Consider the following 115,343-nt stretch of genomic DNA (forward strand, 5'->3'; position numbering starts at 1 on the left):
AGAAAAAACGCTCACGCTTCATTACCCAGAACAAACATATCGTTTTTTACTTGCGGCAACGAAAGAAAAAGATATGGGTATTTTATTAAAGCCGTTTGAACGAATGAATGCCTCGTTTACATTTACTAGCTTTGATTTCTTCCGAGCAGCTACTAGTAAGGCATTATACGAACAAGCATCTGTAATAAATAAACGTTTTGAAGATGATTGGCAGAAAGCTTTAGAAGAGGAAGTACAGGCATTAAAAAAGAATGAAATGCTTATTGTTGCAGGTTCTCTATACTTTATTTCTTCTGTAAGGGGTAAGTGGTTGAAGGAGTAGAGTGAAAAGGGGAAAGGAGCTCACTAGGTAAAACTAGTGAGTTCTTTTTTTGATAAGGGCAAATAGGTAAAAAGAAGGAGAGGAGATTTAAAATTGCTGAAATTTTTGGAAAAGTGTGACGAAAGTCCAGTTTAAATATTGACAAAATTGTTGAAAGTACTGGAATGTTGCCGTTTAGTAGGATAATAGTATTGACATTAAGACACTATGAAATTAAACTAAGTTTAACAATATTACATATTTGGAACGCGATGAAATATGACTTGTATGTGGGCACCTAAGTCGTATAGAGCAACTGGTGCAACCGACCTTGATTTTGCTAATTAGTAGTAAATGAGGTCTTTTTTTATGCCAAATATGCTGTTATTGGATAAAGGTGGATATTTTTGTGGTCGAAAAAGCACGGTGGGCCCGCCTGCTTTTGACATATATTTATAAGGTGAAAAAGGGGAGTAAATAGAATGAGAAAGCTTATTCAAAAACGTCTTAAAAATCAAAAAGGTTTAACACTTATTGAGTTATTGGTTGTTATTGTTATTTTAGGTATTATTGCTGCGATTGTTATTCCGATGGTGATGTCGGGTACCGATGAAGCAGATCTTAATACTGATGTAAGGAATGTCCAATTACTTCAAGATGCAGTTAATAGATATCTAATTGATCCTAATAATGATTTACCAACGGCAGCAGCAGATAGGGAAGCTTTAATTACTAATGAGTCACCTTTAGTTCCAGAGTATTTATCTGATATCCCTAGTTGGCATGTTATTACTAATGTTACATTAACTAATAGTGGTACTATAACATATAGTACTCCTTGATCAAGAGTATAGAAAGTTATATTTGATAGCTGTCGTCCTATTTACGACAGCTATTTTAAAAAAGGGGGAAAGTTTAATTTGTTTATTATGGATTTTTACGTTTTTTGTATAGGACTACTACTCGGCAGCTTCTTCAACGTCGTTGCCATTCGTCTATTAAAAAAAGAATCGATTGCTTTCCCTCCTTCTCATTGTCCACATTGTAAACATAAGCTATCAGCTTTTGATCTAATACCAGTTTTCAGCTATCTCTTTTTAAAAGGGAAATGTCGTTATTGTAAAGTGAAGATCTCTCCTTTATATCCATTTGGAGAGCTGTTGACAGCTACATCTGTCTTTGTTGTCTATACGTTTGTTGGGTTTGAATGGGAGTTGATCCCTGCTCTTATCCTTACCGTTTTATTAGTTATTTCCGTATTAACGGATATTCGGGAACAACTGATCCTTAATGTGGTGACTATACCAATGTTTGTTGTTTTACTCATTAGTCGTTTATTTATTGGAAGTGAGCCATTTTGGTATTATCTAGCTGGTGGGGTTGTTGGTTTTGTATTGTTACTAGTAATCGCAATTGCCAGTCGTGGCGGCATGGGTGGTGGCGATATAAAGCTTTATGCAGCTATTGGGGTTGCACTTGGTCCTTGGCTGACGGTCATGAGTCTTGTGCTTGCTTCATTTGCTGGTGCTGTTGTTGGTGGAATTTTGTTGCTGACAGGAGTAGTGAAACGGAAACAACCGATTGCCTTTGGACCTTTTATCTTTATTGGAACGATAGCTGCCTATTTATTTGGATTTGATATTTGGAATTGGTATACAAGCTTTTGGTAGGGAGGTAGTAGGATGGGAGATGAGAAAGGTGTAACGTTAATTGAACTGCTTGTGGCGATTGTTATAGCTGGAATCATCCTCGTTCCTCTACTAACGATTATGACAGGTACGTTTTCTCGTACTGTCAGTCAAGACCAAGATACACGAAATGCCTATATTGCTCAGACTGTAATCGAACAGGCCAGGTTAAATGACTCAGACGGTGGGTTTCATCATGAAGGCGTGTATTGTTGGAATAGTGAAGGTAAATCTGCAGCTTGCTCAGATGCTGATTATAGCTTACCTAATATTTATAAAGAAAACTTGAATAGTTCACGAGACTATACAATTGAGGTAACGGTCCTTCCATATTCGGCTAATCTCAGCTTTAACGAAGTTTCAGTAAAGGTATCCAATTTTTCTCTTATCTCTTCTGGGCCTGAAAGTGGTATGTTTACGAAGTTGAATGAGGTTGAACTAATAACGGTGGTGAAGAAAGATGCTTTTTAACAACGAGCGCGGTGTAACGTTAATTGAGCTTCTTGTCACTATTGTCATTATGGTTGCTGTCACAACCCCAATTGTCATGATGGTTTCATTAGCTATGAATACAGAAAGAGAAGTTTCAGTGCAAAATGATCTACAACGAGAAGCGCGTTTTATTATGGAAAGGATCACAGAAAAAATGCGTGATAAAAATGTTGTTTGGACAAAAGTTCAGTCAGCAAATAAATGGGAATTGGTTTGTATTTCTGAAAATGATGTAGAGGAAAATAGGTGCTCTGATGTTTATTTAACGTATGAAGAAATAGACGGTAAGGGTACGATGAGACTTGGTGAAAATGGCAACATTCTTTCTGAAGATATCAGTAAGTTTGAGATCATGGAAGGTGACAGCGACAGACCTAATTTGGTTGAGGTCATTCTCGCAATTGAAAAGTCAGGAAGAAGTATCGAACTTACTAGTACTATTTTTTATAATCGGTTTAATTGAAAAGGATGAAAAAAATGAATAAGCATATTCAATCTGAACAAGGGGCTGCTTTAATCCTCATTCTTTTTGTGATTGTCTTTATATCGATTGTTGGTCTGTCCATGTTAACTCAAACTACATACAGCCAAAAAACAATTGCTCAAAATGCGTCAGTCGAAAAGGAATTTTATCTTCTTGAAGGTGCGATAGATTTGTTTCTTGATGATATAGAAACTGCGGAAAAAAAACCTATTTATATTTTTGAAGAGTTTCAAACAGAGGATGTATTTCAAGAATACGAAATTGCCTCTGAAACGATCGTTATTAGAGTGTTAGCAAAACTAGTGGAAGAGTCAGAGAATAGTGAAAATGAAGAAACCATTGAAGCGACGGTAACAGCAAGTTTGAAGCAAGACCCCCAAATAAATCGTGAAATTACGATACATGCCTCAAAGCATAAAGAAATCGTCAGCAGGTATTTTGGACAAGGAGCAGCGATTAACTTTATAGGTGGGAACCTAAATGCTGAACGACAGCAAGTAGAAGTAGGTAGTGAAGATATTATTCAAATAACAGAACCGCAATTCGAGAGTGTTTGGAATAAATATAATTCAATAAACACTGATTTTGGAGGTTTGACTGTTTTTAGACATACCAATCTTAGGCAAAGTTCCCTGACCATTAAAGAAAATGAAGTCTATGTTGTAGACAAATTAACGTTACGAGGGAACGATAGGATCACGGTAAATGGGTTATTAATCGTTAAGGAAATTGACCTAAATGGAACCCCTATTCTTACTGTTAATACAGGTGTGATCTCTAGACACTTTGAATTACTCCCAGGGAATCCGCTGAGGGTGACAGGGGATGTCAATGGAATTCCATGTGACCTGCTAAATGATACGAAATTAGATTGCAATAAGGTCCATCCTGGTCACGTTACGGTTGAGTATGGTGAAGAATGGGATTATGACGAGGAAGTTGTCTTTTATCGGACACTAAGATCGAGAGAGTGAGGTGTTTTTATGTTTAACAAAAAGTATTCTGGCATAGACTTTCGGGACAACAAAGTATCATTTGCAACAGTGAAAATAGATAAGCCAGTACCAGTGTTAGAAGATCTCTATGAAACAAGCATTGATGAAAATGTGATAAGCAATGGAGCGCCATTGGATATTGATCGATTATCAAGTACACTTCGTTCCTATTTACAAAATAATAAACTAGCTTCGAAACATGTTCACATTGCAATTCCTACTCAAAGTACGTTAATTAGAAAGATAGATACGTTACCAGATTTAGAGGAAAAGGATTTGGCTAAAATTCTACCCTTTCAAATTGGGGAAAGCATTCATCTTCCTTTTGAAGATCCAATTTACGATTTTGTTAAAATTGATTCGATTCAACCGGTACAGAAAAAATTGGGAGAGCATGAAGATTTTACGTTAGAGGAATTAAACAATCGAGACGTGCGAACGCCTCGGAGTGAGGTTCTTTTGTTTGCAACGTCACGTGCCGTGTCAGAAGGTTTATTAGATGCGTGCGAAGATGCAGGTTACAAAACGTTAACAGCAGAAATTCGTGGATTGGCACTTCAACGTTTGTTAATGAACGTCCAGCCACGTTGGTTAAGAGGAACAGAGATGGTCATTGATGTCGGAGGAGACGAAGTTGATATTCATATCTTCAAAAATGAACTGATCGTTTTCTCAAGAACAATGGCAATTGAAAGTGAAGAATTAATGGAAGATGCTTCAACATCTGAAGAAGAAGTGTTGTCTTTTGACATGGATTCATTTGAGGGAGAACGTGAAATAGCGGCTACAAAGGGAGCATCAGATTGGCAGCAAGAAAATTATATGAACGCTCTAATCAATGAGATACAAAAGGCACAAAACTTCTACCGCTATTCGCTTGGAGAACGTGAAAGTGAGTTCAATAGAATGATCATTACTGGCGAAGATGCTCGTAATGTCTTTGATAGCTTAAAAGAAAGATTGCCGATGGAAGTGACGCGAATCGATTATCGTTCCATTTTAGTGAATGATGAGTTTGACAATGATGTACTAGATGCATGTAGTGTTGCAATTGGACTTGCGTTACGAGCAAATGAAAAGCCTAATAAAAAGAAGAGGCAATAGTCGTAGATTGGAGAGATAAACGTGAACATTAGCATTGACTTGCTCCCAGAGCGATCAAGAGTAAGTGAAGGGACTTTTCCTGTTATTCCAGTTGCTGGGCTTGCTGCGATCTTTGTAGGAGCTATTGTTCTCACATACACATTTTTTGATACACGTAATCATGTTCAAGCACTTGAAGACCAAATTGCGCTGCAGACAGATGTACGAAATGAAAAAGAATTGGAGTATAGCTCGATGACCCAAGGGGTAACAGAGTATAACTATGTTGATCATTATATGACACTCGATAGATTTTTAAATGATATTTATAAAGGGACTGTAGATATTAAAGATCGAATCTATATTCTTCTACCTAATAATGCAACTGTGGATTACTTTAACTATACTAATAATGGAGAGTTACATTTGACTGTATCAACTTTTTCAAAAGGAGATTCAGCCATCTTTTTAAATCGTTTATTAAGTGAAGAAGTCGTTATAGGGGCAGAGCTTAATTCCATTTCCGTAATAGATGAAGAAAATGACCTAGCCTATACCTCTCAATATACATTAAGTCTCCAAACGTTAGTAGGTGATGGATTTGAGTGAATGGTTAGTTAGATATCAAAAGCCGGTATTATACATGATTATTTTGTTATTTCTAGGCCTTGTTTCTTTTTACTTGTATCAAGTGCGTCCTTTACAGACGGAGAAAGCAACTCAGCAAAGAGAATTACAGTCGATTAATACAGAAATCTCAAATTATGAAGCTCAGATTTCTCAATTGAGCCCACAAACATTAACGCTACAAGACCAAAAAAGATTGCTTACTAGCTTACCGTCACAGCCTAATGTCGAACAGTTAGTTGCCGATCTCGAACGTACGGAATTAGAAACAGGTGTATTTATTAAAAATATTTCTAGCACGATCACTCCTAATGAAAGTGAGGAGCAGTTATGGAGTCATATCTTGCCAGATGAAGTGTTAGACATTTTAGACGCACGTGTCAAAGACGTTGATTTCTTATCTGTATCTTACACTGAACTTAATGTCGATGTAACAGGAGAAGAGAAAGATGTTCATATGTTCGTTGAGAAAGTTGAAAACCTTCCACGAACAGTTCATGTACAAGATTATACGTACGACATAAGTGTGGCTGACAATTTAGAAGAAACGTTTAATGGTACTGTCACAATAAGAGCTTTTTATAGTAAAGACTTTGCCGAGTATATCGAGGCGCTTAATGAGTTTGAATTAGACTATACATTTGATAAGGAGAAGTTAGATCAATATATAAAACGGGCTGAAGGCAATCTGGATGATATTGATGAAACAAACGGCAATACAAAAAATATCCCTACTGAGTCAAATGACAGTAGCACAGGCAAGGAAGCTGATAGTAATAATAACAACACAACAACTGGCGGGACATCAAGTGGGAATACATCGACTGGACAGACTGGTGGAACAACAGGTGGGTCGACAGACAATGATGTAATGAAACCGGGAAATATAACGTTATCTCCTATATATCCAAAAGAAAGTTATGATAAAAAGCAAGGGGTTGCGAGTATTGAATTATATTACTTGCCATCTGGATATGATAAGACGGTAAAAGAAGGTGACTCGGTTTTTTATCTCGTTCAAACAGGTGCTTATAACACGGATGTTTATTTTTCAAACCAATTATTTAGTTTGCTTGATGCAGGAGTGTTTCCACGAACAGTTGTAAGAAAATATGATCCTGCATTATCTAGTTTAGTCATTAATACTAGTATTGCACACACACGTGATTCAGCTACGGAAATTGTTGATTATCTATACAAGATTGACAAAGAGTTTCATTCTTGGGTAGAAGCCGTTCCATTTCGTCTGCCGACTGATGAAAAGGAGAAGTTATTGCCAGAAGCGATAGAGGCAATCACATACGTTAGTGATGCTGCTGTCAAAGGTATTACTAGTAACGATTACAAGTTGACAGAAGAACAGCTGTCAATGATTCGTTCAAAAGTTGAAGCCTATGAAATGAAAGCAAAAGAATCAATAAAAGATTCAGAAGAAATCGAACGAAAAGTACAGCTTCAGGATACAATCATTTTTCTACAATTAGCGTTACAAACAATAGAAGAGTTTAAAGAAACGAATGATGTAAAAGTACTTTGGCAGACACAAGGAGTAATGCTTGATTTCGTGTATTCATTAAATGGTTTTGTGCGCTTCGAAACTAAGTAGCTCTATTTACAGCTTGATTTAAAAAGGAGATACACGTATGGTCACGCAAAAACGAAAACGGTTAGGCGATTTACTCATTGAATCAGGAATAATTACGCAAGCTCAATTAATGGATGCTCTTCATGAGCAAAAAAAGACAAAGGCTCGCCTAGGCGATCAGCTTGTTACGATGGGGATAGTAACCGAACAGCAAATCATTGAAATACTTGAGTTTCAACTTGGGATTCCTCACATTAATCTTTATAATGAGAAAATTGACCAGAAAACGATTGGGATTATTAATGAAGAACTTGCGCGCAAATATCAATTAATTCCGGTTGAACGAAATGAAAATCGCTTAACGGTTGCGATGGCAGATCCGCTGGATTATTTTGCCTTAGATGATCTAAGGCTTAGCACAGGTTTTCAAATTGAGCCTGCGATTGCAAAAAGAGAAGAAGTTCGTTTAGCGATAAATCGTTATTATGGAATACAAAAGTCAATCGATCAAATGTTGGACGATATTACAACGAAAACAGATGATGAAACACTTTTGGAAATGCAGCAATCGGATGATTCGCCGGTTGCAAAAATGATAAACCAGCTTATTTCTCAGGCTGTTCAAGTAGGAGCAAGTGACATCCATATTGATGCATTAGAGTCGGAAACGATCATTCGCTTTCGTGTTGATGGAATCCTTCGTCAGGAGCGGACGGTTCCAAAGAACATGCATAATGTTCTCGTATCAAGGGTGAAGATTTTAGCCGATTTAAATATTGCAGAAAAACGTTTGCCTCAGGATGGCCGTTTCAAAATCGATTTAGACCTTCGAAAAATAGATTTACGTGTATCGATCTTGCCAACGGTTTTCGGAGAGAAAATCGTTTTGCGTATTTTGGATACAGGAAATGTCTCGCTAGGAATTCATAAACTTGGGTTTTTAAGTAAGAATGAAGAAAAATTCCAAAAAATGTTAAGTAGTGCATATGGGATCATTCTTGTTACAGGCCCAACCGGATCAGGAAAATCAACAACGTTATACTCAGCTTTAACGAACTTAAACTCTCCCGATGTTAATATCATTACAGTGGAGGATCCTGTTGAATATCAAGTTCAGGGAATTAATCAAGTTCAAGTAAATTCAAGCATTGGGATGACATTTGCTGCTGGTTTACGTTCTATTCTTCGTCAAGATCCCGACGTGATTATGGTCGGGGAAGTTCGGGATACCGAAACAGTTGAAATTGCGCTTCGCTCAGCTTTAACAGGGCATCTAGTTCTAAGTACATTGCATACAAATGATGCCATTAGTGCAATCAGTCGATTAATTGATATGGGGATCGAGCCGTTTCTTGTCTCATCAGCGCTTACGGGAGTCGTTGCCCAGCGTCTTGTTCGTCGTGTTTGCCCAGCTTGTGCAAAAGAATATCAGCCAACAGTTGAAGAGCGATATCTTTATGAATCACGTCGCTTACCGGTTGAAAAGCTTGTAAGAGGAGTAGGGTGTGCAAACTGTAACAATACGGGCTATAGAGGACGTATTGCCATTCATGAAGTGGTTGTTATAGATGATCATTTACGTGAGCTCATTACACAAAAATCATCTGATGCAACATATCGGCAATACATTAACGAGCAAGGCTTTGTGAGAATGTCTGAAGATGGCTTAATAAAAGCTTCATTAGGTCAAACGACGATTGATGAAGTATTTAGAGTAACTGTCGAATAGAAGGTGAGCTGCGTTGGATATAGAAAAATTGTTATACTTTGCTTTTCAAAATAAGGCATCAGATTTACACATTACAGTAGGGGCACCGCCATGCCTGAGAGTAAATGGAAAGTTAAAAAAAGTTAATTCAGATGTGTTAACGCCAGAATTAACACTATCCATGGCTAAACAACTCATTCCAGAGGATCAATTCTTGAAGTTTGAGCAAAACGGTGAACTAGACTTTTCATACGCGATTCAAGGCGTTTGTCGCTTTAGGGTAAATGTGTTTCGTCAAAGAGGGTCAGTAGGAATTGTTTGTCGTGTCGTCGATGGAAATGTTCCAACACTTGAGGAATTGGGCCTTCCGTCAATTTTAAAAGATTTTGCGAAACAAACACAAGGTATTTTGCTTGTAACAGGACCAACCGGATCTGGAAAATCTACTACGTTAGCAGCGATGATCGATTATATTAATGAAACGATGAGCAAACACGTATTGACGCTTGAAGATCCAATAGAGTTTTTGCATAAGCATAAAAAAAGCATCGTTAATCAACGTGAAATCGGTCATGATAGCAAGGCATTCGCCATTGGTTTAAGGGCTGCCTTACGTCAAGATCCAGATGTGATTTTCGTTGGAGAGATGCGTGATCTTGATACAGTCCAAACGGCGATTACAGCAGCCGAAACAGGCCACTTAGTTCTTGGGACACTTCATACTCAAACGTCCTCTCAAACGGTTCACCGTATCATTGATGTGTTTCCTGCTGAACAACATCGGCAAGTCCGTATGCAGCTTGCTAGTTCCTTACTTGGAGTTATTTCGCAACGCCTTTTGCCGACAGCGAATGGAAAAGAAAGAACGGCTGCTTTGGAAATTTTAGTGAATAACACAGCAGTTGCTAACTTAATCCGAACAGATAAAATTCATCAAATTTTGTCCGTATTGGAGACAGGTCGTAATAGTGGCATGCAAACGATTAATAGAGCCGTTCTCAATCTTGTACAAAATGGTACTGTCACACGTGCTGTTGCAGATGAATTTGTACCAGGTTGGGATAAACACGAATAAGAGGAGGAGGAAAATCAGTGGTTTTTCTCTACAAAGGAATTGACTCAAGAACCGGGAAAGAAATAAGGGGTAAGGTTACAGCCAATTCTCAAGAATCAGCTGCTACGGAGTTAAAAGGAAAAGGCCTTTTTATTTCCGACCTTCGTGAACAAAAGGAAACGATCTGGAATAAAGACATTAATATCATTATTGGAAACCCGGTAAAGCATGCTGAGTTTGTCATCTTCTGCCGGCAATTAGCAACGTTGCTTAACGCAGGGACAACGATCGTGCAGTCAATTAAGATCCTATCTGAACAAGTGTCTTCGAAACAGTTTCAAAAAATATTAAATGAAATATATACTGATGTACGGTCAGGAACGTCTTTTTCCGAAGCATGCGCAAAGCACCCGAAAGTTTTTGATAAAGTTTTCATTAATATGGTGCGTGCAGGAGAGACGAGTGGAGATTTAGAGAAAGTGTTAGATCGTTTAGCAACCTTTTATGAAAAAGAGCGAAGAGTTCGCGAAAAGGTAAAATCAGCTATGATGTATCCGATTGCGGTATCGGTTATTGCTGTAGCTGTTGTCATTATTTTATTAACACTTGTCTTACCAAGTCTATTAAACAATTTAACTTCTATGGGCGGAGAAATACCTGGGCCGACACGAATGGTAATGGCAGCATCGAATTTCTTGATCCATCAGTGGTATATTGCGCTTCTAATAGGTTTTGTTTTGACATTTGCTTTTATAGCGGTGAAGAGAGATCCAAAAGGCCGTTATATGCTTGATTATGTAAAATTAAAAATACCTGTATTCGGACTACTGGCACAAAAAACAATCATCGCTCGAGTGACTAGGACTATGGCTTCATTGTTTGCAAGCTCCGTCCCCGTTTTACAAACATTAACGATGAGTTCGGATATAGCTAATAATGAAGTAGTGAAAAAAGTGTTGGGAGACTCAAAAGAGTCATTACGTGCAGGGGAAAGTTTATCAGAACCGTTAAATAATAGTTGGGTATTTCCGAAGTTAGTAAGCCACATGGTTAAGGTTGGGGAGGAATCCGGGCAACTTGATACAATGCTTGAAAAAGTGGCTGATTTTTATGAAGAAGAAGTAGAGCAAATGGCCTCTCGGATGAGTTCGATTATTGAACCACTAATGATTGTGATCTTAGGAGTTATAGTAGGTACGATTGTTCTTGCCACTATTCTACCAATGTTCACAATTTACAATGATTTTGGAGGCTAACATCTAGAAGAAACATCTATGTAGAATAGAGGTTTCTTTTTTTATTTCCTCTTAGTAAATTTTTCAGTAATTTGTTCTATCTACCATTATTGTTTAATAGAATAGGATTATAAGAAAAAGATGAGGGAGGGAGTGGTTTACATGGAACAAGACAAATATAAAATATCGGTCCGCTTAAATGGGAAGGAGCAAAATATTGAAGATCGCACTCGTGAAGAAGATTCTAGACAAAAAGTACAAGATGTTTCAGAAGAAATTGTAGCGGCCCGTGACAATATAGCAGAAGATCAATCTGAAATCATTCCTCAACCAGATAACATCATAGATTTTGGGAGTAAACAAGAAGAAAGAAAAAGAAATGAACAGCCTTATTGGGATGATGGCTTCAGTGAGAAAAGCCCGAAGCTGCCTTTTAAACGGAAGAAGAAATCGTACCATGCTAAAAATAAACCGAAGTTTCCGGTTATGTTGGTGGTAGCCTTGTTTTCTGCCGTTGTTGTAGGTTTAAGCTTGGGCTTCATGGTTTTAACTGTCTTTACTGGAAATGGAGCTAGTATAGCAGGTGCAGGAGAAACTGTTACCAGTGCGATTCCAACGGCTGATGAAGCTGGGGGACAGGCTCTCCCAGATCTGACGTTAGAAGTGGTGCAAGGGGGAGCATTTGGTGAGCAATCTACAGGACAAGAGATTGTCACTAAGTTACAAGAGCAAGGATTAGCGGCGACATTAACACAGTCGACAGATCCGATTTATATGTTTATTGGAGCTGGTGGGGACCGAGCTCAGGCGACAAAAATAAGCTCTTTATATGAAGGGTATGGCCAAGATACGTATTTAAAGACGTACCGTGTTGATGGTCAAACGGTATCTGGACAAGCAGAGGAAGTAACAGCTTGGTTTGCAAATGCCATCGCTCATTATAAGGAACTATTGCAGTTAACTGTTGATGGTTTTGGTGGAGGCTCTTTATTAACTGCCGAACGTATTGAGCAAGTTGAAAAGACAACTGCTAGCTTGCAAGCAGACCGAGATCAAGCTTTCGCTAATATGACTCAGCCAGTACAAGATCAAGCACTAGCACTTGGAGATAATCTGGTCCTCGCTGGAGATAAACTTTCGTCATATGTGAACACAAAGGAAGAGAAGGCTCTTTGGCAGTCACAGCAAGCTCTTTTGGATGCACTTGTTAATTATGAGCTAGTCGTAGAAGAGTTGAAGTAATAGCAGATAGGATGGAACTTGCTAGAGAATTCGAGGGCACTGAAAAAGTCCTTTCTAGCGGATTCGAGGAAGCAGCAATGGCTCCACACGTTGCGCGCCTGCTATAAGAAACCCACTCATAGCAGGCTTTAAGACAAAGCAACGGTTCCGCTCATTGCTTAGAGGCCACTGAAAAAGGTCAAAACCGTACCTTTTTCAGTGGCCTCGAGAATTCACCTTTTTTAGTTTTTAAAGAGGGCAGGAAAAGGGACAATTGCCTTTTTCGTGCTCTCAACGTGGTAGTTTATCTATCAAATGAATTGTTGAAATAAGAAGAATTTGGTATTCTACTTTTGAACCTGTACAATAAAAAGAAAACATTGTAGAGGTGACCCCTTCATGAAATCTTTCATTTTAGCCTCAGGTTCCCCGAGGCGCAAAGAGCTACTCGAACAAGCTCATTATTCTTTTTCCATTCAAACAAGTACAGTAGAAGAAGTTGTAAAGGAGGGATTGTCTCCTGCGGACGTTGTACAGCAACTAGCCAAGCAAAAAGCAGAGGATGTATGGTCAAAAGCAAAGGATGCTGTTGTTCTTGGTTCGGATACTGTAGTCAGCCTTGAAGATAAAATTCTTGGGAAACCAGAAAATGAAAAGGAAGCAAAAGCAATGCTCCAAATGTTATCAGGGCATACTCATAGTGTTTATACAGGTGTGTCTATTTGCTCAAAAGAAGGCGTAATGACTTTTTATGAGAAAACGGATGTAGAGTTTTATCCTTTATCAGAGGAGGATATTACGATGTACATTCGCAGTGGTGAACCGTTTGATAAAGCAGGTAGCTATGGGATCCAGGGTTTTGGCGCTTTTTTAGTGAAGCGTATTGTTGGTGACTACTTCGCTGTTGTCGGACTGCCTCTTGCTAGAACGATGCGAGAATTAAAAAAAATCGGCATAACCCCAAACATGTAATGGATTGTTCCTATGTTAGAATGCGAGTTGCGTGTTTAATCTTAACCAAGTACAAACGCGATGGTTTTCCCTTTTTTAAAACTTCATAAAATCTCCATTTATGTGCAAAGTAGAAAGGAGTGTTTCCTTTGTCCCATTCGTCCTTCCTTATTCGAGATGTCCCTGTTCGAGAAAGACCACGTGAACGCTTGTTGCAAGAAGGTCCTCAAGCGTTGACGAATCAAGAAATCCTCGCCGTTATCCTTCGTAGTGGTACGAGGAAAGAATCGGTTTTACAAGTAGCTCAACACCTTTTAGCGAAGTTTGATGGATTAATGTTATTAAAAGATGCTGCAATTGAGGAATTGTGTACGGTTAATGGTATAGGAGAAGCGAAGGCTGTTGAGCTGGCAGCTTCCATTGAGCTTGGTAGGAGAATTCATAGCATGCAACCAGATGAGCGTTATGTGATTCGCTCTCCTGAAGATGTATCCAACTATGTAATGGAGGATATGCGCTTTTTGCAGCAGGAGCATTTTGATTGCTTGTATTTAAATACGAAGAACCAAGTCCTAATACGTAAAACAATTTTTATTGGCAGTTTGAATGCTAGTATTGTTCATCCGCGTGAGGTGTTCAAGGAAGCATTTCGCCGTTCAGCGGCCTCGATTATTTGTATGCATAACCATCCCTCTGGCGATCCGACACCGAGTCGCGAGGACATTGAAGTGACAAAAAGGTTATCAGAATCAGGCAAAGTGCTCGGGATTGAGCTCCTTGATCATATTATTATTGGTGACCGTAAATTTGTTAGTCTGAAAGAACAAGGATATGTCATATAATGATTTGGCAAAGATGATTTATAAGGATGTGAGCCAATAAGAGGATAGCGATCTGGGGAAGAGAATGGTAACATAGGATTGTTGCCTTTTTCTTTGGTATGTACCATTTGGAATGGGCGTAAGGATTATTTTTGAGAAATGTTCATGAAAGTTTTTTGATTCGTAGACTTTTACGAAACTTGGGGAACTTAAGGCTATTTTTTTTTATGATTATTCGTTATAATGAAGGTTATGATTTCGGATTTGTATGAAGGGAGATACATAGATGTTTGGTGGGTTCTCAAAAGATATAGGAATTGATTTAGGAACAGCAAACACGCTCGTTTACGTTAAAAGCAAAGGCATCGTCGTTCGTGAGCCGTCGGTTGTTGCACTAAGAACAGATACAGGTTCCATCGAAGCTGTCGGTAACGATGCAAAGAATATGATTGGTCGTACGCCAGGCAATATCGTGGCTGTTCGTCCAATGAAAGACGGGGTTATTGCTGACTTCGATACAACAGCAACCATGCTGAAATACTTTATTCAACAAGCTTTAAAAAACCGTTCGATTTTCACACGAAAGCCTTCTGTGATGGTTTGTGTACCATCTGGAATAACAGCAGTTGAAAAGAGGGCTGTGGAAGATGCAACAAAGCAAGCTGGTGCAAAAGAAGCATATACCCTTGAAGAACCTTTTGCAGCAGCGATTGGCGCGGATCTTCCTGTATGGGAGCCGACTGGTAGTATGGTTGTTGATATTGGTGGAGGAACAACAGAAGTAGCCATTATTTCACTTGGTGGAATTGTAACGAGTCAATCGATTCGTGTCGCAGGGGATGAAATGGATGAATCGATTATCCAATACATTAAAAAGAAATATAATTTAATGATTGGCGAAAGAACATCAGAAGCATTGAAGCTCGAAGTTGGTTCTGCTGGCGCTCCAGAAGGTGTTGATGACATGGATATCCGTGGACGAGACTTACTAACGGGCTTACCTAAGACCATTACAGTCACAGCTGAAGAAATTGCTGGAGCACTTGCAGATACTGTGGCTACGATCATTGAATCAGTGAAAAATACATTGGAGCAATCTCCGCCAGAGCTTGCAGCGGATATTATGGACCGAGGAATAGTCCTAACTGGTGGAGGAGCGCTTTTGCGTAATCTTGACCGTGTGTTAAGTGAAGAGACGAATATGCCAGTGTTAGTTGCTGAGAATCCTTTAGATTGTGTTGCGATTGGGACTGGTAGAGCGCTTGAGAATCTACATTTATTCCGTTCAAAAGCGGGGATCACATCACGCTCAGATAGAAAATTGTAAGTAGGTGTCCGGCATGCCATCCTTCTTTTCTAATAAAAAATTAATTATTCTTCTTGTCAGCATCATCATATTGGTCGGGTTGATTGGATACTCACGTACAGATAGAGAGCAAGTCACAGGACCAGAACAAGTCATCAGAGATGCTGTTGGATGGGTGCAGACCACTTTTACGAAACCCGCATACGCTGTAGCGGGTTTCTTTGAAAATGTCCGGGACATCCGTCAAATTTATGAAGAGAATAAACTATTAAAAGCAAGACTTGAAGAATATGCACAAATTTCCGTAGAACGAAATTTGTTACGAAATGAAAACAATACGTTAAAAGATATGCTTGAGCTAGATGAAAGCTTAAATGATTATTTAATGAGATCAGCAGTCGTTATACATCGTAGTCCTGACCGTTGGACTGATTATATTGGCTTAAACAAAGGTTCTAATGATGGAATTGAACCAAACATGGGTGTTATTGATTCTAAAGGCGGTCTTATAGGTAAGGTAAAGCAAGTAAGTGAATTTTCTTCGAGAATTCAACTTTTATCTGATAATGATCGAACGAACCGCGTGTCAGCAATGATTTCAATGGAACAACCTGAATATGGCTTTATTGAAGGGTATGATGCGGATTCAGGGTTATTAATTATGCGCAAGATCGACATTGAGGCAGAGATTGAAGAGAACCAAATGGTAATGACGTCTGGAAAAGGTGGCGTTTATCCGAGTGGGTTATTAATTGGTGAAATTGTACGAGTTGAGCCCGATGAATATGGTTTAACTCAAAATGCCTACATTGAACCAACGGCTGATTTTTATGCTTTAGACTATGTCTATATTATTGAACGTACGAGTACATCACTTGATCCTGAATTGCTAGAGGAGGAACCATCGTGAGCCGCTTCTATATTCCTTCATTCGTCTTTCTATTGTTGGTTATAGAAGGTACTCTGTTTCAAATTATTTCGCCGTCTCATCACGATATTGATGTTACGTTAGTTCCGCGATTTCTTGTCGTGATGATTGTTTTTATTGGTATTCATTTCGGTCGATATAGTTCTATTGTCTATGGCCTTGTTTTTGGTCTCATTTATGATATTGTCTATACTCAATTACTTGGTGTGTATATGTTTGGATTTGGTTTGATCGGATATGCATTTGCTTATACATATAAACAAATCCAGGATTCTTTATTACTTCATCTGTTATTTGCAACTGTGGCTGTGTCTTTATTTGAATATTATCAGTATGGACTATACAGACTGATTGGATTAGCTGATATGGGGGCAGTACTTTTCTTTCATGAGAGGTTCCTACCAGGGTTAATGGTAAATGTCTCGTTTGCCATTATTATTTACTTTCCTGCCAAAAAATTATTTTCCCATGTTCAGAAACAAGCTAGTCTCCGCGAAAGATAAGAATATGACAAAATATGCGGTGTTTTTCTACATCTTCTTACATAAGGAAGAAGGGTTTTCGATGCGTTATGTTGAATAACGTAATATCACTGTTTTCTCGTTTTACTCGGGTAAAATGAACATACTATTGAGTAGCAACGAAGGTGAGTGAGGCTGAGGTGGACACAACAATGGTTCAAAAGAAGCAATATGTTACAATAAAAGGTACAAAGGATGGGTTAATCTTCCTATTGGATGATAGCTGTTCTTATGAAAGTTTGATAGAAGAATTGATCGAAAAGTTATCCTCAAAGCATTATCAACAATCAGAAGCCCCTGATGTTCTCGTAAAAGTCGATATTGGATATCGCTTTCTCCAAGAACATCAGCAGGCTGAACTAGAGAACATTATTACAGAAGGACGTAATTTAGCTGTTGATTATTTTGAATCTCGTGTACTATCAAAAGAAGAGTCTGAGAGATTACGTCAAGAAGAACAAACGGTAACGTTAATGCGAATTGTTCGCTCTGGTCAAGTGCTTCATGTCAATGGAGATGTCTTATTAATAGGTGATGTTAATCCAGGTGGAACGTTGATCGCTAACGGCAATATTTATGTGATGGGTGCTCTTAGGGGAATTGCTCATGCTGGTTTTGAAGGCAATAAAAAAGCCGTCATATCTGCTTCTCTTTTAGCTCCTGCACAGTTAAGAATTGCTGATGAAATCAAACAATTTGATACAGAAGAAAGAATTGAACAAATGATGGCTAGTGCATTTTTAACTGAACAAAAATCTTTTCAGATTGGACGAGTTCAGCAACTTGTACAATCCCATCCAGAACTTGCAAAAAATGAAGCGCAATTACAAGTGTAAAGTATGTTTAAAGAGGATAGTCTATCGATCGCAAACATGTTTTACGGTTGAAAACTATTAATTTGAACGTAGATTATAGAAAAGCGTTATAGAAAGGGGTCATCAGCGTGGGAGAGGCAATCGTCATTACAAGTGGAAAGGGTGGCGTTGGGAAAACGACAACGTCTGCTAATATAGGCACAGCCCTTGCGCTTTCGGGGAAGAAAGTTTGCTTAGTGGATACAGACATCGGGCTCCGCAATCTTGATGTTGTCATGGGACTTGAAAATCGAATTATTTATGACCTCGTTGATGTGATAGAGGGGCGTTGTAAGTTGAAGCAAGCATTAATCAAAGATAAACGCTTTGATTGCTTGTACTTGCTACCTGCTGCACAAACGAAAGATAAAACTTCTGTTGAACCTGAACAAATGAAAGTCATTGTTGATGAATTAAAACAAGAATATGATTATGTTCTAATAGACTGCCCTGCAGGAATTGAACAAGGCTTTAAAAATGCAGTTGCGGGAGCAGACCGCGCAATCGTTGTAACGACACCTGAGGTTTCCGCTGTTCGCGATGCCGATCGAATTATTGGTTTGCTTGAGCAAGAGGACGTTGAAGCTCCAAGGCTAATCGTGAACCGTATTCGCGGTCATATGATGAAAAACGGAGATATGTTAGACGTTGATGAAATTGCCTCCATCTTAGCGATTGATCTTCTTGGTATAGTTGTTGATGATGAAGAAGTAATTAAGCATTCCAATAAAGGTGAACCAATCGCGCTTCATACAACAAGCAAGGCTTCGATTGCCTACCGGAACATTGCACGAAGAATTCTAGGTGAAACTGTTCCATTAATGGCACTCGAAGAACAAAGGGGCATGTTTGCTAAAATCAAAAAGCTATTTAGCGTAAGGTGAAAACGATGTAGAGCAAGTGACCAATGTCAGGCACTTGCTCTTTTTGATGCTCTAAAGCACTACGTTCCGTTTCTAATATTAAAGTTCATATTTTGGCATTATTCTTGATAATTATCGAGCAACTAGGATTAGGAGCGGTGAGTAACGAGACGCTTCTTTTCATTCACTTTCTGAGCTCCGCACCAATTATTTGGCAGACTTCGGTAACAGAGGAAGAAGGCTATGTTATGATTGTTTTCAAGAATGTGGTTTTTAAAAATAGGAGGCCAAAATACATGACGATGATGGAAGAACATTTGGAAGAAACTACAAAGAGTATTCGTTGTATGGTGTTAACGGTAACGGATTCGTGTTCGTACGAGGACGATGAAAGTGGAGCATTGATTAGGTCAATGTTAGAAGAAGAAGGACACTGTGTGACAGAGTACCAAATTATTAATGCAGAATATAGCTTAATTCAACACTGGATTAAAATTGCTGCGATTCGTGCAGATGTGGATGCTATACTAATTACAGGAGGAACAGGGATTGCCCTTCATGATACGACGCATGAAGCTGTTAGAGATAGTTTAGATAAAGAGATGCCGGGATTCGGAGAGTTATTTCGCCATTTAAGTTTTAGAGAAGAAATCGGTACAGCTGCGATTTTAAGTCGTGCAATTGCAGGTGTACGTGACGGGAAGGCGATCTTCTCGATGCCTCGACCAACAGGAGCGATTCAATTAGCAATGGACCGAATTATTCTTCCTGAAATCGGATCTGTCATGAAAGAAATACTTATGGATAAAGTAAGAGTGTGATAATTAGGTAAGAAAGGCTGCATAGAGATTAAGGTCTCGGGCAGTCTTTTTGTTTTTCGAATAAAATTCGAAAATAATAGAAAAAAGGCGAGGGACTGTCCAAAAGTACAGAATAGAGGTGGCAGGGTTCCGTTCTCTACTTTCCTTTAGAGGAGAAACTCACTCCTCTAAAGGCTTTTAAAAGATGTAGCGACTACGCTTTGATGCAATCGAACTGCTTTCTAGCGATGCTGCTCATATCGATCTTGTTTTGTTGCTTGTTTCAGCCAAGCAATTTCATCGGCTGATACATCAAATGATTCGATGGAACGTATGTTTTCTTTTACTTGCTTTGCACTGCTTGCTCCGGATACAACGGAAGCCACGACTGAAGAGTTTAGGCAGTATTGTAAAGCTAGTGCTTGGAGCGGACGACCATCGAGTAACTCATGCTCCAATTTAGAGCGTAATGATACGAGCTCTTCGTATGAATAAGTAAGGTAGCCTTTTTCTTTAATGGAATCAGCCATTGTCTCAAGCTTTCGATCAGTAAGTAATCCTTTAGCGACAGGCCCTCTAGCGACAACACTTACCTCGTTTTTTTCTAGAAAAGAAAATAACTCTTCTGGTCGACGATCAAGTAAACTGTACTGCATCATTATGCTGACAATGGATGAACGCTTTACATATTCGCGAATGACATTGGGACGAATGGAAGAAATACCGTAATAGCGGATGACACCCTCTTTCTTTAGCTCCTCAAAGGCATCTATTGTCTCATCAATATTGTCTTCAATTGTTCCTCCGTGAAGCTGGTATAAATCGATATAGTCGGTTTGAAGTCTACGTAAGCTATCTTTTACAGCTGCCATTATATGTTTTTTTGAAGGGTCCCAACTCCAGCCCTCTTTTCCTTGTTCAAAACGATTACCTGCTTTTGTAGCAAGAATAATATCGTTTCGTTTGCCTTTAATAACCTCACCGATAAGTTCCTCGTTTATCCCTTGATAGTACAAATCAGCAGTGTCTAAATAATTGATGCCGCCATCAAGCGCCGCTTCAATGACTTTTCTTGCGTTACTTATCTCAGTTCCAATGCTCATACAGCCAAGGCTAACTTCACTAACATACAAATCAGATCGACCAAGTTTACGTGTTTTCATTATCAGGTCTCCTCTCGGCGATATGTTCTTTCGCTACTAGTTTGTTTTCCGGTTCTTAAAAGAATAAAACATTTAAAAGAACATCCCCAGTGGCAATGGCTTCGCGCGCCGTGCGCCTTCCCGCGAAGTGCACTCAAAAGGCTTAAAACAAAACGGCGGCTCCGCTCATTGCAATAGAGATAGATAAAAAAGGAAGACCGCCTTTTTTATCTATCTCTATTATGTCATAACACCTACGGACAAGTCATATAGTTAAGTAAACTAGTTTGAAAAGGATGGGGGAGCATATGTCCAAGGATATAAATAAGGTACGTAGAAAACTAGAAAATAGACGGCGTCAAATCAACAGCAATGTCAAACAGCGTGAACGGACGGTGCCGATGCTCTTAAATCGACATGAGGATGCGAGAGAAGAGCCTGACTTTTATGTGCCACCATCTACAAATGATGAAGGAGCGAAAGTACATGTTCCGAAAGGGGATTTTTTCCTTTTTCGCTTAATGGCATCCGTTTGTATTTTCTTAATGACGGCTATTCTTTTTCAATCAACTGTTCCACAAGCAGAAGGTGCAAAACGTTTTGTACAACAGACGTATGAGCAAGAAATTCAGTTTGCGGCAGTGGCTAATTGGTATGAAAATCAATTTGGGCGACCATTAGCTCTCGTGCCAGCAAACCAGGATATGGCCCAAGGGGACCCGAATGATCAAGTAGAAATGGTGTATGCGGTTCCGGCATCAGGTACAATCAGTCAGGATTTTGATCATGATGGAAGAGGGATCTTAATTGAGACAGGAATGAATGCTGAAATTGAGGCAGTAAAAGGTGGACAAGTGAGCAAGGTTGGAGCCGATGATGAGGGGGGGAATCTTGGGAAAACCGTCACTGTAATCCATTATGATGGTACAGAAGCAGTGTATGGGATGCTTGATCAAGTGGAAGTGAACTTGTATGACCATATCCAACCAGGCTATAAAATTGGTTTAGTCTCTACGAATGAAGAAGCACAAAAAGGGGTTTTCTATTTTGCGTTAAAGGACGGCGACCAATATATTAATCCTAGCGAAGTTATTTCTTTTGAGTAATTATGAGAGAACTGGCAGCGAAAATTAAGATTAACCCATTATTTTGGTTCGTCCTTGGCATCGGTGTTTTTACAGGGTACTTTAGAGAAGTGTTGATGATATTTATGATTGTGTTCATACACGAAATGGGACATGCGATTGCGGCATACATCTTTAAATGGAGGATTCATAAAATTGAATTATTGCCATTTGGTGGAGTGGCCGAAGTCGAAGATGTCGGGAATAGGCCTTTTCACGAAGAACTGATTGTTATTATCGCAGGGCCACTACAACATATTTGGATGATGGTTCTGTCTTATTGCTTAGTTCAAACGTCATTTTGGACTAGTACGGATCATCATCTTTTTATTTGGCATAATATGATGATTCTTCTATTTAACTTGATCCCGATCTTACCTCTTGATGGAGGAAGACTTGTACAACTATGGTGTACGTATCGCTTTCCTTATGTTCGAGCGCTCACTGTTTCTAGGTGGATTTCTTGTTTTGTTTTGTTAGCGATTATTTTAATAAGCTTGATTTGGTTCCCTTATCATTTGAATTTATGGGTTGTCATATCATTTCTACTCATTACAAACTATCTTGAATGGAAGCAGCGGCATTATAGATTTATGCGCTTTCTTATGGCTCGCAGATCGGATAAAGGTGGTGAGACGGAGCAACCGTCAATCATAGCGGTGCGCGATTCCCTTTCGCTACGAGAAGCGATGAAGTTACTTAAACGTGGGCGTTATCATTTATACAAAGTATTCCAAGTGAAAAAAGGAACAGCGTGCATGATTGAAGAAAAAGAGTTATTACAAATGCTCTTTACGACCAAAAAGCCACACGTTCCCCTTTCACAGTTGCTTCATATGATAAAAAAGTAGGGCAAGAAGTCGTAAACCATAGATGGGTACGACTTTTTGCATTGAAACTGGTACAATGAAGAAAAGATTCAATTAAAGGGGCTTTTCTCATTGAAGAAGATATATTTTAATATGGCGACAAGGGAAAGAAGAGCGGCTGTTGTCGAGAATGATCGTGTCGTTGAATTAATGGTTGAGCGTACACTTGAAAATAGAATTGTTAGCAATGTGTATAGAGGAAGAGTTGTAAATGTTTTACCAGGGATGCAAGCAGCTTTTGTTGATATTGGACGTGATAAAAATGGCTTCCTTTACCGTGATGACTTACTCTCCTTTCATTTATCCAACGAAGATGAGGATAAGAAAAAAGAGCGCAGTATCTCGGAATTTGTGAAACAAGGTGAAGAATTGTTAGTCCAAGTAACAAAGGAAGGATTCGGTTCAAAGGGTCCAAGATTAACAGGGGTTGTATCTTTTCCAGGACAGTTTCTTGTTTATATGCCAGAAGGTGATTATGTCGGGGTATCTCGTCGTTTTTCAAACGAGGTAGAGCGGGAACGTTGGAGAGAAATTGCAGAAGGAATTATTGAGGATAAAGAAGGTTTAATTATTCGCACATCTTGTGAAGGGAAGCAAGCGGAAGTTATTACTCAAGAATTTCATTTTTTACGTAAATTGTGGAAGGAGCTCTGGAAAGAAGGTAAGAGCAAAAAAGCTCCAACGTTAATTCATCAAGATTCTGGATTGATCGAACGAGTTGTACGGGATTTTTCTTTTACGGAAATTGATGAATTGGTAGTTGACTCTATTGATGATTATAAATTACTTAAGGAACTTCTCGAACCATTTCCTAAACTGCAGCAATCGCTGTCGCTTTACCGTGAGAAGGAAAACCTTTTCTCAGCATTTGGAATTGAAAAAGAGCTTGAACGTGCATTACGACGCCAGATTTGGTTGAAAAATGGGGCTTATTTAATGATTGACCAAACAGAAGCACTCACGGTAATTGATGTAAATACTGGGAAATTTACAGGGAAAACAAACCTCCATGATACCGTTCGGAAAACGAACAGCGAAGCAGCGAAGGAAATTGCACGACAACTCCGTTTACGTGATATTTCTGGAATTATCGTCATTGATTTTATTGATATGAAGCGAGAAGAAGATCGTAATTATGTTCAAAATGTATTTGAAAAAGCGTTGAAAAACGATCGGACGAAAACAAATGTCCTCGGCATTACAGGGTTAGGCTTGTTAGAAATGACAAGAAAAAAAGTAAGACAGAATCTTCAAGCCAGTCTTTCAAAGACGTGTCCAACATGTACAGGTAAAGGGGTCGTTCTTTCAGATGAAGCCCAGGCGTTTAAGATTGAACGGCAATTATGGGAGCACCGCGGAATGGGTGAAGAAGCAATTGTCTTGGAATTGCCAGCTGTTGTTTCAACTGTTCTTTTTGGACAAAAAGGCGAGCATTTAAAACGGCTAGAAGAAGCACTTGGCTTCCGAATTCTTGTCTACCCAAATAAAAGTTTGCAGGAAGAGAGATTTTCGCTTCGGTATATTGGGAATTTAGATGAAGCCATTGCGCAACTTGAACGATTGAAAGCGAAATAAACACGTTGACATAATTCAAGAAAATATGCTACAATATCGCTTGTTAGTTATTTGGTCGCACCCAAACAACTATAACCGCACAGAGCAGGTTTTACAAAGGTTTAAACCTACCTGGGATGGCGAGTCTGAGTATATGAGGAGGTGCAAGTATGTACGCAATTATTGAAACTGGTGGTAAGCAAGTAAAGGTTCAAGAAGGCCAAGAAGTTTACATCGAAAAATTAGACGCAGAAGCTGGTGAAACAGTTAGCTTCGATAACGTTTTATTCGTAGGTGGCGATGAGGTGAAAGTTGGTGCTCCATATGTAGAGGGTGCTACTGTAACGGCTAAAGTTGAAAAGCAAGGTCGTGCGAAGAAAATCATCGTTTGGAAAATGAAAGCTAAGAAAAACTACCGTCGTAAGCAAGGTCACCGTCAACCTTACACGAAAGTGGTAATCGAGAAGATTAACGCTTAAGTCATGATTACGGTTGAGGTTACACGTAACGATGAACGTAACATTGTCTCTTTTACGATGAGTGGACATGCAGACTCTGGTCCGCATGGTCATGACCTCGTTTGTGCTGGAGCTTCAGCTGTCTCTTTTGGATCTGTCAATGCGATTGCTGCCATTTGCGGTGTAGAGCTAGACATTGAAATGGAGGGTGAAGGTGGATTTCTCCGCTGTCACGTTCCAAACGGTTTGGATGAGGTGACACTTGAGAAAGTACAGCTTCTTCTCGAAGGGATGATCGTATCCCTTCAGTCGATCGCTGAAGAATACAGCCGTAATATTCAAGTTAACGAAACATTCGGGAGGTGAATTCCATGTTAAAAATGAACCTTCAATTTTTCGCATCGAAAAAAGGGGTAGGTAGTACAAAGAACGGACGTGACTCGATCTCTAAGCGTTTAGGCGCTAAGCGTGCTGACGGTCAAACTGTAACAGGTGGTTCAATCCTAGTACGCCAACGCGGAACACGCGTATATCCTGGTGTGAACGTAGGTAAAGGTGGAGACGATACACTATTTGCGAAAGTAGACGGCGTTGTTAAATATGAGCGCGTTGGTCGTGATCGCAAGCAAGTGAGCGTATACCCTGCATAATAATGAAAAAGTCTCTTTATAGCAGTTAGCTATGAGGGGGCTTTTTTGTTTTTATCAAAAGAGACCTGAGCCTTTTATAAACGAAATAACAGTACTATTCATCAACCAAAAATCATTGTATAGTGAGAATATAATTCGTTTTGCGAAATAAAAGAGGTGACGAACAAATTGAAAGCTTTTGTAAACGGAACAATTCTAATCGGAACAGGTAAAACGATCAAATTAGGTACTGTTCTCATAAATCAAGGAAACATTATTGCTGTTGGAAGCGACATTACGATTCCAGCGGATGCAGAAATAATCAATGCAACTGGAAAGTACATAACTCCAGGTTTAATTGATGTTCATACACATTTAGGTGTGTTTTCAGAAGGTTTAGGACAGGCTGGACATGACTTTAATGAAACAACCGACGCAGCTACACCATACATTCGCGCGATTGATGGAATTAATCCATTCGATCGAGGGTTTGAAGACGCGCGGATGGCTGGCGTGACAACCGTTCAAATCATGCCGGGCAGTGCCAATGTCATTGGCGGAGAAATGTCTATCGTGAAAACGAAAGGAACCGTCGTTGATGAAATGATCGTTAAATCACCATCTGGAATGAAAGCGGCGTTCGGAGAAAATCCAAAACGTGTTCACGGAGGAAAAGGGAAATTGCCTGTGACGAGAATGGGTGTTGCAGCTTTATTCCGACAGCAGTTTATGAAAGCACAAGACTATAAAAAGAGTTTAGAAGCTGGAGAAGTTAAAATGCGTGATCTTGGTATGGAACAACTTGTAAAAGTATTGAATAAAGAGATTCCATTACGAGCTCATGCACATAGAGCAGATGATATTGCAACATTGCTAAGACTTATAAAAGAATTTGATATTGAAGCTACCATTGAGCATTGTACGGAAGGTCATCTGATTACTTCCTACATAGCAAAGCATGATGTTCGAGTATCTGTAGGACCAACAATGACCTCTCGCACGAAGCAGGAATTAAATAACAAAGGTTGGCACACTCTCATCGAGCTAGAAAAGCATGGGATACCTTTTTCCATTACAACAGATCATCCAGTCGTTACCATTGACCACCTCATAACATCAGCGATAACAGCGGTGAAATTTGGCTTGTCAGAAGAAGCGGTATTTCGAGCAATAACGGTTCGAGCAGCCGAACATTTAGGGATTGACCACCAAGTAGGAAGTTTAGAAGTAGGCAAGGATGCAGATATTGTCATTTGGAACGCTCATCCATTAACAGCTCAAGCGATTGTGGAAAAGACGTTTATTAATGGAGAATGTGTGTATAATGAATAAGGGATAGAGGCTAGTTAAAGAGGGTATTGAAAAAGGGGCGGGTTTTCCTTTTTCAATACCCTCGAAGCCAATGCTGCTTATTTAAATATCTGTACAATATTAATGGTATGCTGAAAATGGGAAAGGTGTTAAAGGTGGAAAAAAATAAAGAACAAGAAAAAATAAAGCGATTACAAGAGTGCGCGTCTGATGCAAAACATGAAGGCGAGCAAAAGAAGCTTATGACAGAATTGGCTATCATTATGGAAAGAGAACGCATTGAAGAATGCAATCAATCTCACTCTACTTGGGGAAGTGAGGAGCAATGAAGGTAACTGTTGTTGGTTATTGGCATGCCTACCCAGAACAAGGAGAAGCTACATCGGGGTATTTGGTTGAAGAAGAAGATTACAAAGTATTGCTCGATTGTGGCAGTGGAGTGCTCTCATCCTTGCAAGCTTATTGTCATGTTACGGAGCTTGATGCGATCGTTTTGTCTCATTATCATCATGATCATCAAGCAGATATTGGCGCATATCAGTATGCTCAAATTGTACATAAAGGTTTAGGAACAACGATGAAGCAACCAACCATTTATGGACATATAGAAGATGATCTAGCTTTTTCGAAGCTTGGATATAAAGATGTTGTAAAGGCGGTTGCCTATGACGACCGGCAGTCGTTACAGATCGGACCGTTTACGTTTTCGTTTTTGAGTACGCATCATCCTGTCCCTTGTTTTGCAATGAAAATAGAAAGCAAAGGGAAAACGTATGTATACACAGCTGATTCTAGTTACTTTCCGGAACTAGCTAAGTTTGCGACGAGAGCTGATTTATTAATTGCAGAATGCAGTGGATATAAAGGGGATCAAATCGCACAATTTGGCCATATGACAAGTGAAGACGTTGGTAAACTTGCTGACATAGCGAAGCCAAAACAACTTATCTTAAGCCATCTTCCACACTTTGGGGACCATAATAAATTAGTCAAAGAAGCGGCTGAGCATTTTTCGGGTGAAATAGTTCTGGCTTCTAGTGGCTTAATAAAGGAATGACATCACTAACTACTTAGTGGTGTTTTTTGTTTCATTTCTCAAGAATGTCAAAGTTTGAAAGTAGCAATGATTTTTGAATATCTGTATAATGAATCTAGTAGAGTCTATTCAAACAGGGGAAAATCACCCTGTTTGAACAGACTCTAGTAATTTAGAAAATGATAATGAGGTAACAAAAATGAGAAAACAAGTAGAGAACTTGACCATCGTAGCATGGGTAACATCGTTGATAGCAACACTAGGTTCATTATACTTTTCTCAAGTGAGAATGTATGAGCCTTGTACTCTTTGTTGGTATCAACGTATCTTTATGTATCCGCTTGTAATCATATTCATCATAGGAATTATTAAAAAGGATGCAACGGTTGCTCTGTATTCAGCTGTCTTATCGTTGATCGGAATTGGTCTATCAAGCTATCATTACGCGTTACAAAAAATTCCGTTCTTCACTCAGAATGCCCCTGCATGTGGTCGTGTTCCGTGTACGGGTCAATATATAAATTGGTTTGGATTTGCGACAATCCCGTTCCTAGCATTGACTGCTTTTACGATTATTTTTATATGTAGTTTAATGATCTTGAAGTTATCTAAGGAGGACTAATAATGAAGAAAATTATAATATTCGGTAGTATTGTTGTTCTGATTTTTGTTGCTTTAATTGTTGTTTCAAATTTAAATCAAGCACAAAAGGCAGCAGGAAATCCTTATGGGAAAGATCGACTGCACCCAGCAACTGTTGAATTACTTGATGATCCTAATTATCAAAACATCATTCTACCAGATGAATTAGAAGAGAATCTCGTTAACGAGAAGGCCGTTACTGTTTATTTCTATAGCTCAACTTGTCCTTATTGTAAAGAAGCAACACCAAGGTTGGTTCCATTGGCAGAAGAAAATGGCATTAACTTAGTTCAATATAACTTACAGGAGTTTGAAGAAGGCTGGGATCAGTACAACTTAGACTCTACCCCTACGGTCATTCACTTTGAAAATGGGACGGAAGTGGGGAGAATTGTAAGTGCAGTATCGGATAACGAGTTTCAACAATTTTTTGACGAATATGTCTTAAGTGAATAAGAGATTATATGAGGGTAAGTGAAGAGTAGTTCTTTACTTATCCTTTACTTTTTCTTTACATAAAATTAATTGCGTATATAAGCATATGGTTATATAATTGGATACATAAAGAAAGGACTGATGTGAATGAGTAATACGATTTCTACTGTCGAGATTGATGTAGCAGCTAAAATCTTAAAGCTTCTTGGAGACAAAACGCGATTAGCGATGATAGCGATGTTGTCAGAAGATGAATGCTGTGTGTGTGAGTTTGTAGAGTTATTTCAAATGAGTCAGCCTTCGATTAGCCAGCATCTCAGAAAACTAAAAGATATTGGCCTTGTAGAAGAAAACAGGAAAGGTCAATGGATTTTCTATCGTATTAATACTGCACACAAGGGATACCCATTCGTTCAATCACTACTTGCTCATCTCCCAGAGCAAAAGGGAAAGCTGATTGAATTGGAACAACGCGGGTTACGAGTATGCTGTGACTAGTTGAGAGAGAAAGAAGGAGTGAGAGAAAATGAGTAATGAAAGCGGGAAAGGAATCGGTTTTTTTGAACGATATTTAACGATATGGGTTATTATCTGTATTGTTGTAGGGGTTGCAATTGGACAATTCCTTCCTTTAGTTCCAGAAACCTTAGCAAGGTTTGAGTATGCGCAAGTGTCAATTCCAGTTGCCATTTTAATTTGGTTAATGATTTATCCTATGATGGCTCAAGTTGATTTCAGCTCCATTGTCAATGCAGGTAAGAAACCAAAAGGATTAGTCATAACCATTATCGTTAACTGGGTAATTAAACCTTTTACAATGTTCTTTTTTGCTTGGTTGTTTTTAAAGGTGATATTTGGAGGAATCATCCCTTCTGATTTAGCGACAGAGTATATTGCAGGTGCCGTATTATTAGGAGCCGCACCTTGTACAGCTATGGTATTCGTATGGAGTTATTTAACCAAAGGGGATGCAGGGTACACTCTTGTCCAAGTAGCAATTAATAACTTGATCTTATTAGTTTTGTATGCACCGATTGTGATGCTGCTTTTGAGAGTCGGAAATGTGAGTGTGCCGTTTGATACAGTTTTACTTTCTATTGTTTTATATGTGTTAATCCCCCTCATTGCAGGGTATTTATCTAGAGTTTTAATTATAAAAAAGAAAGGGAAAGAATGGTTTGAAAATGTGTATTTAAAAACAGTTGGTAAGTTTACGATTGTTGGACTATTGCTAACGCTTATTATTCTATTTTCATTCCAAGGCGATGTTATTATGAGCAATCCTCTTCATATTGTTCTTATTGCCATTCCATTAACAATACAGACCTTCTTTATTTTTGCTATTGCCTACTTTTGGGCAAAGTATTGGAGAGTAAATCATAGTGTGGCAGCTCCAGCTGCTATGATTGGCACAAGTAATTTCTTTGAACTTGCCGTTGCCGTTGCTATTGGCTTATTCGGCCTTCATTCAGGTGCTGCATTAGCTACTGTTGTTGGTATTTTAGTGGAAGTACCGCTAATGCTCTTTTTAGTCAGGATTGCAAATAACACTAGACATTGGTTTCCGGCAAAATCGGTTACTAATTAAATCTAACAATAAATTCACAAGGAGACGAGAAAAATGACTCAATCAAAACCAATTATCTACTTTTTATGTACAGGGAACTCATGTCGAAGCCAAATGGCAGAAGGATGGGGAAAAAAATACCTAGGAGATAAATATGATGTTTATTCTGCTGGAATTGAAGCACATGGAGTGAATCCAAATGCAGTAAAAGCAATGGCTGAAGCTGGCGTTGATATTTCTGGTCAAACTTCAGATACGATTGATCAAGAAATCTTAAAGAACGCTGATTTAGTAGTAACATTATGTGGTCATGCGAATGATGTATGTCCAGCAACACCTCCAAACAAGGACCGCGTTCACTGGGGCTTTGATGATCCAGCAAAAGCAGAAGGTACAGACGAAGAGAAATGGGCGTTCTTCCAACGCGTACGCGATGAAATTGGCGACCGTATCAAAACATTCGGAGAGACTGGGAAATAAAGAGGTTACTGAAAAAGGTTGGTTTGTACCTTTTTCAGTAACCTCGAAGCAATGTGCGGAGCCGCTGCCATTTTTTATTAAAGCCTGCTATGAGCGGGTTTCTCATAGCAGGCGCGCGGCGTGTGGAGCCATTGCTACTTAATCAAGGCATTGAAAAAGGTTGGTTTGTACCTTTTTCAGTAACGTCGATAAAGAGGGGTCAGACCCCTCTTTATTTCTTTACATCATTAAAGGAGGAAATGGCTATGTCTAAAATAAGAATTTATGATCCTGCGATGTGTTGTGCAACGGGAGTTTGTGGGCCAAGTGTTGATCCAGAATTAACTCGTGTCGCTACAGCTATCTTTCTGTTAGAAAAAAAGAATGTAGATATTGCTCGTTATAATTTAGGCTCTGAGCCACAAGCTTTTATCGAAGAAGCAAAGATTCAAGAAATTTTAAATACAGAAGGAACGGATGCACTTCCTGCTGTTATCGTCGATGGTGAAGTAAAACTAGAAGGACGTTATCCTACGAATGAAGAGTTTGCTGAGTGGGCAAGTATTCCTGTAAGTGAGCTTACGAAAAAAGAGGAAAAATCAAAAGGTTTCGAGTTGCTATGACGAGAAAATTTAAGCCAACATCAATGAATGTCACTCCATATTTATTTTTCACAGGAAAAGGAGGAGTAGGAAAAACGTCAACGGCTTGTGCTACAGCAGTTGCTCTTGCAGATGAAGGAAAACAAGTATTAATAGTCAGCACAGATCCTGCTTCAAATTTACAAGACGTATTTGAAGTGGAGATCGGTTATGAAACAACACCAATTCTAAATGTACCTGGACTATCAGCGATTAACCTAGACCCTGAAGAAGCGGCAGCTGCCTATCGCGAAAAGGTTGTAGGGCCATACAAAGATAAGCTCCCAGCTCCTGTAATTGCACAAATGGAAGAACAACTATCTGGCGCTTGTACAGTCGAAATTGCGGCATTTGATGAATTTGCTTCTATTTTAACGAATCCGGATCGTACGAATGAATATGACCATATTATTTTTGATACCGCCCCTACTGGTCATACTCTTCGCCTGTTGCAACTACCAACTGCTTGGTCAACGTTTCTTGAAGACAGTACTCATGGGGCTTCATGTCTTGGACCTCTTTCAGGACTTGGGGAAAAGAAGGAATTGTATTCACAAGCTGTGAAAGCATTAGCAAATTCGGAGCAGACAACACTAATTCTTGTTTCTAGACCTGATGAATCGGCGCTTCAAGAGGCTAGGAAAGCTGCAATGGAGCTGCAACAAGTTGGTTTGACCAATCAGCTTCTTTTAGTAAATGGTAAGCTTCAAAGTTATGTAGAAGGAGATCAAATCTCTACAGCCTTTTATAAGAAACAAGACAAAGCTTTAACAAACATGCCCAAGCAATTGACTACACTTACAACGTACGAACTTCCCTATGTTCCGTATCAATTGACGGGCGTTGAGGCGTTGCGAACATTATTCAACGATCAACAGATGATAAAACTAGATAGAGAAGAGAGCGTTAATAACATAGATACAAAGGCTTTGAAAGAAGTTGTCAAACAAGTAGGTGCTAAAAAACAAGGTGTAATTATGACAATGGGCAAAGGGGGAGTCGGAAAAACGACAGTTGCTGCAGCAATTGCTGTTGGACTAGCTGAACTCGGTCATTCTGTTCATTTAACTACAACAGACCCTGCTGCACACTTGTCCTATGTTCTTGGAAAGCAAGTTCATGGAGATTTAGTTGTCAGTCGAATTGATCCAAAAGCAGAAGTAGAAGCGTACAAAAAAGAGGTGCTTTCTAAGGCAAAAGAAACAGTCGATGAAAATGGGATTGCCTATTTAGAAGAAGACTTAAATTCACCTTGTACGGAAGAAATTGCTGTCTTCCGAGCTTTTGCCGATGTCGTTGATAAAGCCAGCGATTCTTTTGTTGTCATTGATACGGCTCCGACTGGACACACGCTACTTCTTTTAGATGCAGCACAATCCTATCATAAAGAGTTAGAACGAGCGAGTGGAGAAGTGCCAGAAGCCGTTTCGAAGTTATTACCGAGGCTACGAGATAAGCAAGAGACAGATGTCGTCATTGTCACGTTGCCAGAAGCTACTCCAGTTCATGAAGCAAGCCGACTGCAGGACGACTTGGCTCGTGCTGATATTACGCCAAGCTGGTGGGTTGTGAACCAGAGCTTTGCTGCATCTAATACAATGGATCCGGTCTTAAAAGCTCGCTCACGTACTGAACTAAAATGGATGCGGCTTGTTTCCTCAGAAAAAGCGAATCAAGTAGCTGTAATTCCGTGGCAAATTGATTTAGCAACAGGCTATGAACAATTAAAAAGGTTAATAAATTAGGTTGTCTTAAACATGGGTGTAATTCTGTGTATCTTAAGACTAAGCGAGTAATGGAAATCTTCCTAACTCGCTTTTTTTCTTGCACTTTTATTCAAATTTTAAATATACTAATAATCAAATGAATGTTTGAATGAAGTGGAGTTGATGAAGATGAGTGAGCAGAAGCAACAAAACGATATGTGTGAAGTGTTTTCCTACGATGAAAAAGTAGTAGGAGAGGTAAAAGATCAGTTAGCGAATCAACGTTTTGACGTCCTTGCCGATATGTTTAAAGTCCTTGCCGATGAAACACGGGTCAAAATAGCGTATGCACTTTGTCAAGAAAGGGAACTTTGTGTCTGTGACGTTGCTTCGATTATCGGTACAACAAATGCAACGGCATCTCATCATCTCAGACACCTAAAGAACCTCCGCATTGCAAAAAGTGAAAAACGAGGGAAACTCGTTTTCTATTCTCTTGATGATGAACATATTAGAACGTTATTAATGACGGCGATTGCTCATCTAAATGAGGAGGTAGGCCGATGAGTAAGGAAGCGAAGTACCAAGTACAAGGATTTTCCTGAGCTAGCTGTGCTGCTCAGTTTGAGCAGAACGTAAAAAAAATACCTGGAGTCACGAAGGCTGAAGTGAACTTCCAAGCATCAACGATTACGGTAGTTGGAAATGTAACGAAAAAGGCTGTAGAAAAAGAAGGAGCCTTTGAAAATCTAAAACTATTTCAAGAGAATGAGCAAATCGAACGTAGCTCTAAGTGGAGATCACCAGCTACTTGGAAAACCATTATCTCTGGGCTCCTTTTACTTAGTGGATTTATTATTCAAGGGTTGTATGGGGAAGGGTTACTTGCCATTTTCTTTTATGCATCATCAATGGCAATAGGGGGCTATCGTCTTTTCTTACAAGGATTGAAAAATCTTTGTCATGCACGGTTTGACATGAAAACGCTAATGACGATTGCCGTTATCGGAGCAGCTATTATTGGTGAATGGGGTGAAGGGGCTACCGTTGTCTTCCTCTTTGCTATAAGCCAGATGCTTGAAACATACTCAATGGACCGAGCACGTATGTCTATTCGTTCACTTTTTGAAAACACTCCAAAAACAGCTAGAGTTTGGCGAGAGGGATCTTGGATCGATGTTGATGTAAAAGAGCTAGCTGTCGGAGAAGTTGTTATGATTCGGCCAGGAGAAAAAGTAACTGTAGATGGCAAAGTGATCAATGGAGCCTCGACGATTAACCAAGCTGCGATTACAGGAGAATCGATTCCTGCTGAAAAACAACTAGGGGATACCGTTTTTGCTGGAACTATAAATGAAGAAGGTCAATTAGAAGTAGAAATTACAAAGCGTAATGAAGACTCAATTCTTTCAAAGATGTTGAAATTGGTTGAGGAAGCACAGGCGAAGCGAGCATCAGCAGAAGCTTTTATTGATCGCTTTGCAAAAGTGTACACACCGATCATTATTTTGATTGCCATTCTTGTTGCGATCATTCCACCACTTGCTTTTGGTGGGGAGTGGAGCAGCTGGGTCTATCAAGGTCTTGCTGTCTTGGTTGTTGGTTGCCCCTGCGCCTTAGTCATTTCGACACCTGTTTCAATTGTTACAGCTCTTGGGACTGCAGCTCGTAATGGAGTGCTCATCAAAGGTGGAATTCATCTAGAAGAAGCAGGACGAATAGAAGCGATAGCATTTGATAAGACAGGGACGTTAACAAAAGGAAAGCCAGAAGTAACAGACATTTGGGTCTCAAAAAATGAAAATGAATACAAATTCTTAAAAATAGTGGCATCACTAGAGCAAAATTCAAAACATCCACTTGCTATGGCGGTTGTGAAACATGCAGAAAGTAAGATTGGTCAAGATTTTGTGAATGTAACAGATTTTCAATCAGAAACAGGTAAAGGAATTGTGGGGAAAATTGAAGGGGTAACATATTACGTAGGCAGTGATTCGTTTATCAAACAGATGACCAATATAACATACCAAGAACTAGAAAAGATTCGCCAATTTAAGGATGAAGCTAAAACGGTCGTTCTTCTTGCGACAACGGATCGGGTACTAGGCTTGCTCGCTCTGGCAGATTCTCTACGTATGGAAAGCAAGGATTTGATCCAATCTCTTCATAATTTGGGTGTTCGAGAAACGATTTTGCTAACGGGAGACCATGAAAAATCTGCTCATACGATTGCGCATCAAGTAGGAATGACAAATGTAAAAGCAAATTTGCTGCCAAATGAAAAGGTGTCGTATGTCGAATCTATACGTGAAAAAGGAAATCACGTTGCGATGGTTGGAGATGGCGTTAATGATGCTGCTGCATTAGCCACAGCTAATGTCGGGATGGCAATGGGTGGAGCTGGATCTGATGTGGCGTTAGAAACAGCTGATATTGTATTTATGAAAGACGACTTATCTAAGCTTCCTTTTACGATCCAATTAAGCCGTAAAGCGCGAACAATTATTAAGCAAAATATTACGATTTCCCTTGTATTAAAGCTAGTAGCGTTACTACTTGTTATCCCTGGATGGCTTACGCTTTGGATTGCGATTATTGCTGATATGGGTGCGACGCTGCTTGTAACGTTAAATGGGCTGAGATTGTTAAAAAATAAAAAGTTATAGTTTTTGAATGGAAAACATACCAATCTATCCTTTAGTTGGTATGTTTTTTTTTCTATGTTCTTCGACCAATTTACTCATTTTAATAGTAAAATAAATTTGAATTGAGTATGTAATTTATACATGAGGAGATACAAATGCTAGTTTTAATATTATTATGCTTATTCATGGGTGGTTTGTTTATTCAATTAATACAAAAAGCGTTCTTAAGAAAAAGAAAACCAAATATTGAGCAATTATGGGAAGAGTTAGAAAAGGAAGATTGGTTTAGAAAATTAATAGAAAATCCAAAAGTGAAAGATTGGATTGACTCAGATAAGGAAAACGGTTTATTAAACGATCCGTATTATGTTCGAAAAATTATTGATAAGGAAGTTCATAGAGATTGTTTTATTAAGTATGTAATGGAGAAAACATATTAACTTTTTATAGAGATACCCAATTGAGGTATTTCTTTTTTTGCATAGGAAACTATGTAAATGTCGAAACATTTATTTGATTATGTGTTATGCAATATTTAGTATGGGCGATTTTATGACATTTTTATTGGAATTGGAGAATGATAGAGAAAAGCTAAGATTGGTTGAGTAAATAAGTTGTGATTAACGCTTACATAGGAGTTTTAAATTTTGTGGGATGGTGGTAAGATACGTTTGTTAACAACGGACCCCGACTTTTGTGAGAGTCAAAAGTCGAACTAAAAAAACTTAATAGGAAAGAGGTGTTAGATTGAACATTCAATCTATTAAACAAGAATGGTTTGGGAATGTAAGAGGCGACGTATTGGCCGGATTAGTCGTTGCACTTGCACTCATTCCAGAAGCGATTGCCTTTTCAATTATTGCCGGTGTTGACCCAATGGTTGGGCTTTACGCTTCATTTTGTATTGCTGTTGTAATTGCTTTTGTTGGTGGACGTCCAGGGATGATTTCTGCTGCAACAGGTGCGATGGCGTTACTAATGGTAACACTTGTTGCTGAATATGGTCTTCAGTATTTATTAGCAGCAACGATTCTAACAGGTATTCTCCAGATCTTATTTGGGGTATTTAAGCTTGCTAGAATTATGAAGTTTGTTCCTCGCTCGGTTATGGTTGGATTTGTTAATGCATTAGCCATTCTCATTTTTATGGCTCAGCTTGAGCAATTTGTTGACGCAACTTGGGTGATGTATGCATTAGTTGCTGCAACATTGTTTATCATTTATGGTTTGCCTCGTATTACAAAGGCTGTTCCATCAGCTTTAGTGGCCATTGTTATGATTACAGCACTCGTTATTTTTATGGGAATTGATATTCGTACGGTTGGTGACATGGGTGCATTATCTCAAGCTTTACCAATGTTTTTAATTCCGCAAATCCCATTTAACTTAGAAACGTTAATGATTATTTTACCATATTCTCTTGCACTTGCCATTGTTGGTCTCCTTGAGTCACTTTTAACAGCGAATATCGTTGATGATATGACAGATACTGAGAGTGATAAAAATAAGGAAAGCCGTGGACAAGGAATTGCCAATATTGTTTCTGGTTTCTTTGGAGGAATGGCTGGTTGTGCAATGATTGGACAGTCGGTTATTAATGTGAAGTCTGGAGGACGAGGACGCCTTTCTGCTTTAGTTGCAGGTGTGTTCTTAATGTTCTTAATCCTTGTTCTTGGAGGACTAGTCGTTCAAATTCCGATGGCTGCATTAGTTGGGGTTATGTTTATGGTAGCGTTCAGTACTTTTGATTGGAGTTCTGTTCGCAACATTAACAAACTTCCTCGAACTGATGCCGTTGTTATGGTTGTGACTGTAGCTACAGTTGTCATTTCACATAACTTAGCATATGGTGTATTTGCTGGTGTTCTTTTAAGTGCGATCTTCTTTGCAGCAAAGATCTCAAAAGTTCATGTAGAGAAAAGCTATTTGAACCACTTAAATAAACAAGTTTATAAAATTCACGGTCAAATCTTCTTTGCTTCTGTAACAGACTTTGTTAATAAGTTTGATTATAAACAAGATGTGAAAGCAGTTGAGATTGATTTAACCAATGCTCATTTATGGGATGACTCAGCCATTGGTGCTCTTGATAAGATTGAAGGTAAGTTTGAACAAAATGGCATTAAGGTTGAATATGTAGGGTTAAATGCAGAAAGTGAAAAATTAAAAGATAAAATAGGTGGTTTATCTAAAGCATCAGGACACTAATAAGACAGAGGTGAGAGCCTCTGTCTTTGTTTTTTTTTAGATAAGTAGAATCCAAGAATTATATTTACATCTTTCATAAATTTGATTACGATAAAAGAAATAAGGAACGTATTGGCAGAGGAGGGCAATGAAATGTTTAAAAGTATTTTACTAGCATCAGATGGGTCTGAACATTCGCTTCGTGCAGCTGAAAAAGCGGCGGGTCTAGCTAAACTCAATAATGGGAAAGTGGATGTCGTATATGCTGTCGATGGTTCTACTTCAAAAGCAGATGTACTAACGAATAATAGTAAGTTTGAAATCGAGAGAAAACGGAAAGAAAAGCTAACTCCAATTGTAGATCTTCTGAAAAAAGAAGGTGTTGAATATAACGTACATATCGTTCAAGGTGAACCAGGTCCTACTGTTGTTAATTTTGCTAATAAAGGGGAATATGACTGTGTAGTGGTTGGTTCGCGTGGATTGAATAAGCTACAAACAATGGTTTTAGGCAGTGTTAGTCATAAAATTGCAAAGCGAGTGCAACTACCTGTTTTAATTGTAAAATAAATCATATTCAAGATTCATTACTAAGTTTTCTTAGAATGGATCTTTTTTGTTCTTAGAAGGTAATCACTAAAAAAAGGAGAATATCTGGGAGGTGGCAATTATAATTTTAAATATCATAAAAAAATGACTCGCAAGGAGCGATAAGTTTGGATATCGTAACTATTAAAGAAGATAAGTATTTTGAAGCAGTTCGATTATCAGAATATGCCTTTCAATATAATGTCCCGAAAGATGAAGTGAATGAACGAATTGAACAAATGAAAAAACATCATCAAGTTATTGGAGTCGTCGAAGATGAGAAGTTGATTGCTAAATTGCATTTTCTTCCTTTTGAAGTTTTTATAGGTGAAAAAAAGATAACTATGGGTGGAATTGCCGGTGTTGCAACTTACCCTGAGTATAGAAGAAAAGGCTTAGTAAAAGGAATGCTCACTCATATTTTAGAGAAGATGAAAGCAGAGGGGTATCTAGTTTCGATGCTATATCCTTTTTCAGTGCCTTTCTACCGTGAGTATGGGTGGGAGTTGTTTGCTAACAAGTTAACGGTTTCAATGAAAAAGTCAGACTTGAAATTTCAGGGAGAAACACAAGGGGCAATAAAACGTTTTTCGAATACAATGCCAACATCGAATTTGAATATCGTTTACGAACAATATGCAAAAGGGTTTGCTGGGATGTTAGTTCGTCGAGAAGACTGGTGGGAAAAAATACTTAAAGGCAATCATGTATCTATGTTTTTTGATAAAAATAATGAAGCTAAAGGTTATATGATTTATACGGTAAAAGAGAAGAAAATGAAAGTTGAAGAGTTTGTTGCTTTGGACTCACAAGCAAGAAGAGGTCTTTGGAATTATATTTGTCAGCATGATTCCATGATTGAGGATCTTGAAATGATTGTAGATGATAGAGAACCTCTTTTGTTTTCGTTACAAGAGCCGCGAGTAAAGATGGAAATTACACCTTATTTTATGGCGCGTCTTGTTGATGTTGAAGCGTTTTTGAAGCAGTCAACGTTTACCTGGAATAGTATACAAAGAGACGTGGTCTTACAAGTCAAAGACGACTATGCACCGTGGAATAACCAAACATTTCTATTAAAAGGTGGGTCTGTTACAACTCTTGACACAATTGGAAATAAGGAGAGGCAAGCTCGTATCATCCACTTATCAATTAATGCACTATCAACCATTCTTTTTGGTTACAAAAGGCCTGTTGAATTAATGGAAATTGGACAGCTAACTGGGGATGTGGAATCAATTCGTGAATTTGAAAATATGATTCCAAGAACCAAGCCATTCTTCTATGATTTCTTTTAATGGGAAGAGGTTAGATGCATAAAATTAATGGATGATAGATTTGGTGTATTTGAAAAGGTAGTTTATGAGCATAAATTGTTACAAGGAATGAATTTGATGTGTTTTAAAAGTGTGATTAAGCACATGAATTACTCGAAGTAATAATTCGTGTATGAAAAAAGTTGTTTGTTTATGAAGACTTGAGGAAGCTGTCATCCCTCAAGTCTTTTTCTTTATAAAGAGAATGTTGCAAAAAAACTCAATAAGGAATAACCTCATTTTAAAAAAAGAGTGCGACAAAGAGCCATTACCCAAAAGGGGACTGATTCTTTGAAATATGAAAGAGAGCGAACATGCTGCGCTGGCTCCACGCGCCGTGCGCCTTTTAAAAAAATCGCTTAAAAGGCTTAAAACATAACGGCGGCTCCGCACAGCGCAAAGAGCCATTACCAAAAGGGAAACCGCCTTTTGGTAATGGCTCTTTTACAAAACCTTTACATTATGACCATACCGGCTTAACATTCCTCTACTATACTAGCAATTGTGAGAGGGAGTTGGTTCCTCACGAAATCCAATGCAGATAGAAAAAGGGAGGACAATGAAGTGAAGAAGCTTTTATTGTTTGTAGTAATGGTAGCACTAATGGTTGTGGCTGCTGCTTGTGGTAGCGGGAATGAGGAGACAACAACAGAGGCAAACGAACAAACTGCATCTGAGCAAACAGAAGGAAGTGACACAGCAGAAGAAGCTGCAGCAGAATTAGAGGGCAGTGTGGTAGTGGATGGTTCAGGTACAGTATACCCTCTAATGTCAGTAGTTGCTGAAGAATATATGTATACAGAGCAAGAAAATGTCTCTGTTGAAGTAAGTCGTGCTGGGACAAGTGCTGGGTTTGGCCGATTCTTAGTAGAAAACGGAACAGATTTTAATAACGCATCACGTCAAATTAAAGATGAAGAGGCAGCGGAAGCAGAAGCTGCTGGTTTTGAAGTAATGGAAATGAAAGTGGCTTTAGATGGCTTAACATTCGTTATTAACAAGGAAAACGATTGGGCAACAGATTTAACGAAAGAAGAACTAATCTCTATTTTCCATCATGATGGTGGGGTGAAAAAATGGTCTGATATTCGTCCGGAGTTCCCTGATGAAGAAATTCATGCAATGGGACCAAATGAAAATCACGGAACGTATGAGTTCTTCTATGAAGCTATTCTTGAAAAAGAAGATTTAGTAGACAGAGTTAACTTACAACAAGAATACTCTACACTCGTTAACCTTGTTTCAGAAGATGTAAATGGAATTGCATTCTTTGGTTTTGGTTATTACGTGAATAATCAAGACAAATTACAAGCTGTAAACGTTGATTTCGGAGATGGTCCTGTAGAACCAACTCTTGAAACAATTGGCGAAGATGCTGAATATGCACCATTTACACGTCCAGTGTTCACTTACTTGAATGTCGATAATGCGGAAGCAAACCCACAAGTTTTAGATTTTGCACTATTTGTAGCTAATAATGTGAATGAATTTGCTGGTCAAACGGGCTTTGCTCCATTACCAGAAGAGGAAGTTCAGGCGTACGTTGAAGTTTTAAAAGGACTAAAGTAATTTTTGTAAGATTGGGAGGATGAGGGCATTTCGTTGTTCTCATCTTCTCCTTTATTTAACTGAGTCATATGGGCTAAAAGGGGTGCAGATGATGGAAGCAAACAGCGCTTTAAAAAAGGGGAACGCTGTTAATGTTAGAGAGATGATTGAGGAAAAGAAGAGCAAGAGAAGCATCACCAATGTGTTAGAAAAGGTTATGCCGAAAGTACTTCTTGTAATTGCAACTATCTCTGTTTTAACAACAGTTGGAATCATTTTTACATTGTTAAGTGAAACAATAGAATTTTTTAGTAGAGTTCCTTTCGTTGACTTTTTCACAGGAACAGTTTTAAGACCACTTAGTCAAAATCCAGAGTTTGGTGTTTTGCCTTTATTAACTGGTACGATTATTTCTTCAGTTATTGCTATGTTTGTAGCGGTTCCGATTGGTCTTATGACCGCGATTTATTTAAGTGAATATGCATCTGATAAAGTAAGAAGAGCATTAAAACCAATGCTTGAAATTTTAGCTGGGATCCCAACGATTGTGTATGGATTCTTCGCTTTTACATTTGTAACACCGATACTGCGAGAGTTCATTCCAGGACTCCAAGCAACTAATATACTAAGTCCAGGAATTGTAATGGGAATTATGATTATTCCAATGGTCGCATCATTATCTGAAGATGCTATGAGTTCTGTTCCTAATTCGATGAGAGAAGGAGCCTTAGCTCTTGGATCAACGAAGTTAGAAGTGACTCGAAAAGTCATTATGCCTGCTGCAATGTCTGGAATTATCGCTTCATTCGTTCTTGGAATTTCACGTGCTATAGGTGAAACGATGATTGTCACAATTGCAAGTGGAAGCTCCAAAAACTTTACTTTCGACATTACTCAATCTATGCAGACGATGACAGCATATATTGTTGAGGTTTCTAGTGGGGATGCTCCTGCTGGATCTACTATATATTACAGTTTATACGCTGTGGCCGCGACGTTATTTGTATTTACATTCATGATGAACTTACTAGCAAGATATATTTCTCGTAAGTTTAGGGAGGAATATTAATTATGAAATATGTTGACACAGCGCTCGTTCAAAAAAGAATGAACTCACGTTTATTATTAAATACATTTGCTAAAACAGTGTTTCTTTTATCAACATTATTTGGTCTTGTCGTCCTAGCTGTATTGATTTTCAGAGTTGCTTCAGACGGAATGGGTTGGATTAACTTAGATTTTCTAACAGGTAGACTCTCAACAAATGCTGACAGAGCAGGAATTATGGGAGCTATCCTTGGTACGCTCTGGCTCATGCTCGTCGTTGCACCTGTTACGATGTTTGTAGGTGTTGGAACAGCAATCTATTTAGAATGTTATGCAAAAAAAGGACGGATCCACTCTATTATTCAAACAAATATCTCGAATCTAGCAGGGGTACCGTCAATTGTGTTCGGTATTTTAGGATTAACAATTTTTGTACGTGCAATGGACTTTGGAAATGTTATTTTAGCTGGTGGTTTGACGATGTCATTATTGGTATTACCAATTGTTGTTGTTGCAAGTCAAGAAGCTATTCGTGCGGTACCAGCTCACTTAAGTGAAGCTTCATTTGGAATGGGAGCAACAAAATGGCAAACAATCAAAAACATTATTTTGCCTGCAGCATTGCCTGGGATCTTAACAGGGGCAATCCTGTCATTATCCCGAGCAATTGGTGAGACAGCTCCACTCGTTGTGATTGGAATTCCGGCTTTATTGATTCCCTTCCCTGGTGGAATAATGGATCGGTTTACGGTATTACCAATGCAAATTTATTATTGGACGCTTGACTCATCACTTGTAGCAGAGTATGCGAATTTGGCTGCTGCGACTATTGTTGTCTTGCTCGTTGTTCTATTCTTATTAAACTCAATTGCCATTGTGATTCGAAATAAATTTCAACAAAGGTATTAATTTTTTAGGGGGTAAAAATGATGGCTTTGTCACAGAAAGTGAATGTAGAATATAAACCAAATGGTGGTTCAGTAGAAAATCCAGTGCCAGATAAAAAGGTTGTTTATGAAACGAAAGATTTAAACCTTTGGTATGGGAAGGATCATGCGTTAAAAAATATTAATCTAGCTATATATGAAAAAGAAGTTACAGCTATTATTGGTCCTTCAGGGTGTGGAAAATCAACCTATATTAAAACATTAAATCGCATGGTTCAATTAGTTCCATCCGTACGCATTTCAGGAGGAATCTCGTACCGTGGGAAAAGTATTCTCGATAAATCCTATCATGTAGAAGATTTACGTACCCGTGTCGGAATGGTATTTCAAAAGCCCAATCCATTCCCTAAGTCCATTTATGATAATGTTGCATATGGACCTAGGATTCATGGAATTAAAAACAAAAAGATTTTGGATCAGATCGTGGAAAAAAGCCTTCGCGGTGCTGCCATTTGGGATGAAGTAAAAGAGAGACTTCATGAGAATGCATATGGTCTATCTGGAGGGCAACAACAGCGACTTTGTATTGCTCGTTGTTTGGCAATCGAACCAGATGTGATTTTAATGGATGAACCGACATCTGCTCTTGATCCTAAATCGACTCTGAAAGTAGAAGAATTAATACAAGAATTGAAAAAACAATATTCGATTATTATTGTTACACACAACATGCAGCAAGCTGCTCGTATTTCTGATAAAACGGCATTCTTCTTAAATGGAGAAGTCGTTGAATACGATCAAACCGATCTGATTTTTTCAAATCCATCAGATAAGCGTACAGAGGACTATATAACAGGAAGATTCGGATAAGAAGGTGAACCATGGCTATTCGCGAAAGTTTCCATTCACAACTTGATTTAGTCAAAGACCATCTCCTAGAAATGGGAACGCGGGTTGAAGGTGTAATTGATCAAATGATTCAAGCATTTGCCTCTTCAGAGATAGGACATATGGAACGAATTATTCAAGATGATTACCTTATCAATCAGTTAGAGGTTGGCATGCATGATCAAGTGACAAGGTTAATATCTAGGCAGCAGCCTGTTGCAACAGATTTACGTAAATTAATTGTCGCATTAAAAATATCGAGTGATTTAGAACGGGTAGCAGATTTAGTAGTTGATATCGCAAAACAATCAAAACGGATGAAAAGAGATAGTCTCCTGCCTTATCAAGTAAAGATTGTAGCTATGTTTACAATCGCTCAAGAAATGATTCATAAATCGTTACAATCATATAGAGAGACGGATTTATTGCTCGCCCAAAAAATCGCTGCGATGGATGATAAGGTTGATTCGTTATATGGAGAACTAATTAGAGAGCTCTTTAAATTAAATGAAGACAATATAGAAATTGATCAAATTACTCAATTGGCTTTTATTGGTCGCTATATTGAACGAATTGCTGATTATGCGACGAATCTTGCTGAGTGGGTCGTTTATGAAGTAAACGGAAAGCATTTTGACTTAAATTAATCTCTTAACAAAGGGTGAAAATAATAAATTTATAATCATAAACCAGCGATTTTTGTCGTTGGTTTTTTCCTATTATCTTTTTGTTTACCGTGTGCCATTTTAAAATAAAAAGTACAGTTGAAACAATTGATTAATCTACGTAAAATAACTATGATAGAAGTGTAAATATTTTGTAAATAGGATTCATATTTCGATAACAAAGAAGGAAGGATCTTTAATAGGGAGAGGATGTTTTTTGAATTCTATATTGGAATCCGCGCCAAAGATTGCGCTAGTGGAAGATGAACCGTCTCATGCATTATTAATCCAGTATAATTTAGAATCAAGAGGAAAAGAAGTTTCTCTTTTTGAGAGCGGGGACCAGTTTTTACATGCGGAACTCTATTCATTCGACCTAATTATAATTAACGTCGATCTTCATGATATAGACGGGTTAAAATTGTGCGATCAGTTGAAAAATAAAGGAGTTACAGCTCCTATCTTATTTGCTACGACAAATCCAAAGTTAGAAGAAGGGTGTTGTCACGGAACTCAAGTTGAATACATAATAAAACCATTCTCGATTAAGGAGTTGGTTACTAAAGTTGATCATTTATTAACCAAGCAATATGTAGTAGTCTGTAAGTAATGCTATTGCACTATGAAATAAAAGTTAGTAAATATAGTTGATACATATAAAATCTTGCTGTAAAGTCATCAATGTAAATTAATTACCTCGTTAGGTGAGGCTCCTGTGCTGGAGATACGCAGCTGCCCAAAAATGTCCAAAGACGCCAATGGGTCAACAGAAACCATTCACATATAATGTAGTTGGAATTTTCCTATGTCGCACAGTGCTAAGCTCTACGAATGGAGGAAGCTAAAAGGCTTTTTTGCTGTGTCATCGTGATAATGCAGTTTGTTATCCTATGGTACTGCCTTATTTTGTCATGTCAAAGACACCTTCATTCGGTTGAAGGTATCTTTTTGTTGTTATAAGACATCTCAAAGCGAGGCAAAGATTGAAATAAATGGCTCTAGTCTGGGGGTAATATGAATTGGATAGTAGTCCTGAACCTGAATCTTGTCAATTATATGATTGTTATAAGGATGTGACATCCATTCATGTCACAGCAAGCAGGGCTTAGGAGTGAGATGAATAACGCTCAATTTATGACTAATGCACCCTTCCGTTTGTGATGGTGTTTTTATTATGTTTTGATTTGGAGGTGATGTGGAATGGATGAGGAGAGTAATTCAACTAAAACAAGATGTATATGTTACCAAAACAGAAAAACAATTAGCGTAATGGAAGTCCATTCCCTTCACATGGAAAAGGGTGTATGGGATTCATGGCATAAGGAGGAGTTACAATGGTTAGATTAGATGAACAAAATCGTGAAGAATACGAAAAGGTAATTTTAGATACATTGCAAGCTGAAGATTGTGAGCAATTTCGTGACACCTTTTTAGAACTACACCCTACTGATCAAGTCGATATCTTTGTGAAATTAGAGGAAGAAACTCGTAAACGAGTGTATGACTATTTATCTCCAGAAGATTTTTCTCATATTTTTGAGGGGTTAGAAGTAGAAGATCAAAAGCGCACCTACCTAGAGCTAGATGAGGCATATTCTTCTGAGATGTTTAACAATATGTTTGCAGATGATGTAGCGGACTTTTTAGCTGAAATGACAGGTGAAAAAGCAGAAGATATCTTGATGAAAATGAACAAAGCTGAAGCAAAAGAAGTAAAAGAGTTAATGTCGTATGCACCGGAAACGGCTGGGGCAATTATGACAAAGGAATTTGTCAGCATTTCATCAAGCGATCTTGCTTCAAATGTAATCGAGAAATTACGTAATGATGCACCGGATGCTGAGACGATTTATTACTTATATGTTGTTGATCAATTAGAGAAATTAGTAGGTGTTATTTCGTTAAGAGATCTCATTACGGCTCCTGCAGATGAAGTGATTGAAAATATTATGAGCACTCGAGTCGTAGCTGTACAAGATGATATGGACCAAGAAGATGTCGCAAAGCTTATCAAGAAATACGACTTCTTAGCAGCACCAGTTGTTTCGAAGCAAAATCATTTAATTGGGATTGTAACGTTTGATGACGTGATCGATATTCTCGAAGAAGAAGCAACAGAGGACTTAGGAGAAATTTCAGCAGCCAAAGGGGCAACAGACGTCAATGTTAGTGCTTTTACAGCTGCTAAAAAACGTTCGCCATGGATTGTCATGTTAATGTTCTTTGGACTGATTACTGCTGAAGTGATTGGACAATTTGAAGAAACGTTAGAAGCTATTGTTTTACTAGCAGCCTTTATTCCGCTAATTATGGACTCTGCTGGGAACACTGGAACTCAGTCACTAGCTGTTGCAGTACGAGGTCTTGCGCTAGGCACAATTAAAAAAGGCAGTATTGGAAAGATGGTAAGACGTGAGTTTGGAACAGGGGTAATGCTTGGTCTAATTTGTATGGTTGTTTTAGGGATCACTGTCACACTTATTCACGGTCACTGGATTTTAGCATTAATCGTTGGTTTTTCTATCTTCTGTACATTAAGTATTGCAACTGTGATTGGTGCTACGGTTCCACTTGTCATTAATAAATTAAAGCTAGACCCAGCTATAGCATCAGGTCCTTTTATTACAACAGTTAACGATATTCTTGGTTTATTAATTTATTTCTCTATTGCTACAGCACTACTTGATTTCTTGTAAAAAGAATAATGAACCGAAAAAAACACCCTGGATGGGTGTTTTTTTATCCGCATAGCAATGAATGGCATAGTGAATACTTTAAAATAAAACTGAATTGTAGGAGTTTCCAATTATGTCACTTGATGTGTTTATTATGGGTTTTGCTTTCATCCTCATTCATCTATTTGCAAATGAAATGATTCCATCTAATCGAATTAAAAGGTTAAAGTGGTTTTCATTTTCAGGGGGCTTAGCTGTATCTTATGTTTTTGTCTATGTTCTTCCAACTTTACACAAAGAACAAATTCTAGTGAAAAAATATGGTGATTATTTCACAATGGAGTCTGAGTTGTATTTCATAGGTTTATTAGGTGTGTTAATTTTCTATGGAATACAAAAGGTTGTTAGAAAAGCACAGCTTAAGAATAAAACAAACAAAGCAAGAGCACTTTTTTGGCTGCAGATTCTGTTTTTTGGCTTTTATAATATGCTTGTAGCTTATACCGTTATCTCGCATAATGTGTTAGGTATTCAAGCTGTATTCTATGGTCTTGCTGTGGGGATGCACTTTGTTGCTGTTGCCCATGACTTGTGGAGGGAATACGAAGACATTTATAATAAAGTCGGTAGGTATGTTCTGGCGCTAGGAATTATTGCAGGCTGGATCATGGGGGTTTTGGTAAATTTATCACCATTAACAGAATCGATAATCTTTGCTTTTGTTTCAGGGGCTATGATCTTAAATGTATTAAAGTATGAACTGCCACCTGATGATGAAGCTCATTTTGTTACCTTTACAATTGGAGTTATTTCATACACAGCTATTACGATGTCGTTAAAATTTTTCTTTCAATGGTAGAGTTGGTAACAATAATTAAAGATTCTATGAAAAAATAGCGATATGTTATGATTTTGCTCTCAATTCGATTATAATAGTTTGGAATGTATTTTTAAAGGAGGGCTTTATTTTGCTTACTGGTATGTACCATGCGCACGTTGATTCATGGTGGCTACTTATTGTGTTATTTTTAATCACATATTTCTTACTGAGAGCTGGCAAGAACAAAGGTGCGAAAATTCTACATATGATTGTACGGTTATTTTACATCGTAATGATTTTCTCCGGTGTTGTGTTATTGTTTAATTGGAATTTCGCGATTGCTTATGTAATAAAGGCGATTTTGGCAATTGTACTTATTTATGCAATGGAGATGATCCTTGTACGGACGAAAAAAGGAACGCTTGGATCGAAAGCGCCGATGTATTGGGGATTATTTGTTGTTTCACTTATTGTTGTAGTCTTGTTAGGGATGAGAATAATTACATTCTAAAATGCTAGCTAGGGAGAACCCTAGCTAGTTTATTTATTTAAAAATGAATTAATTCGTTCAATGTACTTTTTTCCAGTTATAATCGACAAGACTATCCCACCTTCATTTGGGGTTCTTCCTACTTATATGCCAAATAGAAATGAAATTTCCTATTTTTTATGCCAGGAAATCATTTGTTTGTTTTTCTTTTTAGCGTTCCTAGCGTAGTGGTAAAATAGACAGAGACTATACTGAGAGGAATTTTGTGTAATGAACTGGACGGTAAAGAAATTTGATGAGTTATTAATTAGTGAATTGTACGAATTGATTCGTTTACGAATAGAAGTGTTTATTGTCGAGCAGGATTGTCCTTATCAAGAACTAGATGGAAAGGATCAAGAAGCCTTTCATTTGTTAGGCCGAGTGAATGGAGAGCTCGTGGCTTATAGTCGTTTGTTTCAAAAAGGAACCGTTGCTGCAGATGCCTCTATTGGTCGTGTCATTGTTAAAGAAAGTGCAAGAGGAAAAGGGTATGGACAAGCATTGTTAACAAAGTCGATTGACTATTTAGTAACCGAGTTACATGAGAAAGGGATTCTCATTCATGCCCAGCAATATTTGCAGCAGTTTTACGAATCGTTTGGTTTTAAACCAATATCAGATATTTATTTGTTAGATGGTATTAATCATATGGATATGCGAAGGGAGGGCTGTGAATGAACGAACATGTTGTCTACGGTACAGATGTAAAGGACGTTGCCGATAAAGAAAGATTAGAACATGCGTTTAAGCTTGCAAAAGAAAAAAGTGCCGTTTTCTATGTGCTGCCATCTCAGATGTGGTTGCAAGAAGCACGAAGAAAAAGGCCGGGGTTACTTATTACCACTTTTGACGATATTGCCAGCTTTATCTTAAAACAAACAGGTATTTCTTATATTTCTTTGTCAGAAGAAGAACGAACTCTTTTCTTTCTTCAATTTGTAAGAGAAGAGGTAACATTTCGTGAAGAGGAGGTCGTCTCAGGGAAAGCTCGTGCTTATGCTGACACTTACGGACAATTGAAGCGGCTAGGGTTGAGCGTATCCGATATACCACAATCACTTATGCCAATAAGTGAGCTATTTCAAAGATATGAAGACCGTGTCGTTTTAGATAGAACAATGTTAGACCCAGAAAATATTATTTTGCATGCAATCAAACAACTGAAACAAGTTCCTAATCAAATAGAAATATCATCTATTGTAATTGATGGATACTATGATTTTAGTCCTCTTCAAATGTTGTTCATAGAAGCCTTAAAGCTAGCAGGGATTGCGGTAACAGTCTTTGTCCCAAATCATTCTCACTTTAATATTGTTGAACAGACTGTAAAGGAGCTTTTGTCGATTGGATTTATCGATAAGAGAGTAAGCAGGGAGGAGACGAATGTAGATGTTGAGCAAAGAGAATTAATCGCTGCCTCTACGAACGAAGAACAGTGGCGTGGAGTGATGGAAGAGATTCGATTATCTGACCTAGCCTATGATCAAATGGGGATTTTGGTCGTTGATGAAAGAAATGGTATGAATGAAGTGACGAAATACGCTGATATGTATGATGTACCTCTGAATAAAGCAAAAAAACGCAAACTGTCTACAACGTCTAGCCATGCATTTTTGCAAACTGCTTTAAGAAACACAACGGTCCCTACTTCAAAATGGGAACAACTCTCTCTAGTGGAGCAAGTTTTACGTCTCTATCAAGTGAGTGGATTAGAATTTGCAAAACAAAAGCAGACTTTTTTACAAACGGGTGAGTGGTTTAAAAAGGAACATCAGGAGCTGTTTGAGGCCATTACTCAACTTCAGTGGAAAAAAGGTGAACGATTTATTGATTATATTAGCCAATTGCGTAACGTAATTGAGAGGTTGCCATTTTTCACATACTGGGAAGAACAATTCAGAGTAATGGAAGATGTTAGTAAGTTAAAAGAAATTGCAGGGGAATACAAAGCTTTAAAGAAATTGGCTGAACACCTATATCAATACGAGGTGTTACTCCATGATAAAGGGTTAGAAAGCTTAATGATGACTCATGATTTATTTATTGAATGGGTTAATGAGCTTGGGGAAAGTTTGCAGCTTTTTGAGGAGAGAGCTTCGAAGCGAGGAATTTCCATTTATACGTGGCGAGATGTGAGTTTGTTTCGCGGAGAAAAACTGTTTGTTGTTGGGATGAATGAAGGCTCGTTTCCTGCTCCACACCATTTAAGTGGCTATGTTCATGAACGAGATTTACTTGGGAGCGCAGTTCGCTTTAGTCCACCAACAGGAGAGCATTTCCGTTTGAAGCAGCAAGCGTATTTTGAACAATTACGTTATGTTGCTAAATCGATAACATTCACGTATGTAAAAGGTATAGATGCGAACCATCCGTTATTACCATCCACGTTACTAGAAGGTATAGAAGAATCTCATAGTTGGACATGGGAGAATAGGATGGGAAGCGAGTATGCCTTCTCTTCTAGAGATCAAATAGAGAAAATAGCCTATCATGTTGGAAAAGGATGCTTAGTAGAAGGCCTTCCAGATGAGGTGAAACAGTTAACGAAAAGACTTTCGCGTTTAGAAAAAGGAAATGAGCCGATTTCACTTTATCAAGATCAATCTGTAAAGCCCGTTGTTTCTGTTACCGCTCTTGAAAGTTATGCAAGATGTCCGTTTCGTTATGGAATGGAAAGAGTGTTACAAGTTCCTGAACCACAAGCTATTCAAGAGCAAGTTTCACCACTTGATATTGGCGATTTAATGCATTCCATTATCGAAGAAATTTATAAGGAATTAAAGGCCGTTGGTCAATCTTTTGCTGTAATAAGAGAAGTGAGTTCACATATTCCAGAACGAATAGACGAACTCTTTGAAGAAAAATGGGAGCAAATTGAAAAGCAAAGTCCAGAAATATCTCGTTTTGACTTACAAATAACAAAGCAACAATGGCAAAAACGGCTACGACGTTGGTGGCAGGCAGAGCGAAAACATTTCTTTGATAATGCCCACCTTGAACAAATGCATATTATGGCAATAGAAAAAACGATTCGATTTGAATTGCCGTTATCAAATGACAAAACATTGGTACTAACAGGGAAAGCAGACCGAATTGATCGTTTAAAAAATGCCATCGTTGTTTACGATTATAAATCAGGTCAAGCGAGTGTAAAAATGGAAGATGTCCAATCTGGGTTAAAACTACAACTACCATTATATGCGTTTGCGATACGTGAGGAGATCGAGCGGTTAGAAGAAAAAGCCGTACAAGCTGATGGTGCGACCTACATCTCTCTTAAAGAGCCTAGCAAGCGGGCAGGGAATGGAATGTGGCGAACAGAGCATGTAGGAAAATCATCGAGATACAATGTATCTTCATTTTGTCGTAATCGAGAAGATGAATTAGGAACAGAGCAATTTCTTATTGATCATCAACTAAAGGAGCGCATAACCGAAATTTGGGAAGGGATGCAAACGAACTTTCCAGTAGAACCGCTTGAATGCTCATCATTTTGTTCATACCGAACGATCTGTCGGGTAACGGATGAAAAGCGAGAGAAAGCAAAAAGGTAACGAATATAAGAAAGAGAGGGGGAATTATATTATGCAATTTAATGATGCTCAATTACAGGCGATAACGAGTGAGAAAGCATTAATTTTAGTTTCAGCTGGAGCTGGTTCGGGGAAAACTCGCGTATTAACAGAACGGTTTATTCATTTATGTGAACTTCGTTTAAAGTACCCTGATCATCCTGTTGGGGCTACAGTTGATGAGCTCGTTGCAATTACATTTACAGAAAAGGCAGCTAGAGAAATGAAGGACCGAATTCGAAAAAGATTGGCAGAAAAAGAAAGGGAAGCAAAAGAGCAGCTTGAGCAGTTATTTTGGTTTGAACAAAAGGAAGCAATGGAGCGTGCCAATATATCGACTTTCCATAGCTTTTGTCAACGATTGCTTTCCCAACATGCGATGGCAGCAGATTTAGTTCCGCAAAGTCGTGTAATTGATGATGTAGAAGCACGTAGACGCAAACGCCTGATCATGACAAAGCTTTTGGAAGAGCGAGCATTTCATGAAGCGACATGGCCTTTTCTTAGAATTATGAGTAAGAACCAATTGTTTGAATTAATTGAACAAGTACACAATGACATTCGAGAATTTGTTGTAGGAGAACAAGCTGTCGCCTCCTTAAAGGTGGAAGAAATGCTTGAAGCGCAAAGGAAAGCAAAACAACAAGAACAAGTAAACTTAGTTCAAGAGTTTCATGCTAATGCCAAACGGTGTATTGTTGACTTTCCGCCAGTGGACGACCTTACGAAAGCTCAAAGAGGTCACGTGGAGAAGATTACCGCTGGTTTTGAATCTCTGTCCATTCCAGATAATCCAAATACCTATGTGGAGGTAGTAAGCAAAATTATGCCTTCAAGGTCAGATAAGCGCTGGAATGAAAAAGCTCCAGCACTTTTTGATCTCTATACAAAGCACTGGAAGCCATTAAAAGATTGTTGGTGTGAAATAGGTGGAGAAGTAGCTACTAGTGAAGAGACAAAGGTATTATTAGAGAAATTCATCATTCTTCTAAAAGAGTTCTCAATTCGATATGACCATGAAAAGAAAATGGCAGGAGTTCTTGACTTTTCTGATTTGCAGCAAAAAGCAGTAGCTCTCCTTGAGAATAAGGTAATTAAAGAAGCTTGTCAGAGACAATTTCGGCATATCATGGTCGATGAATTTCAGGATACAAACAAACTTCAGCTTGAAATGTTAGAGCGAATCGATCCGCAGTTTCAATTTATTGTAGGAGATCAGAAGCAATCAATTTATCGGTTCCGTGGAGCCAATGTTTCTTTAATGAATGCACGAGAGGAACTTGCTGCAACAAGAAATGATGGAGAAGTCATTCTAATGAATGAAAATTATCGGACTACGGCGCCAGTTATTGAATCTGTAAATGAACTTTTCTCTAGTGCGATGGTACAGGAACGAAAGAAAACGTATGAAACGGTTTATGCTCCACTTCAAGCTAATCGTTCTGGCCAATATGAAGAGGAAAAAAGGGTGGAGCTCATAACCCTAGGAGAGAATGAAGAACAAGAATTATCGAACTATGATGTGTTAGCAAATCGAATTGTTGAGATGGTTGAAACGAAGGCACCTTCTGTTTACAGTGGTGAAAAATGGACTGAGCCTCGTTTTGGAGATATAGCTATATTAATTCCGGCACGCTCTCACCTTCTTTCTTTAGAGAGGTCTCTAATAAATAAAGGAATACCTTATGTTGTAAGTGGTGGTGTAGGATTCTATGAAAGGCAAGAGGTGCTAGATTATATAACGCTATTAAGGTGGTTAAATCGTCCTTTTGAAGAGCTGCACTTATTAGCTGTTCTTAGAAGTCCGATGTGTGGTCTTTCCGTCAATGACTTCTTGCTTTTAAAACAACAAGTAGAAGAAACAGAGCCGTTATATCAGCTAATTTATGATGAATCGCATCCAGCCTATGAACAATTACCTGAAACGATTAAAGAAGCATGTGAGATTGTCCGAAAATGGCTGTATAAGTGGACACCTTTCCGTACTGAACAGTCATTAGATCATACATTAAGCTCAATTTTTATGGAGACAGGCTTGCAAACTACACTTATGCTTCAAGCGAATGGTTTACAAAAAGTACGAAATGTAGAGAAGCTTATTCAAACGATTTTAGAAAGCAAAAAAAGCGATCTAGAAACGATCTTAGCGGAATTAGACGAGCGCATTGTTTTAAGTGAAAAAGAAGGAGAATCAGAAGTAGAGCGTGTAGATGGGGATCTTGTGCAAATTATGACAGTTCATGCTTCTAAAGGATTAGAGTTTCCTATTGTTTGTTTACCGCAGTTAGAGAGGTCTGTTCAAGGTGATAAAGGAAGCATACGTTTTCATCCTGAGCTAGGTGTTGTCATGAACCTTGAAGAAGAAGCAACAGAACTTGATGGCGAAAAAATATTGTATCAAACCCCAGGATTTACTCTTGTGAAGGATCAAGCGAATCTAGAAGCGAGAGAAGAGGCTAAGAGGTTGTTTTACGTAGCGATGACTCGAGCACGTGACTATCTATATATGATGGGTGAGGAATCTAACACGTCTCATACATGGCTTTCCTTAACAGAAACTGCTTTGCAAGAGACACATCTATCTGAAAAAGTAATTAGAATAGAGGAATGTAAGGAGCAGGCACCAATGTTAAAAAAGTCAGAACCTTATTCGAGTCCAATGGTGGTAGAGTCTCCAAATGTGCCGCTCACGTTATCTGTTTCGGAAGTTATGCTTTTTATAAAAGATCCGGTCGCTTATTTTCATCGCTATGTCATTGGTCTTCCGGATACAACAATGGTCGATAAAAGTGAAGTAGTGAAACAAGAGACTACTTCAGTTTCGATCGATTCGTCCAAACTCGGAACACTGGTTCATCGGGCATGTGAATTACGAGATAATGGATTAACGAACGAAGCAGCGATCAGAGAAGCTGTTCGTGAAGAAGAAGAGCAAGGGACCAACATGGCGGTGTATGAGCAAGAAATGAATATACTTATGAATAGTTATACTGATGAAGTAAAACAGGGACTTGGAGAGACTCTAGAAACAGAATGGTCGTTTGCTACTACGATTGAAGGTGTAGATATTATTGGTGAAATTGATAAAGTGACGAAAAAGGATGGCAAGTGTCATATTGTTGATTTTAAAACAAATAAGATCTGTCAATCAGGAAGTGAACTACTTGATCGCTACTCGCCACAACTGTATCTATATAAGATGGCATACGAGCAAGAAACAGGTGAAGCGATTGAGACAATGTCGTTATTTGTGTTTCGAGATAAACAATCACCGCTCCATACGTTAAGGAAGAAAGAAGAGGAGGTAGAAGCTGTACGAAAAGCAATACGATCCATACATACACTTCGATTAAATCAGGCGACAAAAGCAGAGTATGAGGCGTTTACACTATAAAAAGAAGGGTCAGATGGGTAAACATATTGTTCAAATTGGAAAAGCTTACGATGTACAAAAGGATATTGTTTTAACTGTTGATCCGTTGACGTTAATGGTTTCTGATGCTCATCACTGGGAGCGGTCACAATTAAGTCCAACTGAAATAAAAAAGCTGTTTAACGGTCAATCCCTTCTATTACTTCGTGTTTTAAATAAGAGAAAGCCAACTTCTACATGCATGAATTTTTTAGAAGTTGGCTTTCTTTATGGTGAAAATGTATTATATATGGATATAACGATAGAGAATGTTAAAAGAACAGAAACTATTAGACAATAAAACTATCTCTTATTTCCTATAGATTTAGATTATTCAATAATAAAATTATGATATGATGAAAAAAAGCTCACAATAAGTCGAAGTTATATAGAGGTGAATGGCTTGATAAATGCAGAATATTTGGATGTTTTTCTTGATGAGAGTCAAGAGCATCTACAAGCGATTAATGATAATCTTCTAAGGCTTGAACAAGCCCCAGATGATTTATCGATTGTCGGAGAAGTATTCAGGTCAGCCCACACACTTAAAGGAATGGCTGCAACTATAGGGTTCGAGGATTTGGCTCATTTGACGCATAATATGGAAAATGTTCTAGATCTCATACGGAATGAGAAGCTTGAAGCTGCGTCTACTGTTTTAGATGTAGTCTTTATGGCAGTAGATGATCTGGAAGCAATGGTAACTGATATTGCTAGTGGGGGAGACGGAAAGCGGGATGTAAAAGAAGTTGTATTACAGCTTGAGCGAATTGAGAAAAGGGAAGCCCTTCAAATATCAGAAAACGATGTCGTTTCAACGAAAGACGAGCAATACGACACTAGTAATTTAGTAGAAGAATATGATGAATTTGAGTCGACAGTTCTTGAAGAATCAATGGAACAAGGCTATACTACATACCAAATTAAAGTAATAATAGACGATAATGCTATGTTAAAAGCTGCTCGTGTATTTATGGTATTTGATGTGCTACAACAAGTGGGAGAAGTGATTAAATCAACTCCTTCAGCTGAAGATTTAGAGGCAGAAAATTTCGATGAATATTTTTTAGTTACATTAATTTCCAAAATGAATGGCGATGAAATTAAACAGCGGATCTTAAACGTTTCTGAGATAACGAATGTCCTTGTTCAAGCGTTTAATGTAAAGATATTACCTACACAGAAGGCTAAGGAACCCATTTCAGAACTAAAAGTTGATAAAAAGGTCCAGGAAGTGGAGAAACCCAAAACTGCTCAAACAGAGGTAAATAAAACGATTCGAGTAAATATTGAACGCTTAGATGTGTTAATGAATTTGTTTGAAGAACTTGTTATTGATCGTGGTAGACTTGAACAGATTGCGAGCGAGCTTCAAAATACCGAATTAAATGAAACGGTAGAAAGAATGTCGCGAATTTCTGGCGACCTTCAAGAAATTATACTAAATATGAGAATGATGCCAGTAGAACAAGTCTTTAATCGCTTCCCTCGTATGGTTCGAGACTTATCAAAAGATTTACATAAAAAAGTAAAGCTAGAAATTATCGGTGCAGAAACAGAACTTGATCGAACCATTATTGATGAAATTGGTGATCCTCTCGTTCACTTATTAAGAAACTCAATTGACCATGGAATTGAGACACCTGATAAACGTTTTGCTGCTGGCAAACCAGAAGAAGGGAAAGTTACTTTAAAGGCATATCATAGTGGGAACAATGTTTTTATTGAGATTGAAGATGATGGAGCAGGAATTGACCGTGATAAAGTTTTAACAAAGGCTTTAACTAATGGAGTTGTAACTGAAGAAGAAGCAGCGAAATTAACAGACCAACAAGTCTATGGTTTGCTCTTTGCTTCTGGTTTCTCGACTGCCGAGAAAGTAACTAATGTCTCAGGACGTGGAGTAGGTCTTGATGTCGTTCGCAATACGTTCGAATCATTAGGAGGGGTTGTAACAGTAAACTCTGAGCTAGGAAGAGGATCTGTCTTTTCAATCCAATTGCCGCTAACATTATCGATCATGGATGTCATGCTTGTAGAAGTGAAAGATGAAACATATGCAATTCCACTAACCTCAATTGTAGAAACAGCTATTGTGAACAAAAGTGACGTATATAGTGTTCACGATCAAAAAGTGATCGACTTTAGAGGTAAAGTAGTTCCACTTATTTTCTTAAAAGATATTTTTGAAGTTCCAGGTGAACATAGTCAGGAAGAGTTTTACTCCTTAGTTATTGTCAACAAAGGTGATAAGGTAGCAGGTCTTGTCGTTGATTCCTTAATTGGTCAGCATGATATTGTCCTTAAATCACTAGGAAATTACTTAAAAGAAGTCTTTGCAATTTCAGGTGCAACGATATTAGGGAATGGTCAAGTCGCTCTAATCGTTGATACGAATGCACTCATTAAGTAACTTTATGAGGGGAGGTAGCGAATTTGTCCAATGATCCGGTTACAAAAGTTATTGTCTTTCAAATAAAAGATGAAGAATATGCATTAGAAGTGGACTACATCCAATCAATTGAACGGATGCAACCTGTAACAAGGATACCAAGTACGGCCCAATTTGTTACAGGCGTAATGAATTTACGGGGAGTAATTACACCAATAATTAATTTGCGTAAGCGTCTTGGGGTTGAAGAAAAAGAGCTTGACGAAGCCACTAGAATTCTTGTTATATCTAAGGACCAGCTTGAATTAGGGTTGATTGTTGACGGTGCAAATGATGTCATTGATATACCGATTGAAAAGATTCAACCGCCACCAGAAGTAATAGGTGGGGTGGAAACGGACTATATACGTGGTGTTGTAAAATTAGACAAACGACTTTTTACCCTGCTTAATTTAGATAAAATAGTTCAGTAACCTTAACAGTTAAATTATGAGCGTACCTACGTACTATCCTATAATAAGACTACCAAAAGAAAATTAGATGAGGTGATTATATGGCATCTATACTTATCGTTGATGATGCAGCATTTATGAGAATGATGATAAAAGACATTCTTTCAAAAAACGGGTTTGAGATAGTTGGTGAAGCTGCAAATGGAGCAGAAGCAGTTGAGAAATTTAAAGAGTTAAGTCCAGATTTAGTAACAATGGATATCACTATGCCAGAAATGGATGGAATCCAAGCGTTAAAAGAAATTAAACAAATTGATAATGGAGCCAAAGTGATTATGTGTTCTGCAATGGGTCAGCAGTCCATGGTCATTGATGCAATTCAGTCTGGAGCAAAAGACTTTATCGTGAAGCCGTTTCAAGCGGATCGTGTTCTTGAAGCAATTAAAAAAGTATTAGGTTAGTAGGATAAACTTGAATTACCATAATATAGGTAATTCAGGTTTTTTTTATAAATTAGGATTATATTAGTAAACAAAAGGAAACCTATATAATTGATTTAGTATATAATAAAAAGAATTCATTCAGAGGGATAGCATATTTAGCCAATATTGCTCAGAGTTAGATCATGAAAGAGTGATATAATTCTATCTGTTTATCTTTTTGTGGAATAGGAGAGAAGGAATATGATAAAGAAGCAATTTGCTGTTATTGGTTTAGGCCGATTTGGAAGCAGTGTTTGTAAAGAACTTTATAAGCTAGGTCATCAAGTGTTAGCGATTGATTCGAAGGAAGAAAAAGTGAATGATATGACAAGACATTCGACACATAGCGCCATTGCAAATGGAACAGATGAAAAGGCATTACAATCATTAGGTATTCGTAATTTTGATTATGTCATTGTTGCTATTGGTGATGATATTCAGTCGAGTATTTTATGTACGTTATTATTAAAAGAATTTGGTGTGGCAAATGTGTGGGTAAAAGCGCAGAACTATTATCATGAACGAGTACTTGAAAAAATCGGTGCAGACCGGATTGTCCATCCAGAACAAGATATGGGAATAAGAATTGCACAACATCTTACTTCAGAAAAAATTGTTGATTACATTGAATTATCAGCAGATTATAGCATTGTTGAGCTGATTGCAACAGATAAAGTAGCAAATAAATCGCTCATTGATTTAGACGTACGAGCAAAGTATGGTTGTACAATTCTTGGGATCAAGCGAGGAGAGGATATTAATATTGCACCAACTCCAACAGATCAAATTGAAAAAGGTGATATATTAATTGTTATTGGCCACAAGAATGACTTGAAACGTTTTGAAGATGAGGGAATGTAAAGATGTTATAAGGAGGGATTCAAAATGGATGTAAGGATGGCTGACTTGCCTGGAATTGGGAAGAAGATGTCAATTGTCACAGCTCAAGGGAGCATGATTGTTCTTGTCATTCATCATACAGGAAAAAGGGAGCTCTATTTCTTTCAAGATGCAGATGATGATGAGGCGGATTTCTCAATCGATTTAACAGCAGATGAAACGAGGGAACTTGGGGCTCAATTATTAGGTGCGGTATTTCAGCCAGTATCAAATGATAAAATGAAACTGTTCCGTAGCCAAATTGTTACCGAATGGGTTGAAATTAAAAAAGGTGCCCCAGTTGCAGGAAAAACGATTAAGGATTTAGAAATTCGCAAGCGAACAGGAGTCTCAATCGTTGGTATTTTTCGTAGTAGTGAGGTGATCGCCAGTCCTGAAGCTGACCAGAGATTAGAAATAGGAGATACAATTATGGCAATTGGGAAAAGTGATCAAATTGCTCAGTTTGAAAGGTTATGTGAAGGAGAGGCGGTGTAGTCTTAGTGGGAATACCCGAAATGCTTGGAGCAGGGCTTGTTCTCTTACTACTTTTTATCACTGGGTTCTTTGGTTCAAGGTATAAAATACCTGAGGTAATTATTTATATATTACTAGGAATTGCTTTAGGTGGGCTTTTAATAGATTCACATTTGTTACATTTTGTAGGGGAAGTTGGAATTGTTTTATTGTTTTTTATGCTAGGCATGGAATTTCCAATAAAGCAACTTACTCAGGTGGCAAAAAAGGTGACTCCAGCAGGTACACTAGATGTGGTTTTGTGTTTAGGTGTGACAACAGGTATTTGTTTGCTATTTGGCTTAGATTTCATTACCTCTTTGATTGTTGGTGGTGTCCTTTATGCAACAAGTTCATCAATAACCGCCAAACTATTAGAAAGTTCAAAGAGAATGGCTAACCCCGAGTCTGAGTTTATTTTAGGTCTATTAATCTTTGAAGATTTAGTAGCACCTGTTCTCGTTGCAATATTAGTCGGTTTAACATCGGGTAATGATTTAACACTTGGGTCGATGACGGTACTCATGGGAAAAGTCTTTGTTCTAACATTAGGGGCTATTTTAATTGGTCGTTTTCTATTTAGTAAGCTTGGACCATTTTTTGATAAACACATGACAAGAGATGTATTTATTCTGTTTGTTATAGGATTAGCCCTTTTTTATGGGGGGCTTGCGCTATACTTAGATCTATCCGAAGTGTTAGGAGCCTTTTTAGCAGGAATAATCATTGCTGAAGTCCGAAGAACGCATCAATTGGAGGGAATGATTATTCCAATCCGAGACTTGACACTTCCTTTGTTCTTCCTATACTTTGGTACAACGATTACATTTGACGAAGGAATTCCTATGGTTGGATTGCTCTTCCTTCTGTTTATGTGGTCAGTTTTAGCGAAAATCATAATAGGTATTTATGGAGGAAGATGGTATGGGTTATCAAAAAGGGTAGCATTACGTGCTGGCTTCTCGCTCACTCAACGAGGAGAGTTTTCAATTATTATTGCAGCATTAGCTACAGGCCCCATTAAAGCATTTAGTAGTGTATTTATATTAGCATCAGCTATTTTTGGTATTCTGTTATTTCAATTGGCTCCTAAGATAGCCAAGAAAATATACGGAAATAATCAACCTAGAGAAAAAGTAAGAGTGCCTGGAACTTAATAAATGTGAGGTCGCTGGGAAATGGTCGAAAAACACTTTCCGAGGCCTTTTTTATTTTTAGATAGGCTTTCTATAAAAAAGAGAGGAAGTACGTGCGTTCCCAAACTACTTAAGAAACCAATGATATATCGCGATTACATCATAGTTTCAAAAAGTGTTTGTGCACCTTCCTCTAAGTGTTCTGTTGCATGCAACCATATAATAGTATAGGCAAAAGAGTATAAATATGTGCGCATTCATAAAGTAATTTGTTACAATTAACGTAAATATAATAAATTCTTAAGGGCGGAGATTGAATAATGGAACCTATACTAGTCGTTTTGAAAGAACAGTTTTTTATTGAGTCTGTAGACTTCTCAATTAACTTGAAAGGGGTTTCTATTCAGGACATGCTAGATACAGAAACGATGCAGAAAATTGTAGAAGGTCGAATGAATTGCTTTAATGCAACAGACGTCCGTCTTGGTGGGGCGAACTTGATGAAATGGTTTGGAAATCTCATAACCGCCCATTTGTATACATACTTTGTTCATAATAAGTGGCTTCATTATGAAGGCATACACTTTATTGAAGAAGGAAAAGAAGCACATTTTCAAATACTTCAGCCACAAATGATTGAAATAAAAACGGAAGATCGAGACCAAGTTGGAAAGGAAAAAATAACAAGGTTAATAGAAGGGCTACAACCTTTATTTCAACAAATTTCCGTAACATCTGGTCTATCTAAGCAGCAAGTTTGGGGTTTGGTCACTAACCCGTATTATAATCGCTTGAACACATGGGAAAATGAACCCTCAATAGAGCGCACAATTGAAAAAGACAATGAGTTGTTAAAAACTTTACCAGCAGATACCTTTAATTTAAAACGAAATCCGTTTGATTTAACGTTTCGCTATGTGGATAGTTGGCAAGATCCAAATATGAAAGTAAGGATAAAAGGAGCATGCTGCATGAGTTATTTAAAGGCTGAAGGCAACTACTGTTACTCGTGTCCGAAGTTAACCAATGCAGAACGGGGTGTTAGCGCAGAACAACTTAGAAGTCAGGGCTAGTCAATATTCTATAATGATTTAAACAATAGTTGTTTAGTGAGTTGTCTGAACAGTTACAGGAAACAAACCTTTTCAAATAACCGCGCAGCAAACAGATCAGATCCATGAACTACGTCAACTTTATCTAAATAGGAAAAGAAAGGTGAATCAAAGCAATCGTTTTGATTCACCTTTCTTTTTTCACAAGTGATTTAAAAGTTAATCAATAAAGTAGCTTAAAAGACTACGAGCTACAAAAAAATCAGATATTTCAGTAAGGTATGTTTGAAACTAGAGTCTAAGGGGTATTTTATATACTAACAGAAAGTAGGAGGGATTGAAATGATAAATGACTTTGCAATGGATCCAAGGGTTACAAAGCAGTTACGAGTGATTAAAAGCTTACAATCACGTTCAGCAGATACTGTGCAATCCTTATACGCACAGGCTGTCATAGAATATTCACTCTATCACTTTAAAAAAGAACGACTAAAAGATTTGATTGATGAAGCATTAAGTCGAAAAGACGAAAAGCAATTTCACCAACTGACTACAGAATACAACCAATGGATACAATTACATAATGAAGGGAAAACCGTAAGAGATAACGGCTTTGAACTGCACTTAACATTTGAGTAACAGAGGAGTGTCCCAAAAGGTCAAAAACCTACCTTTTGAGACACTCCCCTTTTATGTTAATTGCTCATAAGCATTTTTAAAAATAGGTTCAGTAGTTATATAGCGAGTAAATAAATAGTGAAGAGCACTTTCTTCGTCGTTTGTAAAATGTAATACTTCTTCGTATGTTGACTTTAAAAAACGGTCATGCATTAGCAACACTTTCATTCGCTCAGGATGATATGTCATGTGATAAGTCTCCTTTTTATTTTTTTCATTTATTATTCCCACTTACCATAAACATGTAACAAGCAAATTTCAAAGAAAAAAACTGAAAGCGTTTACAAATTAACATTGACAATAATCTGAACTTTTTGTACAATTTTAACAGACTAACCAGTCGGTTAATTTAGTTCATTAAGTTATTAACCTAATGTATTATATTCAATTGAAGAAATATTGGAAGGTGGTGAGAGCACGAATGAAGAAAAAGCCTACAAAGGAACGGATTATTGAAACTGCTCTCCTTCTTTTTGAAGAGAACGGCTTTCATGCTGTAACCGTAGACCGAATTGTGAAGGAAAGTGGTTCATCTAAAGGTGGATTTTACCATAATTTTAAATCAAAAGATGAACTGTTATATACCGTACATGACTCATTCATTACATACATTCTAGATAAAGCAGAAGATGCATATAATCGTTACTCCACGCCTGCTGAACGGTTATATGAAACAATTAGATCTTTTGTGATGATGTTTGAATTGTATCGACCGCATGTAACGGTCTTTTATCAAGAGTCTCTTTATTTAAATAAAGAATACTTTGAAACAATAAAATTAAAGAGAGGGCGTTACAAAAATATGATGTTTCGCCTTGTTGAAGAAGGAATAGCTTGTGGGGAGTTTAGAAAAGAAATCCCTGTCCCGATCACGTCAATGGCTATTTTCGGAATGACGAACTGGACATATAAGTGGTACAAGGAAACTGGTCAGTATTCAATACAAGAAATTGCAAACATATATGCCGATTTAGTAATGAATGCTGTCTTAACAAAAGAGGCGAGTCTCAAACCAGAATATGCACGCTTTTTCCTTAGGAGTGAGTAGGAACCAAGCCAAAAGGGGTTGTTCATATGGATATGTATGACTTTATTCAAGATATGGAAGACCGTCGTGATCGAATAAAACAAGGTGGAGGACAGAAGCGGATTGATGCTCAGCACGAACGAGGAAAATTAACAGCTAGAGAACGAATTGATTATTTGCTTGATGAGGGAACTTTTGTTGAGCTCAATCCTTTTATTGAATTTCGTGGAGATGCCTTTTGTTCAGATCAAGCACCTGGTGAAGGAGTTGTCACAGGTTATGGGAAAATTCATGGGAGTCTTGTCTTTTTATTTGCACAAGACTTCACTGTGTTTGGTGGAGCATTGGGAGAGATGCATGCTCAAAAAATTGCTAAGATTATGGACTTAGCTGCTGAAAATGGGGCCCCCATTATAGGGTTGAACGATTCCGGTGGAGCTCGTATTCAAGAAGGAGTCTTATCTTTAGATGGCTATGGTCATGTCTTTTATCGAAATGCAATTTACTCAGGGGTAATTCCTCAAATTTCGGTTATTATGGGTCCTTGTGCAGGAGGAGCTGTCTATTCTCCAGCGATCACTGATTTTGTATTTATGGTAGAAAAAACAAGCCAAATGTTTATTACAGGACCTAAAGTGATTGAAAGTGTAACAGGAGCAAAGATCAATGCGGAAGATTTAGGTGGGGCAAAGGTTCACTCAAGTGTAAGCGGCAATGCTCATTTTACTGGCAAAACAGAAGAAGACGTATTAGCAGAAGTACGGACGTTAATTCGATTTTTGCCTTCAAATTATGAGGAACGTGCTGCTTATATTGAACCAAAAGAAAAGCGGCCTATAGACGAACGTATAAATGAATTACTTGATCTCGTACCTGTCGATGGCACAAAAGTATATGATGTGAGGAAAGTAATAAAGAAAATTGTGGATGACGAAGTATTCATGGAGGTTCAACCGTATTTTGCAAAAAATATTGTTATTGGCTTTGGACGGATTGAAGGAGAAACGGTGGGAATTGTCGCTAATAATCCAAAAATGATGGCAGGTGGTCTTGATATTAATTCTTCAGATAAATGCTCAAGATTCATTAGGTTTTGTGATTGTTTTAATATCCCCCTTATTACATTCGAAGATGTAAGCGGATTCATTCCTGGAGTTCAACAGGAACATGGTGGAATCATTCGTCACGGTGCAAAGATTTTATATGCGTATTCCGAAGCAACTGTACCAAAAATAACGGTTATTGTACGAAAAGCATTTGGTGGAGCATATGTTGCATTAAATAGTAAAGCAATTGGAGCTGATTTAGTTTTTGCATGGCCTAATGCTGAAATAGCTGTTATGGGACCAGAAGGTGCAGCAACGATTATTTATGCAAAAGAAATTAAAGAAAGCTCAAATCCAGAAGAAAAACGCCAACAAAAAATTAGCGAGTACAAAAGGCGGTTTGCTAATCCGTATGTTGCAGCTGCAAATGGAATGGTCGATGACGTAATCGACCCTCGCGATACAAGGCGAAGCCTAGCTCAAGGATTAGAAATGTTAAAAAAGAAAAAGAAACAACTACCTAAGAAAAAACATGGAAATATCCCTTTGTAATAGAAGCCGAGTGCACTGAAAAAGAAAAAAACGACTTTTTCAGTAGCCTCTATATTAACGCCTTATTTGTCAGGAAGGGAGTGAACGGTGAAGCCAAAGTGGCAGCCGAATATGATGGATATGACATTTAATGAATTTCCAATTCCTACGTATGAACAATGGCGTAAAGTTGCAGAAAAGTCTTTAAAAGGGAAATCGTTTGAAGACACGCTTCTAACAAATCTACTTGATGATATTGTCCTTGAACCTATGTATCAATTAAAAGATCTTGTAGCTTGCAAGACTCTCGTTGATCAACCTGGAGTGTTCCCTTATGTAAGAGGCATAACTACAAAACCAACACGAATGGCTATTAGTCAAGAATTAGGTGCAGCTACTCCTACATTATTACATGAGCGAATAAAGCAAGATTTTACTAAAGGACAAAACGTAGCTCATATTCTTATTTCAAATGAAATGAAAAATGGAGGGAAGTCGAACCGGCATGAGCCATTCTCTACTGTTCCTCTATATGATCTAAAAGATGTGCAGAAAGCCTTTCAGGGTATCGACTTTTCCGAATTTCCGTTTCATATTGATGCAGGGGTTGTTAGTGTTCCATTATTAGCTGCCATCAATCATGTTACCAATCGTTTAACAGGCACGATTGCCTCTGATCCCCTTCATCAATTAGCAAAGGAAGGTAGGATGTATTACTCATTAGAACGTAGTTATGATTTGATGGCATGGGCCGTTAAATGGGCAATAGCTAATCACCCTGATTTACGTACGGTTCTCGCTCAAAGCCACGTCTTTCATAATGGAGGAGCTAGCCCTGCTTTGGAATTAGCTAGTACGTTATCAATGGGCGTGGAATATATGGACGCTTTAATGAAACGTGGAGTTTCTGCAACCGAAGCTGGGAAATCAATTACGTTTTCATTTTCAATCGGGAAAGACTTTTTTAGTGAAATAGCAAAAGTTCGTGCTGCTCGTGCACTGTGGGCGGTGATAATGGCTGAATTTGGAGCAGAAGAACAAGGGCAAAAAATGGTGTTTCATGCGCGCACATCAGCATTTACCAAAACAAAGGAAGATATGTATGTGAATTTACTCCGAGGGACTAGTGAGGCTTTTGCAGCGGCAGTTGCTGGAGTCGATAGCATTTCAGTTAGCCCGATTGATGAGCTTGTGCAAGAGCCAACCGAATTTTCGAGCCGCATTGCTAGAAACACGTCGTTGATTTTGCAAGATGAAGCATTTATTGGAGCAACGGTAGATCCTTCAGGTGGATCTTGGTATGTAGAGCATTTAACAGAACAAATTGCAAAAAAAGCATGGGGTATCTTTCAGGAGTTAGAAAGGGAAGGGGGAATGTTTGCGTCGTTAAAAAGCGGTCTTGTTCAAACAAAGATCAACACTTGTTGGGAAAAGCAAGTGGAAAGCGTCAAAGATAGAAGACAAACGATTATTGGAGTCAATCAATATGTTAAAGGTGGTGAAAAAAAACCTCCAAAACAAAGATTGAAAAAAGCAGAACGGAAGGCGTATTTCGATGCATTAAAGGAAAAAGACAAACAAATGATTCCAGAGAAACCAAAGACTATGGCCGAAGTAGGAAAGATGGTTCAACAAAATATTCCCTTTCACCAAATACATCACCAATTAAAATCTCCTTGCCAACCAGTAGAAGTTGAACGTATTTTACAACGTCGTTTAGCAGAGCCGTATGAACTACTTCGCACACGTAGTAATCAAATCAAAGAAACTATTGGAGAGGTTCCAGTTGTTTATCTTGTTCGGTTAGGTAGTATTGCCTCTCATAAAACAAGAGTTGACTTTATTGAAGAGCTGTTTCAATGCGGTGGGTTTCAAGTTGAGGTTTCTAGTCCAATGGAAACTAGTGAAGAAGCAATCAAATTAGCAAAACAGCACAAACTTGTAGTTCTATGTGGTAGTGATGAAAGTTATGAGAATGTAGCACTGTCAATGGTTAAAGGTCTTAAAGAAAAAACGGAAGCGGTATATATAGCTGGACGTCAAAAGGAACCTTTTATGAAACAATTAATAGATGCAGGTACAGCTGGAGCGATCAATGACAAAACGAATGCTTACCAGCTTTTATTTGACTTACAGGAAAAGATCGGAGGAAGCAAGCTATGAAACAAAAACCGGCTTTTCATAAGATGCCTTTTCCATCTTTTAAAGAAGTTAAAGAAAATATGGAATTACCTGTGACAACGATTCAAACAACAGAACAAATCCCCATTAAATCCGTATATACGAAAGAAGACATAAATGAAATGAGACATTTAAATTATGTTTCAGGCATAGCGCCCTTCTTTCGCGGTCCTTACCCAGTCATGTACAAAACTCGCCCCTGGACAGTCAGGCAATATGCGGGTTTCTCTACTGCAGAAGAAAGTAACGCATTTTATCGTAGAAATTTAGCAGCAGGTCAAAAAGGGTTATCGATTGCATTTGATCTAGCTACTCACCGAGGATACGATTCAGATCATCCACGTGTTGTTGGAGATGTGGGAAAAGCGGGAGTTGCGGTTGATTCAATAGTAGATATGAATATTTTATTTGAGGGTATTCCGCTTGATCAAATGTCTGTATCTATGACAATGAATGGAGCGGTACTGCCAATTATGGCTTTTTACATTGTCGCAGCCGAGGAGCAGGGTGTATCTCCGGAAAAGTTAACTGGGACGATACAAAATGATATCTTAAAAGAATACATGGTACGAAACACTTATATTTATCCACCTGAGGCATCTATGAAAGTAATTGCTGATATTTTTGCATATACATCAAAACATATGCCTAAGTTTAATAGCATCAGCATTTCAGGCTACCATATGCAGGAAGCAGGAGCGACAGCCGACATTGAACTTGCCTATACACTTGCTGATGGCTTAGAGTATGTTCGAACGGGCATGAAGGCTGGTCTTGATATTGACCAATTCGCACCGAGACTGTCATTCTTTTGGGCAATTGGCATGAATCACTTTATGGAAGTTGCAAAAATGAGAGCGGCCAGACTGATGTGGGCGAAACTGATGAAACCTTTTGAGCCGAAAAATGAAAAATCACTTGCCTTAAGAACCCATTCACAAACGTCTGGGTGGAGTTTGACCGAACAAGATCCGTATAACAATGTCATCCGAACATGTATTGAGGCAATGGCTGCTGCTCTAGGTCATACGCAATCACTGCATACTAATGCATTAGATGAGGCAATTGCCTTGCCTACTGATTTTTCTGCTAGAATTGCTCGGAATACACAACTATACTTGCAAACTGAAACAGGGATTAAAAATGTATTAGATCCTTGGGGAGGATCTTATTATGTGGAGTCATTAACAGTTGAATTGATGAAAAAAGCGTGGTCTCACATTGAAGAAGTGGAACAATTGGGAGGGATGGCTAAAGCCATTGAGACAGGACTTCCAAAAATGAGAATAGAAGAAGCGGCTGCTAGAAGGCAAGCTCAAATAGATTCAAATAAAGAAACAATTATCGGTGTAAACAAATACCGACTTGAGCAAGAAGAGGATCTTGACATATTAGATATTGATAATTCAGCTGTTCGTCATGCACAACTAAAGCGATTAGAAAAGTTACGGAAAGAGCGTAATGAAGATGAGGTAAACCAGGCACTTGATGCTTTAACGAAAGTGGCAGAAAGCGGAGATGGCAATTTATTAGAATTCGCAATTGCAGCTGCAAGAGCTAGAGCAAGCCTTGGTGAAATATCAATGGCGTATGAAAAGGTTGTTGGTCGACATAAAGCGGTAATTAGATCTATAAGTGGAGTATATCGTACAGAGTTTGGGGAGAAAGAAGTCATGAAAGAAATCCGTCAAGTAACTGATCAGTTCGCTGAAAAAGAAGGAAGACGTCCGCGAATTATGATTGCGAAAATGGGGCAAGATGGGCACGACCGCGGGGCAAAGGTGATCTCAACCGCATTTGCTGATATGGGATTTGATGTAGATATTGGACCGCTATTCCAAACGCCAGAAGAAGCGGCGATGCAAGCTGTTGAAAATGATGTTCATATTATTGGTGTAAGTTCATTAGCTGCTGGACACAAAACATTGCTTCCTCAAGTAATAGAGGAACTTAGAAAGTTGGGGAGAGAAGACATTCTTGTCATTATTGGTGGTGTGATTCCAGCTCAAGACTATCAATTTTTAAAAGACAAGGGTGCAGCTGCAATTTTTGGACCTGGAACCGTCATTCCTGTAGCTGCTAAACAAATTATGACTGAATTAAACAGACGGTTGGAGTATGAGGAAGACAACTAGTTAGAGGGTTAACCTAAAGGTTTGATGGGGGTACCCTAATAAAGGTAGGAAAAAATTATGAAGGTGTCCAAACGGAGTAATGGCTTCTTAGGACACCTCCTTTGCATTGTGGGGAGGAGGATTTATGGATCAGCAGTATAAAAGGCGTGCTCCCCTTTCAAAAGAAGAGTATATTGAAGGGGTAAAAAGGAATAATCGAGCGATTTTAGCTAGAGCTATTACTCTTATAGAAAGCAATGCCAAAAGGCACTTTTCTCTTGCGCAAGATGTTCTTACTGCTCTTATTCCAGCAACAGGTAATTCGATAAGACTTGGGGTTACGGGTGTTCCAGGAGCTGGAAAATCGACTTTTATTGAGGCGATTGGAATGATGCTTTGTGAAAAGGGGCATCGCGTGGCTATATTAGCTGTCGATCCTTCAAGTTCAGTATCTCGAGGGAGTATACTTGGAGATAAGACGAGAATGGAGTGTTTATCTAAACATCCTAACGCCTTTGTCCGTCCTTCTCCTGCTGGAGGAACGTTAGGGGGAGTAGCTAGAAAAACAAGGGAAACAGTACTCCTATGTGAAGCAGCTGGATACGATATTATCATCGTGGAAACAGTCGGGGTTGGTCAGAGTGAGGTTACCGTCCGCTCAATGGTTGATTGTTTCTTAGTTTTAATGCTAACGGGTGCTGGTGATGAGTTACAAGGGATGAAAAAAGGCCTGATGGAATTAATTGATTTATTGCTCATTAACAAGGCAGACGGAAGCAATGTGGAAAAAGCGGAGCAAGCAAAAGTTGAATTAAGCAGGATTCTTCATATGTTACCTGAAATGACACAAGGATGGGAACCACAAGTTCAAACGGTTTCTTCACTAACTGGCAAAGGAATTGAAGAATGTTGGAATACGGTTCGAGTGTTTATTCAGTTTATGAAGGAATCAAATCAATTCGATGAACGAAGAAAAGCACAAGCAACAAATTGGTTTTATTCTTTGTTAGAGGAACAGCTTCTTACAAATTTTTATGAAAACGATAAAGTGAAGAGTGAGTTACCATTGTTGACGCAGGAAGTTGTAAAAGGTCAAATTAGCCCGACAAAAGCAGCTGTTGAGTTATTAAATAAAGTAAAGGGTTCTTGAGAAAATAAATTAATTGCTGATAAATATAAAAGGGGGTTCTCAAAAGGTCTGTTTTTAACCTTTGAGAACCCCCTTACTTAAATGAATTACTTTCCTGATGTGGCTAATTCAAGCTTTTCAAGAGGAACCGTAAATACCGTTGATTGATTCGCTTTTGGATTAAAATAAGCAATCAGTAAGCTATCATTTTCTGTAAATGTACCATTTATTAAATGGAGGGGAACTGCTTCAATCATTGTATGTTTGTGTAATTCTTTCTCAGTTAGTTTGAGAGAAGCGAAATCTTCAGATACTAGAAGTGGGTTCTCAGCCAAAATCTTTAAATAGTGAGATTGCTCTTGTTTTGTTAGTGAGAAATCCCACCATGTTTTACGAGGTTTATGCTTATGATTTTTAAAATAGTCGACCATCATTAAAGAGCGTATTGTCGTTAAGTTTGTTTTTGTTTTACGGGCTTTCAAAAACTGGTCTAGTCTTTTGAATAAGTCCTCTAATTGATGTCCGATTCGAGCCCATCCTCGCTTGTCCCAATAGTCACCAAACTCTTGAAAGAAATCAAACGGAGAGTCAAATTCTTGTTCGACTAAATATTCGATGGAAAGATCCATTCGGTGATCATTCCAATACTTTTCAAGCACATCTTCCACTCGCTTAATACGAATAATTTCATCAAATGTTAAGACATTATTTTGTAATATTTCATATGGAGAATGATCCATATATACATAATCATGTTGATCAGCACGAAGCCTGAGTCCTGTTCCACGAAGCATCTTTAAGAACCCTAGCTGCAATTCTTCTGGGCGCATCGCGAATACGTCATTAAACGTGTTTCTGAAAGATTGATAATCCTCTTCTGGTAAACCAGCAATTAGATCAAGGTGTTGGTCAATCTTTCCGCCTTCTTTCACCATCGTCACCGTTCGTTTTAATTTCTCGAAGTTTTGGCGGCGCATAACAAGTTCGTTCGTAGCATCATTCGTGGATTGGACGCCAATTTCGAAGCGGAAGATCCCTGGTGGAGCATGCTCATTTAAGTAAGAGAGGACCTCTGGTCGCATAATATCTGCTGTAATTTCGAATTGAAACACACAGCCTTGGTGATTTTCAATTAAGAAACGGAAAATTTCAAGTGCATAATCTCTTTTAATATTAAAGGTACGGTCAACAAATTTAATAAGTTTTGCACCGCTTTCTATTAGAAAGAGAAGATCCGATTTAACTCTCTCAATGTTTACATAGCGTACACCCACTTCTATTGAGGATAGGCAAAACTGACAACTGTAAGGGCAGCCGCGACTTGTTTCAAAATAAGTAACTCGCTTTGTTAAACCGTCTAAATCTTCCTCAAAACGATAAGGTGTTGGTATGTCATCGAGTTTTAATTTTGGTCTTGGTGCTGTAATGATAACCTCTGAGTCTTTACGATAGGCAAGGCCAAACACCATGTGGTATTTTTTGGTACTGCTTATTTCTTCTAGCAAGTGTTTGAATGTTTCCTCGCCTTCTCCAATAACGATAAAGTCGATATTTTCAAGAGTTTCTAACCATGCTTTTGTATCGTAAGAAACTTCAGGACCGCCAAGGACAATTTTTGTCTCTGGCATCACTTTTTTTAACATATTAATCACTTTTACCGTTTCTTCAATGTTCCAAATGTAGCAACTGAATCCAATCACATCTGGCTTTCGGTCATAAAGGTCAGAAACGATGTTCATGACTGGGTCTTTAATTGTATACTCGACCATCTCTATTGGAAAATCAGGTTCAGCATACGCTTTTAAGCAACGTAAGGCTAAGCATGTATGAATATATTTTGCATTCAACGTCGTGACGACGGTTTTCATTTTGTACCCCTCAATTCTCTACTTTCATTACGTACTGTATCATACCACATTTCACAGATGAACTTAAATTAGGGAAAATTTGCATAAAAAAGGTACCTTAAAAAGATTTTTAACCTTTTTAGGGTACCCCTCCTGAAGCAATGTAGCAAGCGGAACGATTTCCACTTCTGCCCAATCCTTTTGGCGGTTAATTTAGTTTTTCGTAGTCTTCAAGGCTTTCAGCTACAATTGGCACGCTCGTATCAATGTGACCGAACAACTCTGGATGGGTTTCTCCATCGACAAGAATTTGTGTCTCATTAAAGCCAAACTGTTTCATTGCTAGAGCAATTTGTTGTAGTAACATATACTCTGTACCAGAACCTACATTAGCTTGCAATAATTCTACAGAAAAAGAAGCATGAGCAACTCCTTCAATTTCTTCAACAGATAGTACTTTCACTCCTTTTGGGAGAAGAGAGGTAAGTCCTTCTTCTGTTGGCCCAGCTACCCAAGCTTCAAGTGTAGCCTTAAAAAGCTCATCTTCACTTGCTTCTAATTGACGTCCAACTCTATACATGTCCATTACTTGATCATCAGAAAAAACTAACTCAATTGGAGTAACATTCTTTTCCTCAATGACTGTTTCATCTTCAGAAGCTGTTACTTCTTCTTCTTCTGATTCAATGGATTCAGCCGGATCTTTAGTTTCAACTTCTTCTTGCTCGGCTTCAATGGTGGTATCTTCTTCTACCAAATCAGTGCTTTCTTCTGCTTCAATTCCATCAGCGGTTTGAAGTTCTTCGTTGCCAGCTGCACCTTGTCCACATGCGCTAAGAATAAGGATGAATAATCCTAGTAGTATAAGAAACATCCAATTTTTTTTCATATTCATTCCTCCTTGTTCTCGTAGAAACACTATCAAAATTCTATCACTTAAATTCTACATCATTCATGTTGAAATTCAATGACTATTTTCGACATAGGTAAAATAGGCTAGAAAAGTAGAAGTTTTCTAGCAGAAGTATAACTTACCTTTTTATAATGTGCTTGAAATGAAGATTGAAGAAAAAAATGGTACAATAATTGGAAGATTATTGAGGAAGGGATTTTGCCTATGCCACAAACGAAAGCTTTCCGTATTGGATATGGAATCGTGCTTATATTTATTATCATTTATTTAGGTACCTTAATCGACTGGGTGTTCCGTCCGATCGTTGTTTTAGTTCAAACATTGTTTGCACCAATTATTCTCGCCGGAGTTCTTTATTATTTGCTTCGTCCTTTTGTAAATTTATTAGCAAAGAAATTGCCACGGGCAATCGCCATTTTGATTCTTTATCTTGGGGCGGTTGGCCTAATAACAGCGTTAGTGTTACTGATCGGCCCTGAATTACAAAAGCAATTTCATAGCTTTACTAGAAACATGCCTATTTTTATTAATGAAATTCGCGATATGTTTATTAATCTTCAAGCAAATGAATATGTTTCACGGTTTCAGGAGGGAGAGAATTTCTCCTTAGAAGAGCTTACGATGGAATTTGCAAATTACTTAAATAACTTCGTTTCGAATTTAGGTCATAACATTGCAACATTTATTGGGTTTATAGCAAATGCATTGCTTATTATTGTTATTATTCCATTTGTGTTGTTTTATATGTTAAAAGAGGGAGAGAAGGCACCGAATCAACTCCTTAAATTGCTGCCAGAAAAAAGGCAAAATGAAGGCCGAGAAGTGCTTAGAGCAATGGATGTTGCTTTAAGCTCCTACATTCAAGGACAAATCATTGTGAGTATTTGTGTTGGTATCCTAGCTTACATTGCTTTTTTAATTATTGGGTTAGATTATCCGCTCGTACTGGCTTTAGTTGCCATGTTTACTAATGTCATTCCTTTTATCGGTCCGTGGATTGGAACGATTCCGGCAGTGATCGTTGGATTGTTGCATTCTCCACTGATGGCATTGTTAGTGATTGCAGTCGTTGTCATTGTTCAACAAATCGAGAGCAATTTAATTTCTCCTCAGGTTATGGGAAGGAAGCTTCAAATACACCCATTGACGATTATCTTTTTGCTCCTAGTTGCTGGGAGGTTTGCTGGGTTAATAGGACTATTAATTGCTGTGCCAACTTATGCTGTTTGTAAAGTATTAGTGTTACACATCTATCGATTGTGGTTATTAAGAAATACCACTATTGATTAAACTAGGTTATGATAATGTAGAGAAAAATGTATGAGGTGATTTTATGGCATTTGAACAAGATGGAATTAAACAAGTTGAAGTAGAAGAATTAAAAGAATTAGTAAAGAGCAATTCAAAGGATCCAATTATTATTGATGTTCGAGAAGTGGAAGAATATGAAGAAGCTCATATTCCTGGCTTGCCTTTAATTCCAATGCAGACCATTCCAATGGTAATGGATCAATTAGATAAGGAGCAATCGTATTTATTTGTCTGCCGCAGTGGAAATCGCAGTCAAAATGTGGCTTTGTATCTTCAAAATCAAGGGTTTACCGATGTGCAAAATTATTTTGGTGGAATGTTAGCTTGGGATGGTGAAGTTAAGTCCGGTCCAGAATGGATTGTGAAAGATGTAAAAGAATTGAAGTAAGCAAAAAGAACGCTGACGATGGAGGGGGCTGAAAAAGGTTGTTTTTCCCCTCTGTAAAAGGCGGTCTTTTTTTTGCTTTCTACATTGGGCCTTTAAGGAGAGATCCCCTAAAAGGCCTGGCAGTGCTTCGACTTCTACTAACGGAAGACTTATAGATGATCCGTTGTTTTGGAATAAGAATGCTTACCACGTTTGGCGTTTGCATGGGCTTGCTCATTTTTTTGACGATTTAATGCATTGTTATCTTTTTTCTTTTTATTATTGTCACCAGTACGAGACACGAAACTTCACCTCTTTCATTATTGCTCTTCTTTAGATTGCCCGAAAAGAAAGACGAATATGAAGAGGCCACTGAAAAAGATACGGTTTTGAAGGCCACTGAAAAAGGTGTGGTTTTTACCTTTTTCAATGGCCTTTAAGCAATGAGCGGAACCGTTGCTTTGTCTTAAAGCCTGCTATGAGTGGGTTTCTCATAGCAGGCGCGCAACGTGTGGAGCCATTGCTGCTTCCTCGATTTCGCTAAAAGAGACTTTTTCAGTGGCCTCGTTATGAAAGAGGTTTAGTTATTAATGCATCGGGTAAAGTTCTATAACATACAAAAAAGGTGGAGATAACAATGGCAAAGAAATCAATTATTGCAGTCGCAACGGCAGCTTGCGCAACGACAATCTTACTTAGAAAAAAAGACATACGGGCCAAAATTACTCAAGCCTCTCACAGTATGTATGAAAAAGTAACGGGAAGAAAAAGTAAAAAAGACTTAGAATCGCAAGTGAAAATAGGACATTCACATCCCTATGATTATGAAGATAATAAAATGGTTGGTGAAGGAGCCTTAACAAGTATACAGCATTACAATCAAAAACAGCAGAAGAGTCACAGCTAAAATAAAGGTGAAAATGACGCTTAGCCTGTTATGAGACAACGCTCATAGCAGGCTTTTTTGTAAGAAAAATATGTTCTTAAAAAAAGGCTGTTTTCGCATACTTTGTTGTTTTTATGGGGTACGCGTTCTCCACATGTTCGTACCGTTGCGCTCCAGTCACTCACTTTCGAGGCCACTGAAAAAGGTGTGGTTTTTACCTTTTTCAATGGCCTCTCTTCATCCCGCAGGAGTCGAGTGACTTTCGCTCCATTTCACTACGAGAAAACACAGTTCTTCACAGCAACAATCTTTGCGAAAACAGCCTAAAAAAGAGAGAGTTTAATCAGTTGTATGATGTCTTAGATTTTGGTAAAGTGAATTAACAAAAAATGGACATGCTATAAATAGAAAAATGTTTGAAAAAAGGATGGAGAAATAGATGATTACAATAAAAAATGAAACCATTGCACAAGTTCCATCGTTACACGTAGTGAAAGAATCAGAACGTTTAGAGCCAGAGGTTCCAACTATCTTTTTCTTTCACGGGTTTACAAGTGCAAAAGAACATAACTTACATGTAGCCTATTTACTAGCTGAAAAGGGATTTAGAGTAATATTACCGGATGCATTGTACCACGGGGAACGTAGTGAAGCAGAATCAAAGGTCGAACGGGACCTAGCTTTCTGGGAGATTATTTTGACATCTATTCACGAGTTAGGGTTCATGAAAAGGGAATTAGAAGAAAGTGGAAAAATAAAAGGTGACAGAATCGGCGTAATAGGTACGTCTATGGGAGCGATTACGATGTTTGGGGCATTGACTCAATACCCTTGGATTAAAACTGCTGTTTCATTTATGGGGACCGCCTATTATGAAGCATTTGCTCATGGATTAATTAAGACGGCTGAGAATCGCGGTCTAACGATTGAACAGAAAATGAAAGAAGAGGTTTTTAGGAAAATAAAACCGTTTGATTTATCAACGCAGTTAGATAAACTTGAAGGTAGACCATTGTTTATTTGGCACGGGAAAGACGATCAAGTCGTCCCATATACACTATCCGAAAAACTATATGATGAGCTATTAGCCAACTACGAAGACACCCCAGACAAACTTCAGCTGCTAGCGGAAGAAAAAATTGGCCATAAAGTGTCAAGAAGAGCTGTGTTGAGATCGGTTGATTGGTTTAATCAGCATTTACAAACAAAGGTGTCTTCCTAATAGATGAAATCAAGAACACTACAAGAAATTCAAAAGATTGTTGTTATTGTAGTTGGTGCCTTGTTTTTGGCTGCAGGATTAAATTTCTTTTTAATACCAGCTAATGTATTTGCAAGCGGGTTTACTGGGGTAGCTCAATTGCTTGCTACAGTTATTCCACTTTCAACTGGGATCATGCTCTTTATCCTGAATATCCCTGTTGCGATTTTAGGTTGGCTGAAGATTGGAAAAAGTTTTACAGTTTACAGTTTTGTCAATGTTGTGCTAACGACCTTCTTTCTAGAGGTTTTGCCTGTTTGGGCATTTTCACCAGATATTTTGCTAAATGCTGTATTTGGTGGAGTAATATTGGCATTTGGAGCTGGTATAACTTTGAAATGGGGAGCTTCCTCTGGCGGACTCGATATTATTGCGTTAATATTATCAAGAGTGAGCGACCGTCCTGTTGGCGTCTACTTTCTTCTATTAAATAGTATTATCGTCATTACGGCTGGTTTGCTGTTTGATCCAGAACAAGCTCTGTATACACTTGTTGCCTTGTATGTTTCTTCACGAGTCATTGATGCAATCTATACTCGTCATGTGAAATTAACCGCAATGATTGTTACGAAACAAGCCGAAGTTCTAAGAGAGGCTATCCATGAACGAGTAACTCGGGGCATTACGCGCATTCCAGCAAAAGGCGGCTACACGTATGAAGATAAAGAAATATTAATGATTGTTATTACTCGCTATGAATTATATGAATTGAAGAAAGTGATCCAAGAAGTAGATCCTCATGCTTTTACGAATATTGTCGAAACTGCGGGGATTTTTGGTTTCTTTCGAAAAGAATAAAAGAGGTGAAATAAATGAAAAAATGGATATGGCTTTTGTCGGTACTTATGTTGCTTAGTGCTTGTGGACAAGGGGCGAATGCACCTCTTTCAAATGGTGAAGGAGATGAGGGATTGGTAGATTCGAATTGGATATTTACAGTGGAGACAGATCAAACGGACGATGAGTTACTTGTAAAACTTACTGTAACAAATAACCAGGAAGAAGCATCTGCGATTGATTTTTCTTCTGGTCAAAAATATGAACTTGTTTTACTTGATGAAGCTGGAACGGAAGTATATCGTTATTCAGAAGGAAAAATGTTTACGATGGCTCTTATACATGAGACGTTTGGACCCGGTGAATCAAAAGAATTTGAAGAAAGAATTAACGTCGAGGACATTCCTAAGGGTGTGTATACATTAGAAGCGCAACTTATTCTAGCAGCTATAGACGGTGAAGCATGGTCAGAGGATGGGACGTTTCAGAAACAAGTTGATATTGAAATTAAATAAATAAAGAAGCTGGCTGCTAAGCCAGCTTCTTTATTTAGAGGGGGTGTGTCTGCCCCATTTCTTTCTTGCTTCTTCTTGGATTGCTCTTTTTAATGCGTTATATTCTTCATTTTCTGATATAGCAACGGCAGGTCGTTTAGTTAGGTCAACGTCGATATCACTTCCATACCAAAAGGACGATGTTGATTTATTTTGTACTTTCATTTCAGCTTACTCCTTTCGCACTGGAATAGTAAGTTGAATAAGTTCAATGATTTCATCATTAGATAATTCTGTTACACGTTGTTCTCCAGCTGCTAAAATTTGATCAGCTAACTCTTGTTTTTGCAAGAGCATTCGATCTATTCGTTCTTCAAGAGTACCTGTGGTCACAAGTTTATGAACCGTTACATCCTTCGTTTGCCCAATTCGATAAGCTCGGTCTGTTGCTTGATTTTCAACTGCTGGGTTCCACCAACGGTCGTAATGAATTACGTTTGTCGCAGCGGTTAAATTTAACCCAACGCCTCCAGCTTTTAGTGAGAGTACAAAAAAGTTGATATTGTCATTCGTCTGAAAAGCTTCTATTGCATCTTGCCGCTTCGTTCTCGTCAAGCTTCCGTGCAAAAAAGGAACCGTTTGATTATAACGTTCTTCAAGAGCATTGGCTAACAACGCTCCCATTTCTTTGTATTGAGAGAAGATCAGGACCTTTTCCTTATTTGCAAAAAGACGTTCAATCAGCTTTAAGAACTCATCCCACTTTCCAGATTCATGTTCTTTAATCGAACGCTCTTTCAAGAAGTGAGCAGGGTGATTGCAAATCTGTTTTAATTTAGTGAGGCTTCTTAGAATGAGCGCGCGCCTTTCAAATGCTGTAACCTCAGCTAGCTTTGTCACGATGTCATCGACAACAGCTTGATATAGTGCTGCCTGTTCTATTGATAAATGAACATGATGAATTTTTTCCTCTTTTTTTGGGAGCCCTAGTTGCAAAGATTGATCTGACTTTTTTCGTCTTAGAATAAGTGGATGAATTAACTTCTGTAGCTTTCGTAACTGACCTTCATCCTGATCTCGTTCGATTGGCCTCATAAAATTTGCCTGAAAATCCTGGTATGACCCTAAATAAGATGGGTTTAAAACATCAAGTAATGACCAAAGTTCTCTTAAACGATTCTCAATAGGTGTTCCGGTTAATGCAATTCGATGTACGGCTTGAAGCCTTTTTATTACTCGGCGTTGTTTCGTTTCTACATTTTTAATATGTTGTGCTTCATCTAGAATAAGCCCATTCCACATGTATTGTTGAAAGAGTTCAGTGTCTCTAACGACCAATTGATAGGAGGTAATAATGATATCCCAGTGCGACGATTGTAACTCTTCCTCGTCTAGTCGTATAGGACCATGGTGAACAAACACACGTAGAGATGGAGCAAATTGCTCACATTCATGAACCCAATTGTAAAGTAGAGAGGTTGGACAAATGAGTAAAAAAGGTGTACTTGATTTCCCGGCACCTTGCTGAGCTTTAAGAACATAGAGAATATATGCGATCGTTTGTATTGATTTCCCAAGTCCCATATCATCTGCTAAGCAACCGCCAAATCCAGTTCTTCTTAAGTGAGAAAGCCAAGAGACTCCTTCATGTTGATAAGGTCTAAGTTCTCCATGTAATTCACTAGGAATGTTTATTAAAGAAGGGGAAGACGTATAGAGTTCTTTAATAGACTGTGTTAATTCTTTTCCCCAAGAAACATCCCAATCAATATCTGAATCCATTTCTGCCTCGTCATCAAGCTGGTCAAGACGCCAAGCCTCTAAAAAGGAAGTACCCTTTTCGATTCCCTCTAAATAGTCTAATAATTTATCAGCTAAAGAACGGTCCCATGACATCCATTCTCCATTTGAATAAAGGAAGGGACGCTTTCCGTCAACAAACTCCTCGAATTCCTTTTTACTAATCTTGTGGTCTCCAAGAGCAACATCAAAAGTGAATGAAGCAACGCTCTGCCAATCAAGAAGGGGTTCACTCGAAGCACTGCTTCTCTCTTGTTGTTGCATCGTCAGTTTGACACGTGGTTTCTTCTTTTCTGTCATCCAACGAGGGACAATCAAATGAAATCCTATTTGTTCAAGTAAATCATCTGAGCTTGTAAATAGTTCATAGGCGTCTTCTGCTTCTAGGAACAAAGTAGGTGCTGAAATTCTTAATGGTTTCAATACATCAAGTATATCTTGTGCTTTTTTAAGATCGACTTTGAGTTGGGCAATTGGATTTTCACGCCACGGGTGTTCTCCTCTTTCCAATTGATCCATTTCAACCATGAGTGAAGGGCGTTTTCGGTCGACCATACAAAGAGAAACCTTCCAGTCACCATCTTTAGAATCTGGTTCTTGCAATGCTAAACCGGAAACAAATGGCTTGGCTTGAAGCAAACCAATTTGTTGTTGAAAAGCTTCTTTTGAAAGTGTCGGATCAAGCTTCCCAGTTTCTTTTAGTTGGGAGACTAGTGGCAGCCATTTTTCGTTTAAAGAATTTTGCCAATTGGAATACATACTTTGAACATGAGACTGTTGTAGTAATAGACGTATCATAGCATCTGATAGTAATGTGACGATATTTTCAATTTGGGAGGCTTCATGAATTCCAGTTGATTTATTTTGTATATAACTCGTATTTTCCCGAATTGATCTTCCAGATAAAGGAATATAGCCGAGCCATGCCTCGCACGGAAACTGCTCTAACTGCCATTGTCCTGATGGAGTAGGTGAAAAGGCGCCATCAATTATAAATTCCTGGACATTTTCAAAAAGCTCCATCCACTTTAAAAAATCTGGAGCAAGCTCGATGTCCTCTTCTTCTTTCCACGTTTGAAATAAAGGAAAATAAGTGATGAGTGTATCTATAGGAAAAACAAGCCCTTCGATTGGGAAAGAATATTGATTCATATTTTCCTGAGCCTGATAAACAGTCATCTCACCAGCTAAAGATGAGTAAACTCTTTTATGAATTGGAACATCAATAATCGCTTTTTCTGTATCAATAAACGTTCCGTAAAATGATGATTGATCAAATTGAAATAATTTAAGCTTGAGTTCAAATGGTGAATGCAAAAAAGGGTATTGAAAATTAACAATTTGGTCAAAGCGAGATGTGGGTGGGCGTTCTCCCCATATGAAGAAAGATTCATGCAGCCATCCACCGTGTATGATGATTTTAGAGGTCAATTCGCTTCAACTCCTCGACGAACGCTCGGTACGTTCGGTACATTTTCTTTAATCTAGTTACATACTCCATAAATAATATTTGATCTTGTTCAGTTACATATAATGCTTGAAGATCCTTTAAGTATAGAGCAGCTTGCTCATAATATACCCGGGATTTCTTTTCGACTAGCCTAACAATAAATTGATGATAAACAGGTCTTGCAAGTACCATGTCATAGGACGTTACTGCTTTTAATAGGTCTAACTTTTCTTGACGTAATCTAAGAGGATCACGTTCATGTTTTAATAAGTATCTAATAGCCAATTCATATTTTTCAAAGGTAAGAAGTAACCTCTCATATGTTTTTGCTGCTTCAATTTGGTGAAGGCGTTTTTCAAGTTCTGGCAATAACCGTTCTACTAAAACAAGTTGTTGCTGTTCTGATAAATGTTTACTATACATTTGAAACTTTTGAAAACTTGGTGACTGCAACCACCTTTCCCAAATTAACTCCTGCTCTTTTGGACTTATAGGCAAAGCGGAATTCATTTCATCTACAAACTTTTGTAGCGAACCATAATGACCATTTTTCTTTTGAGGGAACAGAGCGTGGAACCATTGTTTCATGGTTCGCCAACGCCCTCGTTCTTTCAGTATTTGGAAATGTGAAGTTACATCTTGCTCACTTAGTGCTACAACGTGCTTTTGAAGTAACGTTAATGAGGTGATCTCTTTTCCAGCCAGTAAAGCTACATAGCTGTATGTATGAGCTAACTTACGAGAACAAGAAGAGGCAACAACTTTGTTTGACAAGTGTTCATATATAAAATCAATATGCTCTGCCTGAATTCCGTGAAGGATCTTGAAAAGCAAGGGAGGCCATGGGGCATATTGATCATGTTGATCTTTAATAACAAGCGCTAACAACTTACTGAGAAACTGCCGATACAGGTTCGATTGTATTGTTAGCAAATACTGAGTAATTTCATGACTCATTGATTGGAAAAAGTACTTGAATCTACGTTCGTACTCATGAATATTATTGGCTTTTAGAGATAATGTATAAACCCCATTCATATATACGAGCAAGTATGATAACGGATCATCTTTACGTAATCTATTAACTCGTGTTTTAGCATCAGAACAGACTAATTCTAGGTTACGGTTATTGACATATCTTGAGGATGTCAATAAATGGTATGTATGGCTAATATCTTGTTCCACTTCTTGATACAACTCTGACTCTTCTTGAAAAAGCGAGCTATTCATAAAAAAGTCTCACCCCTTATTAGAAAATTCCATTCTTTCATTGTATCTTTTTCAGCTAGAGAAGAAAAGCGAACACACAAATTAGAGAGGAATTTCCTTTTTCCATTAAAAAAGAGGCTGTCGAAAAGGTCCGTTCTTTGACCTTTTCGACAGCCTCGAAGCAATGAGCTAAGCCGCCGCAATCTTTTGAAGCCTGTTATGAGTGTTTTTTTCATAACAGGCGAGCGACGAGCGTGCCATTGCAAACCCTTCAAAAGGTCCGTTCTTTGACCTTTTCGACAGCCTCGAAGCAATGAGCTAAGCCGTCGCAATCTTTTGAAGCCTGTTATGAGTGTTTTTTTCATAACAGGCGAGCGACGAGCGTGCCATTGCAAACCTTTCAAAAGGTCCGTTCTTTGACCTTTTCGACAGCCTCTATGAAATGTGTTAAATAAAGAATGACAAAAGCATAAGCAAAACAATACTGCTCAATACGACTATAATAAGATTCGCACCTATATAGGCAATTATTACCGCAGTTATTCCTCCAATAAGCCCGTACCAAATGTTTTCATTGATCGTAAGAATACCCGGAAAGATTAATGCACCTAAAGCAGCATAGGGGACATTCCGTAAAATAGCTTGAACCCAAGCGGGAATTCGTTCGATATCTAAAAATACAAGAGGAAGCATTCTCGGAATATATGTAACAATGGCCATGCATGCGATGATTAACATCATATTCATGCTCATGTATTGTCACCACCATTTCTATAGACAAATTCAATTGCTGCTGAGGATAGCAATGTCGCTATGATGATAGACCAGCCACTAGAGAGAAATAACGAAAAAACACTGTTGAATATAGCGGCGCTGACAGCTAAAAATACGACTTTCCGATGTTTTTTTAGTGATGGCATTAATAGTGCTATAAACATGGCGTATAACGCAATCCCCATGCTTTGTTGAAGAGTAGGTGGTAAAATCGTACCTACAAAGTAGCCTATCCCTGAATTAATGACCCAACTTATGTAAGCTACCGTTGAAACACCAATAATAAATCCTGTCTTTACTTGGCTTTCTTGAGTGGTTGTGACTGCAAATACTTCATCTGTAATTCCAAAAGAATAAAGGGCTTTTATAATCGGATGATCATCATCAATTCGCTCACGGATAGAGGCGCTCATGAGAAGATGACGAATATTAACGATAAAAGTAGTAAAGATAATTTCAAATGCTCCTGTACCAATTGCAATTAAATTTAAGGCCATATATTGAGCGGCACCTGCATAAACGAATAAACTCATGGCTATGGTCTCAAAAAATGTTAATCCAGTACTTTTGGCGAGCAACCCGAATGTTAAAGCAGCTGGTAAATAACCAATTGCAATACTGGAACCAGCTAGTAAACCACGAACAAAAGGGTTTTTTTGATTGGATAATACAGTTGTTGACATAGCGGCTTCCCTTTCTTATAAATAAACTTACCTTTTAATGGAGAATGTAAACTATATGATTGTATGTTAAAGTCCGTCTATCAACAAGTAATTCGATTTATTTTAGTTGAAGAATTAAAAGAATTTAATGGTTTGGTGGGCATGGGGAGAGGTGGAGGGAGTCCCGAAAAAATGCAAGCACGTCTGTAGTGCTTGCATTTTTCGCTGTACAAAGAACAGCGAAACAAGTATTTCTATCCTATATTTAGTTAAAGTAGCTGTTCAACTTGCTCGCGTCTAGTCAGTAGCTTCTTTAATTTCTTTTTGTGAGAATCAATTAGCCATTCGTCTGAGTCAATCAAAGCTTCATGTAGTTCCATTAGGACATAGTCAATTTCTAAATTCATCATATTGTATATGGTACGAGGCTCAAGTGATTTCCCATCATCTTTGTACTGAATCATCGATCCATTTCGGTTCATCATGACCTTTTCACTCCCATCAATTTCGATCATCGACTCAATATCACCAGATTGGTATGAAGTAATATAGAGAGGACCTTCTGTCGAACGTTTGACAATTCCATTGCCTTTTTCATGTTGAAGTAGTTTTTCAAGTGAACTTGCTAACACATCATCATAAACATGAAGACTGTCAGCTGAAAGGGTGAGAAATTCAGTATTTCGAATAAAAGGGAGTTCATGGACTGAATCCTCTAGTTCAATCATGAGGTAAATAGTGCTCGCATCATAGCGCCAAAAGAGAGAGTAATGTTGGCTCATCATTCTTTTGATAAACTGATGCAGTGCTGGTTTGGATAGTTCGATATAAACATCGGAAAACTCCACTTCAACAAACGAATCTCTCATCATATGGACACACACTCCTTTGACAGCTTCGCATTGATAAGGTTATGGTTGCTATATCATATGTAGAATAGTCAGAAAAAAGAAGTAAAACGCCCAGTTTCAGAATAAATGGGCGAGAAAAAATATTCTGGGTGTGGTGATTAGTGAGGTTCAGCAAAAAGGAAGATCAACTTTAGAAATAACTCGAGGAAGAGAGTGCAATGGCTCCACGCGCCGTGCGCCCAAAGGAGAAGAGCATTCCTTTGGGCTTAAAACATAACGGCGGCTCCGCACATTGCAAGAAAAACCACAAAAAGGAAGAGCACCTTTTTGTGGTTTTTCTAAAACCTAGATCCGTATCTTTTGGATATGATATCGTAGAATCCTAATGAATTGTATAATGCCTTTGTTGCTTCGTTGTTGATTCCTGTTTCAAGTTCAATACCTTTAATTTCTTTTTGTTCAGCCCAGTAAATGACTTTTAGGAGGATTTTTTTTGCGATACCTTGGTTTCGGTGTTCTTTATGAACGTATAAATCATTTAGCCAAATGTAATGGCCGCCCTTATCAATGCTTAAAGCTATGTTTAAAAATGCAGCTCCGACAATAGTGTTTTCTCTTTCGGCGATAAAAATATGAGCCTGTGAATCTTCTTTTAATGCTAGATTAATTGTTTTCATTAATTGATCATAAGCATTAGCAGGACCAATGGGCTCTAACTGTCCCATGAATAAATCAGCAATACGTCGCTTAAATTGGATATCTGCTTCTTTATCCACCTCATACACTTTTACCATTTTCAAAGTTCCCCCTAGATTAAATACCTTTTAAATTATAATGCAAGCGTAACATAAATCACACAATGTTAGTAGTTAATTAAGATGGAATTTTAAGGGAAGAGGGTGTTCAAAAAGGTTTGTCTTTGAGGCTATTGAAAAAGGTACGGTTTTGACCTTTTTCAATAGCCTTTAAGCAATGGGCGGAACCGTTGCTTTGTATTAAAGCCTGCTATGAGTGGTTTTTTCATAGCAGGCGAGAAACGTGTGGAGCCATTGCTGCTTCCTCGAATCTGTTAAAAAGGACTTCTTTAGTGCCTTCCTGGCTTTTCCCTTTTTGAACACTTCCTGATGAAATGTATGAAACGGAGTCAATGTCCAGCTAGCTCTTTTTTGAGAAAGCTTCTTATTGATTATAATTCTTCTTGATAAACGCTTTGTAGATGTTCTTGCATGTGAATGAGTTGATCTTGTTCTGTAGGACTTGAATTAGTAAAAGCAGAATGAAGGGCAAGTTTAGCGCGTTCTAATTCTTTTAATACGGCTTCTCGTTGGATTTGTGTTTCAGCAGCTAATGCTAATAGCTCAAATCTCGCAACGGATTCTCTTGCTTCTTGAAAACTAATATGATTTCCCATTATTTCCCACCTTCATCAGGTTTCTTTCTGTGGAGACGCTCAGCCTTTTCAATAGACATATCGCCCATAATCATCATGTCAATCTCAGTATTTTTAGCTGGTATAACAGAATCTTTCCTATCTTGATTAAACTGATTTGATTGGGATTTCTTACTCATTCGCTTGACTCCTTTTAATGAAAATGAATTTTACGTTTCTAACGTACCCCATTGCTGGAAATTCATTCTATAGGATTAGCGTAAGTTTAATGCTTCTTCTAAGTAAATGGCAACGCCATCCTCTTCGTTTGATAACGTAATGTTGTTAGCAAGAGTTTTTAATTGGTCGATGCCATTAGCCATGGCCACCCCTTGTCCTGCATATTCGATCATCTCAAAATCATTGTCCTCATCACCAAATGCGATGATTCGTTCTCTCGGAATTTGATAAAAATCGGCAACCTTTTTTAAGCCTAGAGCCTTGTTCATTCCCGCTTTCACAATTTCAATGACATTCCACGGAGCACCCCAAACTCGTTGGTCAATTACTTCGGCATGTGCATCAACAAGGAGATTACGGAGTTCTTTGATATGATGATCTTGTGGGTGGATTAATACACAAGTAGGATCTTCTTTTAGAATATGTAATAAATTTCCATGGTCAACAGGGTTTTGACCTGAAAGAAAGGTCTCTACAAATACCTCATCGAAATTTCTTAAGTAAAAATCATCAATTACTTCAACCATAATATTGCTAACGTTGAATGCTTCACATGTTTCGATGACTGTTTTTGCCGTCTTTAAATCAAGAGGCGAATGGTATGTACCAAAACTTTTATCATGTGGATGATGGACAAAAGCTCCATTAAAATTGACAATGGCTGTATCAAGATTTAATTCTTGGTAATACTGGCTGCTAGCTCGGTACGGACGGCCAGTAGAGATCGAGACGATATGACCTTCTTCTCTCGCTTTAGCTATCACTTGTTTTGTGCGCGGTGTAATGGTCTTTTCGTCGGTTAGTAAAGTTCCGTCTAAGTCAAGAGCGATTAAGTGTTGTTTTGACATCAAATCTACCTTTCTCTAGAAAGTTAATGTTAAGTATGGAAATTTCCTTTTTTGAACAATCTATCCTATAAAATTTCTGTATTCGTTCAAATATTAACGAACAGATATATGTTATGATAGACATGCTTTTAATAGTAATATCTCCAAAAAGGAGGGAAAGCAGTGAATGTATTATTTGAGAACTTTGGTTTTCGAGCTTTGTGGACACCAGAGTTAATGTTAGGATTACTAATTATTGGAATCCTTTATTTTTTACTCGTTACAAAATGGCGAGATCGTTTTAAAGGAGCGACTCCTGTGCGAACGAGACAAAAAGTATATTTTGTCTTAGCGTTGCTCGCACTATATATTGGTTGGGGTAGCCCTCTCTATGTTGCTGGACATATTATGATAAGCTTCCATATGACACAAATGGTGTTTGCTTATTTTATTGCTACACCACTCTTTTTATTAGCAATCCCTTCTTGGTTTTTCCAAGCGATTGTTGATCGCTTTCGTTCGCCTATTACCGAACGAATTTTTCGTGTAATTTGGAGTCCGATTGTAGCTTTGTTTTTATTTAATGGACTTTTTTCATTTTATCATGTCCCGTTTATGTTTGATACTTTGATGCAGTCTGTTATTTTGCACAGCTTATATGAGTACCTGTTATTATTTGCGGCTGCCTTAATGTGGTGGCATATGATTGCTCCGCTTCCAAGTGCATTTCCTTTGTCAGATTTGCGCCGAGTAGGGTATATTTTTGCAAACGGGATATTAATTACTCCTGCCTGTGCGTTAATTATTTTTGCACCTACAACCCTATACCAAACATACACGGACCCAGCAATTTGGGCACAAGTGATGGCGTATTGTTTGCCACCAGGCACAGAGGTACCAATGGGTCTTCTTTCAGGACCTAATTCCTTTACGTTTCTTGAAGCAAGGATGGACCAACAGTTAGCTGGTGTGTTAATGAAAGTTATGCAGGAAATTACGTACGGTTTTACCATTGGCTACGTATTTAAGCAATGGTTAAAGAAAGAAAAACAGCAAGAGGGAACACTAACGATTAGCGACATTCCAATAGCAAAATCGTAAAACTTCTTAAATAAAAATGATAAGACTACTAAAAAAGATCGTTATATTTTTTAGTAGTCTTCTGTTACTAAGGAAGCCTTTAAAAACGTTTCCTTAAAGAAAGAGGGATTAGTAATGAAACTAGCAAGTATAATTGTTCTAGCATTCTTTTTAAGTGGATGTGGATGGGTGTATCAAGTTGGCAGTGGTAGTTCTTCGGAATATGACTTTTCAGAAGCGCAAGTGGAAGTGGTACCATTTGAATTTACAAACCAAAATGGGGAGACCTATGGATCGGAACAATTAGAAGGTAAGTATTGGTTAGCGAATATGATTTTTACGTATTGCCCGACCGTTTGCCCTACGATGACTCCGAATATGCAACGTCTTCAAGCCACGATGCAGGAAGAGGGGGTTGAGATGTCATTTATCTCTTTTACAGTTGATCCAGAAAGAGATACGGCAGAGCAACTATTATCGTATGGAACTAATGTAGGCGCTGACTTAGATTCATGGCAGTTTTTAACGGGTTATACGCAGGATGAAATTGCTGCTTTTGCAAGAGATAGTTTTAAAACGGTAGTACAGGATACAGATGGTGACGATATTGTTCATAGTACGAGCTTCTTTTTAGTAGATCCGAATGGTCAAGTCATTCGTAGATACGATGGTTTACAGACAAACCAAGACAGCATCGTTGAAGATTTATTAGAGACGGTTCAATAGAAGCTCATTCGTTGACAAGCGGTGAGCTTAAGAGTAGGTTTAAGTGACGGAGGTGAAAGAATGCTAGAAATTCCTAAAAGAAATATAGCTTTGTGTTTCGTCATCGCAGCATTACTAGTTGTTTTAGCTGGGTGCGGTTCGGATGATGGCCAAGTACAAGGCGATCTTACTCTTCTAAATGAAGACGGAGAAGAAGTAACGCTAACAAATAAAGAACGTGCAACGATCTTGTTCCACTTTACTGAAGTTGGCTGAGGCCTTTGTCAGCAGCAACTAGTTCAGTTGCAAGATAACTTACATTTATTTGAGGACTTAGATGCAGATCTCTATGCAATTAGTACAGATAGTCCTGAAAATTCAAAGAGACTAAAAGAAGCAGGTGCTTTTACATTTTCATTTTTATCCGATCAAACGTTTGAAGTTATTGAGCATGTTAGGATGAAAAATGATCAAATGTCTTATCGAGGGATTAGTATTTTAGATAAGAATGGAAACTACATTTATCATCAAGTGAATGATTTATGGGGTGACCAAATAGAAGCTACAAGAAATATTATTTATGATGAATTTGAAAATATAAATGAGTAACAGAGTAGACATTTACCACATTCGGTAGGTGTCTATTTTGTTTTAGTATGAATAAATCAACTTATGATTAGACAGACACATATAAAAAAACAGTGAAGTATAATGGTTTCATGTTCGGTGATTTAGTCAGAATAATGAACGAAATAAATCCAATTCAAATGAGTCAGGAACAAAATGAAACCATTTGACTGAAAAATGGGTAAAATAAAATAAAAATACAGTTGAATTAATTTTTATACATAGATATAATGAGTACCAAGATCAAAAAGAGCAGATATAAAAAAGTTAGGAGAGGGAATAATGAGAGTTGGTATTATCGGGGCTACAGGTTACGGTGGCGCAGAACTATTAAGGTTGTTAAACCAACATCCTCATGTGCAAGAGGTTGTTTTGTATACATCGTCAAAAGAAGGTATGAATATACAAGAGTCTTATCCACATGTTTCAAATATATATAATCAAACATTAAAATCCATCGATATTACATCGATTAAAGATGAAGTAGATACGGTCTTTCTCGCTACACCCCCTGGAGTCTCAGCTGAATGGTCAGGACAGATAGCTGAAGCAGGATGCAGAGTTATTGATTTGTCTGGAGATTTGCGATTGCAGAATCCAGAGGTTTATGAAAAGTGGTACAAACGGGAAGCAGCCCCACTAGCATTAATTAAGGATTCTGTATATGGGCTGCCGGAATGGAACCGAGAATCGATTCAGAAGGCGCAAATTATCTCTAATCCTGGATGTTATCCTACAGCAACATTACTTGGGCTTGCTCCATTAGTTAAAAATAAGCTAATTGACGTGGATTCAATTATTGTAGATGCAAAATCAGGAACATCCGGAGCAGGACGATCACCTTCAGCAATCACGCATTTTAGCGAAATGAATGAAAACTTTAAAATATATCAAATTAATCAACATAAACACATTCCTGAAATAGAACAAAATTTACACCAGTGGGATGAACAGGTTCAGAGTATCACATTCCAACCTCATTTAGTTCCTATGGTACGAGGAATCATGGCTACCATTTATGCAAAAGCGAATCAGAGAATATCGGAAACGGAGCTACGTGATTTGTATAAAGAAGCGTATATGAATGAATATTTTGTTCGAATTAGGCCAGAGGGAGTCTATCCAGCAACAAAAGAAGTGTACGGAAGTAATTATTGTGATATAGGCGTAACTTACGATGAACGAACAGGACGTATTACTGTAGTTTCTGTTATTGATAACGTCGTTAAGGGAGCATCAGGTCAAGCAATTCAAAATTTCAATTTAATTCATGGATTCGAAGAAAGTACGGGGCTAACTCTTGTTCCTATGTATCCATAATGGAAGGTGGTCATCTCATGAAAGGCATAGCGAATGCACCAGTGATAACAGAAAAAGAAAACGGAAGTATTGTAACTCCAAAAGGATTCCAAGCAATTGGGTTGCATACAGGGGTAAAAAGAAAAAGATTAGACCTTGGTGCTATCTATTGTGAAGTACCAGCTAATGTAGCGGCCGTATATACTTGTAACAGAATTCAAGCTGCTCCATTAAAAGTGACAAAGGAGTCAATAGCAAAAGAAGGCAAGATCCAGGCTTTAGTTGTTAACAGTGGAAACGCTAATGCTTGTACCGGTGCAAAAGGCTTAGAAGATGCTTATCAGATGAGAAATGAAAGTGCCAAACACTTTAATCTACCGCCTCATTATGTTGCAGTAACGTCAACAGGGGTCATTGGTGAATACTTACCAATGGAAAAAATCTTACCCGGTATTACAAAACTTACTCCAGAGTCATCGTTAAAAGGTGCAGAATTATTTAATGAAGCAATATTAACAACAGACACGATTAACAAAAAAGTTTGCTTTCAGACGACTGTGGATGGGAAGACGGTCTCGATAGGTGGTGTCGCAAAAGGGTCTGGTATGATTAATCCGAATATGGCGACAATGCTTTCGTTTGTAACAACTGATGCAAATGTAGAATCTTCCGTATTGCAAGAAGCATTATCTTCAATTACGAACCAAACATTCAACAGAATTACCGTTGATGGGGATACATCAACAAATGATATGGTTGTTGTTATGGCTTCAGGATTAACAGAAAATGAATCACTCACACCAACGCATCCTGATTGGGACAGTTTTTATCAAGCTCTTAAAGCGACGTGTGAATCGTTAGCGAAGCAAATTGCACGCGACGGGGAAGGTGCGACAAAATTAATTGAAGTTCAAGTTACTGGAGCGCTAACAGATGAAGAAGCGGGAAAAGTAGCAAAGAAAATTGTTGGTTCAGATTTAGTAAAGTCAGCTGTCTATGGTACTGATGCAAACTGGGGCAGAATTATTTGTGCCGTTGGGTACAGTGGTTGTGAGATTAATCCAGACACAATAGATATAGCGATTGGACCTGTGCAAACACTTGTTAAAAGCCAACCTATCTCGTTTTCAGAAGAGGAAGCGAAATCATATATGGAAAATAACGATACAGTTGTTATAAAAGTCGATTTACAAGTTGGTAAAGGTACAGGTAAAGCATGGGGTTGTGACTTGTCTTATGATTATGTACGAATAAACGCTGGATATAGAACATAGGAAAGACGTTTCGGGAGGGGAAAGTAGTGAAAGATGTTGTCGTTATCAAGTGTGGAGGTAGCACCATCGCTGAATTATCAGAAGAGTTTTTCAAAAGTGTTGTCAAAATGCAAAAAGATGGGAAGCACCCGATTGTTGTGCATGGTGGAGGTCCTGCTATCAATCACCTTTTGCAAAAACTAGATATTAAATCTGAATTTGTTGATGGTCTTCGTAAAACGACGGAAGATGTGCTAGACACAGCTGAAATGGTGCTATGTGGGAAGGTCAATAAACAAGTGGTAACTAGTTTACATCAGGCTGGAGGTCAGGCAGTCGGGTTATCTGGATGTGACGGTCAATTAATTGAAGTCGAACCAGTAAATGAAGGGATGCTAGGTTATGTTGGAGAGCCAACAAAGGTTAATACGAACTTACTTTCTTCTCTAATGGAACTGAATATGATTCCTGTTATTGCTCCAATTGGCATGAATGCAGAAGGAACTCATTATAACGTTAATGCTGATAGCGCAGCAGCAGCTATTGCAAAAGAGTTAGGTGCCGAACAATTAGTTTTTGTTACAGATGTAGATGGAATTTTAAAAGATGGAAAGTGTCTTGAGAAAGTGACAATAGAGGAAATCGAGTCCTATATCGCTGACGGAACAATCTATGGTGGGATGCTTCCAAAGGTAAGAGCAGCTCTCTCAACACTAGCAGGAAACCTCCAATCTGTAATGATTATGAATGGAAAATCAACGAATGTTGGAAAAGATGGGTCAGTACAAGGAACAACAATTTTGAAATCAAAGATGAAGCTTTATGTTTCGTAAGGAGGACAATAATGAGTGCACTTTTTCCAACCTACGCTAGATGGGATATTACACCTGTAGAGGCGAAGGGCTCGAAACTAATTGATTCAGATGGTAAGGAGTATTTAGATTTTATTTCGGGAATTGCTGTTTGTAATCTAGGTCACTGCCACCCTAAAGTAATTTCTTCAGTTGAAGAACAGATGAAGAAATTATGGCATGTATCGAACCTATTTCAAATTGAAGGGCAAGAGCAAGTGGCCGAGCAACTTGTTGATCACAGTGTTGGTGACTATGTCTTTTTCTGTAATAGTGGTGCAGAAGCCAACGAAGCAGCGATTAAACTCGCAAGGAAGTCAACAGGAAAGCATCACATTGTTAGCTTAACTAACTCATTCCACGGTCGGACTCTTGGAAGTATGGCTGCAACAGGTCAAGATAAAATTCACCAAGGATTTGGTCCACTTTTAACAGAGTTTACGTATATTGAAATGAATGATTCTGAAGCTTTAAAAAATACTGTTACAGAAAAGACAGCAGCAATTATGGTTGAGGTCATTCAAGGTGAAGGTGGCATTCGCTTGATGAGCGATGAATACGCTGAGTCACTCAAGGCTGTATGTGAACAATTTGGCTGTTTACTTATTATTGATGAAGTACAGACAGGGATCGGACGTACCGGCACGGCATTTGCTTACGAACAATTTGGGTTATCACCTGACATTATTACAGTTGCAAAAGGACTTGGTAATGGATTTCCAGTTGGTGCATTAATTGGTAAAGAACAACTAAAAGAAGCATTTACACCTGGAAGTCATGGCTCAACGTTTGGCGGGAATCCACTTGCCATGGCTGCAGCTAAAGCTGTGTTAACGGAAGTGTTTAAACCTGAGCTATTAGAATCTGTTCAAGAAAAAGGAAAATGGTTCAAAGCCGAGTTGGAACAGAGACTAGTCGATTCAAAAATTGTTGAAGAAGTTCGTGGAAAAGGACTTATGCTTGGAATTGCCTGCCATATTGAAGTAGCACCAATTATTAAGGCATGTATAGAGAATGGATTACTTGTATTGCCTGCAGGTCCAAAGGTTCTTCGGATCTTACCACCTTTAGTTGCAACGAAAAGTGAACTAGAGCGTGCATGTGAAATCTTGTCAACTGTCTTTCTGGCAATGGAACAAAAACAAAGCGTAAACATATAGTACGAACGAATAATCACTACTGTTGATGTAGTGGTTTTATATAAAGCAAGCATGTATAAAAATTAAATGATTAGTATAAGTATTCGTCAATGGGTGGAGGGAATCAGATGAAAGGATACGTAGTATTAGAAAACGGTGAGATGTTTGAAGGTATTCTTCATGGCAAAGAAAAGGAAGTACATGGAGAGATTGTGTTTTTTACAGGAATGTCAGGATATCAGGAAGTGTTAAGTGATCCATCGTTTAAAGGGCAAATGGTCGTGTTCACGTATCCACTAATAGGGAATTACGGGGTGAATGAAGTTGATTTCGAAAGCATTACTCCACAAGTAAATGCCTTACTAGTAAGTGAATTATCAAATGAAGGATTCCATTATGAATCATGTTCATCCCTAGAGTCCTACTGTGAGAAGCATTCAATCCCACTCGTGTCAGGGATTGATACGAGAGCGATTGTGAAAAGGATACGAGAACAGGGCGATATGCGAGCGATCATCACAACAGATCCAACGAATCTATCATTCAATCAATCTATTCCTCTTGGTCAGCAGGAAGTAGTACCAGAAGTATCAACGAAAACAATCAATACGTATGGAAGTGGCGATCATCATATTGTCATGGTCGATTTTGGATATAAGAAATCAATTTTAGATTCTTTGCTCGAACAAGGATGTAGGGTTTCCCTTGTTCCTTATGATACTACGTTTGAAGCAATTCAAAACCTTCAACCAGATGGAGTTATGTATACGAATGGTCCTGGAAATCCGAAACAACTACAAGAACTTCTTCCAACAATAAGAAAAGTAGCGATGAGTTATCCTACAATGGGTATTTGTCTTGGTCATCAACTGCTTGCGCTTGCTTTTGGTGCAGAAACGGAGAAGTTATCATTTGGCCATCGTGGCGCGAATCAACCAGTTATTGATTTAGCAACGAACAAAGTTTATATGACATCACAAAACCATAGCTATGTTGTTAATGAAGAATCACTTGATGGAACAGGGTTTAAAGCGAAATTTATGAATATTAATGATTCTTCTATTGAAGGGCTCATTCATAAGCAATATCCTGTTTTTACAGTTCAGTTTCATCCGGAAGCTCATCCAGGACCTTCAGATAGTGAACAGCTCTTCTTTACTTTCATAGAAATGCTAAGCAACAAGGGGAGAGAGAAAGCATATGCCTAAACAACAAAAACTAAAGAAAGTACTCGTTATTGGCTCAGGCCCGATTGTCATTGGGCAAGCGGCAGAGTTTGATTATGCTGGAACGCAAGCATGTCTAGCTCTAAAGGAAGAAGGAATTAAAGTAATCCTTGTCAATAACAATCCTGCTACGGTTATGACAGATGAGTCATGTGCTGATCGAGTGTATTTTGAACCTCTGACGGTTGAAAGCGTCGAGGCTATTATCCAAAAAGAACAGCCTGATGGAATCCTTGCCACTCTTGGAGGTCAAACAGGTTTAAATTTAGCGATGGAGCTTCATGATAAAGGAATACTAGCAAAATATGGCGTATATTTACTAGGTACACCGATTGAGTCAATTAAAAAAGGGGAAGATCGTGAGGCTTTCCGTGCGTTAATGCAAGAGCTTAATGAACCTGTTCCTGAAAGTGAAATTGTAACGACAAGCGAAGCGGCAATCAAATTTGCGAATGAGGTAGGGTATCCAATCATTGTCCGCCCAGCTTACACGCTTGGAGGAGCTGGGGGAGGAATCGCCTCTGATGAAGAGGAATTAAAACAAATCATCAAAGGCGGACTCTCTCTTAGTCCGATCAGCCAATGTTTAATTGAGAAAAGTATTGCTGGTTATAAAGAAATTGAATATGAAGTAATGCGCGATAGTAACGATACGTGTATTACGATATGTAATATGGAAAATATTGATCCAGTAGGGATTCACACAGGAGACTCAATTGTTGTTGCTCCATCACAAACTTTAACGGATGTAGAGTATCAGATGCTTCGCACGTGCTCTGTGAAAATCATTCGCGCGCTCGGGATTGTTGGAGGATGTAACATACAATTTGCTTTAGATCCTTATAGTAAGCAATATTATTTAATTGAAGTAAATCCTCGTGTGAGTCGTTCTTCAGCTCTGGCGTCAAAAGCAACTGGTTATCCAATTGCGCAAATGGCTGCTAAGGTAAGCATTGGTTACAACTTGCACGAAATCATTAATCCTGTAACAGGTCATACTTACGCTAGTTTTGAACCAGCACTAGATTACGTTGTAGTTAAATTCCCACGTTGGCCTTTCGATAAATTTGTTCATGCGGAGCGGAAGCTTGGAACGCAAATGAAGGCTACTGGTGAGGTAATGGCAATCGAACGGAATTTGGAAGCAGGTATCCAAAAGGCAGTTCGTTCTTTAGAGCTGAAGACGAATGGGTTAGATCTTCCGTCTGTAACAAAGAAATCAGAAGAAGAGTTGTTGTATCTAGTTAAACATGCTGACGATCGCAGGTTCTTTGTGTTGCTAGAACTTTTGAGAAGAGGCTATTCCCGACAAGCGTTACATGAGCTTACTGGTATTAATGCCTTTTTCCTTCAAGCATTTGAACGTTTGATTCAAATGGAGAAAAAGAGTAAAGAAACAAGTTTTGTGAACATAACTAAAGAGCAACTTTTAGCATACAAAAAAGCAGGATTTACGGATGAGTGGCTTGCTGCTGTTTGGGGAGTAACGGAGCAACAAGTTAGAGAAAAACGACTTGAGTTTAGTATTACTCCTTCATATAAAATGGTCGATACTTGTGCTGGAGAATTTATGGCTTCAACGGCTTATTTTTATTCTAGCTGGTCTGGTGAACATGATATTATTCCGCAATCAGGGAAAAAGAAAATTCTTTTAATTGGTTCTGGTCCAATCCGAATTGGGCAAGGAATTGAATTTGATTACTGTTCCGTGCAAGGAATCCAAAGTCTTCACCGTCTTGGCTATGAAGCCATTATGATGAACAACAATCCTGAAACTGTCAGCACGGATTATGCAACAGCTGATCGCCTTTATTTTGAACCATTGACCGTTGAGGATGTATTAAATGTCATTGATTTAGAGCAAGTAGAAGGCGTAATTGTTCAATTAGGAGGACAAACGGCAATTTCCTTAGTTGAAGGATTAGAAGCTGCTGGAGTAAGACTCTTTGGTACAAATCTTGATACGATTGACCAACTTGAAGACAGAGGACGTTTTTATTCATTCATGCAACAAGTTAATGTTCCACATATTCCTGGTGTAACAGCTACTAATGAAGAGGATGCATTAGAAAAAGCAGAACAAATTGGCTATCCAGTGTTAATTAGACCTTCTTACGTCATTGGTGGTCAGGGTATGATGTTGTTTGAATCGAAAACGGAATTTGTTTCTTATTTAGAAGATGAAGAATATACTGCAGCATTTCCATTACTTATCGACGCCTATTACCCAGGAGTTGAACTAGAAGTGGATGCGTTGACGGACGGAGAAAGTGTATGCATAGCTGGAATGTTTGAGCATGTGGAACGTGCAGGAGTACACTCTGGTGATAGTACCGCTGTCACCCCTCCATATTCGATAGCTAAAGAGATTAAGGAACTCGTTTCTGAATATACTGAACGAATTGCTAAAGGAATGGACTTAAAAGGGATTTTTAATATACAATTTGTGTTGTTTGAAAAGCAATTATACGTAATTGAAATTAATCCACGTGCATCAAGAACGGTTCCAATTTTAAGTAAAATTTCAAATCAGTCATTAATTGACTACACTGTGCAATTGCTTCTAGGTGCGTCTATGTCAGATTTGGGCCTAGTTCATCGCACTATGCCAGAGCCGCATTTTTACACGGTAAAAGCACCTGTTTTCTCATATCAAAAATTAGCTGGACTAGATCCGTTATTGGAAGCTGAAATGAAATCAACGGGAGAGTTGATGAGCATGGGAGCAGACCTTGATGAGGCATTTTTAAAAGCCTTTGTTTGGTCACAACAGTCAAAGCCGAAGCTATTTACGCAAACAGGGTCCATTTTTGTTGATGTAGCAGAGGAATTTAAAGATAACTTTGCTCCTTATGCTATCAAGTTGCAACACTTGGGTTTTACACTTGTAACAGATAAATTTTCAGATTGGGTGCAGTCAGATGAAGCAATCGCTCTAGTAAGCTTACCAAAGCTTGGTACAAAAGATGGTACTCTAAATCGCCAAGAAGCTTTAAGGCAGCGCTGCTCAGTTATTTCTGAATTAACGACATTAGATGTAATGCTAAAAGGATTAAACGTGAAAGAATTACAGTATCATGCCATTCAAGACTGGTGGTTAAAAGAGAAGGAACTTATTAAGTAAAGGGCGTGACAATAGATGAATGCAGCAATTGATAACAAAACATTTTCCGGACGTGATTTTCTTACATTACTTGATTACACACCAAATGAAATAGATACACTACTTAAAAGTGCTCTTACAATAAAACAAAATAAAGCCGAATATGCGGATGTATTAAAAGGTAAGTCATTAGGTATGATCTTTGAAAATGCATCTACTCGGACTCGTGTCTCCTTCGAAGTAGGAATGACACAACTTGGAGGTCACGCTTTGTTCTTAAGCCCACGTGACATGCAAATTGGTAGAGGTGAGCCTGTGAAGGATACAGCCAATGTGCTCTCGCGTTACGTTGATGCGATTATGATTCGAACGAATTCTCATGAACTGGTTGAAGAATTAGCAGAGCATGCATCTGTTCCGGTCATTAATGCTCTAACAGACGGGTATCATCCTTGTCAAGCAATGGCGGATTTATTAACTATTTACGAACATAAGAAAACGTTAAAGGGACTAAAGTTAGCCTATGTTGGAGATGGCAATAATGTAGCACATTCTCTTTTAGCAGCGGGTGCGAAAGTCGGAATGGATGTAAGCATTGCAACACCTAAAGGGTATGAAGTTAACCAAGAAATTTTTGAGAAGGCAAAGAAAGCAGCAGTGGAAACGGGCGCAACACTTGTTCAAACAAATGACCCACAAGAAGCTGTGAAAGATGCAGACGTTATCTACACAGACGTTTGGGCAAGTATGGGATATGAACAAGAGCAGGAAGAACGCTTGAATCAGTTTAGCCAATATCAAGTGAACACACAATTAGCAAGCTTAGCGAAAGATGATTTCATCTTCTTACATTGTTTACCTGCGCATCGTGGAGAAGAGGTAGCGGCTGATATTATTGATGGCAAACAATCTGCTGTATATGATCAAGCAGAAAATCGCCTACATGCACAAAAAGCTATTCTTTTAGCTTTAGTTTCGAACTCTTAATCCAACCTGTCATGATTAGTTACCTTATGGGTATTCTAATTGGTGAAGGAGGGATGCTACCATGGGTCAGAATCGATTATTCGAACCAGGTCAGAAAGCACCAAATAATGGCATATATGTAGAAATTGGTGAGACTGGAGACATGGTTCAAGATCCAAAGGCTTTAAAAATGGAAGCAGGCGACACGTTCCCTGATACCCAAAACCATAATCGAAAGTGGACACCAAAACCAAAACCAAAAGCCGGGCTGTAGAGATTTAACCAAAAGGTGCTTTTTACCTTTTGGTTAAATCTCGAAGCAATGAGCGAAGCCGCCGTAATGTTTCAAGCCTTTTAGGAGTGATCTTCTCCTAAAAGGCGCACGGCGAGTGAAGCCATTGCAAACATGTTCGCACTATTCAAGGTTAAAGGGAATTTTCCCCTTTTGATTCAGGTTCGAACCATAAGCGAAGCCGCCGTAATGTCTTAAGCCTTTTAGGAGTGACCTTCTCCTAAAAGGCGCACGGTTAGCGGAGCCATCGCAAACATGTTCGCATAACATCAACCAAAATAAACCTCTTTTTCTTCTTAACGACTAATCTTTAGAAGAAAAAGAGGTTTTTTATATTAAATCAAGTATTAATAAATAATTAATTAATTAATTAATACTTTTGCTTCCGTTTTCCAATTTGTTGCATAACGTAGTAAGGATACTACATTGAAAATGATGGGAGAGACGTAAAACAATGATACGTGCACGTTTTTTTCGCATTGAAGAACAGTGGAACGTCATCTATCTTCCAGAACGTCCAAGTGGTTTTGCCGTTTTTTTTATTGGAGACAATGGGATGTTAGTTGAAAAGGATACGAGTGATTGGGAGCATCATCCTGAGAAAAATCAATTTTTAGATGATTTATTGAGTAGAGGATATACAGTCGTAGCTTCTTCACTTTTTAACCGGCACTGGGGAGGCCCCCGAGCGTTTCAGTTATTTGAGAAGCTTTACTCAATTGTACTAAAAAAAGAAATTTTGAATGCTAAAATTCATTTATTTGCCCAAGGTAGTGGAGCTTTAGTTGCCTTGAGATTTTTACAGTCTCACGCTAAGCAAGTTCGATCTTGTTATTTTGTAAATCCATGCTTTTTTTTACAAGCTTATTTTGAACAGGAACAAGAAAATAAGCTATATTTTAAACGATTACAAAAAGAAATCGGTGAAGCCTACGATCTCCTACCAAAGGAAATAACTTCTGATAAAATAAAGGAAATCACACCTGAACTGACGGAAGGAGCGGTTCCACCACTTTCAATTCATTGTCATATGCAGGAAAAGCATTTCCCTCTTCAAACTCAAAGCCGGCCTTTTCAACAACAGTTGGCCGAAAGACAAATCCTTGTTAATTTGCGTATACATGGAAACGATAAATCCTTCTATAAAGCAGTGCAGTCAGCTTTTCCATTTTACAAGAAGCATGAAGTTAAATTATAGCCTATCTCTTTAGTGACATAAGAGAAGGCTCTTTACATAACTTGATAGTATAGGGGGAAAAGCAAATGAAAAAAGCACTTGTCACTGGGGGATTAGGTTTTATAGGATATCATATGGCTGAGCGGCTTCTGATGGAAGGCAAAGAAGTAATTATTGTCGATAAAATGTCAACAGAGAGGAAAGCAGAACAGGAAGAAAAATGGTTGAGAATTGGAAGAAATGATTTAGTTACCTTAATTGACGAAAAATTAGAAGACATTAACTTGGAAAAAGTGCTAAACGGTGTCGATGTGATTTATCATTTTGCCGCAGCGACATCTTCAGATAGCAAATGGCCAAAGTTAGCGAAGGTGATAGAAGATAATGTGAGTTTAACAAAGAAGTTAGTGAAAGCTATATCGAAAAAAGCGACACTTATTTACGCTTCTACGGTAGAGGTATATGGAGAACGTCCAGGAAAAATCACAGAGCGGACACCAACTAATCCGACTTCCGCCTATGGAATAACAAAATTAGCTAGCGAAAGGCTCATTGAAAAGGAATGCAAGGAGCGAGGGATTTCCTATCAAATTGTGAGACTTCCAACAATTTATGGACCATGGCAAAGGGCGGATATGACGTATCAAAAAATTCTACTTGGAAAGAAAGAGCTAGAGATTGATCGCTCCACATTAGATGTAATTTATGTTGAAGACTGCGTGGAAGCTTTTCTATTGGCAGCTAGCATTGATAATAGGAATGAAATTTTTCATTTATCATCTGGTCAGGAAGGGACATGGTATGAGGGGCTTCGATTGTTAGGGCGGCAAGAAATAACGAAACAAAATCGTATAAGAACGACGCTAAGTAATGAGAAATCAACAACCTTACTTGGATTCACCCCAAAAACATCACTAGAGAAAGGACTTGCCAAACAGCGTGAACATGTGAAACAATGGCAGAACCAACAACGGTTGTGATAAGGGTGTGAACAGGTGCAGAGGAAAAAAGCTATCGTAGGTATCATAATCTTTGCGATTGTGACAATTTTTACTTTTTTTCTCCTTCAGAACGTATTTCAGCTTGGAGAGGGAGTAAGTGTTATAGTAGCATTATTTTTAGGTGGAATTGTAGAATTTTTGTATCAAAAAAAGGGTGACTCGTTGTAGAAGCACTGAAAAAGGTCGACTTTCACCTTTTCAGTGCCCTTTGTAGTCACCCTTTATTGGTGAAAATAGTGGTTGGTGTGAAGCAAACTTCTATGAATTTGATTTTATAAATGAGTTTTCGTAGAACCTCATTTCAGGATATTTATCAATAGCTGTCCGCATTTGGAACTCATTCTCAAAGAGAACAACGATTCGTCCATCTCGGTCCGTTACAAGGTTACGCTGTGACTTTTTGAAGGCTTCCATTGCATCTGCTGGTCCATCAGCCCAGCGTGCAAACGAAAACGGCAACCGTTCCAATTGAATATCGACATGATATTCATGTTTTAAACGGTACTCTAACACTTCAAATTGAAGTACACCCACTACCCCAACAATTTGCTGCTCAGCAAAACGATTATACGTCTTGAATAATTGGATTGCGCCTTCTTCGGTTAATTGTTGTAATCCCTTTTCATAGGACTTATGCTTCAGTGCTTCTTTGACCGTAATTGCACTGAAAAATTCAGGTGAAAAATGCGGCATTTCAGCAAACTCAAAATTATCGCCTTCGACAAGTGTGTCTCCAATTCGAAACGTACCTGGATCAAATAACCCTATTATATCACCTGCATAGGCCTCATCAACAATGCTTCGGCTCTGTGCTAAAAATTGGGTCGGTTGTGCAAGTTTTAAATTTTTCCCAACTCGAACGTGCTTTACAGACATTCCTCGTTCAAATTTTCCTGATGTTATACGGAGGAAGGCGATACGATCACGGTGAGCCGGATTCATGTTCGCTTGAATTTTAAAAATAAAGCCAGAAAATGACTGATTTTCTAATGGTTCAATTAGCCCCTTTGAACTTTCTCGTGGAGTCGGAGCAGGTGATAACTTTAAGAAATGCTCTAAAAATGTTTGCACACCGAAACTTGAGATAGCACTTCCAAAGAAAATAGGTGTAAGCTCCCCTTTGGCAACAAGTCCTGGGTCGAATTCATCTCCAGCAACGTCTAGTAATTCCAATTCTTCACGAAACTGTGCGACTAACCCCTCATCACCAATCGCTTCATCTAACTTCGGATCGTCCGGACCAGTAAGCTGAATCACATCAATTTCTTTTGGATTCTCCGGATTGTATAATTCAAGCTTTTTGTTATGCCTGTCATAAACTCCTGAGAAAGACTGCCCCATTCCAATAGGCCAGCCCATTGGATATGAGCGAATACCTAGTAAGTTTTCAAGCTCCTCCATTAATTCAAATGGATCGCGACCTTGGCGATCTAATTTGTTCATAAATGTAAAGATGGGAATTCCACGCATTTTACATACTTTAAATAATTTCTTCGTTTGCGCTTCAACCCCTTTAGCAGCATCAATTAGCATTGTCGCAGAATCTGCAGCGGTTAAAGTACGATACGTATCTTCACTAAAATCTTCATGCCCTGGCGTGTCGAGAATATTGACATGATATCCATCATACAAAAACTCAAGAACAGAGCTTGTAACAGAAATCCCACGTTGTTTCTCAATTTCCATCCAGTCACTCATCGCATGTTTTGAATTTTTCTTTCCCTTAACAGAACCTGCTTCTCGAATTGCTCCTCCAAATAAAAGAAGCTTTTCTGTTAATGTTGTTTTCCCGGCATCCGGATGGGAGATAATCGCAAAAGTCCGACGCGATTGTACCGCTTTTTTATAATCCATAAAATATCCTCACTTTTACTATAAAATTGTCTCGGTTCATTATAACAGTGTTGGTTGAATGTTTCACCTGCATTTAAAGATAAACAACCTGTATTCCTAATCCTAAGTTATTCATCACAAAGATTACATTCATATTACAAGTTCGTATCAAAATGAAAGATGTAGAGGATTCAAACATAGTATTAACGAATAGGTAGGACAAAAGTAGTTATTATGTAGTAGATTGTAGAATTGTGAAAGAAAATAGAGCAATTATAGTTTAATATATAAGTGTAAACATTAGGGAGCGTGTCAACATGATTATTCAACGATTATTGCTTTTATTGTGGATGCCTATTCTACTTATCGGTTGTTCTAATATTAATAGCCAATTGCCGTTAGAGAATCGAGTAGGCTTATTACTAGAAGATACAATTGATGACCAAGGGTGGAATAGTAAAGGGTATCAAGGATTATTGAACATCCATTCGAACCTTAACATTGATGTTGTTTTTATGGAAGATATGAATACAGAAGCAAAAGTTAATAAAGCGGTTGAGGATTTTGCCGAGAGTAAAGTTAATTTAATTTTTGGTCACGGTCGTTTTTATGCAGATCTTTTTACAGAGCTTGGACCTAAATATCCTAATATTCATTTCGTAAGTTTTAATGGTGAAGTTGATGGAGATAATGTTACAAGTCTCCATTTCGATAGTTATGCAATGGGCTTCTTTGCTGGTATGGTGGCAGCAGCAATGTCTGAAAATGGAGATGTTGGGGCAATCGCTGCGTTTGATTGGCAGCCAGAGGTAAAGGGGTTTCATGATGGCGCGAAACTAAACAACAAAAAGACGACCGTTCACCTGAAGTATGTAGAAGATTGGGCTAATAGAGATGTGGCCCTATCGTTATTTGATGAGTTAAAGCAAGAGGGTGTAGATGTGTTTTACCCAGCTGGTGACGGATACCATGTTGAAGTCATTGAAGAAATTCGGAAAGAAGGATTATATGCCATCGGTTTTGTAGGCGATCAAACAGACCTAGGTGAGTCAACGGTATTAACAAGTACTGTACAGCATGTCGATTATTTATATGAGCTTGTTGCTAAGAGCTATTATAAGCATGAATTAGAAGCAGGCAACTTACGATACGATTTCCAAGACGGAGTTATTTCATTAGGTGAATTTAGCTCAAGTATTCCAGAAGACATCATTGTTCAAATTAAAGAGGCTGTAAAGACATATATTGAAACAGGAGAGCTACCTACTGAGCCTATTTTATAACTAACTTGCTTGCGTTTATAGGGTTGTCCATAGTATTGTAATGATGATAAGTATGATAATAGAGGTGGTTGATGATGAATAACCCTGAGATGAATATGAAATTTATGCAAATTGCTATGAAACACCTTCCTGAAGGAAAAAAGTTTTTAGATGAAAAAGGTATAGAATTGAATATGGAAGATTTACAGCCCATGTTAGAATTGTTGTTAAATGTTATGTCAGAAGCTTATGAACTTGGAAAAGATCACACTACTGAAGAATCGAAATAAATTAATGCAGAGCTAGCTCGACCTGAGTCAAAACTCAGAACGAGCTTTTGTTTTGTCTATAAGTTATAGAGGAGGAGTATGGATGGAGAAAACGGAGAAATTAAAAGCTTTTGCACAAGAAATGAAAGAAGGCTTTCAATTAGTAAAAGAAAAGCGTGATGATGAGGCATTAAATAAATTGAAACCTTTCGTAGAGTTAATGAGAAGAAGCGGTGCCCCGCATATCCGTCTTTTTTCTACTTATAGTATTGCACAAATTCGTACGGGTGATTTAGAAGGCTTCCTGCAGACATATGCTGAAGTAAAAGAGATGGAAGCAAAAAGTGAGGAAGAAACAAAGTTCAAAAATCAGTTAGATGGCTTTTTTAATGATCTCATGGCGGAGTTACAAAAAGATGGTGGACAACCTTCCTAATGGATGAGAAATGAATGGAACGCTAACAGTTAATCGTTAGCGTTCTTTTTTTTAGAAGACGTATCATTCTCATCATCTTGATTAAACATGGATGCAACCTTACTAGCTAGAGGAGCTAGTTTAACGAGATAAGGGCTAAGAGATTGGACTAGAGCAATAATATTTGCGAGTTGATCACCTTGTTCATTTGAGTTCTGGTTGCTAGCTTCTGGAGAAGCTTGATGATTTTGTGCAGGCTGTTGTTCTGAATCCTTTTCTTGTTCTCTATTTTCAGGAACAGGTGGTCTTCCAAACATTAATTCAGAAAAAAAATCAGGTTGTTGAGGTCGTTGATTCTGTTCGTCGCTCATGGTAACTTTCCTCCTCATAACTTACTCTATGATTATTGTATGATTATGCTTGTGACACTGTGTAAAGGCACTTACCTAAATAAGATGTAGATAGCCCAAAGATAAACAGCAGTCTGCTATTAACGAGAAGAAAAAGCGGCTTGCTATTAATGAGAAGAGAGCGAACATGATTGCAATGGCTCCACACGCTGCGCGCCTAAAGGAGAAGGTCGCTCCTTTAGGCTTAAAACATAACAGCGGCTCCGCATGCTGCATCGTCGATAATTCAAAAGGAAAAAGCGGACTGTTTTAACGAGAACAGAGCGAACATGATTGCAATGGCTCCACACGCTGCGCGCCTAAAGGAGAAGAGCGCTCCTTTAGGCTTAAAACATAGCAGCGGCTCCGCATGCTGCATCGTCGATAATTCAAAAGGAAAAAGCGGACTGTTTTAACGAGAACAGAGCGAACATGATTGCAATGGCTCCACACGCTGCGCGCCTAAAGGAGAAGGTCGCTCCTTTAGGCTTAAAACATAGCAGCGGCTCCGCACATTGCATCGACGTTCATCCAAAAGGAAAACCATCTTTTGGATGAACGTCTTGTAGACATATTTCTTTTCTTACTGTAAAATTAGTATCAGGTACTAATAATAACCCAAAAGGTCGTGTGTTTCGCGAAAGGGGATTGAGTAAGATGACAAAAGCAGGAATTTTAGGTATGGGAAGCTATATTGGAGAAGAGCTTGTCACAAATGCTGATTTTGAAAAGAAAATAGATACAAATGATGAATGGATTCGAACGAGAACAGGAATTGAAGAAAGACGCTTTGCGCCAAAAGATGTTGATAGTTCGGATATGGCTTACTTGGCAGCTAAAGATGCATTAGAACATGCTGAAGTTTCAGCTGAAGATATAGATTTAATTTTGGTGGCAACTGTTACGCCAGACATGCCCTTTCCGACGGTATCTACATTAATTCAACACCGTCTAGGAGCAAAAAAGGCAGCTGCAATGGATATTAGTGCAGCATGTGCGGGATTTATTTATGGACTAGCAACAGGACAACAATTTATAGAAACCGGTGCATACAAGAATATTCTTGTTGTTGGTGTGGAAAAATTATCAAAAATTACAGATTTTACTGACCGTAATACTGCAGTCTTGTTTGGAGATGGTGCGGGAGCGGCAGTTCTAGGGCCTGTTTCTGAAGATAAAGGAATTTTAGCCTTTGAATTAGGTGCTGATGGAACTGGAGCCATGCATATTAATCAACAAGGTAAGTATCTACAAATGAACGGCCGTGAGGTATTTAAATTTGCTGTGCGTCAAATGGGGGATTCATCACTACGAGTGCTTGAGAAAGCAGGTTTAACAAAAGAGGACTGTGATTTTCTCGTACCACATCAAGCAAATATTCGTATAATGGAAGCGGCTAGAGAGCGATTAGACCTTCCGGTAGAAAAGATGTCCAAAACAGTTCATAAATATGGAAATACATCTTCTGCCTCTATCCCTATGGCTATGGTAGATGAGTTAAGAAGTGGTAAGATTAAAGATGGAGATTTACTTGTTTTAGTAGGGTTTGGAGCTGGTCTGGTATGGGGATCTGTTGCAATTAGATGGGGAAGATAACCATTACGCAAAGGAGAGAATGACTTTGGAAAAAAGACGTGTTGTAATAACTGGGATGGGTGCGGTAACGCCCCTCGGTTTAAATGTTGCAAATACTTGGGAAAGTGCGATAGCTGGGAAATCAGGAGTCGGTCCACTAACAAGAGTTCAAGCTGAAGAATTTCCAATGAAAGTAGCAGCCGAAATTCGTGATTTTGATCCGGCTGAATTTATTGACAAAAAAGAGGCTCGTAAAATGGACAGGTTTACACAATTTGCCGTTGCCTCTTCATTAATGGCTCTAAAAGATGCAAATTTAGAAATTACAGAAGATATTGCTCCTCGGGTTGGAGTTTGGATTGGTTCGGGAATTGGTGGCATGGAGACATACGAACAGAATTTCCGTCAATTTCTAGAAAAAGGACATCGTCGAGTTAGTCCATTTTTCGTTCCAATGATGATCCCAGATATGGCTTCGGGACAGGTATCAATTACAACTGGAGCAAAGGGAATTAACTCTTGCACTGTTACAGCTTGTGCTTCCGGTACGAATTCAATTGGAGATGCATTTAAAGTTATTCAGCGTGGAGATGCTGATGTAATGATTACAGGAGGATCAGAAGCGCCAATTACGAATATGGCAGTTGCTGGCTTCTGTTCAGCAAAAGCTGTGTCAACTAGTGAGGATCCTCAAACTGCTTCAAGACCGTTTGATGCAAATCGTGATGGGTTTGTAATGGGAGAAGGTGCAGGAATTTTAATCCTTGAAAGTTTAGAATCAGCGAAAAAGCGAGGAGCTACGATATATGCTGAAATTGTTGGTTACGGGGCAACAGGAGATGCACACCACGTAACAGCACCGGCACCAGAAGGAGAAGGCGGTGCTAGAGCTATGAAGCAAGCGATAGAAGATGCTGGCTTAAAACCTGAAGATATTGATTATTTAAATGCTCACGGTACGAGTACTCCATATAATGATAAATTTGAAACAATGGCAGCGAAATCAGTTTTTGGTGATCACGCTTATAAATTAGCAGTAAGCTCAACTAAATCAATGACAGGGCATTTATTAGGAGCTGCAGGGGCCGTCGAAGCGATCTTGTCAGTTAAGGCAATAAAAGAAGGTATCATTCCTCCAACGATTAACTATGAGACTCCGGATCCTGACTGTGATTTGGATTACGTACCAAATGAGGCGCGTAAGCAGCACGTACGAGCTGCCTTAAGTAACTCTTTAGGTTTTGGGGGACACAACGCAACGCTTGTGTTTAAAGAATATACTGAATAAAAAAAGGCTCGACTACTTAAATTCCAAAAGTTAAAGGAATTGAGTAGTCAGCCTTTTTTATATTTTACTTTTTATAATTCCTATTCTGTTTTAGTAAAGAATTCCGTAAGTGCTTGACGATTTGTTTCAACATCTATGTCTAAGACGGCTCCAGCATGTTGGTAATACGCATCTGCAAAACTATTCTCGATAGGGATACGTAACATTTCAATATTATCAATAGGATTAAGGACGACATCTCTTCCTAAGCTTAGCATTTTGGTCGTGCGCATATTTGTTTCTAAATGAGGCTCCAACATACCAATGAGTTTTGGAATTTTTGCCATACCTGATATAGTGAATAACTCATTTTTAAGGTGTTGCAATATTTCTTGTTGCCTTTTGACACGACCGAAGTCATTTTCATAGTCTTTACGAAAACGAACATATTTTAAAGTCTCTTCCCCGTTTAGACTTTGGGCTCCTGGCTCAAAGTTTATTGCGTTATTTGGATCTAACATCTTACGTTCTATCGTGACTTCTAACCCATTCGGTGCAATTGTATCAACCAACTTAATAAAACCATCGAAGTTAGCAAGCGCATAATAATGTATTTTTAGATCGAAGTTATGTTCGAGCGTTTGTTGAAGCAGTTCCACTCCCCCAAAAGCAAAAGAAGCATTAATTTTATTTTTGAATTTTCCCGGTATTTCTACATAGGCATCACGCATAATGGATGCAACCTTGGCTTCTCCATTTGTTGGGTTATACTGAGCTACCATGATGGTATCTGTACGTGCAATTTCATCCTTGGATGTGTCCATCCCAACTAAAAGCACATTAATTGGTTCGTTATTTTCAGGTTCTTTCGCCTTTATTATTGTATTATTTTCAACTTCATTGTTCGTACTTTTTGGTTTATCGTTTGTTATCATCATAATTCCTTGTTCAGTCTCAGTTCTCCCAGCTTCATACTGCGAAAATATGAATGTTCCGATCGCACCAAGAAGCAAGAGGAATGTAAGACAGGAAAAGATTAAAATGTTTCGATAGCTTCGTCTTCTTCTTATCTCCTTTAAACTTTTTCGGGTGGACAATGGAAGCCCTCCTCACGTTCCGGTAATTGTTAGGTAAGACATAGGATTAAACTTGACTGTTAACACTATATGATAATAAGGCTTTGGGTTACTGAACGAAAACATAGTAATATTATTCGTTGGAAATGACTTTTTCATGAATGAAAAATAAAAATAATTAGTATTACAGGAGTTGGAGGAATAGTATGAATTGTTTAGACTTGTTAGAAAGGAAACGAATGAACACTGCCCAAGAAGCAGTATTACTTATAAAACCAAATGAAGACATTATTGTTCCATTGGCAGTTGGAGAACCACCAGCATTAATGAGCGCGTTACCTTCACATAAAACATTGAAGGGAAATCGCTTGTTTCAAATGCTGTCATTACGACCGGTTATTGACGTGGAACCATCCAAACTGAAAATTATCTCCATGTTTTTAAACAAAGATGAGAGGAGAGGGTTTTACGAGAAAGAGCTTGATCTCTTACCAAATCATTTCTCAGATGTACCATCTATCCTTGAAGAAATGGCAAAGGATATCGTAATAATGGCAACGGTTTCTCCTATGGATGATGATGGTTATTTTTCACTAGGAACAAATTGTGATTATATTTATCCACATATTAAAAAAGCAAAAAAAATTATATTAGAAGTGAATAATGAGCTGCCATATACATTTGGTGAGAACCGAGTTCATATAACTAAAGTAGATGGGTTAATTGAAAATCATGTCTCATTACCAGTGACCCCAGATATTCCTTTACGGGAAGAAGATAAAATTATTGGCGAAACAGTTGCCCAAATGATTAACAACGGCGATACTCTTCAAATTGGCTTTGGAGCGATACCTAATGCTATTATGAACTTTTTGAAGGATCAGTTGATTTATTTGAGGCTGGAGCAATTTCAAATGCAAACAATCCATTACAAAAAGGAAGTATGACAGCAACATTTGCTTTTGGGACCAAGAAGTTATATAACTTTATGCATAATAATAAACAAGTTCAAATGTTTCCAGTTAACAAAACAAATGATAGTAGAGTCATTTCGCAAATTGATCGACTTATCACGATTAATGCAACGATTGAAGTGGACTTTTTAGGACAGTGCAATTCTGAATCGATTGAGGGGAGGAGTTATTCTTCCACAGGTGGACAAGGTGATTTTGGCATCGGAGCTAGAATGGCAAGAAGCGGGAAAGGGATTATTTGCTTGCATTCAACAGCCAAAAATGGCACAATCTCCAAAATTGTCCCTTCTTTGGCAAAGGGGGCAGTCGTAACAACTTCAAAAAATGATGTTGATTACGTTGTCACAGAATATGGTGTGGCCAAATTAAGGGGGAAATCAATTCGAGAAAGAGTAGAGGCACTAATTCAAATCGCTCATCCAAACTTTCGCGACGAACTAACACTTGAAGCAGAAAAAATAGGTTACCGATAAAAAGGGGGTTCTCAAAAGGTCTGTTTTTGACCTTTAGAGACACCCCGAAGCAATGAGCGGAGTCGTTACATCTTTTAAAAGCCTGGGTTACACACTCACGGCGCGTAGCAAAGGGAGCCATTGCTAGGTAATTGAAAAGGGCGGGTTTTTCCTTTATCAGTGCCCGCGAAATAGGTTGTCTCAAAATTTTATTTGAAATTTGTATCGAGCCACGTAATTGCTTCTTCTTTGGTTTTGATTTGATCATTTAGTTGCAAGCATGTTAACTGGTGTAGAATATTAGAAAAAACAGGACCAGGTTTTATTCCCCTATCAATTAAATCCCTTCCAGAAAGCAATGCTTTTACATTCTTTCTTTTCTCTAAATAGGTATGCAACATCTCGTTCTTTGTTAATACAGTATAAATAAAAATCGTCTCTTCAGTATAATTGTAAAATTGTTGATGGATTGAACCGATCGTAGTAAGTTGCTCTATTTGGTGTTCATCCAAGATTTCAAGCTGCTGTATGATTTGGTTTTGTCGAGCTGTTAACGCAAAGAGCTTCACTTTTCTTTTCCAATCTTTTTGATGATAAGCAAAAGTAAGGAAAATAAAAAATGGATCTTGTATTTCGTTAAGTATAGCATCTACTTTAATTATCTCTTCCTCTGTAGGACTATGACCAAGTAAGGTAGTCCACACACCAATCTCATCTAGCATTTTAATAGCTTCAATAATGGTACCTTCATAAACGAGTAACTCGAATTCACGTAATAGACGTTTAGCACTTACTTGCTTTAACATCGCTACAGCATCGATGGCTAACGTGAAAGTTTGCTCTGTTAGCTGATAATGAAAGCGTAAGGCGAAACGAACTGCCCGGATAATCCTCGTAGGATCTTCAATAAAACTTAGTGTATGCAAGATACGGATGTTCTTTTGCTCAATGTCATCCTGACCTTGATAGAAGTCAAGTAATGTCCCAAAATGACTTTTGTTAATTTGAAGTGCCATCGCATTTATGGTAAAGTCACGTCTTCTTAAGTCTTCTCGAATATTAGAAGCACGTACATTAGGAAGTGCTGCTGGGGCATCATAATATTCAGTCCGACATGTGACAATGTCAATTTTAACGTTATCTGTAGTTTTCCATGTTGCTGTACCGAATTTTTCATGCGATTTGACTTGACCACCTAAGCGTTCGGACAGTAGGTTGGCAAAGGCAATTCCGTCTCCTTCTATAACTAAATCGATATCTTCATTTGCTCGATTCAGAATAAAATCACGAACAATCCCACCAATTAAATAAATTCTCACTCCTTGACTATCAGCAATCGTTCCAATTTCGATAAGAAGTTTGTAAATGTCTTTCGATAACTGGCTTTTCATCATCTCTATAATCGATTGCTTGCTTAACTTGCTTGTCTGCTTATGCAATTGTTCGATAATATCGGTTCTTGATAAAATACCGACCATTTCATCATTTGACAATATGGGTATACGACCAATGTTGTGTTTCATCATCGTCGATTGAATTTCTTCCAAAGAAGCATTTGGAGAGAGAGTCACAGGCTGTGTAGACATATATCCTTTTATTGGGGCATGTCCAAGTCCATGATGAGTCGCTTTATCCACATCACGACGAGAAATGACACCAACCAGTTGTCCTTGATCATTCACCACTGGGAAACCAGTATGGCCGTATTGATACATCTGTTCAAGAACCTCATTAATAGTGTCATATGGTGAAACCGACTTTACTGGAGATGCCATAAAGTCTGCAGCAGTAATGGCTGGTTTAATAATTACTGCTAATGATTTTTGGACAGTTTTTATGACTTCATTAAGATCTTTTCTCTTTAAAGTAGCTGACGCCGCTTGTGCATGTCCGCCACCGCCGAGTTCTGTCATTAATTTTCTTAGATCAACGCGCTCTGACCTTGCTCTAGCAACTACATAGACATGGTCCTTCATTTTAACAATTGAAATAGCTGCATCTGAATCGGTTGATTCAAGTAATCTTCTTGTTAAGGTAGCAAGTCCGCTTTGATAGCTTGGTTGCTCGTGTGTCGTTAGAAAAAGTGTTATACCTGAGTTATATTGTTCCTTTCCATTTGACAGGAGTGTTTGAAAAAGCTGTCTATTTTCAAGCGACAATGGCTGCTCGGAGAAACGATCAATCAATGTAATGTCCATGTTATGCTTCTTTAACTCTGATGCTATAAAAAGGTCTTTTTCTGTTGTTTGTGGATAGGTGAAATTTCCTGTATCCGTATAAATTCCTAAACCGAATAATGTTGCTTCAAAAGGAGTAATTGTAATCTTTCTATTATGTAATTGCTCAGTTAAAAGCGAAACCGTTGCCCCAACTTGTTCTATATGACGTTCTCCTGTTGTTACATCTCCTTCTTTTGGTGCATGGTGATCGTAAACAATGAATTGTACATGTGGAGACAAGTCTGAAAAGGGGATACCAGTTCGTTTTAATGAGGCAACATCGACAAGAATTAACGTACGAACATGTTGCCAATTTATTTCTGTATATGATGAAAAGGCAAGTTCATCTCTATAAATTGCTAAATAGG

At 38.3% G+C, this 115,343-nt stretch carries 114 protein-coding genes, 1 pseudogene, 2 riboswitches and 1 other annotated feature (2 of these 118 running past the window's edge); of the genes and pseudogenes, 96 read left to right on the top strand and 19 right to left on the bottom strand.

Annotated elements, in window-relative coordinates; translation table 11 throughout:
- The 21 genes from AC1FXP_RS09415 to AC1FXP_RS09515 form a co-directional block, all read left to right on the top strand.
- Positions 1 to 322, top strand: partial view of a bifunctional folylpolyglutamate synthase/dihydrofolate synthase gene (locus tag AC1FXP_RS09415; protein WP_480060649.1) — the end only. 974 nt of this gene lie to the left of the window's left edge; only the last 322 of its 1,296 coding nucleotides appear in the window; its start codon lies off the left edge, out of view; its stop codon occupies positions 320 to 322.
- Between the two features lie 235 nt (positions 323 to 557).
- Positions 558 to 641, top strand: a riboswitch (cyclic di-GMP riboswitch).
- Positions 642 to 783: 142 nt separating this feature from the next.
- On the top strand, positions 784 to 1,143 hold the full coding sequence (locus AC1FXP_RS09420) for a type II secretion system protein (RefSeq protein WP_480060651.1): 360 nt from the start codon (positions 784 to 786) through the stop codon (positions 1,141 to 1,143).
- Positions 1,144 to 1,230: 87 nt separating this feature from the next.
- Positions 1,231 to 1,971, top strand: coding sequence for a prepilin peptidase (locus AC1FXP_RS09425; protein WP_480060980.1), 741 nt, complete (start codon positions 1,231 to 1,233; stop codon positions 1,969 to 1,971).
- Between the two features lie 12 nt (positions 1,972 to 1,983).
- Complete coding sequence (locus tag AC1FXP_RS09430; RefSeq protein ID WP_480060653.1) at positions 1,984 to 2,460, top strand: prepilin-type N-terminal cleavage/methylation domain-containing protein; 477 nt, start codon at positions 1,984 to 1,986, stop codon at positions 2,458 to 2,460.
- Positions 2,450 to 2,944, top strand: a complete 495-nt coding sequence (locus AC1FXP_RS09435) for a PilW family protein (RefSeq protein ID WP_480060655.1) — start codon at positions 2,450 to 2,452, stop codon at positions 2,942 to 2,944. Before AC1FXP_RS09430 ends, AC1FXP_RS09435 begins: the two co-directional genes overlap by 11 nt.
- A gap of 14 nt (positions 2,945 to 2,958) precedes the next feature.
- Entirely contained in the window at positions 2,959 to 3,939 is a 981-nt protein-coding gene (locus tag AC1FXP_RS09440) for a hypothetical protein (protein WP_480060657.1), read from the top strand.
- A 9-nt stretch (positions 3,940 to 3,948) separates the two neighbouring features.
- Positions 3,949 to 5,064 (top strand): type IV pilus biogenesis protein PilM, encoded by a 1,116-nt coding sequence (pilM, locus tag AC1FXP_RS09445; protein ID WP_480060659.1) that lies wholly within the window; start codon positions 3,949 to 3,951, stop codon positions 5,062 to 5,064.
- A gap of 21 nt (positions 5,065 to 5,085) precedes the next feature.
- On the top strand, positions 5,086 to 5,652 hold the full coding sequence (locus tag AC1FXP_RS09450) for a hypothetical protein (protein ID WP_480060661.1): 567 nt from the start codon (positions 5,086 to 5,088) through the stop codon (positions 5,650 to 5,652).
- Positions 5,645 to 7,276 carry a hypothetical protein gene (locus tag AC1FXP_RS09455; protein ID WP_480060663.1) on the top strand — a complete coding sequence of 544 codons (1,632 nt, stop codon included), beginning with the start codon at positions 5,645 to 5,647 and terminating at the stop codon, positions 7,274 to 7,276. The genes AC1FXP_RS09450 and AC1FXP_RS09455 overlap by 8 nt, the downstream gene beginning before the upstream one ends.
- Positions 7,277 to 7,313: 37 nt before the next feature.
- The gene (locus AC1FXP_RS09460; RefSeq protein ID WP_480060665.1) at positions 7,314 to 8,984 is read left to right on the top strand and encodes a GspE/PulE family protein; all 1,671 of its coding nucleotides are present in this window, start codon (positions 7,314 to 7,316) and stop codon (positions 8,982 to 8,984) included.
- A gap of 13 nt (positions 8,985 to 8,997) precedes the next feature.
- Positions 8,998 to 10,038, top strand: a complete 1,041-nt coding sequence (locus AC1FXP_RS09465; protein ID WP_480060667.1) for a type IV pilus twitching motility protein PilT — start codon at positions 8,998 to 9,000, stop codon at positions 10,036 to 10,038.
- 17 nt (positions 10,039 to 10,055) lie between these two features.
- Complete coding sequence (locus tag AC1FXP_RS09470; RefSeq protein WP_480060669.1) at positions 10,056 to 11,273, top strand: type II secretion system F family protein; 1,218 nt, start codon at positions 10,056 to 10,058, stop codon at positions 11,271 to 11,273.
- Between the two features lie 141 nt (positions 11,274 to 11,414).
- Complete coding sequence (locus AC1FXP_RS09475) at positions 11,415 to 12,494, top strand: hypothetical protein (protein WP_480060671.1); 1,080 nt, start codon at positions 11,415 to 11,417, stop codon at positions 12,492 to 12,494.
- 378 nt (positions 12,495 to 12,872) lie between these two features.
- A complete protein-coding gene (locus AC1FXP_RS09480) occupies positions 12,873 to 13,445 on the top strand; it encodes a Maf family protein (RefSeq protein ID WP_480060673.1) in 573 nt (190 codons plus the stop codon).
- Between the two features lie 128 nt (positions 13,446 to 13,573).
- Positions 13,574 to 14,266, top strand: coding sequence for a RadC family protein (gene radC / locus AC1FXP_RS09485; RefSeq protein ID WP_480060675.1), 693 nt, complete (start codon positions 13,574 to 13,576; stop codon positions 14,264 to 14,266).
- 265 nt (positions 14,267 to 14,531) lie between these two features.
- Positions 14,532 to 15,572 carry a rod shape-determining protein gene (locus tag AC1FXP_RS09490; RefSeq protein WP_480060677.1) on the top strand — a complete coding sequence of 347 codons (1,041 nt, stop codon included), beginning with the start codon at positions 14,532 to 14,534 and terminating at the stop codon, positions 15,570 to 15,572.
- A gap of 13 nt (positions 15,573 to 15,585) precedes the next feature.
- Positions 15,586 to 16,461 carry a rod shape-determining protein MreC gene (mreC, locus tag AC1FXP_RS09495; protein WP_480060679.1) on the top strand — a complete coding sequence of 292 codons (876 nt, stop codon included), beginning with the start codon at positions 15,586 to 15,588 and terminating at the stop codon, positions 16,459 to 16,461.
- Entirely contained in the window at positions 16,458 to 16,982 is a 525-nt protein-coding gene (mreD, locus tag AC1FXP_RS09500) for a rod shape-determining protein MreD (RefSeq protein WP_480060681.1), read from the top strand. Before mreC ends, mreD begins: the two co-directional genes overlap by 4 nt.
- A gap of 170 nt (positions 16,983 to 17,152) precedes the next feature.
- Positions 17,153 to 17,836: a septum site-determining protein MinC gene (minC, locus tag AC1FXP_RS09505; RefSeq protein ID WP_480060683.1), complete on the top strand. Its 684-nt coding sequence runs from the start codon at positions 17,153 to 17,155 to the stop codon at positions 17,834 to 17,836.
- A 107-nt stretch (positions 17,837 to 17,943) separates the two neighbouring features.
- A complete protein-coding gene (minD, locus tag AC1FXP_RS09510) occupies positions 17,944 to 18,738 on the top strand; it encodes a septum site-determining protein MinD (protein ID WP_034626951.1) in 795 nt (264 codons plus the stop codon).
- 275 nt (positions 18,739 to 19,013) lie between these two features.
- Positions 19,014 to 19,538, top strand: coding sequence for a MogA/MoaB family molybdenum cofactor biosynthesis protein (locus AC1FXP_RS09515; RefSeq protein WP_480060685.1), 525 nt, complete (start codon positions 19,014 to 19,016; stop codon positions 19,536 to 19,538).
- Between the two features lie 221 nt (positions 19,539 to 19,759).
- Here AC1FXP_RS09515 and AC1FXP_RS09520 read toward each other — a convergent pair whose 3' ends face one another.
- Positions 19,760 to 20,680, bottom strand: a complete 921-nt coding sequence (locus tag AC1FXP_RS09520; protein ID WP_480060687.1) for an aldo/keto reductase — start codon at positions 20,678 to 20,680, stop codon at positions 19,760 to 19,762.
- 287 nt (positions 20,681 to 20,967) lie between these two features.
- Here AC1FXP_RS09520 and AC1FXP_RS09525 point away from each other — a divergent pair, with 287 nt between their 5' ends.
- From AC1FXP_RS09525 to AC1FXP_RS09735, 43 genes are all read left to right on the top strand, one after another.
- Complete coding sequence (locus AC1FXP_RS09525; RefSeq protein ID WP_480060689.1) at positions 20,968 to 21,765, top strand: peptidoglycan DD-metalloendopeptidase family protein; 798 nt, start codon at positions 20,968 to 20,970, stop codon at positions 21,763 to 21,765.
- A 2-nt stretch (positions 21,766 to 21,767) separates the two neighbouring features.
- Positions 21,768 to 22,634, top strand: a complete 867-nt coding sequence (locus tag AC1FXP_RS09530) for a M50 family metallopeptidase (RefSeq protein WP_480060691.1) — start codon at positions 21,768 to 21,770, stop codon at positions 22,632 to 22,634.
- 90 nt (positions 22,635 to 22,724) lie between these two features.
- Positions 22,725 to 24,227, top strand: coding sequence for an Rne/Rng family ribonuclease (locus AC1FXP_RS09535; protein WP_480060693.1), 1,503 nt, complete (start codon positions 22,725 to 22,727; stop codon positions 24,225 to 24,227).
- A 63-nt stretch (positions 24,228 to 24,290) separates the two neighbouring features.
- Positions 24,291 to 24,364 (top strand) — a sequence feature (ribosomal protein L21 leader region).
- Positions 24,365 to 24,376: 12 nt separating this feature from the next.
- Positions 24,377 to 24,685 carry a 50S ribosomal protein L21 gene (gene rplU, locus AC1FXP_RS09540; RefSeq protein WP_034626944.1) on the top strand — a complete coding sequence of 103 codons (309 nt, stop codon included), beginning with the start codon at positions 24,377 to 24,379 and terminating at the stop codon, positions 24,683 to 24,685.
- 3 nt (positions 24,686 to 24,688) lie between these two features.
- Positions 24,689 to 25,030, top strand: coding sequence for a ribosomal-processing cysteine protease Prp (locus AC1FXP_RS09545; RefSeq protein ID WP_480060695.1), 342 nt, complete (start codon positions 24,689 to 24,691; stop codon positions 25,028 to 25,030).
- A 5-nt stretch (positions 25,031 to 25,035) separates the two neighbouring features.
- Positions 25,036 to 25,314 (top strand): 50S ribosomal protein L27, encoded by a 279-nt coding sequence (gene rpmA / locus AC1FXP_RS09550; protein ID WP_250097012.1) that lies wholly within the window; start codon positions 25,036 to 25,038, stop codon positions 25,312 to 25,314.
- Positions 25,315 to 25,482: 168 nt separating this feature from the next.
- A complete protein-coding gene (locus AC1FXP_RS09555) occupies positions 25,483 to 26,625 on the top strand; it encodes an amidohydrolase (protein ID WP_480060697.1) in 1,143 nt (380 codons plus the stop codon).
- A gap of 134 nt (positions 26,626 to 26,759) precedes the next feature.
- Positions 26,760 to 26,933, top strand: coding sequence for a hypothetical protein (locus AC1FXP_RS09560; protein ID WP_480060699.1), 174 nt, complete (start codon positions 26,760 to 26,762; stop codon positions 26,931 to 26,933).
- On the top strand, positions 26,930 to 27,661 hold the full coding sequence (locus AC1FXP_RS09565; RefSeq protein ID WP_480060701.1) for an MBL fold metallo-hydrolase: 732 nt from the start codon (positions 26,930 to 26,932) through the stop codon (positions 27,659 to 27,661). The genes AC1FXP_RS09560 and AC1FXP_RS09565 overlap by 4 nt, the downstream gene beginning before the upstream one ends.
- Before the next feature lie 178 nt (positions 27,662 to 27,839).
- Complete coding sequence (locus AC1FXP_RS09570) at positions 27,840 to 28,262, top strand: disulfide oxidoreductase (protein WP_480060703.1); 423 nt, start codon at positions 27,840 to 27,842, stop codon at positions 28,260 to 28,262.
- 2 nt (positions 28,263 to 28,264) lie between these two features.
- On the top strand, positions 28,265 to 28,738 hold the full coding sequence (locus tag AC1FXP_RS09575) for a thioredoxin family protein (protein ID WP_480060705.1): 474 nt from the start codon (positions 28,265 to 28,267) through the stop codon (positions 28,736 to 28,738).
- 126 nt (positions 28,739 to 28,864) lie between these two features.
- Positions 28,865 to 29,215, top strand: a complete 351-nt coding sequence (locus tag AC1FXP_RS09580; protein ID WP_480060707.1) for an ArsR/SmtB family transcription factor — start codon at positions 28,865 to 28,867, stop codon at positions 29,213 to 29,215.
- Between the two features lie 28 nt (positions 29,216 to 29,243).
- Positions 29,244 to 30,305 carry an ACR3 family arsenite efflux transporter gene (arsB, locus tag AC1FXP_RS09585; RefSeq protein WP_480060709.1) on the top strand — a complete coding sequence of 354 codons (1,062 nt, stop codon included), beginning with the start codon at positions 29,244 to 29,246 and terminating at the stop codon, positions 30,303 to 30,305.
- A gap of 33 nt (positions 30,306 to 30,338) precedes the next feature.
- Entirely contained in the window at positions 30,339 to 30,764 is a 426-nt protein-coding gene (arsC, locus tag AC1FXP_RS09590) for an arsenate reductase (thioredoxin) (RefSeq protein ID WP_480060711.1), read from the top strand.
- Between the two features lie 245 nt (positions 30,765 to 31,009).
- A complete protein-coding gene (arsD, locus tag AC1FXP_RS09595) occupies positions 31,010 to 31,366 on the top strand; it encodes an arsenite efflux transporter metallochaperone ArsD (RefSeq protein WP_480060713.1) in 357 nt (118 codons plus the stop codon).
- Entirely contained in the window at positions 31,363 to 33,129 is a 1,767-nt protein-coding gene (gene arsA, locus AC1FXP_RS09600) for an arsenical pump-driving ATPase (protein WP_480060715.1), read from the top strand. Before arsD ends, arsA begins: the two co-directional genes overlap by 4 nt.
- A gap of 150 nt (positions 33,130 to 33,279) precedes the next feature.
- Complete coding sequence (locus AC1FXP_RS09605) at positions 33,280 to 33,657, top strand: ArsR/SmtB family transcription factor (protein ID WP_480060717.1); 378 nt, start codon at positions 33,280 to 33,282, stop codon at positions 33,655 to 33,657.
- Complete coding sequence (locus AC1FXP_RS09610; RefSeq protein ID WP_480060719.1) at positions 33,654 to 35,756, top strand: heavy metal translocating P-type ATPase; 2,103 nt, start codon at positions 33,654 to 33,656, stop codon at positions 35,754 to 35,756. The genes AC1FXP_RS09605 and AC1FXP_RS09610 overlap by 4 nt, the downstream gene beginning before the upstream one ends.
- Before the next feature lie 134 nt (positions 35,757 to 35,890).
- Positions 35,891 to 36,175, top strand: a complete 285-nt coding sequence (locus AC1FXP_RS09615; RefSeq protein ID WP_480060721.1) for a hypothetical protein — start codon at positions 35,891 to 35,893, stop codon at positions 36,173 to 36,175.
- 307 nt (positions 36,176 to 36,482) lie between these two features.
- Complete coding sequence (locus AC1FXP_RS09620) at positions 36,483 to 37,943, top strand: SulP family inorganic anion transporter (protein WP_480060723.1); 1,461 nt, start codon at positions 36,483 to 36,485, stop codon at positions 37,941 to 37,943.
- Positions 37,944 to 38,075: 132 nt separating this feature from the next.
- Entirely contained in the window at positions 38,076 to 38,492 is a 417-nt protein-coding gene (locus AC1FXP_RS09625) for a universal stress protein (RefSeq protein WP_480060725.1), read from the top strand.
- Positions 38,493 to 38,638: 146 nt separating this feature from the next.
- Complete coding sequence (locus tag AC1FXP_RS09630; protein ID WP_480060727.1) at positions 38,639 to 39,808, top strand: GNAT family N-acetyltransferase; 1,170 nt, start codon at positions 38,639 to 38,641, stop codon at positions 39,806 to 39,808.
- A gap of 582 nt (positions 39,809 to 40,390) precedes the next feature.
- The gene (locus AC1FXP_RS09635) at positions 40,391 to 41,395 is read left to right on the top strand and encodes a PstS family phosphate ABC transporter substrate-binding protein (protein WP_480060729.1); all 1,005 of its coding nucleotides are present in this window, start codon (positions 40,391 to 40,393) and stop codon (positions 41,393 to 41,395) included.
- 91 nt (positions 41,396 to 41,486) lie between these two features.
- The gene (gene pstC / locus AC1FXP_RS09640) at positions 41,487 to 42,443 is read left to right on the top strand and encodes a phosphate ABC transporter permease subunit PstC (RefSeq protein ID WP_480060982.1); all 957 of its coding nucleotides are present in this window, start codon (positions 41,487 to 41,489) and stop codon (positions 42,441 to 42,443) included.
- A gap of 2 nt (positions 42,444 to 42,445) precedes the next feature.
- Positions 42,446 to 43,330, top strand: a complete 885-nt coding sequence (pstA, locus tag AC1FXP_RS09645; RefSeq protein ID WP_480060731.1) for a phosphate ABC transporter permease PstA — start codon at positions 42,446 to 42,448, stop codon at positions 43,328 to 43,330.
- A gap of 20 nt (positions 43,331 to 43,350) precedes the next feature.
- Complete coding sequence (pstB, locus tag AC1FXP_RS09650) at positions 43,351 to 44,178, top strand: phosphate ABC transporter ATP-binding protein PstB (protein WP_480060984.1); 828 nt, start codon at positions 43,351 to 43,353, stop codon at positions 44,176 to 44,178.
- Between the two features lie 11 nt (positions 44,179 to 44,189).
- The gene (gene phoU / locus AC1FXP_RS09655) at positions 44,190 to 44,843 is read left to right on the top strand and encodes a phosphate signaling complex protein PhoU (protein ID WP_480060733.1); all 654 of its coding nucleotides are present in this window, start codon (positions 44,190 to 44,192) and stop codon (positions 44,841 to 44,843) included.
- Positions 44,844 to 45,078: 235 nt separating this feature from the next.
- Positions 45,079 to 45,471, top strand: coding sequence for a response regulator transcription factor (locus AC1FXP_RS09660; protein WP_480060735.1), 393 nt, complete (start codon positions 45,079 to 45,081; stop codon positions 45,469 to 45,471).
- Positions 45,472 to 45,550: 79 nt separating this feature from the next.
- Positions 45,551 to 45,705, top strand: a riboswitch (M-box (ykoK) riboswitch).
- Between the two features lie 490 nt (positions 45,706 to 46,195).
- Positions 46,196 to 47,557, top strand: a complete 1,362-nt coding sequence (gene mgtE / locus AC1FXP_RS09665) for a magnesium transporter (protein ID WP_480060737.1) — start codon at positions 46,196 to 46,198, stop codon at positions 47,555 to 47,557.
- Between the two features lie 112 nt (positions 47,558 to 47,669).
- The gene (locus tag AC1FXP_RS09670; RefSeq protein ID WP_480060739.1) at positions 47,670 to 48,395 is read left to right on the top strand and encodes a hypothetical protein; all 726 of its coding nucleotides are present in this window, start codon (positions 47,670 to 47,672) and stop codon (positions 48,393 to 48,395) included.
- Between the two features lie 109 nt (positions 48,396 to 48,504).
- Positions 48,505 to 48,867, top strand: a complete 363-nt coding sequence (locus tag AC1FXP_RS09675) for a DUF1516 family protein (protein WP_480060741.1) — start codon at positions 48,505 to 48,507, stop codon at positions 48,865 to 48,867.
- Positions 48,868 to 49,116: 249 nt separating this feature from the next.
- The gene (locus AC1FXP_RS09680) at positions 49,117 to 49,566 is read left to right on the top strand and encodes a GNAT family N-acetyltransferase (protein WP_480060743.1); all 450 of its coding nucleotides are present in this window, start codon (positions 49,117 to 49,119) and stop codon (positions 49,564 to 49,566) included.
- Positions 49,563 to 52,442 (top strand): PD-(D/E)XK nuclease family protein, encoded by a 2,880-nt coding sequence (locus tag AC1FXP_RS09685; RefSeq protein WP_480060745.1) that lies wholly within the window; start codon positions 49,563 to 49,565, stop codon positions 52,440 to 52,442. The genes AC1FXP_RS09680 and AC1FXP_RS09685 overlap by 4 nt, the downstream gene beginning before the upstream one ends.
- Before the next feature lie 31 nt (positions 52,443 to 52,473).
- Positions 52,474 to 55,854, top strand: a complete 3,381-nt coding sequence (locus AC1FXP_RS09690) for a UvrD-helicase domain-containing protein (RefSeq protein ID WP_480060747.1) — start codon at positions 52,474 to 52,476, stop codon at positions 55,852 to 55,854.
- Between the two features lie 13 nt (positions 55,855 to 55,867).
- On the top strand, positions 55,868 to 56,173 hold the full coding sequence (locus AC1FXP_RS09695; protein ID WP_480060749.1) for a hypothetical protein: 306 nt from the start codon (positions 55,868 to 55,870) through the stop codon (positions 56,171 to 56,173).
- 102 nt (positions 56,174 to 56,275) lie between these two features.
- Positions 56,276 to 58,285, top strand: a complete 2,010-nt coding sequence (locus AC1FXP_RS09700) for a chemotaxis protein CheW (protein ID WP_480060751.1) — start codon at positions 56,276 to 56,278, stop codon at positions 58,283 to 58,285.
- Between the two features lie 23 nt (positions 58,286 to 58,308).
- Positions 58,309 to 58,737: a chemotaxis protein CheW gene (locus AC1FXP_RS09705; protein WP_480060753.1), complete on the top strand. Its 429-nt coding sequence runs from the start codon at positions 58,309 to 58,311 to the stop codon at positions 58,735 to 58,737.
- A gap of 80 nt (positions 58,738 to 58,817) precedes the next feature.
- A complete protein-coding gene (locus AC1FXP_RS09710) occupies positions 58,818 to 59,177 on the top strand; it encodes a response regulator (protein WP_480060755.1) in 360 nt (119 codons plus the stop codon).
- 222 nt (positions 59,178 to 59,399) lie between these two features.
- On the top strand, positions 59,400 to 60,059 hold the full coding sequence (locus tag AC1FXP_RS09715; protein WP_250097045.1) for a potassium channel family protein: 660 nt from the start codon (positions 59,400 to 59,402) through the stop codon (positions 60,057 to 60,059).
- Positions 60,060 to 60,083: 24 nt separating this feature from the next.
- Complete coding sequence (locus tag AC1FXP_RS09720) at positions 60,084 to 60,575, top strand: cation:proton antiporter regulatory subunit (RefSeq protein ID WP_250097046.1); 492 nt, start codon at positions 60,084 to 60,086, stop codon at positions 60,573 to 60,575.
- A gap of 5 nt (positions 60,576 to 60,580) precedes the next feature.
- Positions 60,581 to 61,750: a cation:proton antiporter gene (locus AC1FXP_RS09725; protein ID WP_480060756.1), complete on the top strand. Its 1,170-nt coding sequence runs from the start codon at positions 60,581 to 60,583 to the stop codon at positions 61,748 to 61,750.
- Positions 61,751 to 62,049: 299 nt separating this feature from the next.
- A complete protein-coding gene (locus AC1FXP_RS09730) occupies positions 62,050 to 62,802 on the top strand; it encodes a hypothetical protein (RefSeq protein WP_480060758.1) in 753 nt (250 codons plus the stop codon).
- A gap of 321 nt (positions 62,803 to 63,123) precedes the next feature.
- Entirely contained in the window at positions 63,124 to 63,420 is a 297-nt protein-coding gene (locus tag AC1FXP_RS09735; RefSeq protein ID WP_480060760.1) for an IDEAL domain-containing protein, read from the top strand.
- A 51-nt stretch (positions 63,421 to 63,471) separates the two neighbouring features.
- Here AC1FXP_RS09735 and AC1FXP_RS09740 read toward each other — a convergent pair whose 3' ends face one another.
- Positions 63,472 to 63,648: a hypothetical protein gene (locus AC1FXP_RS09740; RefSeq protein ID WP_480060762.1), complete on the bottom strand. Its 177-nt coding sequence runs from the start codon at positions 63,646 to 63,648 to the stop codon at positions 63,472 to 63,474.
- Between the two features lie 232 nt (positions 63,649 to 63,880).
- Between AC1FXP_RS09740 and AC1FXP_RS09745 the strand changes: the two genes are divergently transcribed.
- From AC1FXP_RS09745 to meaB, 5 genes are all read left to right on the top strand, one after another.
- A complete protein-coding gene (locus AC1FXP_RS09745) occupies positions 63,881 to 64,507 on the top strand; it encodes a TetR/AcrR family transcriptional regulator (protein WP_480060764.1) in 627 nt (208 codons plus the stop codon).
- 26 nt (positions 64,508 to 64,533) lie between these two features.
- Positions 64,534 to 66,084, top strand: a complete 1,551-nt coding sequence (locus AC1FXP_RS09750) for an acyl-CoA carboxylase subunit beta (RefSeq protein WP_480060766.1) — start codon at positions 64,534 to 64,536, stop codon at positions 66,082 to 66,084.
- 87 nt (positions 66,085 to 66,171) lie between these two features.
- Positions 66,172 to 68,226: a methylmalonyl-CoA mutase family protein gene (locus tag AC1FXP_RS09755; protein ID WP_480060768.1), complete on the top strand. Its 2,055-nt coding sequence runs from the start codon at positions 66,172 to 66,174 to the stop codon at positions 68,224 to 68,226.
- A complete protein-coding gene (gene scpA / locus AC1FXP_RS09760; protein ID WP_480060770.1) occupies positions 68,223 to 70,379 on the top strand; it encodes a methylmalonyl-CoA mutase in 2,157 nt (718 codons plus the stop codon). The genes AC1FXP_RS09755 and scpA overlap by 4 nt, the downstream gene beginning before the upstream one ends.
- A 124-nt stretch (positions 70,380 to 70,503) precedes the next feature.
- Positions 70,504 to 71,508 (top strand): methylmalonyl Co-A mutase-associated GTPase MeaB, encoded by a 1,005-nt coding sequence (meaB, locus tag AC1FXP_RS09765; protein WP_480060772.1) that lies wholly within the window; start codon positions 70,504 to 70,506, stop codon positions 71,506 to 71,508.
- 86 nt (positions 71,509 to 71,594) lie between these two features.
- Here the strand turns inward: meaB and AC1FXP_RS09770 are convergent, their stop codons facing one another.
- Together AC1FXP_RS09770 and AC1FXP_RS09775 are read right to left on the bottom strand one after the other, a co-directional pair.
- Entirely contained in the window at positions 71,595 to 73,355 is a 1,761-nt protein-coding gene (locus tag AC1FXP_RS09770) for a B12-binding domain-containing radical SAM protein (RefSeq protein ID WP_480060774.1), read from the bottom strand.
- Between the two features lie 187 nt (positions 73,356 to 73,542).
- Positions 73,543 to 74,223 (bottom strand): GerMN domain-containing protein, encoded by a 681-nt coding sequence (locus AC1FXP_RS09775; RefSeq protein WP_480060776.1) that lies wholly within the window; start codon positions 74,221 to 74,223, stop codon positions 73,543 to 73,545.
- A 228-nt stretch (positions 74,224 to 74,451) separates the two neighbouring features.
- Between AC1FXP_RS09775 and AC1FXP_RS09780 the strand changes: the two genes are divergently transcribed.
- The gene (locus tag AC1FXP_RS09780; RefSeq protein ID WP_480060778.1) at positions 74,452 to 75,537 is read left to right on the top strand and encodes an AI-2E family transporter; all 1,086 of its coding nucleotides are present in this window, start codon (positions 74,452 to 74,454) and stop codon (positions 75,535 to 75,537) included.
- 43 nt (positions 75,538 to 75,580) lie between these two features.
- A complete protein-coding gene (locus AC1FXP_RS09785; protein WP_480060780.1) occupies positions 75,581 to 75,946 on the top strand; it encodes a rhodanese-like domain-containing protein in 366 nt (121 codons plus the stop codon).
- Between the two features lie 149 nt (positions 75,947 to 76,095).
- Here AC1FXP_RS09785 and AC1FXP_RS09790 read toward each other — a convergent pair whose 3' ends face one another.
- On the bottom strand, positions 76,096 to 76,227 hold the full coding sequence (locus AC1FXP_RS09790) for a DUF3941 domain-containing protein (RefSeq protein ID WP_480060782.1): 132 nt from the start codon (positions 76,225 to 76,227) through the stop codon (positions 76,096 to 76,098).
- 335 nt (positions 76,228 to 76,562) lie between these two features.
- Here AC1FXP_RS09790 and AC1FXP_RS09795 point away from each other — a divergent pair, with 335 nt between their 5' ends.
- The 4 genes from AC1FXP_RS09795 to AC1FXP_RS09810 all read left to right on the top strand — a co-directional run bounded on the left by AC1FXP_RS09795 (position 76,563) and on the right by AC1FXP_RS09810 (position 79,364).
- The gene (locus AC1FXP_RS09795; protein ID WP_480060784.1) at positions 76,563 to 76,832 is read left to right on the top strand and encodes a hypothetical protein; all 270 of its coding nucleotides are present in this window, start codon (positions 76,563 to 76,565) and stop codon (positions 76,830 to 76,832) included.
- A 418-nt stretch (positions 76,833 to 77,250) separates the two neighbouring features.
- Positions 77,251 to 78,033, top strand: a complete 783-nt coding sequence (gene yjfP / locus AC1FXP_RS09800; protein ID WP_480060786.1) for an esterase — start codon at positions 77,251 to 77,253, stop codon at positions 78,031 to 78,033.
- A 3-nt stretch (positions 78,034 to 78,036) separates the two neighbouring features.
- The gene (locus AC1FXP_RS09805) at positions 78,037 to 78,870 is read left to right on the top strand and encodes a YitT family protein (RefSeq protein ID WP_480060788.1); all 834 of its coding nucleotides are present in this window, start codon (positions 78,037 to 78,039) and stop codon (positions 78,868 to 78,870) included.
- Positions 78,871 to 78,884: 14 nt separating this feature from the next.
- Positions 78,885 to 79,364 (top strand): BsuPI-related putative proteinase inhibitor, encoded by a 480-nt coding sequence (locus AC1FXP_RS09810; RefSeq protein ID WP_480060790.1) that lies wholly within the window; start codon positions 78,885 to 78,887, stop codon positions 79,362 to 79,364.
- Between the two features lie 30 nt (positions 79,365 to 79,394).
- Here AC1FXP_RS09810 and AC1FXP_RS09815 read toward each other — a convergent pair whose 3' ends face one another.
- The 10 genes from AC1FXP_RS09815 to AC1FXP_RS09860 form a co-directional block, all read right to left on the bottom strand.
- Entirely contained in the window at positions 79,395 to 79,568 is a 174-nt protein-coding gene (locus AC1FXP_RS09815; RefSeq protein ID WP_480060792.1) for a hypothetical protein, read from the bottom strand.
- A 6-nt stretch (positions 79,569 to 79,574) separates the two neighbouring features.
- A complete protein-coding gene (locus tag AC1FXP_RS09820; RefSeq protein WP_480060794.1) occupies positions 79,575 to 82,574 on the bottom strand; it encodes a DEAD/DEAH box helicase in 3,000 nt (999 codons plus the stop codon).
- Positions 82,564 to 83,823, bottom strand: a complete 1,260-nt coding sequence (locus AC1FXP_RS09825) for a hypothetical protein (RefSeq protein ID WP_480060796.1) — start codon at positions 83,821 to 83,823, stop codon at positions 82,564 to 82,566. The genes AC1FXP_RS09820 and AC1FXP_RS09825 overlap by 11 nt, the downstream gene beginning before the upstream one ends.
- Positions 83,824 to 84,249: 426 nt before the next feature.
- The gene (locus tag AC1FXP_RS09830) at positions 84,250 to 84,555 is read right to left on the bottom strand and encodes an AzlD domain-containing protein (RefSeq protein ID WP_480060798.1); all 306 of its coding nucleotides are present in this window, start codon (positions 84,553 to 84,555) and stop codon (positions 84,250 to 84,252) included.
- On the bottom strand, positions 84,552 to 85,259 hold the full coding sequence (locus AC1FXP_RS09835) for an AzlC family ABC transporter permease (protein ID WP_480060800.1): 708 nt from the start codon (positions 85,257 to 85,259) through the stop codon (positions 84,552 to 84,554). Before AC1FXP_RS09835 ends, AC1FXP_RS09830 begins: the two co-directional genes overlap by 4 nt.
- A gap of 248 nt (positions 85,260 to 85,507) precedes the next feature.
- The gene (locus tag AC1FXP_RS09840) at positions 85,508 to 86,110 is read right to left on the bottom strand and encodes a hypothetical protein (RefSeq protein WP_480060802.1); all 603 of its coding nucleotides are present in this window, start codon (positions 86,108 to 86,110) and stop codon (positions 85,508 to 85,510) included.
- 317 nt (positions 86,111 to 86,427) lie between these two features.
- Positions 86,428 to 86,883: a GNAT family N-acetyltransferase gene (locus tag AC1FXP_RS09845; RefSeq protein ID WP_480060804.1), complete on the bottom strand. Its 456-nt coding sequence runs from the start codon at positions 86,881 to 86,883 to the stop codon at positions 86,428 to 86,430.
- A 392-nt stretch (positions 86,884 to 87,275) separates the two neighbouring features.
- The gene (locus AC1FXP_RS09850; RefSeq protein ID WP_480060806.1) at positions 87,276 to 87,500 is read right to left on the bottom strand and encodes a DUF3813 domain-containing protein; all 225 of its coding nucleotides are present in this window, start codon (positions 87,498 to 87,500) and stop codon (positions 87,276 to 87,278) included.
- On the bottom strand, positions 87,500 to 87,658 hold the full coding sequence (locus tag AC1FXP_RS09855; RefSeq protein ID WP_480060808.1) for a hypothetical protein: 159 nt from the start codon (positions 87,656 to 87,658) through the stop codon (positions 87,500 to 87,502). Before AC1FXP_RS09855 ends, AC1FXP_RS09850 begins: the two co-directional genes overlap by 1 nt.
- A 75-nt stretch (positions 87,659 to 87,733) precedes the next feature.
- Positions 87,734 to 88,546 (bottom strand): Cof-type HAD-IIB family hydrolase, encoded by an 813-nt coding sequence (locus AC1FXP_RS09860; RefSeq protein WP_480060810.1) that lies wholly within the window; start codon positions 88,544 to 88,546, stop codon positions 87,734 to 87,736.
- A 162-nt stretch (positions 88,547 to 88,708) separates the two neighbouring features.
- Between AC1FXP_RS09860 and ctaG the strand changes: the two genes are divergently transcribed.
- The 14 genes and pseudogenes from ctaG (at position 88,709) to AC1FXP_RS09930 (ending at position 103,223) form a co-directional block, all read left to right on the top strand.
- Positions 88,709 to 89,626, top strand: a complete 918-nt coding sequence (ctaG, locus tag AC1FXP_RS09865) for a cytochrome c oxidase assembly factor CtaG (protein ID WP_480060812.1) — start codon at positions 88,709 to 88,711, stop codon at positions 89,624 to 89,626.
- Between the two features lie 114 nt (positions 89,627 to 89,740).
- Positions 89,741 to 90,331, top strand: coding sequence for an SCO family protein (locus tag AC1FXP_RS09870; protein WP_480060814.1), 591 nt, complete (start codon positions 89,741 to 89,743; stop codon positions 90,329 to 90,331).
- 60 nt (positions 90,332 to 90,391) lie between these two features.
- Positions 90,392 to 90,586: a hypothetical protein gene (locus tag AC1FXP_RS09875; RefSeq protein ID WP_480060816.1), complete on the top strand. Its 195-nt coding sequence runs from the start codon at positions 90,392 to 90,394 to the stop codon at positions 90,584 to 90,586.
- An 18-nt stretch (positions 90,587 to 90,604) separates the two neighbouring features.
- Positions 90,605 to 90,919: pseudogene (locus AC1FXP_RS09880) on the top strand (redoxin domain-containing protein); the annotation flags it as partial.
- A 300-nt stretch (positions 90,920 to 91,219) separates the two neighbouring features.
- Positions 91,220 to 92,257, top strand: coding sequence for an N-acetyl-gamma-glutamyl-phosphate reductase (argC, locus tag AC1FXP_RS09885; RefSeq protein WP_480060818.1), 1,038 nt, complete (start codon positions 91,220 to 91,222; stop codon positions 92,255 to 92,257).
- A 17-nt stretch (positions 92,258 to 92,274) separates the two neighbouring features.
- Positions 92,275 to 93,510: a bifunctional glutamate N-acetyltransferase/amino-acid acetyltransferase ArgJ gene (argJ, locus tag AC1FXP_RS09890; RefSeq protein WP_480060820.1), complete on the top strand. Its 1,236-nt coding sequence runs from the start codon at positions 92,275 to 92,277 to the stop codon at positions 93,508 to 93,510.
- Between the two features lie 26 nt (positions 93,511 to 93,536).
- Positions 93,537 to 94,322, top strand: a complete 786-nt coding sequence (argB, locus tag AC1FXP_RS09895) for an acetylglutamate kinase (protein WP_480060822.1) — start codon at positions 93,537 to 93,539, stop codon at positions 94,320 to 94,322.
- An 11-nt stretch (positions 94,323 to 94,333) separates the two neighbouring features.
- Positions 94,334 to 95,500, top strand: coding sequence for an acetylornithine transaminase (locus AC1FXP_RS09900; protein WP_480060824.1), 1,167 nt, complete (start codon positions 94,334 to 94,336; stop codon positions 95,498 to 95,500).
- A 107-nt stretch (positions 95,501 to 95,607) separates the two neighbouring features.
- Entirely contained in the window at positions 95,608 to 96,687 is a 1,080-nt protein-coding gene (locus tag AC1FXP_RS09905) for a carbamoyl phosphate synthase small subunit (protein WP_480060826.1), read from the top strand.
- Entirely contained in the window at positions 96,680 to 99,829 is a 3,150-nt protein-coding gene (locus tag AC1FXP_RS09910) for a carbamoyl phosphate synthase large subunit (protein ID WP_480060828.1), read from the top strand. The genes AC1FXP_RS09905 and AC1FXP_RS09910 overlap by 8 nt, the downstream gene beginning before the upstream one ends.
- A gap of 15 nt (positions 99,830 to 99,844) precedes the next feature.
- A complete protein-coding gene (gene argF, locus AC1FXP_RS09915) occupies positions 99,845 to 100,795 on the top strand; it encodes an ornithine carbamoyltransferase (protein ID WP_480060830.1) in 951 nt (316 codons plus the stop codon).
- A 61-nt stretch (positions 100,796 to 100,856) separates the two neighbouring features.
- Positions 100,857 to 101,048, top strand: coding sequence for a YjzC family protein (locus tag AC1FXP_RS09920; protein WP_250097083.1), 192 nt, complete (start codon positions 100,857 to 100,859; stop codon positions 101,046 to 101,048).
- Between the two features lie 472 nt (positions 101,049 to 101,520).
- Complete coding sequence (locus tag AC1FXP_RS09925; protein ID WP_480060832.1) at positions 101,521 to 102,264, top strand: alpha/beta fold hydrolase; 744 nt, start codon at positions 101,521 to 101,523, stop codon at positions 102,262 to 102,264.
- A 65-nt stretch (positions 102,265 to 102,329) separates the two neighbouring features.
- Positions 102,330 to 103,223, top strand: coding sequence for an NAD-dependent epimerase/dehydratase family protein (locus AC1FXP_RS09930; protein ID WP_480060834.1), 894 nt, complete (start codon positions 102,330 to 102,332; stop codon positions 103,221 to 103,223).
- Between the two features lie 279 nt (positions 103,224 to 103,502).
- Here AC1FXP_RS09930 and AC1FXP_RS09935 read toward each other — a convergent pair whose 3' ends face one another.
- Positions 103,503 to 105,098: a peptide chain release factor 3 gene (locus tag AC1FXP_RS09935; RefSeq protein ID WP_480060836.1), complete on the bottom strand. Its 1,596-nt coding sequence runs from the start codon at positions 105,096 to 105,098 to the stop codon at positions 103,503 to 103,505.
- Between the two features lie 296 nt (positions 105,099 to 105,394).
- Here AC1FXP_RS09935 and AC1FXP_RS09940 point away from each other — a divergent pair, with 296 nt between their 5' ends.
- The 3 genes from AC1FXP_RS09940 to AC1FXP_RS09950 all read left to right on the top strand — a co-directional run bounded on the left by AC1FXP_RS09940 (position 105,395) and on the right by AC1FXP_RS09950 (position 107,044).
- Entirely contained in the window at positions 105,395 to 106,360 is a 966-nt protein-coding gene (locus AC1FXP_RS09940; protein WP_480060838.1) for a BMP family ABC transporter substrate-binding protein, read from the top strand.
- Between the two features lie 74 nt (positions 106,361 to 106,434).
- Positions 106,435 to 106,629: a ComZ family protein gene (locus tag AC1FXP_RS09945; protein WP_480060840.1), complete on the top strand. Its 195-nt coding sequence runs from the start codon at positions 106,435 to 106,437 to the stop codon at positions 106,627 to 106,629.
- 82 nt (positions 106,630 to 106,711) lie between these two features.
- Complete coding sequence (locus AC1FXP_RS09950; RefSeq protein ID WP_480060842.1) at positions 106,712 to 107,044, top strand: hypothetical protein; 333 nt, start codon at positions 106,712 to 106,714, stop codon at positions 107,042 to 107,044.
- Positions 107,045 to 107,073: 29 nt separating this feature from the next.
- Here AC1FXP_RS09950 and AC1FXP_RS09955 read toward each other — a convergent pair whose 3' ends face one another.
- Positions 107,074 to 107,394 (bottom strand): hypothetical protein, encoded by a 321-nt coding sequence (locus AC1FXP_RS09955; protein WP_480060844.1) that lies wholly within the window; start codon positions 107,392 to 107,394, stop codon positions 107,074 to 107,076.
- A 675-nt stretch (positions 107,395 to 108,069) separates the two neighbouring features.
- Between AC1FXP_RS09955 and AC1FXP_RS09960 the strand changes: the two genes are divergently transcribed.
- The gene (locus tag AC1FXP_RS09960) at positions 108,070 to 109,008 is read left to right on the top strand and encodes a beta-ketoacyl-ACP synthase III (protein ID WP_480060846.1); all 939 of its coding nucleotides are present in this window, start codon (positions 108,070 to 108,072) and stop codon (positions 109,006 to 109,008) included.
- A gap of 25 nt (positions 109,009 to 109,033) precedes the next feature.
- On the top strand, positions 109,034 to 110,275 hold the full coding sequence (fabF, locus tag AC1FXP_RS09965) for a beta-ketoacyl-ACP synthase II (protein ID WP_480060848.1): 1,242 nt from the start codon (positions 109,034 to 109,036) through the stop codon (positions 110,273 to 110,275).
- Between the two features lie 80 nt (positions 110,276 to 110,355).
- Here fabF and AC1FXP_RS09970 read toward each other — a convergent pair whose 3' ends face one another.
- Complete coding sequence (locus AC1FXP_RS09970) at positions 110,356 to 111,351, bottom strand: LCP family protein (RefSeq protein WP_480060850.1); 996 nt, start codon at positions 111,349 to 111,351, stop codon at positions 110,356 to 110,358.
- Positions 111,352 to 111,536: 185 nt separating this feature from the next.
- On the opposite strand from AC1FXP_RS09970, the gene AC1FXP_RS09975 reads away from it, so the two are divergent.
- Positions 111,537 to 112,277 (top strand): hypothetical protein, encoded by a 741-nt coding sequence (locus AC1FXP_RS09975; protein ID WP_480060852.1) that lies wholly within the window; start codon positions 111,537 to 111,539, stop codon positions 112,275 to 112,277.
- On the top strand, positions 112,274 to 112,777 hold the full coding sequence (locus AC1FXP_RS09980; protein ID WP_480060854.1) for an acetyl-CoA hydrolase/transferase C-terminal domain-containing protein: 504 nt from the start codon (positions 112,274 to 112,276) through the stop codon (positions 112,775 to 112,777). Before AC1FXP_RS09975 ends, AC1FXP_RS09980 begins: the two co-directional genes overlap by 4 nt.
- A gap of 188 nt (positions 112,778 to 112,965) precedes the next feature.
- On the opposite strand, the gene AC1FXP_RS09985 is transcribed toward AC1FXP_RS09980, so the two are convergent.
- On the bottom strand, positions 112,966 to 115,343 hold the 3' portion of the coding sequence (locus tag AC1FXP_RS09985; RefSeq protein WP_480060857.1) for a CBS domain-containing protein. Its footprint extends 124 nt past the window's final position; only the last 2,378 of its 2,502 coding nucleotides appear in the window; its start codon lies off the right edge, out of view; the stop codon is at positions 112,966 to 112,968.

It is taken from the genome of Halalkalibacter sp. HAAS-P013 (assembly GCF_056619925.1).

What these genes read in the sequence shown, in the direction of transcription:
- AC1FXP_RS09420 (WP_480060651.1), top strand. Translation starts at nt 784, where the DNA reads ATGAGAAAGCTTATTCAAAAACGTCTTAAAAATCAAAAAGGTTTAACA.
- AC1FXP_RS09425 (WP_480060980.1), top strand. Translation starts at nt 1,231, where the DNA reads ATGGATTTTTACGTTTTTTGTATAGGACTACTACTCGGCAGCTTCTTC.
- AC1FXP_RS09430 (WP_480060653.1), top strand. Translation starts at nt 1,984, where the DNA reads ATGGGAGATGAGAAAGGTGTAACGTTAATTGAACTGCTTGTGGCGATT.
- AC1FXP_RS09435 (WP_480060655.1), top strand. Translation starts at nt 2,450, where the DNA reads ATGCTTTTTAACAACGAGCGCGGTGTAACGTTAATTGAGCTTCTTGTC.
- AC1FXP_RS09440 (WP_480060657.1), top strand. Translation starts at nt 2,959, where the DNA reads ATGAATAAGCATATTCAATCTGAACAAGGGGCTGCTTTAATCCTCATT.
- pilM (WP_480060659.1), top strand. Translation starts at nt 3,949, where the DNA reads ATGTTTAACAAAAAGTATTCTGGCATAGACTTTCGGGACAACAAAGTA.
- AC1FXP_RS09460 (WP_480060665.1), top strand. Translation starts at nt 7,314, where the DNA reads ATGGTCACGCAAAAACGAAAACGGTTAGGCGATTTACTCATTGAATCA.
- AC1FXP_RS09475 (WP_480060671.1), top strand. Translation starts at nt 11,415, where the DNA reads ATGGAACAAGACAAATATAAAATATCGGTCCGCTTAAATGGGAAGGAG.
- AC1FXP_RS09480 (WP_480060673.1), top strand. Translation starts at nt 12,873, where the DNA reads ATGAAATCTTTCATTTTAGCCTCAGGTTCCCCGAGGCGCAAAGAGCTA.
- AC1FXP_RS09490 (WP_480060677.1), top strand. Translation starts at nt 14,532, where the DNA reads ATGTTTGGTGGGTTCTCAAAAGATATAGGAATTGATTTAGGAACAGCA.
- mreC (WP_480060679.1), top strand. Translation starts at nt 15,586, where the DNA reads ATGCCATCCTTCTTTTCTAATAAAAAATTAATTATTCTTCTTGTCAGC.
- minC (WP_480060683.1), top strand. Translation starts at nt 17,153, where the DNA reads ATGGTTCAAAAGAAGCAATATGTTACAATAAAAGGTACAAAGGATGGG.
- AC1FXP_RS09515 (WP_480060685.1), top strand. Translation starts at nt 19,014, where the DNA reads ATGACGATGATGGAAGAACATTTGGAAGAAACTACAAAGAGTATTCGT.
- AC1FXP_RS09520 (WP_480060687.1), bottom strand. Translation starts at nt 20,680, where the DNA reads ATGAAAACACGTAAACTTGGTCGATCTGATTTGTATGTTAGTGAAGTT.
- AC1FXP_RS09525 (WP_480060689.1), top strand. Translation starts at nt 20,968, where the DNA reads ATGTCCAAGGATATAAATAAGGTACGTAGAAAACTAGAAAATAGACGG.
- AC1FXP_RS09530 (WP_480060691.1), top strand. Translation starts at nt 21,768, where the DNA reads ATGAGAGAACTGGCAGCGAAAATTAAGATTAACCCATTATTTTGGTTC.
- rplU (WP_034626944.1), top strand. Translation starts at nt 24,377, where the DNA reads ATGTACGCAATTATTGAAACTGGTGGTAAGCAAGTAAAGGTTCAAGAA.
- AC1FXP_RS09545 (WP_480060695.1), top strand. Translation starts at nt 24,689, where the DNA reads ATGATTACGGTTGAGGTTACACGTAACGATGAACGTAACATTGTCTCT.
- rpmA (WP_250097012.1), top strand. Translation starts at nt 25,036, where the DNA reads ATGTTAAAAATGAACCTTCAATTTTTCGCATCGAAAAAAGGGGTAGGT.
- AC1FXP_RS09565 (WP_480060701.1), top strand. Translation starts at nt 26,930, where the DNA reads ATGAAGGTAACTGTTGTTGGTTATTGGCATGCCTACCCAGAACAAGGA.
- AC1FXP_RS09570 (WP_480060703.1), top strand. Translation starts at nt 27,840, where the DNA reads ATGAGAAAACAAGTAGAGAACTTGACCATCGTAGCATGGGTAACATCG.
- AC1FXP_RS09575 (WP_480060705.1), top strand. Translation starts at nt 28,265, where the DNA reads ATGAAGAAAATTATAATATTCGGTAGTATTGTTGTTCTGATTTTTGTT.
- AC1FXP_RS09580 (WP_480060707.1), top strand. Translation starts at nt 28,865, where the DNA reads ATGAGTAATACGATTTCTACTGTCGAGATTGATGTAGCAGCTAAAATC.
- arsB (WP_480060709.1), top strand. Translation starts at nt 29,244, where the DNA reads ATGAGTAATGAAAGCGGGAAAGGAATCGGTTTTTTTGAACGATATTTA.
- arsC (WP_480060711.1), top strand. Translation starts at nt 30,339, where the DNA reads ATGACTCAATCAAAACCAATTATCTACTTTTTATGTACAGGGAACTCA.
- arsD (WP_480060713.1), top strand. Translation starts at nt 31,010, where the DNA reads ATGTCTAAAATAAGAATTTATGATCCTGCGATGTGTTGTGCAACGGGA.
- arsA (WP_480060715.1), top strand. Translation starts at nt 31,363, where the DNA reads ATGACGAGAAAATTTAAGCCAACATCAATGAATGTCACTCCATATTTA.
- AC1FXP_RS09605 (WP_480060717.1), top strand. Translation starts at nt 33,280, where the DNA reads ATGAGTGAGCAGAAGCAACAAAACGATATGTGTGAAGTGTTTTCCTAC.
- AC1FXP_RS09615 (WP_480060721.1), top strand. Translation starts at nt 35,891, where the DNA reads ATGCTAGTTTTAATATTATTATGCTTATTCATGGGTGGTTTGTTTATT.
- AC1FXP_RS09625 (WP_480060725.1), top strand. Translation starts at nt 38,076, where the DNA reads ATGTTTAAAAGTATTTTACTAGCATCAGATGGGTCTGAACATTCGCTT.
- pstC (WP_480060982.1), top strand. Translation starts at nt 41,487, where the DNA reads ATGGAAGCAAACAGCGCTTTAAAAAAGGGGAACGCTGTTAATGTTAGA.
- pstA (WP_480060731.1), top strand. Translation starts at nt 42,446, where the DNA reads ATGAAATATGTTGACACAGCGCTCGTTCAAAAAAGAATGAACTCACGT.
- pstB (WP_480060984.1), top strand. Translation starts at nt 43,351, where the DNA reads ATGGCTTTGTCACAGAAAGTGAATGTAGAATATAAACCAAATGGTGGT.
- phoU (WP_480060733.1), top strand. Translation starts at nt 44,190, where the DNA reads ATGGCTATTCGCGAAAGTTTCCATTCACAACTTGATTTAGTCAAAGAC.
- mgtE (WP_480060737.1), top strand. Translation starts at nt 46,196, where the DNA reads ATGGTTAGATTAGATGAACAAAATCGTGAAGAATACGAAAAGGTAATT.
- AC1FXP_RS09670 (WP_480060739.1), top strand. Translation starts at nt 47,670, where the DNA reads ATGTCACTTGATGTGTTTATTATGGGTTTTGCTTTCATCCTCATTCAT.
- AC1FXP_RS09680 (WP_480060743.1), top strand. Translation starts at nt 49,117, where the DNA reads ATGAACTGGACGGTAAAGAAATTTGATGAGTTATTAATTAGTGAATTG.
- AC1FXP_RS09685 (WP_480060745.1), top strand. Translation starts at nt 49,563, where the DNA reads ATGAACGAACATGTTGTCTACGGTACAGATGTAAAGGACGTTGCCGAT.
- AC1FXP_RS09690 (WP_480060747.1), top strand. Translation starts at nt 52,474, where the DNA reads ATGCAATTTAATGATGCTCAATTACAGGCGATAACGAGTGAGAAAGCA.
- AC1FXP_RS09695 (WP_480060749.1), top strand. Translation starts at nt 55,868, where the DNA reads ATGGGTAAACATATTGTTCAAATTGGAAAAGCTTACGATGTACAAAAG.
- AC1FXP_RS09710 (WP_480060755.1), top strand. Translation starts at nt 58,818, where the DNA reads ATGGCATCTATACTTATCGTTGATGATGCAGCATTTATGAGAATGATG.
- AC1FXP_RS09715 (WP_250097045.1), top strand. Translation starts at nt 59,400, where the DNA reads ATGATAAAGAAGCAATTTGCTGTTATTGGTTTAGGCCGATTTGGAAGC.
- AC1FXP_RS09720 (WP_250097046.1), top strand. Translation starts at nt 60,084, where the DNA reads ATGGATGTAAGGATGGCTGACTTGCCTGGAATTGGGAAGAAGATGTCA.
- AC1FXP_RS09730 (WP_480060758.1), top strand. Translation starts at nt 62,050, where the DNA reads ATGGAACCTATACTAGTCGTTTTGAAAGAACAGTTTTTTATTGAGTCT.
- AC1FXP_RS09735 (WP_480060760.1), top strand. Translation starts at nt 63,124, where the DNA reads ATGATAAATGACTTTGCAATGGATCCAAGGGTTACAAAGCAGTTACGA.
- AC1FXP_RS09740 (WP_480060762.1), bottom strand. Translation starts at nt 63,648, where the DNA reads ATGACATATCATCCTGAGCGAATGAAAGTGTTGCTAATGCATGACCGT.
- AC1FXP_RS09745 (WP_480060764.1), top strand. Translation starts at nt 63,881, where the DNA reads ATGAAGAAAAAGCCTACAAAGGAACGGATTATTGAAACTGCTCTCCTT.
- AC1FXP_RS09750 (WP_480060766.1), top strand. Translation starts at nt 64,534, where the DNA reads ATGGATATGTATGACTTTATTCAAGATATGGAAGACCGTCGTGATCGA.
- scpA (WP_480060770.1), top strand. Translation starts at nt 68,223, where the DNA reads ATGAAACAAAAACCGGCTTTTCATAAGATGCCTTTTCCATCTTTTAAA.
- meaB (WP_480060772.1), top strand. Translation starts at nt 70,504, where the DNA reads ATGGATCAGCAGTATAAAAGGCGTGCTCCCCTTTCAAAAGAAGAGTAT.
- AC1FXP_RS09770 (WP_480060774.1), bottom strand. Translation starts at nt 73,355, where the DNA reads ATGAAAACCGTCGTCACGACGTTGAATGCAAAATATATTCATACATGC.
- AC1FXP_RS09775 (WP_480060776.1), bottom strand. Translation starts at nt 74,223, where the DNA reads ATGAAAAAAAATTGGATGTTTCTTATACTACTAGGATTATTCATCCTT.
- AC1FXP_RS09780 (WP_480060778.1), top strand. Translation starts at nt 74,452, where the DNA reads ATGCCACAAACGAAAGCTTTCCGTATTGGATATGGAATCGTGCTTATA.
- AC1FXP_RS09785 (WP_480060780.1), top strand. Translation starts at nt 75,581, where the DNA reads ATGGCATTTGAACAAGATGGAATTAAACAAGTTGAAGTAGAAGAATTA.
- AC1FXP_RS09795 (WP_480060784.1), top strand. Translation starts at nt 76,563, where the DNA reads ATGGCAAAGAAATCAATTATTGCAGTCGCAACGGCAGCTTGCGCAACG.
- yjfP (WP_480060786.1), top strand. Translation starts at nt 77,251, where the DNA reads ATGATTACAATAAAAAATGAAACCATTGCACAAGTTCCATCGTTACAC.
- AC1FXP_RS09805 (WP_480060788.1), top strand. Translation starts at nt 78,037, where the DNA reads ATGAAATCAAGAACACTACAAGAAATTCAAAAGATTGTTGTTATTGTA.
- AC1FXP_RS09810 (WP_480060790.1), top strand. Translation starts at nt 78,885, where the DNA reads ATGAAAAAATGGATATGGCTTTTGTCGGTACTTATGTTGCTTAGTGCT.
- AC1FXP_RS09815 (WP_480060792.1), bottom strand. Translation starts at nt 79,568, where the DNA reads ATGAAAGTACAAAATAAATCAACATCGTCCTTTTGGTATGGAAGTGAT.
- AC1FXP_RS09825 (WP_480060796.1), bottom strand. Translation starts at nt 83,823, where the DNA reads ATGAATAGCTCGCTTTTTCAAGAAGAGTCAGAGTTGTATCAAGAAGTG.
- AC1FXP_RS09830 (WP_480060798.1), bottom strand. Translation starts at nt 84,555, where the DNA reads ATGAGCATGAATATGATGTTAATCATCGCATGCATGGCCATTGTTACA.
- AC1FXP_RS09835 (WP_480060800.1), bottom strand. Translation starts at nt 85,259, where the DNA reads ATGTCAACAACTGTATTATCCAATCAAAAAAACCCTTTTGTTCGTGGT.
- AC1FXP_RS09840 (WP_480060802.1), bottom strand. Translation starts at nt 86,110, where the DNA reads ATGATGAGAGATTCGTTTGTTGAAGTGGAGTTTTCCGATGTTTATATC.
- AC1FXP_RS09845 (WP_480060804.1), bottom strand. Translation starts at nt 86,883, where the DNA reads ATGGTAAAAGTGTATGAGGTGGATAAAGAAGCAGATATCCAATTTAAG.
- AC1FXP_RS09850 (WP_480060806.1), bottom strand. Translation starts at nt 87,500, where the DNA reads ATGGGAAATCATATTAGTTTTCAAGAAGCAAGAGAATCCGTTGCGAGA.
- AC1FXP_RS09855 (WP_480060808.1), bottom strand. Translation starts at nt 87,658, where the DNA reads ATGAGTAAGAAATCCCAATCAAATCAGTTTAATCAAGATAGGAAAGAT.
- AC1FXP_RS09860 (WP_480060810.1), bottom strand. Translation starts at nt 88,546, where the DNA reads ATGTCAAAACAACACTTAATCGCTCTTGACTTAGACGGAACTTTACTA.
- AC1FXP_RS09870 (WP_480060814.1), top strand. Translation starts at nt 89,741, where the DNA reads ATGAAACTAGCAAGTATAATTGTTCTAGCATTCTTTTTAAGTGGATGT.
- AC1FXP_RS09875 (WP_480060816.1), top strand. Translation starts at nt 90,392, where the DNA reads ATGCTAGAAATTCCTAAAAGAAATATAGCTTTGTGTTTCGTCATCGCA.
- argC (WP_480060818.1), top strand. Translation starts at nt 91,220, where the DNA reads ATGAGAGTTGGTATTATCGGGGCTACAGGTTACGGTGGCGCAGAACTA.
- argJ (WP_480060820.1), top strand. Translation starts at nt 92,275, where the DNA reads ATGAAAGGCATAGCGAATGCACCAGTGATAACAGAAAAAGAAAACGGA.
- AC1FXP_RS09900 (WP_480060824.1), top strand. Translation starts at nt 94,334, where the DNA reads ATGAGTGCACTTTTTCCAACCTACGCTAGATGGGATATTACACCTGTA.
- AC1FXP_RS09905 (WP_480060826.1), top strand. Translation starts at nt 95,608, where the DNA reads ATGAAAGGATACGTAGTATTAGAAAACGGTGAGATGTTTGAAGGTATT.
- AC1FXP_RS09910 (WP_480060828.1), top strand. Translation starts at nt 96,680, where the DNA reads ATGCCTAAACAACAAAAACTAAAGAAAGTACTCGTTATTGGCTCAGGC.
- argF (WP_480060830.1), top strand. Translation starts at nt 99,845, where the DNA reads ATGAATGCAGCAATTGATAACAAAACATTTTCCGGACGTGATTTTCTT.
- AC1FXP_RS09920 (WP_250097083.1), top strand. Translation starts at nt 100,857, where the DNA reads ATGGGTCAGAATCGATTATTCGAACCAGGTCAGAAAGCACCAAATAAT.
- AC1FXP_RS09925 (WP_480060832.1), top strand. Translation starts at nt 101,521, where the DNA reads ATGATACGTGCACGTTTTTTTCGCATTGAAGAACAGTGGAACGTCATC.
- AC1FXP_RS09930 (WP_480060834.1), top strand. Translation starts at nt 102,330, where the DNA reads ATGAAAAAAGCACTTGTCACTGGGGGATTAGGTTTTATAGGATATCAT.
- AC1FXP_RS09935 (WP_480060836.1), bottom strand. Translation starts at nt 105,098, where the DNA reads ATGGATTATAAAAAAGCGGTACAATCGCGTCGGACTTTTGCGATTATC.
- AC1FXP_RS09940 (WP_480060838.1), top strand. Translation starts at nt 105,395, where the DNA reads ATGATTATTCAACGATTATTGCTTTTATTGTGGATGCCTATTCTACTT.
- AC1FXP_RS09945 (WP_480060840.1), top strand. Translation starts at nt 106,435, where the DNA reads ATGAATAACCCTGAGATGAATATGAAATTTATGCAAATTGCTATGAAA.
- AC1FXP_RS09950 (WP_480060842.1), top strand. Translation starts at nt 106,712, where the DNA reads ATGGAGAAAACGGAGAAATTAAAAGCTTTTGCACAAGAAATGAAAGAA.
- AC1FXP_RS09955 (WP_480060844.1), bottom strand. Translation starts at nt 107,394, where the DNA reads ATGAGCGACGAACAGAATCAACGACCTCAACAACCTGATTTTTTTTCT.
- AC1FXP_RS09960 (WP_480060846.1), top strand. Translation starts at nt 108,070, where the DNA reads ATGACAAAAGCAGGAATTTTAGGTATGGGAAGCTATATTGGAGAAGAG.
- AC1FXP_RS09975 (WP_480060852.1), top strand. Translation starts at nt 111,537, where the DNA reads ATGAATTGTTTAGACTTGTTAGAAAGGAAACGAATGAACACTGCCCAA.
- AC1FXP_RS09980 (WP_480060854.1), top strand. Translation starts at nt 112,274, where the DNA reads ATGACAGCAACATTTGCTTTTGGGACCAAGAAGTTATATAACTTTATG.